Source organism: Natronococcus sp. A-GB1 (assembly GCF_029688845.1).
Lineage (GTDB): Archaea > Halobacteriota > Halobacteria > Halobacteriales > Natrialbaceae > Natronococcus.
This window is the reverse complement of the sequence record NZ_JARUKW010000002.1, coordinates 1-112,558: the sequence shown is the minus strand read 5'-3', so window position 1 is coordinate 112,558 and position 112,558 is coordinate 1. Positions and strand designations below refer to the sequence as shown.

The window sequence follows — 112,558 nt, the reverse complement described above, 5'->3', positions numbered from 1 at the left end:
CTGCGGGTTCAAGGAGTTCGAGGACACGACCGTCGGCCTGCTCGCGACCGCCGGCGGGGGCAGCTACGGCTCGACGCTCGACCACCTCCGGATCACGGTCCGGGGCGTCCACGGCTGGGTCCTCCCCCACCAGGTCGGGATCCGCGGCGCATCCGGCGAGTTCGAGGCCGATCCGGAGGCGATCGACGGCCGCGCGTTCGTCGACGAGAAACTCGAGGACCGGACCAGAAAGCTCGGGCGGATGCTCGTCGAGTACGCCCACATCGAACCCGACGTGAGCACTCCACGAACGGCTGCGGCCGACGAGTAGTGATGCGACTGGATCACAGTGAGCCACCAGCAAACTGTGGTTCACCCACGTGGAGGTCTTCGCTCATACTGCATCAGCGAAGGCTCGTCAGAGCGTGCTCTGACAGAGGATGAGTGAACGAACGAATCGGCAGGGAGAACGTGGAAATTCCTTGCTGCCAGCGTGATACGTTACATCTTTTCGCGTATGGAACACTGCGGAAACTGCCGAGCATCCGTGAGCGAAGCGAACGGTTCACCGCCGGAGCGGGGTGAAACCCCGCGACGGCGGCCTTTTGGCATCATCAGAACCGCTTCACGGTTCTGATCAGCAGTCAGAACGCGTTGCGTTCTGACGACATCAACGGGTTTTGTCGGGGGTTGAGACTGGCGTCTACGACGCCAGCCGATGCCCCCGGTAGAAGAGGTTGCTACACGTAGCGACCCAATCGACACGAGTGCAGTTCCGAGAGTGACTCGTCACTTCTGTACTCACTCGAGCCCGACCAACTCTTCCTTCTGTCCCCGGGTCAGCTGCTTTATTTCGTATTCCCGGGACATCGCCGCGGACTTCGAGTCGTACTCCTCCTCGTAGCACAGCTCCACCGGCGTCCGTCCCCGGGTGTACTTCGCACCCTCGCCTGCGTCGTGTTCTGCGACGCGGCGCTCGAGGTCGGTCGTGTACCCCGTGTACAGCGAGCCGTCGGCGCACTCGAGTACGTAAACCACATGGTCGGCGTCGGCCATCGCTCGAGAATACGGGGTTGGCGGGTAAAAATCGTCTCGTCCGCAGGGTGGGAGCTAGGGATCGGGGTCCGGCCGTGGTCTATCGGTGACGGTACTCGAGCGGGTCAGGTACCGCGGACGCGCTCCTTCGCGGCTTCCGCAATCCCGGCGTTCGCCGAACAGCTGACGCAGGCGTGAATCTCGCCGTGCTCGTCGGCGAACACGCGGGCGAACCGTTCGGAGACGTGCGCGTCGCAGTGGTCACAGGTGGGCATTGTGGTGCCGGCTTCGGCCGGCATCCAACCGTAGTCAGTATACGAATAAAAACGCTTTCCCAAACGTAGTTTGGCTTTCCGACTTCGGAAGAATATTTTCCAGAATCCCGTTATCAACTCAGCTTCGGGCGTCGTCGAGCGTCCGTGCGATTAGGGTTGCCTGTGCGCCCGCGACGAACCCCGCGTCGACGTTGACGACCGAGAGGATCGTACATGACTGGAGCATTCCCGCAAGCGCCGCCTCGCCGTCACCGGCGTGGCCGTACCCGCTCGAGACGGGAACCCCAATTACCGGCGAGTCGACGAGGCCGGCGACGACGGTCGGCAACGCGCCCTCCCGGCCCGCGGCGACGAGCAACACGTCGGCCTCGCGGAGTCGCTCGAGCTGGTCGAGCAGGCGATCGAGCGCGGCGACGCCGACGTCGTCGACCCGGTCGACGGTGACGCCGGCGTCCCGACAGACCGCTGCGGCCTCGTCGGCGACCGGGCCGTCGACGGTGCCCGCGGTGACGATGCCGACCGTCGCGTCGAGAGTCGGCTGCTTGGCGTCGGCAGTCCGAACGAGGACAGTGGTGCTCCAGCGCTCGAGGGTCGCATCGGGGAACGAATCGAGCAGGCTCGACTCCAGAGCCTCGATCTGGGCGTCGTCGGCGCGGGTGATCAGCGCCCGGTCGGTCGTCTCGAGTGCGGTCTCGGCGAGGGCGACGACTTGCGGGGCGGTCTTGCCTGCCGCGAAGATCCCTTCCGGAATGCCGCGACGTTGCTGGCGAGCCGCGTCGAACCGTCCCGCCTCGCCGGTGACGTAGCCGTTGAGTTCGGCCTCGGCCTCCGCTGGCGACAGCGAGCCATCGGCGACGGCCTCGAGGAGTTCGCGCATACCCGAACTGGGGGGTCGATCTACTCGAATCCGTCGACCCGAACTGCGAGTTTGGAAACGCGCGCGAGCGGACCCAGACCGCGCGCGAGACCGATTTTCCGGTGCGATCACCCCGAGTCGGGGCGGCGGAGTTCATCAACCATATATTTTCCGGTGGCATGTGCGCCCCAAACAGGCGAACGAACCGCTGCAGCCCCGGTCTCCCCCCGCATAACCACAATACTTATAATGGGGAAACGGGAACGGACACATCGTATGGCAGACCTTATCGTCAAAGCCGCTGTGAAGGAAGCGCTCGATGACAAGAACGTCGCTTCGGACTTCTACGACGCCCTCGACGAGGAAGTCGACCAGCTTCTCGAGGACGCCGCCCGCCGCGCCGAGGAGAACGACCGGAAGACGGTCCAGCCGCGCGACCTGTAAGGCAACTCGCTCGAGCGATCTTTTATCGAAACGACGATACGTAGTCCCGACTGGGTCCGTCAGCGCTAGAGGCGAAAGCGGGTATAGTAACAACTGAAACTGTTTGCACACCGATCGCACGACGGCTGTGCGATCGGATCCCCACTGACTGTCAGTGGCTACTATAGTTACCGGCGCTGCTCGAGGTACTCCTTCGTCCGCCCGGTGAGGACGTACTCGCGTTCGCCGAGCGCCTCGATCGACGCCGCGCCAGTGACAAACATCGCCGTTCGCAACTCGAGTTCGAGGGTCTCGAGCAGGTCGACGACCGCGTCGGCGCCCTGTCCCGCAGGACCGAGAAACGGCTTCGCGAGCCCGCCGGCGCTGGCACCCATCGCGATCGCCTTCGCGACGTCGAGTCCCGACCGAACGCCGCCGCTTGCGACGACGGTATCGTGTTCGTCGGCGGCCTCGAGGGTGCTCACGGCGGTCGGAACGCCCCACGCGCGGAACAGCCTCCCGATCTGCTCCTGTCGGTCGGCGCCGACCGCAGCGGCCCGGTAGGATTCGATTCCCGACCACGTCGTCCCGCCCTTGCCCGCGACGTCGATGGCGTCGACGCCGGCGTCGGCGAGCCGTCGGGCGGTCTCCCGTGAGATGCCGTTGCCCGTCTCCTTGACGACGACTGGCACCGAGAGCCCGTCGGCGACGCGTTCGATCTCGGCGAGACACCCCCTGGCGTCGACGTCGCCCTCGGGCTGGACCGCCTCCTGGAGGAAGTTGAGGTGGACTGCCATCGCGTCGGCATCAATCATCTCGACGGCCCGCTCGACGTCCGCGAGGTCGTACTCGAGCAGCTGTGCGGCGCCGACGTTGCCGTAGAGGACGGCGTCGGGCGCGGCCTCGCGGACGACGGTGTAGGACTCGAGCAGTTCCTCGTCGTCGAGTTCGAGGCCGGCGCGCTGGCTGCCGACGCCCATCGCGACGTTCGTCCGCTGGGCGGCCTCGGCGAGTGCCCGGTTGATCTTCGTCGTGTTGGGGTGGCCCCCGGTCATGCTCTCGATGACGATCGGTGCGTCGACTTCCGAGCCGAAGAGGGTCGTCGACGTGTCGATCTCGTCGCGGTGGATCTCGGGCAGGGCCTCGTGGATCAGTTCGACGTCCTCGAATCCAGTGCCCTTCGTCTCGACGTCCTCTTCCTCGATAATACGGATGTGATCGTCCTTGCGGTCGGCGGTCTCGGTCATTAGCTAGTAGCGACACGAGGATCGTGAAAAGGGAACCGTTCGCCGCGCGCGAGTGCGGGGCCGATTTTTTGAGCGTTCCCGTTCATCGGGAGAACGAGATGCTTCGCAAACTACTGATCGCGTTCGGAATCCTCGAGATCGCAAAGCCCCAACCGGTGATCGACGCCTGCGAGCGAATCGGGCTCGAGAACGCCGGGGAAGCCCAACTTCGGCCACAGGCGCTGTGGGGAGCCCGCCTCGAGGGCGCGCTGTTCGTCTGGGTACTGGCTCGCCGGGAATCGGGGGCGACGATCGCCAACCGGCTGCTCGCGCTCGCGGGGATCGCGCTCGTGCTCGTTCCCCGGCCCCTCGTCGAACTGAGCCAGCAACTGGTCTACGAGAACGTCGACGAGCTCGAGCCGAAGCCGTGGGTGAACCCGGCCGCGCGGCTGCTGGGCGTGCTCTATCTGACCGTCGCGGCGCTGTCGACGATCGGAAGCGACGAAAGCGAGGCCGAGCCCGCACGGAACTGACCGCCGTCAGTAGCGTCGGACCTCGACGCCGTCGTCCGTCCCGACGTAGGTCGCGTCCGCGACGTCGACGAACAGTCCGTGCTCGACGACGCCGGGCAGACTCGAGAGCCGTTCGGCCAGTTCAGCAGGATCGTCGATCGGGCCGAACGCGCAGTCGAGCACCAGGTTCCCGGCGTCGGTGACGACGGGGCCGTCCTTCTGCTGTGCGTCCCGCAACGTCGCTTCGCCACCCAGTTCGGCGATCCGCTCGGCGACGACAGTGTGGGCCTCGGGAAGGACGGCGACCGGAACCGACGCCTCGAGTCGGTCGGTTAGCTTCGAGGGGTCGGCGACGACGACGAACCGATCGGCGCTTGCGTCGACGAGTTTCTCGCGGGTGTGGGCAGCGCCTCCGCCCTTGATCAGCGTGCCGTGAGCCGCGGACCCGGGATCGTCGACCACCCGGTCGGCGCCGTCGATCGCCAGGTCGACCCCCTCAACGGCATCGAGCTCAGTTAGCCGAATCCCCTCCTCGAGGGCCAGCCGGCGGGACTGGAAGGAGGTCGCGATTCCCCGGACTTCGAGGCCGTCGTCGACGGCCCGGCCGATTGCCTCGATCGCGTAGGCGGTCGTCGAGCCGGTTCCGAGCCCGACGACGTCGCCGTCCGCGACCGCCTCGGCCGCGCGCTCGCCGGCGCGTCGCTTCGCCGCGTCGGAGCCGCCCGTCGTCTTCATAGCTCATAGGGCGGGAGGCGGCGGGAAAAACGTTGTAGTTCGGCTCTCAGAGATCGATCGAGTCGAACCGCAGGATCCCGATCGCGAGCGGGACGAGCGCCCAGACGCCGAGCACGACGAACCCGAACCAGGGACCGGCGGCCAGCGGGAGCTCGTCGCCGCCGTACATTCCGCTCATCGTCAGTCCGGACTCACCGAGAACGGCCCCCAGCGCCGAGCCGTAGGCCGCGTCGGGCGACAGCGAGAGCAGCGTGACGTACCAGTCGGGAAACTCCTCGACGAAGAACTGCCCCTCGACGGCGTACAACAGGAGCTGGACGAGAATCGACCAGGCGAACCAGAAGAAGACGATCAGCCCGAACGCGCCGATCGCTGCCTTCGTCGTCGAGCGGGTCATCGAGGAGAGCCCCACGCCGATACAGACGTAGACCAGCCCGAACAGCAACGTGACGAGCGTGAAGCCGAGGTAGTCGACCAGTGAGACCGATCCCACGAACGCGAACAGTCCGATCAGCCCGAACGCGAACCCGACGACGATCGAGACCCCGACGACGCCGGTTCGGCCGAGGATCTTTCCGATCACGACATCGCGGCGGGTGTGAGGCAGGCCGAGCAGGAACTTCAGGCTCCCGCTCTCGCGCTCGCCGGCGATCGCGGCGTAGCTGACGACGAGCGCGATGATCGGCACGAGGTAGCCCGCGGGCGTCTGGAGGGCGATGATGAGATCGAGCGTCGTCTCGGCGCCACCCTCGAACACCTCGGCGGCCCAGGAAGCCAGGTACGCCCCGCCGACGGTGAAGAGAGCGAACAGCGCCGTCAGAACCAGCAGCGTCCGCGAGCGCACGGCGTCGCGGAAGTCCTTCTTGGCGACGGCGATCGCGCTCACGGCGCAACCTCCCGTTCCTCGGCAGTGTAGGCCACGAACAGGTCCTCGAGCGAGGACTCGTCGGTCTCGAAGTCCTCGACGGTGACGCCGTGGTCCTCGATCGTCCGCAAGACGGTCGTCTTCGCCTCGTCGGCGACGCTCACGACCAGCGTCGTTCCCTCGGCCTCGACCTCGGAGACGCCGTCGATCGACTCGACAGCCGACAGTGCTGCCGCCGAATCCTCGGGGATGCGATCGAGCCGGATGCGGAGTCGGGTTCGGTTGGGTACCGCGTCCTCGAGCCCGGCGATGGAGTCCTCGGCGATCAACTCGCCGTCCCGGAGGATCCCGACGCGGTCGCAGATCGCCTCCACCTGGCCGAGGACGTGCGAGGAGAAGAAGACGGTCGCGCCTCGGCGGTTCTCCTCGCGGATGATCTCGCGCATCTCGCGGGCGCCGTTGGGGTCGAGTCCCGTCGAGGGCTCGTCCAGAATCAGCAGGTCCGGCTCACCGACCAGCGCGGTTGCGAGCGTGAGCCGTTGGGCCATCCCCTTCGAGTAGCCGCCGGCCTTCTTGTCGGCGGCGTCGGCGATGCCGACCCGTTCGAGCAACTCGTCGGCGTCGTCGTCAGCCGCCTTGGATTCGATGGCGAACTCGACGTGCTGGCGGCCCGTCAGTCGATCGTAGAGTTCGATCCCCTCTGGCAGGATCCCGGTTCGCTCGCGGATCTCGAGACTTCCCTCCTGGGCGTCCCGCTCGAGCACCGACACCTCGCCCGCGGTCGGTCTGATAAAGTCGAGCACGAGGTTAATCGTCGTCGACTTCCCCGCACCGTTCGGCCCGAGAAAGCCGTACACCTCGCCCTCTCGAACGGTGAGATCCAGTCCCTCGAGGGCGAGTTCGTCGCCGTACCGTTTGGTCACGTTCGAGATGTCGATTGCAGTCACGGTTTTATTTACTGATCATTTGCTTAGCAACTACATATGTTTTTCGTCGCCTACTAACAGGACTGTCCGGAGCGCGATCCGACTCGAGAATCGCCGATTGCGGCGACCATCACCCGGATTGGAACCTTTTTCGCCAGGGAAGCCTTTGGGTCCCTATGGCACGACCGGACGCCGAGACCGAAGTGAAGGAGGCGACGGCCGTCAGCCTCGAGAACGTCCGGAAGACCTACCAGCTCGGGGAGCCGGTTCACGCCCTCGACGGCGTCGATCTCGAGATTCCGAGGGGGTCGTACACCGCGATTATGGGACCGAGCGGCTCCGGGAAGTCGACGCTGATGAACCTCGTCGGCTGTCTCGATACGCCGACCGAGGGGGCGGTCGTCGTCGACGGCTCGAACGTGGCGACCCTGAGCGATCGGGAACGGACCGCCCTTCGTGGATCGACGGTCGGCTTCGTCTTTCAGACGTTCAACCTCATGCCACGGCTGACCGCCCTCGAGAACGTCGCGCTCCCCCAGCTGTTTCAGGGCGTCGGCCGAGACGAGCGCCGCGAACGAGCCCGGGAGCTGCTCGAGCGGGTCGGCCTCGGCGACCGTATCGACCACGTCCCGAACGAGCTCTCGGGCGGCCAGCGCCAGCGGGTCGCGCTCGCGCGGGCACTGGTGAACGATCCAGCACTCGTACTGGCCGACGAACCGACCGGGAACCTCGACACCGGGACCGAAGCCGAGGTGCTCGACCTCTTCGGCGAGTTCCACGACGCGGGGACGACGCTGGTCGTCGTCACTCACGAGCGCCACGTCGCCGAGCGCGCCGAGCGGATCGTCCACCTGCTCGACGGGAAGATCGAACGGATCGAGGAGCTCGGCTCGGCGGGAAAGCCAGATGAGCCAGTCGACGGCAGTGCGGCGACGGAGGAGCCATGAACCCGCTCGAGAGCCTGCGACTCTCCTGGCGCTCGATCCGGGGCCACAAGCTCCGGTCTGCGCTGACGACACTCGGCATCGTGATCGGGATCGCCGCGGTGATCGCGTTCGTCACGCTGGGTGCGAGCCTGCAGGCGGGGATCGTCGGCGACATCAGCCCGGACGATCAGCGCAATATCTACGGCTGGGCAGCCGACCCAGACACCGAGGGCGGACCGCTAGCGGGCGCCCAGCCCGTCGTCAGCGGGGACGACCTCGAGTCGATCGAGGGACTCGAGGCCGTCGACGCGGCCTACGGCTACGCGCCGATCCAGAGCCAGGCGGTCTCGAGCGGCGGCGAGCAAGTCGCCCAGGGCGACGGGGTGATCGCGACCGGCTCCTCGTACGTCCGCGAGGACACGCTCCGTGAGGGCCGGCAGTTCGAACCGGGCGAACGCGAGGCGGTACTGAACCCCGCCGCGGCGGGCCAGTTCGAGGAGAACGTCAGCGTCGGCGACGAGATCACGATCACGATCCTCGGCGGCCAACAGGCGACCGCAGAGGTTGTCGGCATCACCGACAGCAACGAGGGGCTGAGCCCGTTCGAAGGCTTCGAGGCCTCGCCGCGGATCTACGTGCCGACCGACCCCTACTACGTCGAACAGGCCGGCGCCGCGGGGCTCGGCGACGAGGGACCGCTCGGACCGGACGGGGGCGAGGACGGCGGCGAACCCGACACCGAGGACGCAGTCGAAGCTGACGACGCCGACCAAGCGGCGCAGGCACAGGCCGACGGCGACGACGCGCGCTTCATCGCGGTCGTCGTCGAGGCCCCCTCCGCCGACGAGGACGACATCGACGCCGCCCGCGAGGCCGCAATCGACTACCTCGAGAGCGACGACTCGGATGCAAGCGAGTTCCTCGGCGACGACCTCGCGATGACGTTCCAGACCAGCGCCGAGTTGCTCCAGCAGCTCGAGGACGTCCTCGACCTCCTGCAGAACTTCATCGTCGGCATCGCGGCGATCTCTCTGCTGGTGGGCTCGATCGGGATCGCGAACATCATGCTGGTCAGCGTCACCGAACGGACCCGCGAAATCGGGATCATGAAAGCCGTCGGCGCCCAGAACCGCGACGTGCTGGGGCTGTTCCTCGCCGAGGCGGTGATTCTGGGCGTCGTCGGCGCGATCCTGGGGACCGCACTCGGGCTGGCCGCGGGCTATCTGGGCGCGTGGTACATCGACCTGCCGCTGGTCTACCCCCTCGAGTACGTCGCGCTCGCGATCGCCGTCGGCGTCCTCGTGGGGATCCTCTCCGGGCTGTACCCCGCCTGGCGAGCGGCCCGGACGGATCCGATCGACGCGCTCCGGTACGAGTGACCGGCCGACCAACAAAGCATATAGTTACAGTTTGGCAATCGAACAGTATGCAACGCCGACACGTCCTCGCGGCGGTCTGCGGAGCCGGCACCGCCGGCGTCGCCGGCTGCCTCGGCGAGGAGTGTCCGCCCCGAACGGACGCCGATCCGCCGCCCGAGGGCTGGCCGATGCCCGGGTTCGACGCCGCGAACACCGGCCTCGACCCCGACGGCGATTCGCCGCCGGACGACCCGCTCGAACGCTGGCGGTTCGACGCCTGGGAGCACGACGATCACGGGGGCGTCGCCAGCGGCCCCGTCGTCGACGACGAGCGAGTTTACGTCGTCTACGGCCTGTCTGCTCCCGACGACCGATTTCCCCCGGAACAGGACGACGAGGGCGCGGTGTTCGCACTCGAGGAGGCCACCGGCGAACTCGAGTGGGAACACTCGCTCTCGGATCCGAGCGGGGCGCCCGCGCTCGTCGGCGACGGCCTCGTCGTCGGCGACGGCGACGGGACGTTGACCCGACTCGAGCGCCGCGGCGGCGACGTCGTCTGGGAGACGGACCTCGGCGCGGCGGTTCGCACGCCCGCGGTCGCCGACGGCTGGTGTTACGTCCAGACCGACGACGGGCGCGTCTTCGCCGTCGACGTCGACACCGGAGAGCGGTGCTGGGACGACCGACAGGAGGGGATCCGTGATCGACTCGGCTTGGGAGACGAGCATCGGGCGACCGGGCGACCCGCAGTGGGCGACGAGACGGTCGTCGTACTGACAGGGTCGGGCGACGACCCGCCTCCCTGGACGGTGTTCGTTCGCGGACTCGGCAGGGAGTCCGGATCGGAGCGGTGGGCGATCGAACTCGAGGATCCCGTCCGTTCCAGCACGTTTCCCTCTCCCGCCGTCGCCGAGGAGGCCATCTACGTCGCCGTTCCCGGCGAGCTACAGGCACGGTCGATCGACGACGGAAGCCACGAGTGGACCTTCGCGACCGGCGTCGACGAGACGAGTTCGCCGACCGTCGACGAGGACGCGGTATACCTCGGCGCCAAGAACGCCTACGCGGTCGATCGAAACACCGGCGAGGAGCGGTGGCGCCACGTGAACCTCGCCCCGGACGACGACGAGTCCTCGAGCGGAACCGATCGGACGCCGATCACGGGTGCCCCGGTCGTCGTCGGCGACCGCGTCCTCGTCGGGTTCGGCGCGCTCGATCGCGAGGACGGCGACCACCGGTGGGGGGAGATCGGCGACGACGAGGAGAGCGACTACTTCGAAGGCGGGTGGTTCGGCCGCGAGCTTCCGACCGACGGCCAAGCGGTCGCGAACGGCGCGCTCTACGCGACCACTCGATGGGGACGGCTCGCGAAGTTCGGTGGTGACGATGCGTCGTAGAGCCGTCCTCGCGGTGGGCGCCTGCGCGATAACGGCTACGGGCGCGGGCTGTTTCGGCCGCGACTCGAGCGACCTCGAGACGTTCGACGGCGAGGTGAGCGTCGACCCGTCGCTGGCCCCGAACCGAACGTCGTGGTCCGTCGTCCACGGCGATCCGGCGAACACGCGGGCCGTTCCCCCGGAAGCGACGCCGGAACCGCCACTATCGATCTCGTGGACCGAATCGTACAAAACCCATATCGGTCACGTTCACCCGGTCGTTCGGGACGGGACCGTCGTCGCGTCGGACTTGGACGAGGAGCTGTTCGCGGTCGACGCCGAAACCGGGGAGCGGGAGTGGACTGCTGCACCGGAGGAGTTCGAGTCGCGGACGGCGCCCGCCGTAACCGAGGACGAAGTTCTGATCGGCTCCCGGTCCTCGCTCCGGGTGTTCGATCGCGACGGCGACGAGCGCTGGCGAACCGAGGAGTCGGTTCGGTTCGGACAGTTTCGGTCCGACCCGACCGTCACCGGAGATCTCTCACTGGTGAGTACGCCGCTCGGCCTCGCCGCCCACGACCTCGAGGACGGCGACCGACGCTGGGAGCAACCGATCGGCGTGCGACCGACGGCGACCCCCGCGAGCCGGGATGGGACGATCTACCTCGGCGGCGGCGACGCGACACTCCACGCGCTCGAGGACGAGACCGGCGGCGTCCGCTGGCGGGCCAACGCCGACGACGAGATTACGGCGGGACCGGCTGTCACGGACGACGTCGTGTACGTCGGGACGGGGTCGGGAACGGTGATCGCGGTCGATACCGACGGCACCGTCCGGTGGGGAACCGAGGTCGCCGATCGAGAGGTCGACGTCGTCGCCGTCGGGAACGGGATCGTCTGCGCGTCGGATATCGGCGGTGCGATCTCCGTCGTCGATCCCGACTCGGGTGACCGCGTCTGGCGATCGGAGCGAGGCGCCTCGTCGTACGCGGCCGGACCCGTGATCGGTTCCGGGCTGATCTTCGCTCGAGTGCGTCGCGACCGGGGTTCCGGATCGGGGAGTGGCGAGACGATCGGCGCGTTCGACGCCGAAAGCGGCGAGCTCGAGTGGCAGTACGACGGCGACGCGAGGCCGACGAGCGGCCCCGCCGTGGAGTCGGGGGCGCTGTATCTCACGGGCCACGAGGACGACCGGACGTCGGCGCTCTTCGAATTCACCTAGCGGCGGCTACTCGTCTCGCTCACGATCCCGGGGTTCAGGTTCGTGCCATCGCGACGGATCGAGGTCGTCGTCCTCGCGTCCGTCGGCCGGTTCGTTTCGCGTCGGTCGGTCCGATTCGGATCGGTCGGCCCTCTCCGCGTCCCGCTCGCGCGGTCGGGTCCCGGAACGGGAGGCCGGCTCCCGTCGCCTCCCATCAAACGTCTCCCGCGTTCGCGCGTGTTTTCCGGGGTACTCCCGCGCGAGGTAGGCCCCGAGGTACCCGCCAAGCAGCGACAGGCCGACGGTGTAGACGAACGCGAACAGGACCCCGACGAGGATCAACAGGATAACGAACGCAAACCCCTCCGCGGGTGCCGCGGCGACGCCGAACCCGAATCCGACGAAGCCGATTCCCAGCACCGCGACGGCGGCGATCGGGACGAACGTGATCGCGCCCGCGAGGGCGCCGACGATCGCCCCGTCCCGGTCGTCCGGCCCCTCGAGAAAACCGGCGACAGCGCCGCCGACGACCGTCGAAAAGGGGATAAAGGAGAGGACGATTCCGACGACGGCCCCGATGATCGCGTTGATGATCGTTCGGCCACTGGCCATGGTGGATGGACGACGAGCAGGGAGAAAGGCGTGTTGGCTGGTTCGATCCGATCAGTCGTCCGTCGAAGCCTCGGACTCCACGTCGGCACTCGGTGCTCGCGTGCCGTCCTCGAGCTCCGGCGGTGCGAGCTCCGCGAGGCTCACGTCCCCGTTGACCTCGTCGGCGAGTAGCTCGACGGCTTCGACGAAGATCGCGACGATCAGCGGGCCGACGACGATCCCGATCGCACCGAGGGTGAACAGTCCGCCGGTAAAACCGACGAAGTATAGGCTTCCAGGCAGCCCGGCCGAGCGACGGGCGAGGCGGGGTCTGACGGCGATGTCGGGCAGCCAGGCGACGAGCGTGATGCCGAGGACGCCGACCAGCGCGGCCGCGATGAGGTCGCCCGCGGCCACGTGGTAGAGCGCGATCGGCGTGATCAACAGGCTCGGACCGATGATCGGCACGAACTGCAAGATCGCGGCGAACAGCGCGAGGGTGAACGCCATCTCGTAGCCAAGCAGGTGAAACAGCGGGTAGCCGATCAGGAGCGAGGTCACCGACGTCGCGAGCTGCAGCACGTAGATCGCGTACAGCGTCTCTCGAGCCCGGATAGCGAGCGCTCGAACGATCCCTCTGTACTCGCGGGGGACGGGCGCGATCGCGGCGCGCGCGGCGGCGTCGCCCCTGTACAGCAGCGCGAACAGCAGGATGACGAACAGCGCGAACTTGATCGCGAGGACGGGGAGGGAAGAGGCCAGCGAAACGGCCACGTCGCGGAGGAACGAGACCGCGAGCGCCTGGACCTCCCGCGTCTCGATCGTGTACGTCATCTCGAGAACCGTCACCGGGATCTCGGCCGGCACGCCCTCGACGAGGGCGATCACCTCGTCGACCCGGAAGTACAGCGTGAGGACGATCGGCGCGAACACCGCCGTTGCGCTCACGAACCCGACGAGCGTCGCGCCGACGGTGGCGGTCCACTCGCCGAGGCCGCGCCTGACCAGCCACGCCTGAACCGGCACCAGCACGTACGCGACCGTCAGCGCAAAGAGGATCGTTCCGAGCACCTCGAGCAGGATCGCGCCGGTCAGCAGGCCGAGGACCGCGACGACGCCGCCGAGCACGTGGCGCCGCCGCGGTGAGTTCGTGGTGGCTGTCACAGGGGCCGATCGCCGTCGACCGTCAAAGCCTTTCTGTGATGGGCGCCCCCTCGGTATCCGACGGACGATCCCGGCGCTTAAGACGACACGGTGTGTGGCTCCCAGCATGAATCGGCGTTCGGTCGTGCGGACCGTCGGCGTCGGAGCGCTCGCCGGGATGGCCGGCTGTTCCTCCCCCGTCGGGGACGACGATGAGGACGATGACGACGAAGACGGCGAGAACGAGGACGAGGAGGCGACCGACGCGACCGAGCGCGACGACACCGAGCCGGACGAGCCCGACCTCGAGGGGACGTTCCGGGTAGCGACGACCGAGTCGATGGTCGTCGGCGAGCGGGCCGTCGGCGAGTGGATCAAGGAGGCCTTCGAAGAGGAGTTCCCCGACGCCGAACTTCAGTGGACGATTCCGGAGGCCGGTCTGAACCACTACCGTAGACGAGCCGAGCAGAACGCAGAGATCGACGCCGACGTCTACCTCGGGCTCACGCCGCCGGATCTCGCCGGACTCGACGCCGACCTCGCGTCGCACTCCCTGTTTCGGGAACCCGGTGCCGATCGGCTTCCGACAACCGAGCGAATCCGGGACGGCCTCGAGTTCGGGGATCCTTCGGGACGCGCCGTTCCGGTCGGCGTCCGATATAGCTGTCTGTGGTACGACGAGAGCGAACTCGACGGACCCGACGAACTCACCGACCTGCTCGACGACGAGTACGAGGAACGCCTGCTCGCCCCGCGTCCCGATCGCTCCGACGCCGGCCTCGCCTTCCTGCTCTGGACGGTCGAGGCGGTCGGTGACGACGGCTATCGCCGCTACTGGGGCGACCTCGAGGAGAACGGACTCGAGCTCGTCGACGACTGGGTGGCGTCGACGACCGCGTTCGCCGACGGCGATCGCCCGCTCACGGTCGGCTACTCGACCGACGCCGCCTTCGCCGAGCGCGAGGGGTGGGAGACCGACGACTGGGAGCTCGCCTTCCCGAACGAACAGGGGTACGAGACGCCGATCGGCGCGGCCGTCTTCGAGGACGCCGAGGAGGTAGATCTCGCCTACGACTTCCTGAATTTCCTGCTCTCGAGCGACGTTCAGGCCGCGTTCGCCGAGCGCCACTCCGCGATGCCGGCGCTCAGCCGAGCGTTCCTCGATCTGGACGAACCGTTCGAGGAGACCGCGGCGGTTCCGTCAGACCCCGTCTCGGTCGGGTACGATCGACTCCGCTCCGACCTCGAGCGGTGGGTCGACGAGTGGGCGGAGACGATCGCGGAGTAACGGACCCGAACGGTTCCACTCGAGTGGGAACCGGCCACCCGACTGAAGTACTCGCGTGACCCAGCGGCGAACGAACGCGTTCTCGAGCGGTACTCCCGCTCGGGAAGCGAGGTCCCATGAACGAATACAGCGTCCTTATCGCAGCCGCAAACACGGCAACGTTGCTCACCGGCGGCGCGGTCGCCGTCCTCGCTTACCGTGCGTTCCGACGGACCGGTGCCGGACCCCTCCGGGCGGTCGCCGTCGGATTCGGGCTGCTCGTCGCCGGATCGGTTCTCGGTGGAGCCGTCCACCTCGTCGCCGGTCGGATCGCGCTCGGGGTCGCCGTCCAGAGCTCGTTCACCGCCGGCGGCTGTGCGGTCCTGCTGTACTCGCTATACGCGGAGACGCCGACCAGAACCGTCACGGTGCGGAAATCGCCGTAAGTCGAGTGCCGACCGATATCGTCGACGGCCAACATCGGGTTCGCTCGGTCGGGAGCGATTAGAGCCGCGACCGGAACCGGTCGAGACCCACCTCGAGCATGTCGGAGCTGACGGGCTGGAACTCGCCGTCGTCGGGGAGGTACTCCCGCACCGAGTCCCAGCTGTCCCGCGCGTAGCGCTCGTCGAGCAGCACTCGCACGCCAACGTCCTCGGCCGAGCGGATGACCCGTCCGACGGCCTGGCGGGTCTTCCGGACCGCCGGGATCGTCAGCGCGTACTCGAACCCGTCACCGAAGGCGTCGTCGTAGGCCCGACGGACGGCCGTCGTTCGTGGGCTCGAGGTGTTGACGATCGGGACGCCACAGACCACGGCGGCGGAGAGACGGTCGCCGCTGTAGTCGACCCCCTCGGTGAGCGTCCCCCGCAGACTCGTGACGAGTACCTTTCCCTCGCCCGCGAAGAAGTCGTTCTTGAGCGACTGGGTCGTCTCGTCGTCGCTCGCGGCGTCGAGCAGGACGGGTTTGTCGATCCGGCCCTCGAGGGCGCCCGCGATCCACTCGGCTTCCGCGTAGCTGGGCATCCCGACGAGGACGTTGCCGGGGAGCCGGGCGACCCTCGCGACGGCGTCGGCGTAGTGGGTGCGCGTCGGGTTGGTCTCGCCGGGTCGACCCCGGTTGTCGTAGGTAAACTTCGGCGCGGCCACCGCGAAGCTCTCGCGGTTCTCCTCGGGGAAGTGCAGGCCGTAGCGACGTTCGACGACCGGACGGTCCTCCTCGTCGGCGAGGTAGTCGAGTCCCGTCACCTCGGTGAACGCGTCGACTGGCTCGAGGGTCGCGCTCATCAGGATTCCGCCGCCGAACGCCGCCAGTCGATCGCCGATGGCGTCGCTGGGGACGCAGTTGTGCAGGGCGAGGCGAGCAGTGTAGGCCCGCCGCCAGGAGTCGGTCGGCTCGGTCTCGTCCCAGGTGCGCTCGAGCTCGATCTCCCGGAAGTAGTCGGTGTGATCGCGACGGTACCACTCGCCGAGAACGCGACCCACAGCGGGCGCCGCGCGGGTTCGGTCCTCGTCTTCGGCTTCGTTCAACACGCGCTCGACGACGGCGCCGACGTTCTCGGCCCGGACCCAGACGGCGTCGCTGTAGCCCGCGTCGGCGGCCCACTCGGTGAGTTCGTCGACGGCGGGCTCCTGCGGGTCGCGGAGCGGGATCTCGGCGTCCGAGAGCTCGGTCGGGTTCGACTGCCACCCCCGATGGTTCCGGTCGAGGTAGGCGGTGACGCGACGGTCGAGTTCCTCCCGGAGGTCACGAACGAACTCGAGGGTGCGGGAGAGCTCCTCGAAAGAGACGTCGCTGTCCTCGAGTTCGCCCCGCACGAGGTCGGCGTCAGCGGTCTTCGAACCGCCCTGGGCCTCCCGTCCCTCACGCTCGAACCTGATCGGCTGGAGCACTCGAGAGAGCTCCGTCTCGGCGTCCCGGAGGCGCTGGTCCGCGACGCCGTCGCTGACCAGATCTCGCACGCGCGGCTCGAGCATGTGGGCCTCGTCGCAGACGACGAACGTCGAGTCGTCGAGCAGGGCGCCCGTGAAGGCGGTCGTCGTGGTCGGATCGAACGCGTGGTAGTAGTTGCCGAGGACGAGCTCGACGTGGCCTAACGCCGCGCCCATCACGGAGTGTGGGCAGGTGCCGTTGCGGACCGAGCGCGAGACGAGATCGTCGGGAGTCAACATCCCGGTACTCGTGAAATCGAACGGAACCGCCTCGGCCGCATCGCTGTCGCTCTCTTCGTCGGGCAGGTCCTCGAGGTACTGGGCGTAGAACGGGCAGTACTCCGTCTCGGCGCCGACCGCGCCGCCGTCGCCGTAGGTCGGCATCTCCGGCGGGTAGGCCGCGGTTTCGCCCGCGGTCTCGAGAAATCGCCCCGTCGGTCCCGTCGATCCGCTGTCGGCGAGGCCCGTCTGTTGCTGGCGGGCGCGGGCGGTCAGCGTCCCTGGGGTCGTCTCGCCGCCCTCGCCCGTGAGGTCGCGGGTGCGCTCGCGCAGGCTCTCGCAGCGATCGTAGACGTTGCCGTCGTCGATTCCTCCTGCACCGGCGCGGTTGTACGGACAGACGTCGGCCTTCCCGACGAGCGTCAGTCCCGAGACGGGATTCCAGTCGTCGGGCAGGTTCTCGTTGATCGTCTCGAGGTCGGCCTCGAACTGGCGAAGCTGCTGTTTGACGCTCGTGAGGACGAGGACGCGCTCGTAGTCGGTGTCGGGGTCGCGCACGAGGTCGATCCCAGCGGTGAGCGCGATCATCGTCTTCCCGGTCCCACAGGCACCCTCGACGACAGTGTAGCCGCCGTCTCGAGCCGTCTCAATAGCGGTCTCGATCCCGTCGACCTGCTCGTCGTAGGGCTGGGTGTGGCCGAAGATCGAGCGCCAGTCGGTCATTCCTGCCGTACTCATCGTCGGTCGCTCATAGCGTTGACGAACCGTAGCCGCGGCTTCGGATATAAACCTCGGGAGGGAGGACCGACGCCCGCTCGCGTCAGCGGCTCCGGGAGTCGGTTACCAGCTCGACCGATCGCTCGAGTCCGCGCTTGACCGCGAGGACCGACTCGCGGAGGACCGGTGCGCCGTCGTAGAGCCACAGCAGGGCGGCAAACCCGGTCGCACCGAGCATGGCCAGGGCGTACGTCGACGGGTCGTCGGAGAACAGCTCCTGGTGGTAGTTCCCCAGGAGGACGAAGAACTGGTCGGCGAACCCGGTGTGCTCGTGAGCGTGGTGGTGAACCTCGTCCGGCTGGAACGGCCACAGCACGATCCAGAAGCTGAGGTGATCGTCCCGGACGTAGCCGTCGACGATATCGGCGGGGAGATGCAGGAGGTAGCCGACGGCGAACGCGAGTCCGGCTCGAGAACGCCCGTACGACCGGGCGATCGCGCCGACGGCGATCGACAGCGGAACGGCGAAGAAGATCGAGTGACCGATCGCGTAGCCGACCTCGAAGATGCCGTACTCCCAGGCCAGCGGTTTGTCGATCAGATCCGGAAGGACGGAGGCGAAGACGACCGCGAACGCCTCGAGTCCGCCGGGCGAGTCGCGGTAGTAGGCGTGGCAAAACAGCGAGTACGCGACGTATCCCATGATCGCGTGTTCCCAGGGCCACATACGGATTCAGGTCACCTCTTTGATAGCATTCATTCCGTTTGTGTTGTTACTCATTGGTTGACGCTACCTGTCGTTGACGATTGCAAATACGTAGACCAGAATCGCGACGAGAACGATCGCCGGTCCGGTCGCGATGTCGAGGTAGTACGAGGAGAAAATGCCGGCGAGAACCGCGATCTCGCCGAACAGAATCGAGAGGACGAGGCCGTGGTTGAAGTTGCTCGTCAGTTGCATTGCGGCCGCGACGGGAACGACGAGCATCGCGGCGACGAGGATTGCACCGAGGATCTGCATCGCCGCGACGACGACCAGCGCCGTCACGACGATCAGGAGCGTATCGTAGAACCAGACGTTGATCCGAGCCAGTCGCGCCGCTTCGCGGTCGAACGTGATGAACAACAACTGCTTGTGGGTTAGCCCCACCATTCCGACGACCAGTATCGTGAGCGCGACCATCAGCTGGACGTTCTCGAAGGGAACGAACAGGATGTTGCCGAACAGGTAGCTCTCGATCTCGCGACCGAACGCGACACCCTCGCCGTAGGAGATGACGGCGACCCCGACGGCGAACCCGCCGGTCAGGATGATCGCCAGCGGAACGTCGGCGTAGGCGTCCGTCGTCACGGCGAGATACTGGAGCCCGAGCGCGGCGAGGACGGCGGCGATCAGCGCGAAGACCAGCGGATAGTTCAGCCACTCGACGCTCGCGCCGACCACGAGTCCGATCGCCACGCCGCCGAACGCGGTGTGAGCGAGAGCTTCTCCGATGAGCGCCATCTGCCGGTTAACGACATAGGCGCCGACGAGCGGTGCGGCGATCCCGACGAGAACGCCGACCGTAAAGCCGTGCTGAAGGAACGTACTACAGACCAGCCAGGAGTCGATCGCTCCGCACGTCGTTCCCCAGAACGCGTCGAAAAGCGGCGGGAAAGCCCAGTAGACGAACGCGGCGGTAGCGATCACCGCCGCAGGAACACCGACCGCGGCAACAGCCAGCCCGCGCCGGGACCGGAACGTATCGTCGTTCATCGTCAGTCTCCGGAGGCAACGCTTGTCGACCGCGCTGCTCGCGCCGAGCTGAACGCGCGTTCGAGTGCGTCGGTTTCGAGGAACCGTTCCGTACCGCAGTGCTCGTAGAGTTCGCGGTTGAGACACGCGATCGTATCGGCGTGCTCGGTGACGACGCCGATATCGTGTTCGATCAGGACGATCGTGATCCCTGCCTCGTTGAGTTCGTGTAACAGATCGTAGAACGCGTCCCGCGAGTCGGCGTCGACGCCGACCGTCGGCTCGTCGAGCGCCAGCAGATCGGCTTCGGACGCGAGCGCGCGAGCGATGTACGTCCGCTGTTTCTGTCCGCCCGAGAGCGAGCTGATCTGCCGGTCGGCCAGGTCGACGATACCGACCTGCTCGAGGGCGTCGTCGACGATCCGATGATCGTCCGACGTGAGAGGCGAGAGGCCAGCGTGGGCGTACCGTCCCATCCGTACGACCTCACGGACGGAGATCGGCATCGTCGTGTCGGCCTCCGAGGACTGCTGTGAGACGTAGCCGAGTCGGGTCCCTTCGTCGAACGACGTCGCGTCGGTGCCGAACAGCTCGACCGTTCCCGTATCCGGCGTCTGCAGTCCCAGCAGGATCTTCAACAGGGTCGTCTTCCCGGAGCCGTTCGGTCCGATCAGCCCCAGGAAGTCGCCGGCTTCGACCGTGAGGGAGACGTCTTTTATCACGGGCTGGTCGTCGTAGGCGAAGGTAACGTTCTCGGCGGCTATTGCAGCGTTCATTTGAGGTTGATAACCAGTTTTTGCTCTCGAGCTATCCAAATCTTTCGAGGCTGCTAACTCTTATGCTGTCTGGAGGGCTCGCTCGAGCGACGGGAAGTTGATCTCCTGGTAGTGGGCGACGTACCCCCAGTCGGACTCCATCTCGACGTCCCCGACCTCCGTGGTTTCGTCGAGTTGCGTCTCCACCGGCGAGATCGGGAGCACCTCCGCGCCCGTCTCGTCGGCGATCGATTCGGCGAGGTGGGCCGGCTCGCCGACGTCGTAGAGGACGTGCTCGATCCCGTACTCCTCGATGTGGTTTTCGACCTCCTCGATGTCCTGTGCGGACGCCTCTCCGTCCGGCGACGTGCCGATCGGCGAGTAGACGTCGATGTCGTATCGGCGGTTCCACCACTGGAAGGAGTCGTGGGTGCCGATGACGATTTCGTCGAGAGTCGCGCGATCGACAAGCTCCTCGAACTTCTCGTGGATCTCCTCGAGGTCCTCGCTGAACGCGGTCGCGTTCTCGTTGTACTCGTCGGCGTGGTCGGGATCGAGCTCCGCGAAGCCGGCTGCGATGTTGTCGACGCCGTTCTGACACTCGACGGGATCCATCCACCAGTGTTCGTCGTCGTCTTCGGCAGGACTGTCGAAGAACTCGATCCCCGCGGAGGCGTCGATGACGGCGACGCTGTCGTCGCCCTCGAGCTCCGCGACGGCGTCGTCCATCCAGCCGGCGAACTCCCGCATATAGACGAACGCGTCGGCCTCCTCGATCTCCTCGACGATCCCCGGCCCGGGTTCGTAGTCGTGGCCGTGCTCGCCGGTCGGAACCAGATCGACGGCGTTCACGTGATCGCCGCCGACCTCCCGTGTGAAATCCCAGAGCGCTGGCATTCCGGCGGCAACAGTGTACGTGTCGTCTCCCCCGCCTCCGTCGTCTTCACTTGCTATATCGTCGCCGTCGACACCGTTGTCCTCCTGGGGATCCTCGTCGAGACAGCCCGCGATACCCGCGGCGAGCGTTCCGACCCCCGCAGCGAGGACCGTCCGACGCGTAGAGCGAGGCTGAGTCGTCGTCGAGAGATCTGTCATTAGCTCGCATTCCGCCACACCAATTAAAATAGTTTGTGCTTCTACACAGATTATTAGACGCGACTAATCCGTCCCGGTCCGGACCAGAGTACAGCGTACTTACTCGAGGAACCACCCCCGAAAGGGCACGCTGATTGTCTGGTTAGCCGTGGTGTCGGAGCTTCGGCTCCTGGCCCGGTCTGGACGTGCCAATCTGTCTTGGGAGGGAGGTAACGACTGGACTGCGACACCCGGATCTGCAGCTCGCGAGTCACTCCGTCCCCCCGTTCGCCGTCCCCTGGTCCTCGCTTACGCTGTTCGTTCGGACTGCGCTTCCCCCGTGCGATCAAGCGCATGAACTGGCTGTCAGCGGCGGCTATCGTTCGTGGGGTAAGTCTCCCGTCTGTCAAACGCAACGCCTTCCAGTCTCGCTGCACAACCGACCGCATGAGCGATTCGATCGACGTCGAGAAGTGGCGCGCGGAACTCGAGACAAAGCGCGCCGAGAAGGACGACTTCTTCGCCGAACATCCCCAGTCGCCGATACCACCCGAGGACCGCGAGGCGTTCGAGGGCCTGGACTACTTCGAGCCGGATCCGACCTATCGGGTGACCGCGACCGTAACCGCTCACGACGATCCGGAGGTCGTCCTGATGGACACCACGGCGGGTCGAGAGATGCGCTACCTCCGTGCGGCGACGCTCGAGTTCGAGCTGGATCGCGAGGACGAAGACCTCGAGGACGGCGCGTTCGAGCTGGCAGCCTACCAACTCGAGAGCCCGAACGAGGAGCCCTACTTCGTCCCATTCCGGGACAAGACGACGGGCCAGCAGACCTACGAGGGCGGGCGATATATGGAGCTGGCCGCCGAGCGGGATCTCGAAACCGGCGACGAGCTGGTCGTCGACTTCAACCTCGCGTACACGCCGTTCTGTGCCTACAGCGAGACGTTCGACTGTCCCCTGCCTCCCGAAGAGAACTGGCTCGAGGTGACGATTCCGGCGGGCGAGCGGTTCGAGTAGCGCTACTCACTGGGGGCGGTGAGACCGCCGTACAGCACGGACGCCGACAGCGACGTTCGCGTTGTTCGGGCAGGGGGCCGTGGCTCTCGTCGCGTTTTGCTGCGGATCGGTCGGTGTCGTTCTCGTCCGTACCGTCACGATCGATCGGCGCTTCGGCGGTCGTCTCGTCGTCGTTGGCCGCCGTCCCGGAAAGGAATCTATCGCCCCGGGTAGACAACCGAGGGAGCGCCCGAACGCTCGAGTGGAAATCAAGGGGTTCGGCCGGAGCGTCGACCCGAAATCAGGGGGCGACCCCGACCGTGAGCAGGGTGCCGTACTCCCGGTAGTGCTCGACCATCGCCTCGCGGGTGTCCCAGTCCTCGAGCGGGAACTCCGCCTCGCTGGGGATCGCGATCTCTCGGTCGGGGACGTTGTCCTGTTCGGCGACCGAGAGGTCCGCCGAACGGAACGCCTCGCGGTACTGGTCGCGGTCCCAGCGGGTCATCTCGACGGCGATGTTGTCCTGCCACTCGTGGGAGTGGACGTTCTCCTCGTAGTAGTTGACCGCACAGTAGAACGTGCCGCCCGGTCGGAGGATGCGTGCGATCTCCTCGAGGGTCTCGTGGGGGTCGGCGGCGTAGTAGAAGGCCTCCATCGACCAGACGTGGTCGATCGAGTCATCGGCAAAGGGTAGGGCGCCGAAGTCGCCGACGACGTAGCCGACCTGCGGATCGTCGGTGTAGCTCGCAGCGTTGTGTGCCATTTCGGGTGAGCCGTCGAGTCCGTAGATCCGACCGGCGTCTTTGGTGTCTCGAAGCGCACGACCGGCGTAGCCGCTACCACAGCCCAGGTCGAGAACCGTATCGCCCGGTTCGACGGGCATCCGCGCGAGCGCGTGTTTGGCGGTGTGCCAGTGCCGTTCCTCCATTCCCCTGTCGCGACCGCTCGTAGCCCACTCGTCGAACTCCTCGCGTACGCTCATACCGACTCGTTTCCTCCAGAGGGTCAAAACCGGTTCGGCTCTCAGTGCCGGAAGTCACCGACAGGCTCTTTAGGTTGGCCTAAAAAGATCGACGTGGAGGTTTAGGCTGGCCGAAATCCGTGGGCATCGGATTCGGGCCAAACGGGAAGCGGTAGCTACCCCGACCTCTCGGTCCTTCTGACGGGAACAATCGGAAGGTATTAGTGTTTTAGGTCAACCTAAAACTAGATATGCACCAGCGAGACGACGATCGAACGCAGCGAACGGCGACCGGACGGCGACGATTTCTCGCGGCGACGGGGGTGTCGGTCGCAGGGCTCGCGGGACTCGCAGGCTGTCTCGGCGACGACGGCGAAAGCGCCGGGGCGGTCGCCGACGTCGGTCCCCGCGAGGCGTCGGTCGACTCCGAGGCCGTCTCCTGGGACGACCTCGGCGACCTCGAGGGCGAGCTGACGATCTACTCCGGGCGCACCCGAGACCAGATCGATCCCGTCTTCGTCGCGCTCGAGGAGGAGTACGACGGGCTGACGCTCAACGTCGACTACGACGACAACGACGTGCAGGTCAACCAGATCCTCCAGGAAGGCGACGCGGTCGCGGCAGATCTGATGTACTCACAGGATCCGGGCGCGCTGGCCGAGCTCGAGCACGAGGGTGCCGTCCAGCAACTGCCCGAGGACGTCGTCGACGCCGTTCCGGAGAGCTACCGCGAACCGGACGGCTACTGGACCGGTGTCTCCGGTCGGGTTCGCTCGATTCTGTACAACACCGAACGCTGGGACGGCGACGGCGACGACTTTCCGACCGATATCATGGAGTTTGCGACCGACGACCGATTCGAGGGGATCATTTCGACGCGTCCCAACTCCGGAACCTTCCGGGGGTTCATCCAGGCGATGGTCGAACTCGAGGGCGAGGAGGAAACTCGCGAGTGGGTCCGAGCGATGGTCGAGGACCAGGACATCCAGCTGTTCTCGGGTGGCTCCGACCAGGCGGAAGCCATCGAGAGGGGTGGCGACGACGACCCGGTCGTCGCACTCGGAAACAGCTACTACGCCGCCCGTATCCTCAACGAGGACCCCGACGCGCCGATCGACGTAACGTTCACCGAGAACGATCCCGGCTGTCTGTTCAGCGTCGCGGGCGTCGGCGTCACGAACGACGTGGAGAATCCGGAGCTCGTCGCGGAGTTCGTCCGGCATCTGCTGGCCGCGGAGGGCCAGGAGTTCATGATGGACGCAAACGGCGAGTACCCCGTCGTCGAGGGCGTCGACTACGTCGGCGACCTCCCCGACCTCGAGGAGCTCGAGCCGCCGGAGTTCGACTTGAGCGACTTCGACATGGATCTCGAGGAGGCCCAGGACCTCCTCAGCGAGGAAGGGATGACAGTCTGACGCGGCTACGAGCGCAAACTCAGTCAGAGACGTCGTGGTTGCCGCTTTTCGGCTTCCCACACCTCGGAACGCTTCGGGGGATTTAGGAGCGCCTAGCTCCAAGGGCCGACCACGTCCACGGCTCCGCCGATCCGGGCAGACAATCTACAATGAAACTACCTACGGACTATCTCGGTTCCTCGCGGAGACTCGAGTCGGTACAGGATCGACTCGGGAACACCGACCGTTCGATGACGATCCTGGCACTTCTGAGCGGTCTCGTCGCGTTTCTCGTCGTCTCCCCGATGTTCTGGCTGTTCTGGCAGGCGACGACGGTCGAGGCTACGCGCGCGTACGATCTCGTCGTCTCCTCGCGGACGGCCTGGATCACGTTCAACAGTATCACGCTGATGGTGCTCGTCACCGTGTTTTCGATCCTGCTCGGCGTTCCACTCGCCATGTTGACGACGAGAACGGACCTCCCGTACCCTCGACTCTGGACGATCGTCGCCGCGCTGCCGCTCGTGATCCCGAGCTACATCGGCGCGATCGCGTTCGCGGGGATGTTCGGTCCGGGCGGCGAAGTCGATACGCTGTTCGGCGCGACGATCCCGCGCGTCGACGGACTGTCGGGAGCGGTGTTGATCATCACGCTGTACACCTACCCCTACGTGTTCCTGACGACCCGTGCCGCGTTGCTGTCGATGGACAACTCGCTCGTCGACGCGGCTCGGACGCTCAACGCCGGCCCCCTCGAGGCGTTCCGTCGCGTCACGTTCCCGCAGATTCGGCCGGGAATCGCGGCCGGCGCGTTGCTCGCGGCCCTCTATGCGATCTCGGACTTCGGAACACCGGCGTTCATGCAGGCTGACGTCTTCACGAGCACGATCTACTGGGAGTTCAGCAACTTCGCCGTCGAGTACGCGGCGTTGCTCGCGCTACAGCTGATCGCGATCGTTGCGATCGTGCTCGTCATCGAAGCAGGCATTGGCCGCGACGAGGACGTCGCTGGCGGGACGGCGAAAGGGAGCGTCGTTCGCCTCGGCCGCTGGAAGTGGCCGGCGATGGGGTTCGTCTCGTTCATCGGCTTTCTTACGCTCGTCGTCCCGGTCGCGATCTTCACGAACTGGCTGTTCCGCAGCGAGGGCGATCCCATTCCGTCACTCGAGTTCCAGCCCGAGTTCGCGTTCAACTCGGTGTACCTCGCCCTGCTGGCCGCGCTGGTCGCGTGCCTCTTCGCGCTACCGGTCGCGTACTACTCCGGTCGGTCGAACTCGCTCGTCTCGCGGATCCTCGAGCGAGCGACCTACGTCGGCTTTGCCGTCCCCGGCGTCGTCATCGGACTTGCACTCGTCTTCCTCGGGACCAGGACCCTTCCCTCGTTCTACCGGGAGGGCGTCGCCCTGCTCGTGTTCGCGTACGTCGTCCGGTTCCTTCCGCAGGCGGTCGGCACCGTCCGATCGTCGGTCCTGCAGATCGACGACAAGACGATCGAGGCCGCCCGTACGCTCAACGCCGGGCGTCTCGAGACGTTCCGCCGGATCACGCTGCCGTTGATCATGCCCGGGCTGATCGCCGGCGGCGTCCTGGTCTTCCTGACGACGATGAAGGAGCTACCGGTGACCCTGATGCTCCAGCCCGTCGGAATGGACACGCTCGTCTCGATCATCTGGGGCGCACAGGACGCGCTGGCCTATCGGTACGCGGCCGTCCCCGCCCTCCTGTTGGTGGTGATCTCCGGGCTCTCGATGCTCGTGCTCCTCCGACAGGAGGAGGTGTAATCGACGGCCGAACGCTCCCGACCGTCAGCACGGCGATCCCGGTCTCCCCCTCGTTTCGACTCGAAGAGGGGACCGACGGTGTGGTTCGGGAACGGCCGTCGCGTGCTGTGGGACGACATATCCTCAGTATTAAGTCGGTTCCGGCAATTGGTCACGCAGTATGGAGTACGAACTGGCGATCGAGGGGACTCCCGAGACGGTCCCCGGGGGAACCGGCATCCTTCTGTTGCATCCGAGTACCGGTGAGACCGACCGCATCGACACCGATTTTCTCAAGACCGACACCGACAACTTTCTGGTCGTCTCCACTCGAACGACCGCGCGCGAAGCCAAACAGAAACTCGAGTACTACGACGTCGACGAGAACCGCGCCGAGATCCTCGACACGCTCTCCATCGAGCGCGGCTACTCGCGGCGGACCAGCGACACCGTCCACTACGTCGCCGCGCCCGACGACGTCGACGGCATCGTCGATCACATCGACGGCTTCCTCGAGAACCACGACGGCAAACTCCGGCTCAGCTTCGACTCGGTGACCGAACTCGCCTACTACGCCGGCGAAGAACAGGCCCTCGAGGCCGCAAGCCGTATTCTCGAGCTGCTCGACGAACACGACGCCGTCGGGCTGTTCCACCTCTCGGAGGATCCCCACGACGAGGAACTCGTCGAGGAGTTCCGCGCGCTGTTCGACGGCACGATCGATCTCGACGAGGACGGCAGCATCGACGCGACGTTCTAATCCTCGAGCGCGTCGAACGTCTTTTTGGCCCACGTTACCGCGTAGTTCGATCCGTGATCCCGGTAGGCGTCGGTGTCGAGCGCGGCGAACGGCGCCGGGAGCTCGAGACCGTGTTTGATCGTGGCGCAGGCCAGTTCGGTCGCGTCCGCGAAGTCGGTCTCACCGCGAGCGACCGCACCCGGAAGCCCCGAGACACGGTCCTCGAGGCGGGTTCCCGCGTCGTGCCAGGCGTCGGCCAGCTCCGGATGCGTTCCGCCTTCGTCCTCGTGCCACGCCGCGAACACGTCGCGCGTCTGAAGCCCCGTCCAGCCGTCGTACAGCGCCGCGGCAATCTGGTAGGTGCCGGCCGGATCGAGCGCCGTCGCCTGCTCGAGGTTTTGGTACTCCTCTTCGAAGAACCCGAGGAAGTGTTCGGGAACCTCGAGTCCGACCTCGACGAGTGCCTCCGCGAGCAGAAAGTCGAGAAACGGTTCGGGCGACCCTTCGACGCGGGGTTTGACGATAACTGTCGGTGGGTCAGTCTGGTGGGTCCAGGTGATGCTCCCGTCGCCGGGCATTCCGACCGTGAAGTCGCTGCTCGCGTATCGGACGAGGAGCTCCGGAGCGTCCTCGGGGAGCCACGCGGCCGGGTACGTCGCCGGCTCGAGTGAGTCCACGAGCAGGCCCAGGTCCTCCGCCTGGGCGGGCGCGAGCGTCTCGAAGTCCCGATCGCAGTCGACGACGACTGCGTCGGGAGCGTGCTCCTCCCGGATCGCCGCAACCGGGGACGAGAGCTCTCGAGCGGTGAACATCAGACGAGAACGGTCTGGAAGATGATCAGCGCCGACAGTAGCGCCGACACGGTGATCGTCGCGAGAACGGCCTTGGTTGCAGTGCTCATGTTCGGACGCTATCGGTCGCATCGCTTAAATCCATCTGTCTCGGCCGAAACCGCGAGACGCCAGGGTTTCTCGACCGATCGTCGTTCGCTGGCCACACCCCGAGTTCGACTGCAACTCGACTCGAAGAAGGGGCGACCCGAGGGCTGGTGGTGGCCGTCTACAGTCGAACCGAAGGGGTCGGCGTTACTCGTCGGCGTCGTCGTGCCAGGACTCCGGAACGTCGATGACGTACCGGCCGTCCTCCTGGAGCGAGATGATGTACTCGTCGCGGTTGTACAGCTCCATGAGGTTGAGTTCGTACTGGCCCGGTCGGAGGATCTTGATGCTCTCGAACTGCTCGTTGAGTTCCGCGCGAAGTTCCTCGATCGACGGCTGCTCACCCGATGGCTCGCTGACGACCCGCCCGTGATCGGGCGTTTCCTCGCTCCCGCCGTCGTCAATGGGATCGACCTCGGTGATCGGATCACCTTCGCCAGCTGCGTCCGAACCGGTCGGGAGATCGTCGGCCGGGACGACCTCGCTGCGGGCGCTCGCCTGCGCGGAGTCCTCCGAGTCCGCCACCGCCGCCGTCTCGTGGTCGGGCTCGGAGCGCTCGCTCGAGGCGTCCGCGATCGGATCGGTCCGGTGGTCACTCGAGTTCAGTTCGGAGCCGGTGCGGTCGTCAGTGACGTTGCCGGCCGTGGACTCCGCAGACGGCGACGAGCGGTCCTCGGGGCGACGAGCCGAGTCGGGCCACTCGGTAAACGAGTCGTCCTCGTCGTCGCTCGCTCGGTCCCGGTCTCCGGGGGACGTCGACCGCTCGTTGCGAGTCGGGTCCGACCCTCGAGAGTCACCGGTCGACTGGGGATCGGCCGTGCCGGCGCTCGCCGTCGATCGGTCGGCTGCCGGTGGCTCCGGGGCGTCGGGAGCCGACTCGTCGGTCGGCTCCGAAGAAACCCACCCGCGGACGGTTTCGGCCGCTCGAGAGGCGACGCCGTCGGCTTCCGCTTCGGTGGAATCGGCCGCCGGCGTTTCAGGGTCGGCATCTCCGTCGGCGCCGTCCTCGGCGCTCCGGTCCGAGTTCGGCGTGAACTGGAACTTGTTCCCGCCACAGTCGGGACAGCCCGAGAGCATCTCCTTCGAGCCGTCCGGAAACGTGTGGCCACAGTTCGTACACTGGTGTGGCATTAGTTACGGGATACGAGCGCGCTGATCAGCGTTTCGTCCTTGTGAAGGGTTTCGATCTGGTTGGCGGGCCCGATCACCGTCAGCTTCGCCGCCGACTCGTTCGACCCCATGAGCCGGCCCAGCAGCGACGAGTCCTTCGTCTCCGATTTGGGGTAGGTCTCGATTTCGATACCGTTGAATCCGGCGTCGGGGCTGATCTCGGCCATCGTCATCTCGATGAGCTTGCTCTCCTCGTCGGGGGTGAGCCCCTCCTCGAGGATAACGATGTTACCGTCGTGAACGCCGTCGAGGATCATCCGGATCTTCTCCGTGGAGGCGAGTGTGTCCATCCGCTCGCCGCTGATGAGATCGATCTGTACGCCGTCATTACCGTTGGGATCGTCCGGGTTAGTTGCCTTGGGCACGACTGATCACCCGAAGTACTCCGCGATATTGTCGTAGACCTCGTCCATGTTCTGGCCCTCCTTCGCGGAGAGCGGGACCGTCTTGTGCTGGGGGAACGCGTCCTCGATCCGTTTGACGCTCGCCTCGTCGAGGTCGATCTTGTTCGCGAAGATGAGAACCGGCAGATCGCGGGATTCGATGATGCCGATCAGCATCGTATTGACCTGCGTGATCGGATCCTCCGCGCTGTCGAGAACGTAAATGACGCCGTCGACATCCTCCCGAAGCCAGTGCATCGCCTCGGCGACGCCCTCCGTGGCCTCGCGGGACCGACGGATCGCGTCGTCTTCTTCCATCTCGTCGGTGAACTCCTCGTAGTCCACCTTGGTGGTTACGCCGGGCGTGTCGACGATGTCGATCGAGACCGACCGTCCGTCGCGTTCGATCTCGACGTCTTCCTTTCGACGTGCGCGGCGTGTTTCGTGTGGAACGTGACTTTCGGTTCCGACCGCATCGCCGGTCCAGTCCCGTGCGATGCGATTCGCAAGCGTCGTCTTTCCAGCGTTGGGCGGTCCATAGATTCCGATTCGTTTGGGTTGCTCGTCGGTAAACAACCGATCCGTAACCCGGGAGATACTATCTTTGAGTCCTGTTAACAGTCCCATCCTTGGCCCTCCGGCACCGCGAAGTGCGTCTGCGCGTACTACAAACTGGATTCACTTAAGCCTACGTCAGACGTGTAGATAATACGACTATTGTGAAAGAACGGTATGGAGGAAGGTAACACACACCATCCAAAGCGCCGGAATACAGGAGGAACGGACGAACAGTAGTCCCCAGAGAAGAATGTCATGAGAGCAGATCGTTTCATCGGGGAGCGTAACACAACCGGACGAGATGTCGGGAACCCCCCACCCCTTCGTTTCAACTGGAGCGCTCCGAAGGGAGGGGTGGGGGAGGGTGTTCTAGATAAGGAAGGTTTTATATACATACAAAAGAAACAGCACCCGTATTAGGTACAAAAGAAGCTATTTACTAGGACTACCAATCTAGTTACTAGCTCAATTCTGAACTCTCCATCTGAGCAACAAGATCATAACTCTCGTTACAGACCTCCCGTATATCGCTTGACCTCTCCTGAAATCACCGGATTACTCCCTCGAGCTCTGTCCCCTGTAGCCGTCTTTCCGTTTCTCCCACCCCACTCCCTCGTCGGTCTCCAGTTGAAACGAAGGGGTGGGGAGGGGGACGCCGCAACCAACCCCCCTCTCTTCGACTCGAGAGCGACCGGCTTCCTTCGACGTCGGAGCCGATCTCTCCTCACCGGATTCCCACCACCCTGGCTTCGAATCGAACACTCCGAACGAACCGACCCAGCGGCGAGTAATCGCGAAGCTGACAGGAATCGCCGATCGCTCAGCCGACTGACCGGGTGAGAGCTGCCGATCACGAGTATCGTCACCATCCGAAGAGTCCCATGAGTATCGGTATCATTCTATCGAACGGAGGATCGAACTGATACCGGTACGGTTCCGTTCACCGCTGGAACCGGAATCGATCCGAAACACCGCCGGAGTCGGCAGCTGGTACCAACTCGATTCGCAGCCGGATCCGTCCAAAAAGAATCATATCCTACGTGAGTGAAAGGGAAGAATTTAATATCGCGGTGTTCCTCTGTTTCGTTTGCATCAACTGGATCCGAAACCGATCGCTATTCCGCTTGATCGGCCGCACTGGCCGTTCAAACGCTGCATCACTGCTTTCGGGTCCGTCTCTCCACACGAAACGAGGGGGTATCCCAACGACGGATGTCAGACGACAACTCAGAGCCGCCACGAACCGACGACGTCGAGGGCGAGACCGACGGGTTCTCGACGTCGCTCGAGGAGACGGCGATCGGCGACGAGGAACCGAGCCAGGGACTGTTCGACGACCTGCTCAGCGGCGAGCCGATCTTCGAGAACAAGGAGGTGCTGCGTCCGTCCTACACGCCCCACGAACTCCCCCACCGAACCGACCAGATCAACAAGATGGCGACGATTCTGGTCGCCGCACTCCGGGGCGAGACGCCTTCGAACATCCTGATCTACGGAAAGACGGGAACTGGAAAGACCGCGAGTGCGAAGTTCGTCAGCAAGGAACTCGAGAGTACCTCCCAGAAGTACAGCGTCCCCTGTGACGTCGAGTACATCAACTGCGAGGTGACCGACACCCAGTACCGGGTACTCGCACAGCTCGCGAACAAGTTCATCGAGAAGAACGAGGCACGGATCGACCGAAAGATCGAGTCGCTCGAAGCGCGCCTCGAGGCACTCGAGGAGTACGAAGCGAACGACGGTCGCGACGATTCCGCCGTCGGATCCGTCGAGGACGCAGCGGGCTCCGATCCGAACGACCACGTTTCGTTTGCAACCGAAACCGAGTCGCCGTCGTCCGGTTCTCCAGTCGAAACGGAGGGGTCGGCAGATCCAACGGAGGCCGGCGTAGCCGACGGGGAACACCCGCTCGCGTCCACGCCGTTCTCCGATCGCGAGGAGGTCGAGGACCGGATCGACTCCCTCGAGGAAGACAAGGAGTCGTTCCAGGAGGTGCCGATGACCGGTTGGCCGACCGATCGGGTGTACAGCGTCTTCTTCGACGCCGTCGACTACGACGAGCGGGTCGTCGTCATCATGCTCGACGAGATCGACAAGCTCGTCGAGAAGAGTGGGGACGACACGCTGTACAACCTCTCGCGGATGAACTCCGAACTCGAGAACTCTCGCGTGTCGATCATCGGAATCTCGAACGATCTGAAGTTCACCGACTTTCTGGACCCCCGAGTCAAGTCAAGTCTCGGCGAGGAGGAGATCGTCTTTCCACCGTACGACGCGAATCAGCTCCGGGATATCCTCCAGCACCGAGCCAACGTCGCCTTCAAGGGCGATGCACTGTCGGACGACGTGATCCCGCTGTGTGCAGCCTTCGCGGCCCAAGAACACGGAGACGCGCGTCGCGCGCTGGATCTGCTCCGAACGGCGGGCGAGCTCGCCGAGCGCTCCCAGGCCGAGACGATCGTCGAGAAACACGTCCGACAGGCCCAGGACAAGATCGAACTCGACCGAGTCGTTGAGGTCGTCCGCACCCTTCCCACGCAGAGCAAGCTCGTCCTCTTCTCGACGATCCTGCTCGAAAAAAACGGCGTCCACAGCATCAACACCGGCGAGGTGTTCAACATCTACAAGCGCCTCTGCGAGGAGATCGACGCCGACGTCCTCACCCAGCGCCGAGTGACCGACCTCATCAGCGAACTCGACATGCTCGGCATCGTCAACGCCGTCGTCGTCTCGAAGGGGCGCTACGGTCGGACCAAGGAGATCAGCCTCTCGGTCCCGATCGACGAGACCGAGGCCGTCCTGCTCTCGGACTCCCGACTGAGCAACATCGACGACATCCAGCCGTTCGTCCAGGCCCGGTTCGAAAACTGAGGGCCGAATTCGTCTCCGACCCCGAACCTCCTTCCGCTGATCCCATTATTTCCCTCTCGCTGATCCCACTATTTCCCGCTCGCTGATCCCACTATTTCCCTCTCGCTGATCCCACTATTTCCCGCTCGCTGATCCCACTATTTCCCGCTCGCTAACCCCTCCGTTTCGACTCGAGCGACGCGGCCGGCTACCGTCGACGCCGTCGGCCCGCAGCCATCGCGGCACCCGTTCCGGCCGCGGCGACGCCCGCCGCACCGACGCTCGCTCCGACCGCTCCGGCACTCGAGACTGGCTTCTCCGTCCCGACCGTGCCTGCGAGGGTCTCGAGACTCGGCTGCGGCGCGAGCATCCCACCGAGGATCGAGTCGAACGTGAGCCGGACGTAACCGAGCCACGGAACCCGGAACGACGCCTTTCCGGTGATCCACCCGGGCTGGACGACGTCGGTGTTCGCGCCGCCGCGCTGATACTGGTCGTAGTAGGGGTTCGCGTCACCTTTCGTGATGAACCCGTCGTGGGCGGCCGGACAGGTCTGGAGCTGGTCACAGCTCGCGCCGTCGACGTACTCGGGTTCGGCCCTGGTGTCGACCCAGTTCTCACCCTCTTCGACCCAGAAGTGTGCACGATGTATCACCGGTGTCTGGTGAGCCTGCCCGTTGGGTTCGAAGACGACGACGTCACCGGCCTTGCCGAACTTCTCGTGGTCCTCGCCGTCCTCGTGTGTCACGACGCCGGTGTCTCCGGTCGAGTCGTCGCCGACGAAGCGGTCGTCCGCGACGACGAAGATGAGATCACCCACCTCCATGTTGGGTTCCATACTGCCGCTTTCGACGGCGACCAGCGGCGGCCAGACGCCACTGATTCCGAACAACAAGAGCCCGATCACTGCGACGATGGCGACGCTACTCAGGATATCCCGAACGAGAACGACCGACTCGTCGTCCGTTCCGAAGAACCATCGGACGATCCCGTCGTCCTCGATCGAAACGTCGTCGCCCTTCGAATCCGAGCTGCTGTGCCGGACGATCGATCCCTCGTCCTTGTGATCGGTGCCGGCTCCGTTTCGGGGTCGGCCGTCGTTCGCCGATTCCGGACCACGTGCGGGCTCGCCGGTCCCGTCCGACGGGGCCCCGCTTGGGTCGTGGCGGCGTGGCTCACCGCTGTCGTCGCTCCTCTCGTCGTCGGAATCGGGACCGCTCATCGTCCCGTGTTATACTGGGCCCGGCCATCAAGGTTCTGTTCGTCACACCGACGATCGGGGTTCCGTTCGTCACGCCGATCCCGCTCGCGAACGTCGACTCCGCTACGTTTTTGATTCCGCTCGCGAATGCGAGGCGTGTGCCACTCGAGGGACCCGCTCGGATCGTCAGCGAACTCACGAGTCGCGGCTACAACGCCGAGCGCGAGGCGGTGACGCGGATCGCCGCGACCGAGAACCCGGCGACGACCCTCGAGGCGGTCCTCGAGGACCTTCCCGACGACGCGCTGGTCGTCCGATCGGAACACGTCGACTCGCTCCTTGAGCGAGCGCCCGTTTCCGACGGCGCTCGAACCACCGATCCGATCGGTTCCTCGATCGATAACGGCTCCGACTCGCGGAAGTCACCGACCGACGATGGCTCCGGCTCGAGCGAATCATCGGCCGGTGACGGCCCCGATTCGGGCGAGCCGTCGATCCGCAACACCTCCGCTTCAACTGGAGACGAACAACCCACTTCTCGACGGACGGCTACCGGAGGTCCAGTCGAAACGAAGGGGGATCTCGAGGGCAGCGGTCGGTCGGCCGATCCGCTCGAGCGTTCGCTCGAAATCGCCGGAGATATGACCGGCGAGAGCACGGGAACCGGCGAGTACGGGGACTTCGTCTCGGTGTTCCGGGATCGTCTCGAGCGGCTGGGATCGAAGCTCCGCGGGCGGGTCAACCACCGACCGGCGACGGCGATCCAGTCGATGCCGGGCGGCAGCGAGGCCGGAATGGTCGGCCTGGTCAACGACGTGCGCTCCACCGCGAGCGGCCACTGGCTGATCGAACTCGAGGACGCCACCGGAACGTTCCCGTGGCTCGTGATGAAAGACCGCGAGTACGCCGATCTGGTGAACGAACTACTGTACGACGAGGTGCTGGCGATGGAGGGCACCCTCGCCGACGACTCGGGAATCGCGTTCGTCGACTCGATGTACTTCCCGGACGTTCCGCGCACACACGAGCCCTCCACGGCGGATCGCCACGTCCAGGCGGCGCTGATCAGCGACGTCCACGTCGGCAGCCAGGAGTTCATGAGCGAGGCCTGGAACCGATTCGCCGATTGGCTCCACACGCCCGAGGCCCAGCACGTCGAATACGTGCTCATCGCAGGTGATATGGTCGAGGGCGTCGGCGTCTACCCGAACCAGGACGAGGAACTCGACGTCGTCGACATCTACGAGCAGTACGAGGCGTTCAACGAGCGGCTAAAACAGGTTCCCGGCGACATCGAGATCGTCATGATCCCGGGCAACCACGACGCGGTGCGGCTCGCGGAACCCCAGCCCGGCTTCGACGAGGAGCTCCGGGAGATCATGTCGGCCCACGACGCTCGGATCGTCAGCAACCCCTCGACGGTGACCCTCGAGGGCGTCTCGGTGCTGATGTACCACGGGGTCAGTCTCGACGAGGTGATCGCCGAACTCCCCGAAGAGAAGGCCAGCTACGACGAACCTCACCGGGCCATGTATCAGCTCCTGAAGAAACGCCACGTCGCGCCGCAGTTCGGGGGTCACACTCGACTTGCACCCGAAGAGAAGGACTACCTGATCATGGAGGAAGTCCCCGACATCTTCCATACGGGCCACGTCCACAAGCTGGGCTTTGGCAAGTACCACAACGTGCTCGCGATCAACTCCGGCTGCTGGCAGTCCCAGACGGACTTCCAGAAGAGCGTCAACATCCAGCCCGACGCCGGGTTCGCGCCGATCGTCGATCTCGATACGCTCAACGTGACTGTACAGAAGTTCAGTTGAGCCTTGCGAACTGGGTTGAGTGTCTCTTTCGAGGTCGATGGGTCCCTATCATACCTCGTCGTCCTCTTTGAGCGCGGGTTAACACTGCTGTGTCGCTGCACCGGCAGTCCGTCTATTAGCCGCCAGTACCTCTATTGATCCCGGCCACGGATCCACGACCGGCTACCGCATCCCTTCCATCGAACATCATGACAGATCGACAGTCCACGCCCACGGAGCGATCGTCCCAGTTTCGGCCCGCGATCGACGCTCACACTCACCTCTTTCCCGAACGGCTCACCGAGGCGATCCGCCGATCGCTCGGCGACGAAACCGGTTGGGAGTTCTCGACGCCGACGTCCCGTGACGGGATCGAAACCACTCTCCGCTCTGCGGGCGTCGAGATCTACATCGCGCTTCCGTACGCACATCGGGCGGGCGTCGCGAGCGAGCTGAACGCGTGGCTCTCGTCACAAGCTGCCGATTCCGACTGCCTGGTTCCGTTTGCGACGGTTCACCCCGACGACGAGAAACCGGCTGCGATCGTTCGGGACGCGTTCGAGGCGGGCGCTCGCGGTCTGAAGATCCACTGCCCGGTCCAGGAGTGTCGTCCCGCCGACTCGAGAATCGAACCGGCCCTCGAGGTCGCAGTCGAGTACGACCGTCCGATCACGTACCACGGCGGGACGGCTCCGATGTTCGAGAACAGTCCGTACGTCGGCGCGGATGTGTTCGCCGACCTGATCGATTCCTATCCGGAACTTCGAGTCTGCTGTGCTCACATGGGTACCTACGAAGTCGACGCGTTCCTCGAGTTCGCACGGGAGCACGAAAACGTCTATCTCGATACGACGTTCGCGATGTCAGCATCGGCTATCGAGACGATGGGGTTCGATCCGGCATCGATCGCGGATCGGACGCTCGTCGAGTGTTCGGGGTCGATTATGTACGGCTCCGACTTTCCGAACATTCCCTATCCCTATCGTGATGAACGGGCACAACTGCTCGGTCGGGACCTTCCGCGGGAGACGGCTCGCGACATCTTCTATCGCACCGCACTCGAGTATCTCGGACTCGAGGACGGTTTCGAGCCGAACTTGACGGATCGCGTCTCGGGCTAGCGTGTTTGCCCGGGTCGAACGTTCCGCCAGCGATGGGAACGACTCTTCAACATCCTACACCGGCCGTTCAGCGGGAGGAACTTTCCAGATCAGTCCCTCGATCGCTCCAGTCTGAGCGGTTTCGACCCTCTCGTTTTCACCGACCACCTCGACGGCAACCTCGTAGCGATCGTCGCGCTCGTCGACGGAATCGAAGATCCACTTACACCTGATCCGTTCACCCGTATAGACCGGCCTAACGAACTCGAACGTCATCGACGTCGCCAGTACCTCGAGGTCGCCGCCGATCTTCGTCGGAAGGGGCGCGGTCAGCAGCCCATGGACGAGCAACCGGTCGTCGTCGGGTTCAGTGTGCCGTTCCTGTTCGTCCCGAGACACCTCGCCGAACCGTTCGACCGCTTCGGTCGTGAACGTCCGTTCGAACGCGTGCGTCTCGCCTTCGGTTGGCCGATGCACACTATCCACCTTCGAAGATCCGTTTGATCTCCTCGTTATCCACGATCGGCTCGTCGCGGTCGATCTCGGTGACGATCTGGCCGCGTTCGATTACGTATCCGCGGTCAGCGATCTCTCCGGCGTGACGGACGTTCGACTCCGCAACGACGATCGAGATGCCGAGTGCTTTGATGCGTTCGACACCCTCCCGGAACTGCTCGCGAACCGAGGGGGCGAGCCCCTCGAACGGTTCGTCGAGCAGTACGATGTCGGGTTCAGAGGTCAGCGCCCGGGCGACGGTGACCATCTTCTGCTGGCCGCCGCTCAACTGGCCGGCGGGTCGGTCGAGAAACCTCTCCATCTCCGGGTAGATCTCGAGGGCTCGATCGAGACGGTCCCGAAATCCGCTTTCGTCGACGTCACCTTTCCCCCACGTCGACATCCGCAAGTTGTCCTCGACGGTGAGGGTCGTGAACAGCCGTCGATCTTCGGGTGCGAACCCGACGCCGTGCCGAATCCGTTCCCGCGACGGCCGATCGGTGAGATCGGTTCCGTTGACACGGATGGAACCGCCTTGAATCGAGGTCTGTCCCATCACCGAGCGGAACGTCGTCGTTTTGCCCGCTCCGTTGCGTCCGATCAACGCGACGGTCTCTCCCGGCTTGACCGTCAGCGAAATGTCTTCGAGGACTGTCGCTCTGTCGATGGTGACATTGAGGTCGTCGACCTCGAGAAGCGGCTGCTGGCTCATCGTCACACACCTCCCTCGAGGATGAACTGGTTGACCTCCTCGGAGTTCATCACGGTCGACGGGTCGTCGTCGGCGAGTACGCGGCCCTCGTGAAGGGCGACGATCCGGTCGGAGTAGTTGCGGATGAGTTCCATATCGTGTTCGATGAATATGAGGCCGATGTTCCGATCGATCGCCGCGTCGGTGATCGTCTCCATTACCGCGTTCTTTTCGCGGGAACCGACGCCGCTCGTCGGTTCGTCGAGGACCATCAGCTTCGGACGGAGCGCGAACGACATCGCCACGTCGAGGATCTTTCGAACCCCGTGTGGCAGGTGTTCGGTGTGTTCGTCTGCGTGGGTCTCGAGGTTGAACATCTCGAGGAGACGTTCGGTCTCATCGATGGAGTCAGTATCACGGCTGGTGAGTGTGAACAGCCGGTTGTTTTTCTCGTTCCGGGAGATGACGCTCGACTGTACGTTCTCGAACACCGTGAGCTCGTCGTAGATCTGCGGGATCTGAAACGAGCGAACGAGGCCTCGTCGTACGCGTTTGTACTTTCGCAGATCGGAAATGTCGTCGCCATCGAAGACGATTCTCCCGCCGGTCAGCGAGAGCGCACCCGAGATGAGATTCGTGTACGTGGTTTTTCCGGCGCCGTTCGGACCGATGATACCGACGATCTCGTCGTCGTAGAACTCGAGGCTCACGCCGTCGACGGCGACGAGGTTCCCAAACTCCTTGCGAACGTCTTCGGTTCTGAGGATCGGTTCAGTCGGTGTGTCCTGTTTCGTAGATTCGGTTTTCTTCGTACTCATGAGTCATCCCTCCGATCGTTGACACGGTCGACGAGCGCTTTCGCACCCCCCCAGATACCCTTCTCGCGGAGCGTCAACACTACCACGAACAGCACGAGGCCCATAGTGAAGTGCCAGTACGTGGTGAAGTTAAGCGCCACCTCCTGTAAGAGGATGAAGCCGCCGGCGCCGATGACCGGGCCGAGGAACGTTCCGATACCGCCGAGTAGTGTCATGAAGACGATCTCGCCGGACATCGTCCAGTCGAGGTACTCCGGCGTGATGTGACCGACCACGACGGCGTAGAGGGCGCCACCGAGGCCAACGATCATCGCCGAGAGAATCATCGAGTACAGCCGGTACCGGAGGATGGGAACGCCGCTCATCTCGGCTCGCATCTCGTTCTCGCGGATCATCTTCAGGGTCAGTCCGAACGGCGACCGGAGGACGATCCAGAGTACGATGATCGTCGCGAACAGACACACCAGAATTACGTGGTAATAGAACCCCATTAGGTAGATGTGTGCCGGTGCGTCACCGATCGGAATACCCAGGAAATCGGGACGATTGAGCGCGATCCCGTCAGTTCCACGGGTAAGGCCGCCCACGTCCCGAGCCGCGAGGACGTAGAGGAGCTGTGCCAGTGCCAACGTCAACAGCGCGAAGTAGATCTCGTGGGTCTTGACCGAGAGCGCGCCGATGATCGCCCCGACGACGCCGGCCATCAACGTCGCCAGCACGAGTAACACGATGAGGTCGGTGATTCCGGCGCTTTGCATCGCGATCACTACGGTGTACATCCCGGTCCCGAAGAACGCGGCGTGGCCGAACGACAGCAGCCCCGTGTAGCCAAGGACGACGTTGAATCCGAGTGCGGCGATGGCGAAACACATGATCCACGCCAATAGACGGGTGTGATACGCGTTCATCGTCAGTCCGGGATACAGCGCGAGAGCGACGAATAGCACACCCCCCGTGAGTAGACGTTTGTCGAGGATGGCTCCCTTCACTTCCTTGATTTGCACGTCTTCGAACGTCGGTAAGCGTGTACTCATTCGACCACCCCCTCGTCGCCGAACAGTCCCTCGGGCTTGAAGATGATGACCAGCGCCATCAGCCCGAAGACGATCGCCAACTCGAGCGCAGGGAAGTACGCGATCCCGAAGCTGCGGACCATACCGATAACGAGTGCAGCAACGATGACACCCTTGAGGCTTCCGAGGCCACCGATGACGATCACGGCGAACGAGAGCAGGACATACTCGAGGGTCACTGCCGGCGTCGCCGTCGCGAAGGGGACGAACAGCGCACCGCCGAGGGCGGCGATGGCGACCGAGATACTAAAGATCAGGACGCGAACGCGGTTGACGTTAATTCCGAGCATCTGGACCATCTCGTAGTCCTCGGACATCGCCTGGGAGATCTTTCCGAGCTTCGTCTTGACGAACATGAGGTAGAGCCCGACTGCACACGCGATGGCGATCACGATAACGAACGATCGGTAGGCCGACACCGAGACGCCGAGCAGATCGAGCGTCCCCAGCTGTCGGGATGGATCGGTGGCTCCGTCGACCGTGATCGGCGACGCGCCCCAGATGAACTTGATTATGTCGTCGATCATCAGGATCACGCCGAACGTCGCCAGCAGCTGGTAGACGTGCTCGATCTCGTACAGCGGGGCGAATACCGTCTTGTCGAGTGCCGCCGACAGGACGAAAACGACCAGCGGGATCACGAGAACGAGCACTGTCAGGAGTGCGACCGTCGACGTCGTGACGTCGCCCATATTGTTCAGCGTCCAGACCGCGACGTAGGCACCGAGACCGTAGAACGCGGCGTGTGCCATGTTTAGCAGATTGAGAATACCGAATACGAGGGTCAATCCCACCGACGCGAAGAACAGCAGGGCTGCGAAGTAGAGCCCGTTGAACGCGTTTACCGTGAGGGATTCGATCGGCATTCGTTCTCACCCCGTCACCGGCTCGAGTTCGTCGACCCAGTCCATCGTTAGAACGTCCTGGGGCGGGTTGACCTCCGTCGCCTCGATGAACTCGAACTCCCCGAGGAGCGGGTGATCGACGGGGAGGTCGTGGTCGTCGGTCGGTCGACCGAAGACGGCCGGTGCGACCGCCTGTGGACCGTACATGGTGTGCTGTCCGTGCGGTGCCTCGAACGCGATGTTGTTCATCGCTGCCATGAGTTGCTCACCGGTCGGCCAGTCACCGATAATCGATACTGCACTCTCGACGCCCTCCTGGAGCGCCTGGAACCCCATCCACTCGTGGTAGGCTCCCCAACCCGGCAACTGATCGTACCGCTCGTAGTACTCGTCGACGAACTCCCTATGGGATTCGTCCTCATCGTAGCGGTAGTTTGGCTGGTAGCCACCCCGTCCGCCGAGCCAGACGTTTTCTGGCATAGCATCACCCAGCGAATTGAGCAGGGGCGCACCGGTGTCACCAATCAGTAGCGATTCGTCGACTGCCTCGAACAGCCCGCCGTCGACGCCCTGTGAGACGAACGTCGCGATATCTCCCCCCCACAAACTCGAGAACAGGAGATCCGGTTCCTGATCGGCGATCGCAGAGACGTGAGCGCTGTAATCGGTTTCCCCGAGTTCCGGATAGCGCGACTCGATAATCTCGACATCCACACCGACTGCCTCGAGACCGGCCTCGAACATTTCTTGGTGGTCGTGTCCCCAGGCGTAGTCGGGGTCGACCGTGACTACCGTCTCGATATCGTCCATCTGTTCGACCATCCGGACGGCCCCGACCGCGCCGGCGGCGTTCGTTCCAGCCGTTCGAACGACGTACTCCATATCCGGATTCTCCTCGAAAAGCTGGTACGTTCCGGGCATCGTCACGAGAAACGGGAACTGCTGATCGTCCGCTGCCGGCGCTACCGCGAGCGAATGGGCACTCGAGATAATCCCCATGAGCATATCGACCTCGCCCTCCTGTGCCATCGCCTGGACGTCGCTGATCAGCGAATCCGGTCCCGCGTCCTCATCGAGTCGATCGACGACTTCGATCTCGCGTTCGCCGATCAGTCCGCCGTCTTCGTTGATCTGATCGACGAGCATATCGCTCGCGTTCATCGCTTCCTCTCCGTAGAACGCTGGCGGGCCGGATTCGAAGAGAACCTGGACGATCCGGAACGGTTCGTCCGGGATGCCATCGATCTCCTCTCCGCCGAAGTCCTCCTGTAGGAGGGCACAGCCTGCCAGTGATCCGAGTGTCGTTACCGCGGCGGACCCCTTCAGGAAGTGCCGCCGTGAAATTCGTGTGTTTCGTTCGTTCATTGTTTGTTGATGTCTCGCGTACCGTTTGGGACGCCATCCCACATCAATTAATGTTTTGGATACCTATTCTACTCCAGACATGTCGAAACGGGGTTCAAGCCTTCGGACCCCGTCCGAAACTGTCACCAGTTCGTCACCCGTGGGTTACGAGCCGTCGCCTTCGACCTCCTCGCACTTTGGCCTAAATATTGACATTTGTTGGTTGAGGGTTGATCGAGATACCTGCTCAGAGGATCGTCCCGTGTTTCTTATCCGGTAGGTCCTTCTCGACGGTTTCGTAGAACGCGAACCGAGCCTCGAGTTCGTCCCTGAGCGAACTCGGCGGGACGATCTCGTCGATAACGACCTCGCTCGCCATCCGGTGGACGCTGATGTCCTCGCGGTACTCCTCGCGAAGCTCCTGTTCCCTTCGAGCGCGTTCTTCCGGATCGTCGATCGCTGCCAGCTTGTTCGCGTAGACCGCGTTGATCGCCGCCTCGGGACCCATGATCGCGATCTCGCCGCTCGGGAGTCCGATGATGCTCTCGGGATCGTAGGCCGGTCCCGACATGGCGTAGATGCCGGCGCCGTAGGCCTTCCGGACGACCACGGCCTGTTTGGGCACTGTCGCCGAGGAGGTCGCGTAGATCATCTTCTTGCCCTGTTCGAGGATACCGTCTTTCTCGACCTGCGAGCCGGCCATGAAGCCGGGCGTGTCACAGAGGTACAGCAGCGGAATGTCGTAGGCGTCACAGGTCCAAATAAACCCCGCGGCCTTCTCGGCGGCGTCGGGGAAGATCGCGCCGGCCCGCTGGGCGGGCTGGTTGGCGACGATCCCGATCGGTCGGCCGTCGATCCGGGCGAACGCCGTGATGATCTCGGAGCCGTACTCCGGCCGAAGCTCGAGTACCGATCCGGCGTCGACGATCCGATCGACGACGTCGTACATGTCGTAGCCGCGGTTTGGCTCCTGTGGGACAATCGAGTCGATCCCCTCGGGCGATAGCTCGGGTGCGGTTCCCTCGGTTCGAGGCGGCTTCTCGTCGCTGTTGTCGGGCAGGTAGCTCAGCAGTTTCGCGACGAGTTCACGGGCGTGTTCCTCGTCTTCGGCGATCAGATCTGCGCTGCCTGAATGTCGGGCGTGGACGTCCGGTCCGCCCAGCTCCTCGAGGTCGACTACCTCGCCGGTAACCATCTCGACCATCCGCGGGGAAGCGATCGCCATCGCGGACATCTCCCGGACCATGATCGTGAAGTCCGCGAAGACAGGCGTGTACGCCGCACCCGCGATACAGGGCCCGTACAGCACGCAGATCTGTGGCACACGCCCGGAGAGCATCGAGTGGTTGTAGTAGTACTTCCCGATCCCCTCGCGGTTGGCGAAGAAACCGGTCTGCTGGTCGATCCGACCGCCCGAGGAGTCCATCAGGTACAACACCGGCCGTCCGGTTTTCAGCGCGCGCTGTTGCATCCGGAGGAACTTCTCGACCCCTTTCTCGGCCATCGATCCAGCCTTGACGGTGAAGTCGTTGGCCATGAAGTGGACGTCGCGGCCCTCGAACTCGGCGGCGCCAGTGATGAGGCCGTCTGCGGGCAGTCGATCCCCGGCGTCGGATTCGGCAACCTGCCCGCTCGGATGCCACTCGTCGAAGCTGGCGAACTTGCCGTCCTCGAACGCGAGTCCATCCTCGCCGAACCAGAGATCGAGCCGGTCGCGGACGAACAGTTTACCCTGTTCGGAGAGGCGCTTGCGGTACTTCTCGGGGCCACCCTCGAGAATGTCTTCGATCTCGTCCAACAACGTCTCCTCTCGCTCGGTCGGTCCGAGGTCGTCCGATACGGGATCGGCATCACCGTCGCCAGTGACGGTGCCAGCCTCGGCCGCGCTCTCGCCGTCCGGACCCCCGCTTCGGTCCGGCAACGCGCTCGCGAGAAACTCGTCGCCCGTTTCGGTGTACAGCTCCACCTTTTCCCCGAGGTGGGACGCGAGGGCCTTTGCGATCGCCCGTGCGTTCTGTTCCGTCGCCACGTTGGTAACCGTCGCTCTCATGATTCCTCCAGCACGACGAGCGGATCACCCATATCGACTGACTCGCCGTCGGTCACGGCGACGTCCGAGACGGTGCCGGCGGCCGGTGCCACCACGTCGTTTTCCATCTTCATCGCCTCGAGGACACAGACCACCTCGCCCCGGGCGACGTTGTCTCCGGGCTCGACGTTCACCGAGAGTACGGTACCCTGCATCTCGGCCGTGATCGCGTCGCTCGCGGTGACCTGGTCGGCTCCGGCTCCGGTGCCGCCGGTACTCGAGGTCGTCGACGTCGTCTCGTCGCCGGTTTCGCTGGCGCTACTCGCACCCCGAGAGAGTTCGCCCGTGACGGCGACGTCGAACCGTCGTCCGTCGACCTCGACGACGAGATCGTTCGTCGCGCCGCCGGCCGTCCCACCATCGTCGTCGACCGCCGTACTCCACCGTTCGACGGCGGCCGCGAGGTCGTCCTCACTGACGGTTTCATCGAGGTAGTTCGTCGTATGTTCGCCAGCACGGAACGTGTCGTCTGTGAGCATCAGCCGGTGGAACGGGACCGTCGTTTCGACACCGACGTCGAAGTGGACGAGTGCCCGTCTCGAGCGCTCGAGACAGCGCTCTCGTGTTGGCGCGCGAACGATCAGCTTCGCGATCATCGAATCGTAGTCACCGGCGATCTCGTCGCCCCGGGAGATCGCGTCGTCGATCCGGACGCCGAGACCGCTCGGTGGATCGTACGTGGTGAGCGTCCCCGGCGTCGGCGCGAACCCGTCGGCCGGGTTCTCGGCATTGATCCGGAACTCCATCGCATGGCCGTCGAGCTCGACATCGTCCTGACTGTAGGGGAGTTCTTCACCGGCCGCTATACGGAGCTGTTCGCGGACGATATCGATGCCTGTTACCTCTTCGCTGACGGTGTGTTCGACCTGGATCCGGGTGTTGACCTCCATGAAGTAGAACTCGCCGTTCTCCACGAGGAATTCGACAGTGCCAGCGTTCGTGTAGCCGGCCTCCTGAACGCCCCGACGGGCCGCGTCGCCGATCGCCTCCCGAAGGTCGGCGTCCAGCGCCGGACTCGGGGCCTCTTCGATGACTTTCTGGTGGCGGCGCTGGAGCGAACAGTCCCGCTCGCCGAGATGCAACGCCGTCCCGTGTTCGTCCGCGAGGATCTGGACCTCGACGTGTTTCGGGTTCTCGAGGAACTTCTCGACGTAGACCGAGTCGTTGTCGAAGTAGGCCTCGCCTTCACGCTTGGCGCTCTCTAAAGCGTCGTCGACCTCGTCATCGTCGCGAACGATCTTCATTCCGCGGCCGCCACCACCGCCTTCGGCCTTGATCGCGACTGGGTAGCCGAACTTTGCGCCGAGCTCTCGCACCTCGCCGGCCGACTCGACGGGTTCGGTCGTTCCTGGAACGACGGGTACGTCGGCCGCCTGCAGGATTCGACGCGCGTTCGTCTTCTCGCCAAGTGCCGTCATGGCGTCGCTCGGGGGCCCGACCCAGGTGATTCCCTCGGCGTCTTCAACGGCACTCGCAAACCCGGCGTTTTCCGCGAGGAAGCCGTAACCGGGGTGGATCGCGTCGGCACCCGCCCGATCGGCGACCTCGATGATCGCGTCCCCGTCGAGGTAGGACCGACTTGCGGGTGCGGGACCGATATTGTACGCTTCGTCGGCGTAGGTTACGTGGCCGGCCGATCGGTCGGCGTCGCTGTAGACGGCGACCGTTTCGATACCCAGTTCTTCGCAGGCCTGCATGACGCGAACGGCGATTTCGCCGCGGTTTGCGACGAGTAGTTTCTCGAACATTGTCAGTAGGATCTGGGGAAGCCGAGCTGCTGGCCGATGTGGTTGTACGCCATCTGCTGGCTAACCGGGGCGAGTCGAGTGAGGTTAATCTCGCGCCACCAGCGTTCGACGTCGTACTCCTTTGCATACCCCCAGCCGCCGAAGGCCTGCATCGAGTGTTTGACCGCCTCGATGCCGGCCTCGACGGCCGTCGCCTTCGCGACGTTGGTTTCGTAACCACACTCCTCACCCTGATCGTAGAGCCACGCGGCCTTCTCGCGCATGAGTGTGGCCGTCTCCATCTTCGCGTAGGCTTCCGTGATGGGGAACGAGACCGCCTGATGGGTGCCGATCGGTGTCCCGAAAACCTCGCGGTCGTTCGCGTACTCGATTGCCGTATCCGATGCGAGCTTGCCGATTCCGGTGCCGGCGGCGGCGAACCCGATCCGCTCCGGATTGAGCATGTCGACCAAGACCCGCCAGCCGTCGTCCTCCGCTCCCAGCAGGTCCTCGGCGGGAACGCGGACGTCCTCGAGGAAGACCTCACAGGATTTCGAATAGTTTATTGCGTGCTTGGGGATCGGTGCGACGTCGATGTTTGGATCGTCCATATCGACGACGAAGAGGCTGATACCGTCGGTGCCGCGGTCGACTTCCTCGCGGGGGGTCGTCCGCGTCACGAGGATCATGTTGTCGGCGCGATCGGCGAAGGTGATCCAGGCCTTCTGACCGTTCAGAACGTACTCGTCGCCATCGCGCTCGGCGCGGGTAGCGACGTTCAGCGTGTTCGTTCCCGCCTCGGGTTCGGTGATCCCGATCGAGAAGTTTCGGGCTCCGGTAGCGATATCGGTCAGGTAGCGGTCCTTCTGTTCAGCCGTCCCGTGGTCGCGGAGCCCTACTCCGGCCATTCCGGCAGTCAGGACCAGATACCAGGTACCGGCCATCCCACAACCCTCAGCACAGAGGGTCTCCATCGTCAGTCCCATCTCTTGCATCCCCATGCCGGCACCGCCGTACTCCTCGGGGACCAGCAGGCCGTGGAAGCCGGCCTCGCCGAGTTCGTCCCAGAACTCGGTCGAGAACTCGCTGTTCTCCTCTTTCTCGCGCCAGTGTTCGGGTCCGTACTGGTCGGCAATCTCCGCCGCCGTCCGGCGGATCATCGATCGTTCTTGCGTGTCTTCGAAGTTCATTGATCGCGGTTTCGTAGTGTCGTGTTGGCAGCGTTCGATCCGGGATGTCCCGGATCGAGACTCGTTTTCGGGCAGCTCGACGCCGTCGTCCGAGATCGAACCACAGGGGTTCGTCGGGTTGGAATCGCGGTGTAACGCCGATCAGGTTGCCTCTGCCTCTTCTTCGACATCGTCTTGTAGCTCCGTCCGACGGATCTTCCCGGTGACCGTCTTCGGAAGCTCCTCGCGGAACTCGATCTCGCGCGGGTACTCGTGGGCCGACAGCTCTTCCCGAACGTGGGTCTTGATCTCCTCTTTGAGCTCCTCGGAAGTCGTCGTCCCCTCGCTCGGTACGATGTATGCTTTGACGATGTTACCCCGCTCGCGGTGGGGCTTCGGAACGACGGCGGACTCGGCGACGGCCTCGTGTTCGCCCAGCGAACTCTCGACCTCGAACGGACCGATTCGGTAGCCCGACGAGAGGATAACGTCGTCGGCTCGACCCTCGAACCAGAAGTAGCCGTCCTCGTCCTTGTGGGCGAGGTCGCCCGAGAGATACCACTCGCCGTCGGGGCCATCGACGAAACAGGCGGCGGTCTTCTCCGGCTTCTGCCAGTACTCCGCGAAGAAGCAGGGGTAGTCTCCACGCTGGGCGATCTCCCCCGTTTCACCGGGCTCGAGCACTTCGCCCGTCTCCGGATCGACGACGTCGGCCTCGATTCCGGGCAGCGGCTTGCCCATCGAGCCCGGCCGGAGCTCCATCGTCGGGTAGTTGTTGATGATCATGTTGCCCGTCTCGGTTTGGCCGTACGTGTCGTGGATGGTGACGCCGAGCGTCTCCTCGCCCCACTCGACGACGCCCCCCGAAAGCGGTTCACCGATCGACAGGGCATGGCGAAGATCCAGCGAGACGTCCTCGAGGACCTCCTCGTGTTCGCGCAGCATCCGGTAGGCCGTCGGCACCGAGAACAACACCGTGACTGGGAACCGATCGAGAAGGTCGGCCCATTCCTCGGGATCGAACTCGCCTTCGTAGGTGAACAGCGCCGTTCCCCAGAACCAGGCACCGAGAGTATTGATCGGTCCAGTCAGCCACCCCAGATCACCGGTCGACCAGTAGCAATCGCCCTCCTGAAGGTCGACGGCGTACTTCTGGGTGGCGGCGACGCCGGCGACCCAGCGGTGTTTGTGACGGACGCCCTTCGCCAGCCCGGTCGTCCCGCTGGTGTAGTAGAGCAACGCGTCGTCCTCGCCGCCGGTCGCGGCCGGCTCGTACTCGCGGCTCGCGGTTTCGAGCTCGCTGTGGTAACTGACGTCGCCGGGTCGAATGCCCGTTCCATCGTCGCTGACGACGATGACGTGCTCGACCGAAGGGGCGTCCTCAAGGGCGTCCGCGACGGTGTCGCGGTTTTCGGGAGTCGTGACGATCGCTTTCGCGTCGCAGTCGGAGAGTCGATAGGAGATGCCGTCGGGGCCGAACCGCTCGTTGACGCCGCCGAAGACGGCGCCGCGCTTGAGCGTTCCCACCAGCGCCACGTAGTGTTCGGGGATCCGTGGCATGTACGAGAAGACGCGGTCGCCCTGTTCGATGCCGAGCGACTCGAGGACGTTCGCAAACCGATCGGTCCGATCGGCGAGTTCCCAGAACGTCATCGTCGTCAACTCGCCGTCCTCGCTCACCTGATAGAGCGCGACCTTCTCCTTGTTCTCGGCGTGGCGGTCACAGACTTCGTGTGCAATGTTCAGTTCGGTGGGTGCGTTCCAGTCAGCGGCCTCGTAGATTTCGTCCCACGAGAACTCGTCGTACACTTCCTCGTACCCCGGCATGTTGTGGCTGCCCGTCATACAACTTCGCTGGTCTCGTTTTCCGTAATAACTGCATCGGTTAAATTCGAACAATAAAATAAAAATATAATTTAATTTTGAGAGTGGTATATATAGACACCACAGCGCAGTCTTGCGTAAACACTTTCGAAAACACCTATGAGTCCACCAATATGATCGTCTATGATAGTAACTCATAGAAAGGATGCTCAACTTCGTTAGTTCAGGGATACTACTTCGGACCTCCTGCCGCCGAGCCCTCCTTCTTTCAGGGAACGCTCACAGCCCGTCAGGATTGGTGTTAAATCCGAATTCGGCCCACGAACTGCGGACGGCCGCCCGGAGATTTGGAGGATACGAGTCGGTAAACGAAACCTGCGGAGCGATGTACTCTTCGTCCCACCGGGGATCCCACGTCGCGTCGATATAGAGGCGCGCCCCGGTCCCCTCACGGCTGTACGTCGGCATTCGGGCGACGGGAGCGTCGGACTCGCTGAACAGCCAGTCTCGGGACGGGTGGGCTTTGACCCAGATATCCGCAAGCACCTGTCCGAGGTCGCGAGGGCTGGCTTCGTCGTCGACGATAATGACGGTGTCATAACAGTTCGAGAACGAAAACAGGAAATTCGAGAGCTGCCACTCGAAGCCGGCGTACAGCATCTTCGCCGAAACCACACAGATTCCGAGTCGCCCGCTCGCCGGGAGCAAGAGCCACTCGACCGGCGCGACGCCCCAGTAGCTGTTGACCCGATCGTAAAGCTGTGCCGCCAGAGCTAGCGCGACGAGCTGGAGATCGTCCGAAAGCGGGACGTCGAGCGGCGTAAACGGAACGACGGCGCCATCACGAGTGAATACATTGGTTACGTCGAGTGTCAACGTCGTGCTGTCGGCGATCCGTTCCCAGAACTCACGTTTTTCCGACCGGGTTTCGGGCTGCTGATCCGCGATCTCAGCCTCAATGACGACCTCCGAAGAGCTGGGAACGAGTCCGCCAGAGGTGGGAATCACCGGGACTGTCGAGCCGACGCGCCGATCCTCGACTGGCACCGAGAGACCGTCAGTGACCGTCAGGTGGTACGCCGCTGCGAGCGCTTCCGCCGGGACTCCAAGTGCGACGCTGACGATACCGCCGCGAGCGAATCGATCGGTGATCGCGTCGGGGACGCGAGCGCGAATCGTTTCATCGTCGAGAACTGTTCCGTGGATCGGCGTCCAGTACGAACCATCGTCTGTCCCAACCGAGAGAAGTCCGAGTGTCAGTCTGGGCCAGGTCCCGTCCGGCGGCGTCGGAAATCCGAGCTCCCGAACGCTCAGATCCGTGGCGGTCGCCGCGCGTTCGACGTAGGTAATGCCGTGTTCGTCGACTCGGTCTGTCAGTTCGGTGACCGCCTCGAGGACAGCGACGTACTCCGGCTCCTGATCGATACCCAGACCGATTCCGAGACGGCTCCAGGGGTATCGGCTTCGCCGACTCAGCCCATCGACACCGCCGTAGACTCCGCTTACGAGGTCGAGACGGGAGTCGGCGGTCGTACATCGCAGCGCCGGCCCGTTCGCCCGAAGCGCCTCACCGGCGAGAACCTGGGGTGACGGCGACTTGGGCCGCTCGAGCCAACAGCAGTCGTCGGTCTTCCGGAGAAAATGGATGTGGTTCCGAAATGCCGTCATCGATCCCCTCCGATCGTGTTCGGTGGTTCGAACGCTGCTTCGGGAACGCCTGCCTCGACGAGCAACTCGCGAGCCTGCTTGCGCGCGTCGGGATCGCCGACCACCTGTGCCGGCCGGTCGCTGCCGGCGCAGGCGTCGATGTACGCCTTCGACGTCTTCGTTTTCGAGGTGCCGACCGTCGCGCTTCCCTTCTCATCGGGCGTCTGGTAGATGTTGAGCGGAACTTTCGGCATACGCTCGACGCCGAACTGGTGAAAGTCCGAGGAGGGGTCGGCATGAAGGGAGATCGCCTCGATCACCGCACGGGGCGACAGTGGATTAACGTCGCTGTCGACGAAGACGAAGAAGTCGATGTGGAGCATCCCCCAGGTCGTGAAGATGAAGTTAGCGAGTTCGTGGAGGACGCCGGGATAGGCGGGATCAACCGCGATGACCCAGACCGTTCGAGAGGTGAACGGCCACGGGGCGGCCAGTTCGACGTCGAAGCCGGCGATCCGTAGCCCGAGTGTTGCATCCGGGCCGCTCGCCGCGACCGCGAACGTACTCGAGGAGTTTTCGCCGTATCCGATACCGGCCCCTTCGACACAGAAGGGAACGTAGGGGTCGCTGCGGTGGGTGATCGCGTCAACCTCGAGTATCGGCATCGATCGGCGGGGACCGTTCATATACCCGAAGTAATCGCCGAACGGTCCCTCGTGGAGGCGCTCGTTCGGCAGTACCCGACCTTCGATGACGACCTCGGCGGAGGCCGGGACGGCGAGGTCGTTCGTCTCACACCTAACGAGGTCGACCGGTGACTCTTGTAGCCCGCCAGCAAAGGATACCTCGCTCCGTCCGACGGGTATCCACATCTCTGCAGTAGACTCGACGGCTGGGCCGGCACCGATCGTCAGTGCGACGGGCATCGGTTCGTCGTCGAGCTCGTAGTTGAAATAGTAGTGGTTGGGGACCTGTTCACCCGCCAAAAGGAGCAGACTTGCCCGTGAGGCGCCATGGATCATCGCGCGATGGCGCGACCAGCTTCCCCACTCGCTGTCCGGATCCGGTGCGACGAGTGTTGTGAGCGTCGCGTACCGACCGCCGTCTCCCTGGTGGATATACGGCCAGGGAAACTCGAGCAAACTCGCATCATCGTCTGTCCGGATGACCTCCTTGCAGGGGGCCTCCGTGTCGGGGATGATCCGCGGCTCGATCGGTTCGCGGAGTCGATCGATCACCCCCTCGTAGTAGGCTGGTCCGGAACCACCCGGCAGATCGAACGCACGACTGAACCACTTCCAGGGACGCTGTTGGGGACCTCGATAGGGGTCTCCGACGAGCCGAGCGTCGGTATCCGACTGACGGTTCTGAACCGACTCGAAAACCGGGATCCGGTCGTCGGTTTCGATTGCCATCATCGTGATCGCGCTCGCCTCGAGATCCCAGGAGACATCGTCGGTGATCCGCGTAATTGCGCCGCTGCGCTCGAGGACGTCGATAAACGTCCGAAACGAGCTTGCCGACATCTATTCGTCCTCGAGGACGTTCCGAAGCGGGTCAGACTCGTGCCTGTTTTTGAGATCCACGTAAGTTTCGAGCAACGACGGATACTCGTCGGCGAGCTGCTTGAACAGGAGTTCGCGAGTCGCGTCTGCCGTCGATTCGTACTGTCCGGTCTCGACGAGATACTGGAGCAACACGTCTAAATCACCCGACCGCGTGTTAATAACGTTCGATCGGTCGGCCTGCTTCTCGAGCAGCTGCTCGAGGCGTTCCTCGGTGGTCGTCGTCTCATCAACGAACTCGATGTACCACTGTTCTTTTGTCGTCTCGTGGGGTCCTCTCACGACCGAGAGTGGTTTCGGTTGTTCGAGCTGTGCAGGGTCCCTCGCGATACGCGCCCGAGAGTGGAAGATTTCCTTCGTCTCAGCGTCACGCACCTGTAGTACTGTTTCTGTCTCTTCAGCGTTCGGAAGGCTTTCTTCGGACGTTATATATCCGTTTGACATATGTCGGTCAGCGATCGTCGGCGGACGGAACGATGTTCGAGACGACCAGTCTACGACTCGAGGCGAAACCGGACCGTCGAGGCGCCGTTAAACTGTGGGCCCGGGCCGTAGCGATCGAACCCTAACTCCTGAGCGGCGTCCTCGATGAGGTCGGCGTCGGTCGCGATCAGCACCTCGACGGCCATTCCCTCGCGCTCGGCGAACCGGACCGGCTCGGCGAGCAAACGCTTGCACGCCTCGGGCGTCCCGTCGAGCTGAGTGACGTGGACGGTATCCTCGCGGGCATCGAAGCTGACGAACCCCAGTAGATCCTCCGGATCCGAACCGGCGTACTGGGACTCCGAGACGTCGGCGTTCGGGTCGTGGGTGCCGTCCTCGGCGACTCGGACCGTTCGATCGTGAACCAGGTTCCGCATCACGTCGGTCGGGGAGTCGGCGATAGCCGCGATCGCGTCGGCGTCGGCCTCGAGTGCGTCCCGTACGTTCATTAGGGTGTGGTAATGGCACCCACAAATATAAATCCAGTTGGAATCGAGGAGTTCGAACGTGCGTCGTCTTCGACATCGACGCGGGAAGCGGACCGAGTCTGCGGGAAGCGGATCGGTGTGGGTAAAAATGCGGGCGATGAGACACAGTTATCTGCCCGCCCTTGCAACGACTTCGCATGAGTCAATCCACCAGGTTGCCGGCGGACTGTGAGGTGTCAGCATGCGGGTCGTAGCGAAGTTCGGCGGGACGAGTCTCGGTAGCGGGGACCGGATCAACCGCGCCGCGAACTCGATCGCCGCGGCCGTCGAGGACGGCCACGAAATCGCGGTCGTCGCCAGCGCTATGGGGTCGACCACGGACGAACTGCTCGACGAGATCACGTTCGAAACCGACGAGGCCGATCGAGCCCAGATCGTCAGCATGGGCGAGCGGACCTCGGTCCGGATGCTCAAGGCGGCCCTGACCGCGCGGGGTGTCGACGCGGTTTTCCTTGAGCCCGGCAGCGAGAACTGGCCCATCGTCACCGACGAGTACGGCGAGGTCGACGTCGAGGAGACCCAGCGCCGCGCCCGCGAGGTCGCCGCCGACCTCGACGGAACGGTGCCGGTGATCACCGGCTTCCTGGCCGAGGGACCGGACGGCTCGGTGACGACGCTCGGTCGTGGAGGCAGCGACACGACCGCCGTGATGATGGGCAAGTATATGGACGCCGACGAGGTCGTCATCGTCACCGACGTCGAGGGCGTCATGACCGGTGACCCAAACGTCGTCGAAGGGGCCCGCAACGTCGGCGAGATTTCGGTCGACGAGCTACGAAACCTCTCGTTTCGCGGCGCCGAAGTCGTCGCGCCCTCCGCGCTGTCTTACAAGGAGGGCACGCTTTCCGTTCGGGTCGTCCACTACCAGCACGGCGATCTCCTCTCGGGCGGCACGAGCATCGAAGGGGAGTTCGAGAACCTCGTCGACCTGCGCGAGCGCCCGCTCGCCTGCCTGACGATCGCCGGACGGGCGATCCGAAACCAGCCCGGCGTCTTCAACCACCTCTCGAAACCGCTCAGCGAGAGCGACATCAACGTCGATGCCGTCGCTAGCGGACTCGACAGCGTCACCTTCTACGTCGACGAGGAGGACGCCGAGCGCGCCGAAAACATCCTCCACCGCGAGGTCATCGCCCGCGACGAACTCTCGAGTGTCACCGTCGACGAGTCCCTCGCCGTCGTCCGCGTCACTGGCGGCGAACTCCCCAATCAGCCGGGGATCATCAGCGACATCGTCAACCCCCTCTCCGATGCCCGGATCAACGTCCACGACATCATCACGAGCGCGACCAGCGTCGCCATCTTCGTCGATTGGGACGATCGTGAGGAAACCCTCGAGCTAACGCAGGGGCTCTTCTAAAGGCCACCCGAGAGCGAGAGAACTCCGTTGGACGGCGTTCGCTCCGCTCTCGGCGATTCCGTCGCTACAAACCCGTTCTCGAAAAGTTACTGTATGGCAGATTCAGGCTCAACGCACTTTTAGTAACCTCTCGAAGAGAGGAGTATGCTAGAACTGGCAATCGTGTTCTTCGTCATCGCGCTGATCGCCGCGGCGCTCGGTGCGGGCGGCGTCGCAGGTATGTCCATGGCCATCGCGAAGTGGCTCGTCCTCGCGTTCCTGGTCCTGGCCGTGCTGTCGCTGCTGCTGTGACGGCAGGGCGGTACTGACGGGTGCATCGTCGCGGCAACCGATCCGATTCTTGCGCTCGCAACATCCGACAGCCGAGCGACCGCTGGAGCCCCTTCGGGTCGTGATCAACCCGCTCGTGCTCGAGGGGTTCACTCGCCTCGAGTCGAAAGAGAGACGACGACGCCCTACTCGTCCTCGAGCAGGCTCTCGGTCTCGTACTCCTCGCGGAGCGTCTTCTTGTCGAACTTGCCGGTGGCGGTCTTGGGCACCTCGTCGATGCGGACGACCGCGTCGGGGGTCCACCAGTCGGGGTAGTCATCGGCGACGAACGCCTGAATCTCGTCGTGGAGTTCGTCCTCCCCCAGTTCGGCGTCGGCGGTGGGCACGACGAACGCGACGGGCCGTTCCTGCCACTTCTCGTGGGGAGCGCCGATGACGGTCGCCTCGCTGACGTCGTCGTGGGCCATGATGGCGTTCTCGAGTTCGACCGAGGAGATCCATTCGCCGCCGGACTTGATCACGTCCTTCGCGCGGTCGACGATCTTGACGTAGCCGTCCTCGTCGACGGTGACGATGTCGCCCGTCTTGAGCCACGATCCCTCGAAGTCGGCTTCGTTGGCGTCGGGGCGCTCGAAGTAGGAGTCGGTGACCCACGGCCCGCGGACGTAGAGTTCGCCGAACTCCTCGCCGTTCCACTCGACTTCCTCGCCGTCGTCGTCGACGACCTTGAACTCGAGGCCTGGGACGACCAGTCCCTGTTTGGCCTGCTTCTCGTAGCGCTCCTCGGCGGGCAGGTCCTCGAGATCGGCCTTGAGGTGGGCGACGGTGCCGAGCGGGGACATCTCGGTCATCCCCCAGGCGTGGACGACCTCGACGCCGCGGTCGTCGAACTCGCGGATCAGGCTCTCGGGGGCCGCGCTGCCGCCGATGACGATCTGGTCGAGCGAGTAGAGGTCGGCGTCGTGTTCCTCGACGTACTCCAGAACGCCGAACCACACCGTCGGCACGCCTGCGGTGATCGTGACGCCTTCCTCCTCGATGAGCTCGACGAGGTCTGCGGGATCGGGCGAAGGCCCAGGATAGACGTGTTTCGCGCCCGCAGCGGTCGTCGAGAACGGCAGCCCCCACGCGTTGACGTGGAACATCGGGACGACCGGCATGATGACGTCGTCCTCGGCGATGCCCAGTCCCTGCGGGGTCAGCGTCATCATCGTGTGGCTCCAGAGCATCTGCTGAGTGTACTCGACGCCCTTGGGCTTGCCCGTCGTTCCCGACGTGTAACACATCCCTGCCGGACTCTCCTCGTCGAGTTCGGGCCACTCGTACGCCGCCGTCTGGTCCCCGATGAACGATTCGTAGTCGGTGACCGGCTCGAGACCGGTCTCCGGAACCGAATCGTCCATCACGACGAACTGCTCGACGCTGTCGAACGCTTCTGGATCGTAGGCCGCCTCGAGTGGTTCGAGCAACGACTGATCGACGAACAGCAGCCGGTCTTCGGCGTTCTCGACGATGTACTGGATGTGCTCGGCCGGAAGCAGCGGGTTGATCGTGTGGAGCTGACTTCCGATGTTTGGCACCGCGAAGTAGGCCTCCGCGTGGCGGTGGTGGTTCCAGCAGAACGTACCGACGCGGTCGCCGTCCTCGACTCCGGCGTCCTCGAGGGCGTTCGCCAACTGCCGAGTGCGGTCGCCGTACTCCGCGTAGGTGTTGCGGACGATCCCGTCGTGGGTCCGCGAGACGACCTCCTGGTCGGGATGCAGTCGTTCGGCGCGCCAGAGGAACGGTCGCAGCGTCTGGTCGTAGCCAGCCATACTCGACAATTATTATCGGGGTTTAATAATGGCACGTCTATCGAACAGTACGCTTACATTGTTTCGCGGAGCGTTGCTTCGGAGAACACCTCGGTCCGCGAACCCGTCTGCTGATGGCGGTATTCGGCCGTCGAACGCCGAATCGATCCGCCGAGGGTCGATCCGAACCGTTCGTGAGCACGTTCCGTCACTCGAATTGAACTGCGCGGCTCTCGAAGGGGTCGTATGGTCGGATACAAGTCGAAAGTCGCCGAGCAGATCCACCTCCCCTCGAGGACGAAGCGCGAGCGCGCCCTCGAGGAGGCCGGGTACAACGTCTTCAACCTCGACTCGGCGGACGTCTTCGTCGATCTGCTCACCGACAGCGGGACGGGCGCGATGAGCGACGAGCAGTGGGCGGCGCTGTTCCGGGGCGACGAGGCCTACGCGGGCTCGCGAAGCTTCGGCGAACTCGAGGACGCCGTCGCCGACGTGATGGGCTTTTCGCACGTCGTTCCGGCCCACCAGGGCCGGGGCGCCGAGAACGTCCTCTACGGCACCCTCGTCGAAGAGGGCGACGTCGTTCCGAACAACACCCACTTCGACACCACGCGGGCCCACATCGCAAACCAGGGCGCCGACCCCGTCGACTGCCCGGTCGACGACGCCCGCGACCCAGACGCGGACGGCCCGTTCAAGGGGAATACCTCGCTCGAGCGCGCCCGCACGGTCGTCGAGGAGTACGGGCCCGAACGGGTGCCAGTCGTCGTCCAGACGATCACGAACAACTCCGCGGCGGGCCAGCCCGTCAGCGTCGAGAACACCCGAGCGGTTCGCGAGTTCGCTGACGAGATTGGCGCGACGTTCGTGATCGACGCCTGTCGGTTCGCCGAGAACGCCTACTTCGTCACCGAACGCGAGGCGGAGTTCGCCGACGCGTCGGTCGCCGACGTCGCCCGCGAACAGCTCGGCCTGGCCGACGCCGTCGTGATGAGCGGGAAGAAAGACGGGCTCGCCAACGCCGGCGGGTTCGTCGCCACCGGCAGCGACGCGCTGTACGAGTCCTGCAAGCAGCGTGCGATCCTCTACGAGGGGTTTCCCACCTACGGCGGGATGGCAGGTCGGGATATCGCCGCGATGGCCGTCGGTCTCCGAGAAGCAGTCGACGAGGCCTACGTTACCGACCGCGTCGGACAGGTACAGGAACTCGCCGACGCCCTCGAGTCCGTCGGCGTGCCGATCTACACGCCCGCGGGCGGACACGCGGTCTACCTCGACGCCGGCGCCTTCCTCCCTCACCTCGAGCCCGAGGCGTTCCCGGGCCAGGCGCTGGTCTGTGAGCTCTACCGGGAGGGCGGCGTCCGCGGGGTCGAACTGGGCAGTTTCGCGTTTCCCGAAACCGACCGACCGGAGCTCGTTCGGCTGGCGCTACCCCGCAGGACCTACCACCGCGAGCACTTGGAGCACGTCGCCGAGACCGCTGCCGCAGTCCTCGAGCGACGGGAGGACGTCTCCGGACTCGAGATCGTCGACGAGCCCGAGATGGCCGAGATCCGCCACTTCACGGCGACGCTCGAGCCGACGGACTCCTCCTGAGCCGAGCAAACTGTGGCAGCACCGCGAGAAAAAGCCGCGGACAGAATCTGCGATTACCGCGAGACGGCGTCTCGAGCGCGATCGCGGAACGTCGGCTCCGGCTCTGGCTCGGATTCCCCGCCGAGCTTTCGTTTCGCGACCGAACGGACGCCCTGCCTGGTGGCCTCGGACTGGGCAGCGCTGGCCAGCCAGTCCGGCACCTGCGACTCGATCTCCTCGCGCTTTTCGGCCTTGAGCTGGCTGTACTTCCGGAGCGTGATACCGACGCCGAGGAAGAGGGCGGCGTCGATCAGCTCCCGCCGGAATCGGTTTCGGTCCTTGTAGACGACGATCGCCTTCACGAGCGAGAGCAGACCGATCGCGATGTACAGCTTCGAACTCTTCGACGGGTCTCCGCTGAGCATCCGTTGGAGCGCCATGCGACGAATCGTACCACGCTCTCGGTGTTAAACTTCCGCCGGCACGAGACGGGGACGCCCCTCACTCGCCTCGGTCCGCTACGGCGACACCGCGGTGTCGGTCTTCGCCGATCGGTTCGATCGCGAACTCGAGCGCCTCGTAGAACGGCCGTACGCCGTCGTCGAACCGCGCGGTGAGCCGGCGTTCGCGCTCGAGCGCTTGTTCGACCAGCCGCCGGCCGATCCCCCGGCCGCGGTGGCGACGGCGAACGCCGACGCTCGCGACGTGGGCGCCTCGCTCTCGGGGCTCGAGCACGAGCGCGCCCAGAAGCCGTTCGTCGGTTCCGTCGGATCCGCCCTTCCGGTCGCCGGCGACGAGGACGTCGCCGTCCCCGATCCGACCTTCGACGTCGCCTGGCTCGAGCATCGCGGCGTCCAGCATCCGCCGGACCTCGAGGGCGTCGTCGGGGCCCGCGACTCGGACGTGCATCGGTCGATCGTACGTCGCTGTTCGCCAACAGTTCGTCGGTTACCTCTTCGACGAACCCGGACGTTTATCGATCGCGGGCTGGTCTGTCGGATCACGCAAGGAGGAACGATGGGGATCCAGAAGGACTTCAGCACCAAGCTCTCGGCGGGTGACCTCACGATCGATCGCCGCGATATCGAGATGCTCGAGGCGATCGACCGGCAAGGATCGTTACACGGCGCGGCCGAGTCGCTCGGCCGTTCCTACGCGCGACTGCAGAATCGGGTCGTCGAACTCGAGGACGAACTCGGCGAGCTCACGGAGCGAACGCGGGGCGGTCGGGACGGCGGCGGCACCCGGCTGACGGAGACCGCCTACGAGCTCCGCCGGCAGTTCGACCGCCACGAGAGCGAACTCGACGGCGTGGCCACCGCGACGGAGTCCGTCCTTCGGGGCACTGTCGCCGAGCGAACCGGCGAGCTCGCGACCGTCGAGACCGCCGTCGGCCCGGTTACAGCGCTCGTCCCGCCGGGCGCACGCGAGGTGCAGGTCGCGGTTCGGTCGGACGCCGTCGTCCTGACGGATCCGACGGAGACGCCCGAACCCGACGGAACGAGCCTGCGGAACCGGTTTTCCGGGACAGTCGCGGCGATCGACGACGGCGAGGCGATCGCCAGCGTCACGCTTTTGCTGGCCGAGGGAATCGACCTCGAGGCACTCGTCACGCGCTCGAGCCGCGAGCGACTGGAACTCGAGCCGGGTCGCGAGGTCGTCGCCTCGTTCAAGGCGACCGCGGCACGGGCGACGGGGCTCGAGTCGATCGAGACCGAGGAGTAGGGACGTCCGATCTCAGGAGTAGTGACGTCTGAGACCGAGGAGTAGCGACGCGGAATCAGCCCCCCTTGATCAGTCGGAGGACGGTCACGCGCTCGCTCTCGACGGGTTGGTCCTCGGGGACGGGACGGCCGTCGACCAGCACGCTCACCTCGTGGGGGCTGAGACCGATCTCCCGAAGCAGGTCCGCGTAGGTCGGCTCGGGGGCGTCGGTCGCCACCTCTCCAAGTTCGAGTTCGTGGCTCCCCTCGCCTTTGACGTCGACGGTGACGCGCATGGCGGTGCTTGCTCGAGGGCGGACTTGAGCGCGTCGACTGCGGGTGTGTCCGAGTCTCAGTCGCTCGCCGGCTCGTCGGGCCCGATCCGATCGCGGTGCTCGGGCTCTCGAGCCCCCGGCGTTCGTCGGTGCGCGTACAGCCCCCAGGCCAACGCACCCAGCCCGAGCAGGAGGATCAGGAAGTTCAACAGCCCGCCAACGAACGGAAGCTGGGCGAGGATCGCGCCGCCGATCATGCCGATGACCAGCGCGAGCCACCGGTTCTCGAGGTCGGCGTACCCCAACAGCCAGGCGGCGACGGCGAACCGTCCGTAGACGATCCCGATCCAGATCACGAGGGCAAACGCGAACCCGCCGACGATCGAGAACGGGATGCCGATTATCGTGATCGCCGCGGCGACGAGCAGGATTGGCACGCCGATCAGCACGCCGAAGCCGACCGCGCCGGTCCGGAGGGGGTCGGTCGCGACCCGTTCGGCGACGCCGTCGGAAAAGCGCGGGAACAACGCGAGCAGGGCGGCACCCAGTAGCAGGTTCAGCGCGAGGGTATACAGCGAAACCAACCACGACGCCAGCGGTTGCAGCGTCGGTGCGATGTCGAACCCGAGCGTGGAATCCTCGGTAATCGAGCCCGCGACCGCGTCGGTGTTACCCTGCAGGTCGCCGTTGTAGCGCAGGTCGCCCGCGATCGATGCTCCCTCGCCCAGGGTGATCGTCTCGGCGCCGATCGCCGCGTCGCCCTCGAGGGTGCCGTCGACGACGACGTTCCCCGCCCCGGCCGTAAAGTCGCCGCCGACGGTTCCGTCCTCGCCGACCGCGACGTTGCCCGCTCCGACGTCGACGTCGCCGGCGACGATGCCGTCGATCGTTACGCTTCCCGACGCGGTCTCGAGGTCGCCCCCGACCTCGCCCCCGCTCTCGATCCGGACGTCGCCGGCCGCGGCCGAGACGTCGCCCGTCACCGTCCCTTCGACGACGACGGTGCCGGCGACGGCCTCGAGGTCGTCGATCGTCTCTCCCTCTTCGACGACGACCGTCCCGCCGACGGTCGACTCGGACTGGGCGGCGACCCCCGTTGGCACTGCACCGAGGAGGACGACGACGAGTAGAACGACGGCGAGTCGCTTCCGGACGGACGTTTCGGACGCCATAGCTCCCCTCTCGTCGTGTGAACTGAAAAACATGACACCCGCGTCCACGAACTCGAGACGTTCAACGTGGTGGTCCTCGAGCCAGCCGGCGGAACCACACTGACGCCTCGAGGACGACCTTCGGGCGATTTATCTGGCGGCTCCCCCTCGTGGTGGGTATGAGCGAGGCCGACGCCGAGGCGGCGGAGCCGACTCCCGGCAAGACCGAGGTCTGGATCGAGAAGTATCGCCCGGAGCGGCTCGACGAGATCAAGGGCCACGAGAACATCGTGCCGCGCCTCCAGCGCTACGTCGAGCAGGACGACCTGCCCCACCTCATGTTCGCGGGGCCAGCCGGAACCGGGAAAACGACCGCGGCCCAGGCGATCGCCCGCGAGGTCTACGACGACGACTGGCGCGAGAACTTCCTCGAGCTGAACGCCTCCGACCAGCGCGGGATCGACGTCGTCCGCGATCGGATCAAGGACTTCGCGCGCTCTTCTTTCGGTGGATACGACCACCGCATCATCTTCCTCGACGAGGCCGACGCACTGACCAGCGACGCCCAGTCTGCGCTGCGCCGGACGATGGAGCAGTTCTCGAACAACACCCGCTTCATCCTCTCGTGTAACTACTCGAGCCAGATCATCGACCCCATCCAGTCTCGGTGTGCGGTCTTCCGGTTTACCGAACTCACCGAGGACGCCGTCGAAGCGCAGATCCGCGACATCGCCGAAAACGAGGGTATCGAGGTCACCGACGACGGCGTCGACGCGCTCGTCTACGCCGCCGACGGCGACATGCGCAAGGCGATCAACGGCCTCCAGGCCGCGGCCGTGATGGGCGAGGTCGTCGACGAGGAGACCGTCTTCGCGATCACCTCCACCGCTCGACCCGAGGAGGTCGAGGCGATGGTCGACCAGGCCATCGACGGCGACTTCACGGCCGCCCGCGCGGCCCTCGAGGATCTGCTGACCGAACGCGGGCTGGCTGGCGGGGACGTTATCGACCAGCTTCACCGTTCCGCGTGGCAGTTCGACATCCCCGAGAAGGCGACCGTGCGGCTGCTCGAGCGCCTCGGCGAGGTCGACTACCGCATCACGGAGGGCGCGAACGAACGGCTCCAACTCGAGGCGATGCTGGCGTCGCTGGCCCTCGAGAACGAGGACTGAACGCGACGTTCGGTATCGGTAGCCGGGGCTGCGAGTTCGTTATCCAGTGTGGCCGTGAACCTCGCGTTCCGTACAGGTGAACGACGTATCACTTCGGTCCGACCATTCTTTCTGCGGTGGCGCGCGCTGTCGACCGGCCGAACACCAGTGAGGACGGTAGACGGTACTGCGCGAGGGATGAGCGAGCGGAGCGCGGCGCTGTGCGCCGCGGCAATGCGAACGGCGGAAGCCGTGAGCGAAGCGAGCGAATTGGCTGGGGAGGGTGTGGCGATCCCCTGTGTTCGTGCGAGCAGGACCTGCTGCTCGTCAGTCTCACCTCGAAAGCCCCTGCCGTTCTCGACCGTTCTGACTCGCTGCGCGCGCTCCTTGAAGTCGCGTGCTTGCGTCGGCGGAACGGTCGAGAACGCCAGCCCCTTTCAGTCCCACCCAGCGGTGGATAGTTGAGGCTGCAGCCTCAATGCCGGCTGTTCCATTCGCACGTGTAGTGACCGAGCTGCCCAACGGAGTCCCAGAAACGGTTCTCAAAGGAGACCCACGCTACTGGTATCGATCCGTTCGACGTAGCTTTCGCAGTTCGGAACGTACCGCTCGCCAGCCGTGTCTCCCTCGACTGGCGGAATCGCCGTTCTCCTCGCCGTCGGCGCTGGCTGTCTCGCGCTCGCCCTCGCCTCGCTTCGGGCCGGAAGCTGGACGCGACGGCTGTACGGCCTCGAGCCGGACAATGACGCGAGCGCTCGAGCGAACGCTGCCGTCCTCGGGATCGTCGGCGTCGGACTGTTCGCGCTGGCCGGGGCGATCGTCCTCGAGCTCCCGTCGACGATCGTCGGGACGGGGACGATCCTCGCGAGCGCGCTGTTGTGTTTCGTTCTCGGCTGGCTCGTCGCGGTTCGCGATCAACGGGAGCTGTTGACGACGCCCGATGTCGACCGGAAGACTGGCCGTCGGCTGGGGTTCGTCGTTATCGGCTGTGGCGTCTTATTGCTCGGGTTCGTTCCCCTCGTCTGGCTCGAGGTCGACGACGCCGTCGTCGCTGTCGGCGCGCTGGCGAGTACGTTCGTCGTCCTCCTGGCGGTGGCGTTTGGCTACCGCTGATGCCCGCTTTCGAGGGTGGTCGATCGACGTTCCGAGCCCGAGACCGCCGCCGTGAGGCAATCTATCCCGAATAACGGTTGCGGAACTATTTTACCCGCTGCGGGGCCAACACACGTGTAATGAGTGAACTGGAGGAGGAGTACCGCCTCGAGTACTTCGAGGAGGAAGGCTTCGAGCGCAAGGAGTGTCCCTCCTGTGGCGCACACTTCTGGACGCGCGACTACGAGCGAGAGACCTGCGGCGAGCCGCCCTGCGAGGAGTACGACTTCATCGGCAACCCCGGGTTCGACGAGGAGCACAGTCTGGAAGAGATGCGGGAGACGTTCCTCTCCTTTTTCGAGGGCCACGACCACGAGCGGATCGAGCCCTACCCCGTCGCGGCGAACCGCTGGCGCGACGACGTCCTGTTGACCCAGGCGTCGATCTACGACTTCCAGCCGCTGGTGACGAGCGGGGAGACGCCGCCGCCGGCGAATCCCCTGACGATCAGCCAGCCCTGTATCCGGATGCAGGACATCGACAACGTCGGGAAGACGGGTCGACACACGATGGCGTTCGAGATGATGGCCCACCACGCGTTCAACGCCCGCGAGGACCTCGAGAACCCAGATCAGTACGCCTACCAGGGCGAGGTCTACTGGAAGGACCGAACAGTAGAACTCTGCGACGAGTTCTTCGACTCGATGGGCGTCGACCTCGAGGAGGTCATCTACATCGAGGATCCGTGGGTCGGTGGCGGCAACGCCGGCCCCGCGATCGAGGTCATCTTCAAGGGCGTCGAGCTCGCGACGCTCGTCTTCATGTGTATGGAGCAGGATCCCGACGGCGAGTTCGAGATGAAAGACGGGAACCGCTACTCCTACATGGACACCTACATCGTCGACACGGGCTACGGTCTCGAGCGCTGGACCTGGGTGTCCCAGGGGACGCCGACCGTCTACGAGGCGATCTACCCCGACATGATCGAGTTCCTGAAGAACAACGCCGAGCTCGATCACTCCGACGACGAGAGCGAGCTGGTCCACCGTGCCGCCAAGCTGGCGGGCCACATGGACATCGACGAGGCCGAGGATATGGAGACCGCCCGCGGGGAGATCGCGGACGAACTCGGCGTCGACGCCGGCGAGCTCGAGCAACTGATGGAGCCCCTCGAGGACATCTACGCGATCGCCGACCACTGCCGGACCCTCGCGTACATGCTCGGCGACGGGATCGTCCCCTCGAACGTCGGGACGGGGTATCTCGCCCGGATGGTGCTTCGCCGAACGAAACGGCTCTGTGACAACGTCGGCGTCGACGCGCCGCTGGACGAGCTCGTCGACATGCAGGCCGAACGCCTCGAGTACGAGAACCGCGACACGATCCGCGACATCGTCCGGACCGAGGTCGAGAAGTACCGCGAGACCCTCGAGCGCGGCGGTCGACGGGTCGAAGCCCTCGCGACGGAGTACGCAAAGAAGAGCGAGCCGATCCCGACCGAGGAGCTGATCGAACTCTACGACTCCCACGGGATCCAGCCCGACATGGTCGAGGGTATCGCCGCCGAGGCCGGCGCAGACGTCGACGTTCCCGACGACTTCTACAGTCTCGTCGCACAGCGCCACGACACCGTCGAGGCACTCGAGGAGGCGACCGGCGAGACCGACGCCCGATTCGAGGACCTCCCCGAGACGGAGAAGCTGTACTACGACGACCAGCAACGCACCGAGTTCGAGGCGGTTGTCCTGGACGTCTTCGAGCGCGAGGACGGGTACGACGTCGTGCTCGACCAGACGATGTTCTACCCCGAGGGCGGAGGCCAGCCCGCCGACACCGGGACGCTCTCGACCGACGACGCCACCGTCGAGGTCGAGGACGTCCAGATCGAGGACGGCGTCGTTCTCCACCGGACCGACGCCCACCCGGACAAGGGCGAGTTCGTGAAGGGGTATCTCGACGTCGATCGGCGCCGGCAGCTGATGCGCCACCACACGGCGACCCACATCGTCATCCACGCCGCCCGCCAGGTGCTCGGCGAGCACGTCCGTCAGGCCGGCGCCCAGAAGGGCGTCGACTCCTCGCGGATCGACCTGCGCCACTACGATCGGATCTCCCGCGAGGACGTCAAGCGAATCGAACGGGAGGCAAACGAGATCGTGATGGACAACGCTCCGGTGACCCAGGAGTGGCCCGACCGCCACGACGCCGAGAGCGAGCACGGGTTCGACCTCTATCAGGGCGGGATCCCGCCGGGCGAGCAGATCCGGCTGATCCACGTCGACGAGGACGTCCAGGCCTGCGGAGGGACCCACGTCGCCCGAACCGGCGAGATCGGCACGATCAAGATCCGCTCGAGCGAGCGGGTCCAGGACGGGGTCGAGCGACTCACCTTCGCCGCGGGCGAGGCCGCCATCGCGGCGACCCAGGAGACCGAGGACGCCCTCTACGGGGCCGCCGAGGTCCTCGACGTCTCGCCCGAGGAGGTTCCCGACACCGCCGAGCGGTTCTTCGAGGAGTGGAAGGCCCGCGGCAAGGAGATCGAGGACCTGAAAGAACAGCTCGCCACGGCCCGCGCGGGCGGCGGTGGCGGCGGCGACGAGATCGAGGTCGGCGACACTGCGGCGGTCGTCGACCGGATCGACGCCGACATGGACGAGCTTCGAGCGACGGCGACCGCCATCCGCGACGAGGGCAATATCGCGATTCTGGGTAGCGGCGAGAGCGGCGCCCAGTTCGTCGTCGCTGTTCCCGACGGCGTCGGCGTCAACGCCGGCGAGGTCGTCGGCGAGCTCGCCGCGAAGGTCGGCGGCGGCGGGGGCGGCCCGCCGGACTTCGCCCAGGGCGGCGGCCCGAACGTCGACGAACTGGACGAGGCGCTCGAGGACGCCCCTGACGTCGTTCGACAGATTCTCGACGCCTGATCGGCGTCGAACCGAGCGACCAGTCAGCTCAGATCGTGTCGACGCCCGAGTCGGGGAAGATGCTCTCGGGCAGGTACGCCGAGACGACCCAGTTCGGGGCGTCGACGATCTCGTTGATTTTCAGATCGACCGCGGCCGAACAGAGGATGTAGGCCTCCCCGCGGGTGAGGTCGCGCTCCTCGTGGAGGTGATCGATCATGTGTCGCACTGCGAGCCGCGCCGCCTCCATCAGGTCGTCGGCGATTCCGGTCGTCCCGTACATCCGCTCGTCGCGCCCGGTCGGCGTAAACGGGCCGTCGGTCTCGAACTGGGGCTGTTTGATCTCGGCGTCTTTCTGCAGGTCGAACCGGGCGGTGACGAACATCGGCGCCTCGATCCCCGTCACCGAGACCTCGCCGTCGCCCTGTGCGGCGTGGCAGTCGCCGATCGAAAAGAGGGCGTCGTCGACCTCGACGGGAAGGCGAACGGTCGAGCCCGCGGTCATGTGTTTGACGTCCATGTTGCCGCCGACGCGCCGGGGCGGGAGCGTGTCGTGTTCGCCCGACTCGGCCGGCGCGACGCCGATCGTCCCGGGGAACGGGTCGAGCGGAACCTCGATCCCGTTGACGAAGTGACCGACGTCGCCCTCGAGGTCCCAGATGTGAACCCCTGCCTCGGGAAAGTCCTCGGGAAGGAGGCCGAGCCCCATCTCGCCGGGGAGGAAGCCGGTGTACCCCCAGCCCTTGTGCTGGAAGCTGCGCAGTTCGACGACGAGGGCGTCGCCCGGTTCGGCGCCCTCGACGGCGACCGGTCCGGTCAGGGGGTGTACCGGATCGAAGCTGACGTTCGAGAACTCCTCGGGACCGGACTCGACGGTTACCTGGCCGTCGACGGCGTCGCGGCACTCGAACCGGACGACGTCGCCGGGTTCGACCGTGAGCACGGGCTCGAGGCTGTTGTCCCACGCGTTGTGGATGTTGTGGTCGGCGTCGCTGAGGTGGTAGTCGACGCGGTGTCCGTCATGTTGCGTTGCCATCTCATCTCACGATACTGTCTTTCGGGAAATAAGTACGGCTTCTCCTGTCGCCGATATGTAGTGACCCCCGGACCCTGAAGGATGGCGTCGAGAACGCTCGAGTCGCCCGAGTCACTCCGCGAGTCCGCAGTAATCGATCGCAGACGTCGCGATGGTCTGTGCCGTCTCGAGCAGCGACGTGACGGTCGTGTACTCGTCCACGCCGTGGAGGTTCGGGCCGTACGGCCCCGCGGTGACGACCGGCACGTCGTAGTAACGCTGGTAGAAGCGTTCGTCGAGGGCGGCGTTGCCGCCGACGAACGTCCCCTCCTCGCCGATAATGGACTCGGCGTTTCGTTTCGCGATTTCGACGATCTCGGCGTCGCGAGACACCTCGTGGGGTGCGGCGTTCCAGCCCGTCCACTCGACGGTCGGCGGGTTCTCGGCGAGCCACTCGTCCTCGCTCGCGGCGTCGGCAATCGCCCCCTCGATCGACTCGCGAACCTCGGCTCGCGTCTCGCCAGGCGGCCACCCCACCCGACCCTGCAACAACATCTCGGCGGGCACCGAGGCGGGCCAGTCGCCGCCCTCGACGACGCCCAGATTGATGTTCGTGACGTGGCCCTCGAGGTCGGGATCGGCGCCGTAGGCCGGCGGAAAGTCGATCCTGGCCTGCCGTTCGTCGTTCAGTTCCTCGAGAGCTTTCCGAACGAGACAGGCCTTGTCGAAGGCGCTGACGCCCTGGTGGCCCCAGGCGGCGTGGGCCTTCTTTCCCGGAACGGTGACGTCGAAGAACATTACGCCGGCGCTGGCGATGCCGACGTTCGGCAGGCCGAACGGTTCGGGAACGATCGCCGCGTCGGGGACGTACCCGCGCTCGAGGACAGAGAGCAGGCCGCCGACGCCGCCCGCCTCTTCTTCGATCGTGCTCTGGACGTAGAGGTCGCCTGCGAGGTCGATCCACTCGTCCTGCAGGGCCTCGACCGCGACGAGCATCGCGGCGAGTCCGCCCTTCATATCCGAGACGCCGCGGCCGTAGAGTTCGTCACCCTCTCGGCGGAGTGTCCAGGGATCGGACTCCCAGGCGGATTCGGGAGCCGCGGGAACGACGTCGATGTGTCCCGACAGGGCGAGCGTCGGTCCGTCACCGGAACTCGGGAGGGTGGCCACCGCGTTCTTCCGGCCGTCGTACCCGTGCTCGTCGTACGACGACGTCCGGAAGAACCCGGGATGGCCCTCGAGATCCTCGACGCTCGGTTCCCACGTGTCGACCTCGAGACCTAGGTCGTCGAACGCCTCGAGCATCACGCCCTGTCCGCGGGGTTCGTGACCGGTCACCGACTTCGCGGCGACGAGATCCTCGAGCAGACCCAGCAGTTCGTCCTCTCGATCAGTGATCGCCTCTTCGACTCGGTTCCTCGCCGTTCGTTCGCTCATGAGGGGTGATGGGTGGTACGAACGATATATGTACGGACAGTAGGGGCCATATATATCAGAGGGCAAATACAAATATACTAAACAGACACTACAGATCTTGTGCAATTATTTACACGAGGTCTTATTCTAACCATTCTGCTAATGATTTTTCCTGTTCCCGAGCATCGCATCCAAAACTATTATATACTCTTGATTCATGTTCTCGGCTATCATGGACCGTCGAACGTTTGTCCAGACAACGGGTGCAGTTGGGGCTGTGGGACTGACCGGTCTTGCCGGATGCCTCGGCGAGGATGATAACGGGGACGCTGACGACTTCCCCTCGGAGTCGCTGACGTGGATGATCCCCTGGGGAGAGGGTGGCGGAACGGACACGTACGCCCGTCAGATGGCGCCGCTGATGGAGGACCCGCTCGATCAGTCGATCGAGATCGATAACCGGGAGGGCGCCGGCAGCATGCTCGGAAGCGAGTGGCTCGTCCAGCAGGACCCCGACGGCTACACGTTCGGGACCGTCAACCCGCCGGGATGGAGTTTCACCTGGCGGGCCCAGGAGGTGGACGCCTGGGAACCGGAGGATCTCGAGCCGATCGCCTACTCCGGCGTCTTCGGCTACACGCTCATCGTAAACGACGATGCCGCCGAGGATGCCGGCGGAATCGACGACTTCGAGTCGCTTCGGGACGCGTACGCCGACGACGAGATCAGCGGCTTCGGCTATCAGGGCGCCGGCAGCGACAGTCACCTGACGACGCTGTTGCTACGCGAAGAGTACGATCTCGACTACGACAGCGCCGTCCCCTACGACGGGGGCGGTCCCACCATGGAGGCGGTGATCGGCGGCGAGGTGGCGGCCGGGTTCGCGACGAACACCTCCGCCGTCGCCGCCGAGGAGTCCGGCGAGGCGACCGCTATCGTCAACCTGATGGATATCGACCTCGACCACGTCTTCCCCGATATCGATCCGATCACGGACTACGGTGACAGCCTCGCCTGGATCACGGAGTTCTACCAGGTACAGGTCGCGCCGCCGGACACCCCCGAGGAGGAACGGGAGATTCTCATGGACGCGATCCAGGAGGCGACCGAACACGAAGAGACCCAGGAGTGGGAAGAGGAGACCGGAAACATCGTCGAGTTCGGCGACATGGACGACGCCGCAGACCAGTACGTCGGCAGCGTCGAGGAAATCGAATCACAGGTCGACGAGTCGATCGGCGGCTTCGACGAGTTCCAGCAGATGGTCGAAGAGGAAGAGGACGAAGAGGAGTAGCCTTCGGAGCCGGAACATCGAAGCCGATCCCGACTCGAGACGCCGACTACGTTGCTTTCGAGGCCACGAAAAAGAGAGATGTCACAGAACAAGTTTACTGCTACCGACGCCACTCGAAGCTCTCGCGAACGACGCCGTACCGAGACCAGCACCGATCGAGATTCGGTCGAACTCAACGCCGTTAGACGGAACCAGCCATGGAACAGGACGACACCGTAGGCTCGATCGCGGACCGCGTTCGAGCCCCCCTCGAGACGGTGCTGGGCGAGCGACCGACGATGGAACACGTCCTGTTGCTGTTGTTTCTCGTCGTCGGGGTCTACATGTACCAGGGCGCTTCCGAGTTCGCGCCGGACGCTCAGACGTTCCCACGGCTCATGGCCGGCGGGACGGCCGTTCTCGCTTTCCTCCTGCTTGCTCGTAACTACCTGACCGTCGTCGCCCCGCTGGTCGGCGCCGGCCTGGGTGCGTACCTCACGTACGACGGCGTTACCACGTTCCTCGCCGACGGCGGCGGGCTGGTGTCGCTCGTGGCGGGTGTCGGACTTCTGGTCGTGGTCGTCGGTTTCCGTGAGCGGTTCGGCGAGGGCGTCGAGTCGTTCGTCGCCGAGCCGATGCAGGTGATGGGAGATACGGATACGACCGATGCCATACCGGAGAGCGAGACCGAACACGAGGAACCGCCGGCCGACGAGGCCGACTCGGAAACGGCCGACGCTGACCGAGCGTCGAGCGGCGAGGAGAGCGATTCGGCAGCGATGTACGTCTACGAGATCGACGATCCGAAGGGACCGGTGGTTACCGGGGCGCTCTGTGTCGGGTACATGCTGTTGACGTTCACGATCGGAATGCTGTACGCGACACCGATCTTCGTTATCGCCTGGACGCTCTGGGTTCGGATGGACGTCCCCAAAGCGGTCGCGCTCACCGTTCTCAGCTTCGTCACTGCCTACCTCTTCTACGACCTGATTCAGGACGATATCGCCGAAGGGTGGCTCACCGGCTGGGAGCTCCCAGCGCCGGACGATCTGCTCGGTCTCTGGATCCACGCTGGTGACCTGTTCCAGTGGGGCGTGGTGATCGGATGACGGTCGAATCGTTCGTCGGTGCGATCGAGGCACTTCTGACGGTCGAGACGATGATCTGGCTGCTGGCCGGTGTCATTATCGGCATTATCGTTGGCGGACTGCCCGGGCTCGGGCCACCGCTGGGAATGGCGATTATTCTGCCGCTGACGTTACCGCTCGACGCGGCAAACGCGATTATTCTGTTGGTCGGGGTCTACAGTGGTTCGATGTACGGCGGCTCGATCGCTGCGATCCTGATCAACACGCCGGGGGTGTCCTCCTCGGCAGCGACGATGTTCGACGGCTATCCGATGTCCCAACAGGGACGAGCGGCGACGGCACTCGCCATCTCGGCGACCGCCTCGGCGTTCGCCGGCCTCTTTACGATCGCCGCGTTGATTCTGTTCTCGCCCGCGCTGATCGAGATGGTCCTGGCGGTCGGAACGCCCGAGCGGTTCCTCGTGGCGATCCTTGGACTGGCGATGATTACGGTCGTCACCCGTGGATCGTTCGCAAAGGGGCTCCTCGCGGGCGTCGCGGGGTTGCTGGTCACGACCGTGGGCATCGCACCGATGTCGCTCGACCAGCGCTACAGCGAGACGATGTACCTCTACGACGGCATCGACTTCGTCGCCGTCCTGATCGGGCTGTTCGCGATCGCGGAGATGATGAAACTCGCCGGCCAGGAGGGCGGCATCGCCAAGGGCGAGGTCACGATCGACAGAGCCGGCATCACCGAAGGGGTCCGGTCGACGCTCAACCATCCGATCACGGTGTTCAAGTCCGCGAACATCGGGATGATCGTCGGCGCGATCCCCGGTGCAGGCGCGACGGTATCTAACTTCGTCGCCTACTCCGAGGCGGTCCGCTCCTCGAGCGACCCTGACTCGTTCGGCTCGGGCAACGAGATCGGCGTCATCGCCTCGGAGGCGTCGAACAACGGGACCGTCGCGGGGTCGCTCGTCCCCGCCATCTCCTTTGGTATTCCGGGGAGTTCGTCGACGGCCGTCCTCATCGGCGGCCTACTCATGCACGACCTCCGGCCGGGGCCGAGCATGTTCGATCCCAGCGGCGAACTGACGCTGACGTACACGATGTTGCTGGCGCTGCTCGTCGGCAACGTCGTCATCCTGCTGTTCGGACTGTCGATGGTGACCCAGCTCGGCTACCTCACCAAGATCGACACGGACTACATCATCCCGATGGTCGTCGTCCTCTCGTTCCTGGGCACCTACGCCCTGCGGATCAACCCGATCGACATCCTCACCGTGATCGTCTTCGGGATCATCGGCTTCTACATGGTCCGGTACAACTACTCCGTGATCGCGTTCGTTCTCGGAGTCGTGCTGGGCGATATCGCCGAGGAGAACCTCTACACCGCGTTGCAGCTCTCGGACGGCTCGTTCATGATCTTCGTGAACCCGCTCGAGTACGGACGGTGGCTGTCGTTTATCCTGAGCGTCCTGATCGTCCTGCTCATCTTCGGGCCGTACGTCAAGCAGTGGTGGGAGCGGCGACAAGCGGCCTGACCCGCTCCAGCTACCATACTCGATTTCTACCGCTCGACGGCCTGTCGCTGCTCTTTTGGTCCGTCCGTCGCTCTCTCGAGTATGACCTTCGCGACGACGTGGGAGGCTGATCTGAAGTCGTTCGTCGACGAGCTGTGCCGGTTCGATACGACCGCGGGAAACGAGGCGCCCGCCCAGCAGTGGGTCCGCGACACCCTCGAGTCGGCCGGTTTCGAAACCTACCGATGGGAGGCCGACGCGGAGACGCTCGCCGACCACCCCTCGTTTCCCGACGATCCCGCCGAGATCGAGACGACTGACAGGCCGAGCGTCGGCGGCGTGCTCGAGTTCGGCGATCCCCATGCGGGACGGACGCTCGTCTTGAACGGCCATATCGACGTGGTGCCGGCGGGCAGCGGCTGGGAGGGGGATCCGTTCGAACCCCGGTGGGCAGACGGAAAGCTCACCGTTCGGGGCGCCGCGGACATGAAGTGCGGGCTGGCGGCCTGCGTGTTCGCGGCGCGCCACCTCGAGGCCTCGAGCCCCGAGATCGACGGCCGGCTCGTCGTCGAGAGCGTCGCCGGCGAGGAGGAGGGCGGGATCGGGGCGGCCGCCGCGGCCCTGGATAACCCCTACCCGTTCGAGCGGGACGTGGCAATCGTCGCCGAGCCGACCGACTGCAGCCCGGTAATCGCGACCGAGGGAAGCCTCATGAAGCGGCTCCGGCTCGAGGGCCGTTCCGCTCACGCGGCGATGCGCTGGCGCGGCGAGTCGGTGCTGCCCGCGTTCGAGCGAATCCGTCGGGCACTCGAGGAACTCGAGGCCGAACGCGGCGAACGCGTCACCCACCCGCTGTACGAGGGGTTCCCGATCCCGTGGCCGGTCTGTGTCGGCCGTCTCGAGGCGGGACGCTGGGCGTCATCGGTCGCCGACGAGCTCGTCGCCGAGATCCGAATCGGCGTCGCGCCGGGCGAGACCGTCGACGAGGTCGAGCGGGAGTTCGACCGGCGGCTGGCCGAGGTCGTCGCCGAAACCGACGTCGACTGCGAGTTCGAGCGATTCTCGATCCAGTTCGAACCCGCCGAGATCGAGGCCGACGAGCCGGTGGTCCGGGCGGTGCGGGCGGCGATGACGGCCCAGGGGCTCGAGGGGACCGACCCCCGGGCCGGAACCTACGGCGCCGACAGCCGCCACTACGTCGAGGCCGGAATTCCGACGGTGTTGTTCGGCCCGGGGAACATCGAGCAGGCGCACTTCCCCGAGGAGACGATCGCGTGGGACGACGTGCTCGTCGCGAGCGAGACCCTCGCCGCGGCCGCCGAGTCGTACCTCGCGGCCTGACCCTCGCGAACCGAAACCGACCTGAGCTGTGAACGCCACTCCTCGAGTATGTCAACCGTTTCGAACGACGGCGTCTCGCTGTACTACCGCCGCGAGGGCGACGGTCCGCCCGTCCTCTTCGTCTCCGAGGCCGGCCTTGGCGGCTGGTCGTGGGGGTGGCAACACGCCGCGCTGACCGGTCCCTACGAGACCGTCGTCTGGGATTTCCGCGGAACCGGTCGATCCGACGCACCGTCCGGGCCGTACTCGATGGCGACGCTCGTCGACGATCTCGAGACGATTCTCGCCGCCGTTGACGCCCGGAACGCCCACCTCGTCGGTGCGGGGCTCGGCGGCGCGGTCGCGCTCGCCGCGGCTCGCGAGTCGACGCGGATCGCGACGCTGTCGCTGCTCGGCACGGCGGCCCACGGATCGGCGTTCGACCTCGAGCCCCTGCTCGCCTCGCCCGACGACCGCGCGGCGCTCCGGACCTCGCTCGAGTCGGCCCTTTCCGCGGAGTTCCGCGAGTCACAGCCCGAGGTCGTCGACGGCATCGTCGACTGGCGAGCCGACGGCGACGCCACCAGTGGGGGGTGGGAGGCACAGCTCGCCGCCCTCGAGGGGTTCGACGCCCGCGACTGGCTCGTCGAGGTGACCCAACCTGCACGCGTTATCCACGGCACCGCCGACGACCTCGTCTCACCCGAGGCGAGCCGCGAGCTGGCGTCCGGACTGCCCCGCGGCGAGTTCGTCCCGCTCGAGGGCGCGGGCCACCTCGTCGGGATCGAGCGCTCGCGGACGGTCAACGATCAGCTGCTTGGCTTTCTCGAGAACCGCTCGGCCGACGATCGGTGACGGCCGAGGGACGGCTTGCGCCTGTCCACCCGTGCTACTACGGTGTCAGCCGTCGAAGACGCCGTCGTGACTCTCTCGCTGGCCCGCCGCGCCGAGCGTTTCCCGGATCGGACGGCGATCGTCGACGTCTCCGAGGACCGTCTCCACGCGCCGGCCGAGACCGTCCACGAGGACCGCGTCACCTACGCGGAGCTGTCCCGCATCGCGGGCCGGCTCGCCGGCGCGCTCGAGCAACGGGGCGTCGTCTCCGACGACACCGTCTGTCTCGTCACTCGAAACCGGGTAGCGTCGCTGGCGCTCGTCTTCGCCTGTCGCCGACTCGGGGCGACGCTCGCCCCGATCTCGCACCGGCTGACGCCCGCGACGGTGACTCGCCCGTTCGAGGTGCTCGAGCCCGCCATCGTCGTCGCCGAGGCGGCCCAGCGGGACCTCGTGCGCTCGATCCCCCACGATCGAACCGTCACGCTCGAGGAGCTCGCGAAGACCGACGCGTCCGCCGTCGACGCCGGAACGGAGCGGACCGACGACGCCGGACCGTTGCTCGCGATCCACGACGACTCGGGCGAGTCGGTGGCGATCCTCTCGTCGGAGACCGTCGAGTGGAACTGTATCGACGCCGTCCTCGAGTGGGACCTCTCCCGCGAGGACTCGGGGTTCGTCCTCGATCCGCTCTCGACGGCCGACGGACTGTTCCGAACCGCGCTCCCCGTGCTGTACGCCGGCGGCCGGCTCCTGATCGACCGTGCGTTCGATCCCGGTGACACGCTGCGGGCGATCGACGGGAGCGGGGTGACGGTCGTCTCCGGCCGACAGGCCCCGATCCGCGAACTCACAACCCACGAGAACGCCGACGCGCTCGCAGGTCTCGAGCGCGCGATCTGCGACCACACCGTCGAAGAAGAGTCCGTGGAGCCGCTGCTCGAGTACGGCGTCACGGTTTCACGGGCCTACGGCGCGCCGGTGTGCCCCACAGCGGCGACTCGGACGGTGGCGGGACCGACGGACGACGACGCGATCGGGAGGCCAGTGCTCGACTGTGACGCGCGACTGGTCGACGACGAGGGGGGCGTACTCGAGGGCGAGGCGACGGGACAGTTGCGACTCTCCGGCCCGGTGGTCGCCGATGGGTACGCAACACCTGCCGACGACGGTGACGGCAGCGAGACGGACTCGAGGTCGGCACCGGGGTTCGTCGACGGCTGGTTCGACACCGGCGAGCGGTTCCGCCGGCGCGACGATGGGAGCTACCACCGGCCGTGAGGACGTTATCGGCTCACGACTACTCGATTCCGTGGCTCCAAACTTCCGGCAACGCCCGGCCGTAGCAGAAGGCATTTTTCCTCCGAGCGGCCAGGGAGTGGTGATGGGTCAGCTACGCATCGCCGTCCTGAACGCGGCTCACGAGGACGCGAACACCACGAGAAACTTTCGACGCGAACTCGACGCCTCGCTGGCGGAGTTCGATATCACACAGGGGGAACTACCCGAGACGTTCGCCTTCGACGGCGCCGTCGTCACGGGATCGCGAACGTCCGTCTACTGGGACGAGGAGTGGATCCACGCGACCAAGGAGTGGGTCGACGAGGCGATCGCTCGCGACGTGCCGTTCCTGGGGATCTGTTGGGGCCACCAGCTGCTCGCGGACGTCCTCGGGGGAACGGTCGAGGATATGGGTACCTACGAAGTGGGCTACAGTCGGGTCGAACACTTCGGGGGATCTCGACTGTTCGACGGGATCTCGAGCGAGTTCACCGTCTTTACGAGTCACGCCGACGAGGTCTCGACGCTGCCCGACGGCGCCGAACCGCTCGCCGAGAACGACTACTCCAACCACGGCTTCCGCAAAGATCGGGTCTTCGGCGTCCAGTTCCACCCGGAGTACGACCAGAAGACGGCCCGCGAACTCGTTCATCGCAAGGAGCTATCGGACGAGCGCCGCGACTCGGTGCTCGCTGAGATCACCGACGAGAACTATCGGAAGGCGGGCGAGGCGAAGCTCGTCTTCGAGAACTTCCTCGAGTACGTCGCGGAACTGCAGTCGGCCGAGGCCACCTCGAGCGGAGCGACGTCGACGCGAGCCGGATCCTCGGACTGAGTATACGTTTTCGGATTCGCTCGATCTACACTCCCGGCTTCGATTTTCGAGTAGCCCGGCGGAACTCGGCGGAACAGTTTTCTCAGTAGCATCCGCTACTAGCCGCTATGAGCACCTCGGTCAAAGTCACGGACACGACGAAATCTCGACTCGAGGAGTTACAGGCTGAGATCCGGCTCGAGACGGGTCAGAACGTCACCCAACAGGAGCTGCTCGAACGAATCGTCACCGACACGTACGAGTCGAAGGAGGAACTGATCGAGTCGTTTCGCGACGATTTCGAGCCGCTGTCCGACGACGAGATCGAGCAGTGGCTCGCCGGAAGCTCGGACTGGGGCGTCGAGACGAGCGAAGACGACATCGATGACGTGCTGTACGGAGAATGAGTGTTCTCATCGATACGGGCGTTTTCGTCGCTGTGCAGAACGATCGAGACCACCATCACGACGCCGCGACGGGGGCACTGGCGGCCGTTTTGGCTGGTGAGTTTGGAGCGCCGTACACTACCGATTACGTCTACGATGAGGCCGTCACGCTCGCTCGGAAACGAACCGGAACGCACCGCGAAGCCCGTCTCGTTGGGGACCGGATTGCAGGTCGTGGTTCGTTTCCCGGTGGAATCGAACTCCTGATCGTAACCCGGGATCGGTTCGAACGGACGGTTCGGACCTTCGAACGGTACGACGACCACGACCTCAGCTTCACCGATGCGAGTCTCGTTTCGCTGATCGAGAACGACGGAATCGACGCCGTGCTCAGCTTCGACGATGATTTCGATGGAATCGTCGATCGGATCGATCCGCGGTCGATATAGTCGGCACTCGCGTCAGGACAAACACGGAACGAGCTAACAGTAGTTGGCACTACGTCCGCACTCAGTTGCGGTGCTGAATCCGAATTGGTCGATTCAGTACGTAGCGATGCACACGTACCTTTTTCTCGTCGGGTTCGCTCGCGTTGCTCGCTCACCACTCTCTGCTCACGGGCGCTTCGCGCCCGTTCGCATGGTCAGTGGGACCGCCGGTCCCACTCGACTCCAAAAATCTACGCTAAAAAGCTGCCTCCGCGAGCTTCGCCCGCTTCGGCGGGGAACCGCTCGCTTCGTCTTCGCGCGGCGCCGCGCGAACGGTCCGCGGAACGGAACGTTCCGCGCTACTCGCGGATGCTGGCCGTGATATCGCCTTCGCCTGTACGTAACGCGAGTTTCACGCGGTAGGATCGAACAAAGAAACGATACTACGATCTGCTGCTATTCGAACCGCCCCTGGCTCAGTCGGCCGCCGCGGTCTCGAGCCCCGCTTTCTCCCGCGCGCCAATCGCCTCGACGAGCAGTTCGGCGACGTCGACGATCTCGATCTCGTCCTCGAAACCGCCGGTCTTGCGGCCGTCCTCGTACATCGTCATACACATCGGACAGGCGACGACGAATTTCTCGATCCCCGCCCCAGCAGCGGTATCCTCAAGGGCCTCCCGAAGCCGCTCCTCGCTGGGCTTTGGCTCCTCGTCGAACTCCATCCAGAGGCCACCGCCGCCGCCACCACAGCAAAAGGAATCGCCGCGGTTGCGGGGCATCTCCTCGAGTTCACAGCCCGTCGCTTCGATGATCTCGCGGGGGGCCTCGTACTCGTCGTTGTACCGCCCCAGGTGACAGGGGTCGTGGTAGGTGACCGTGTAGTCGAGTTCCGTCCCCGACAGCTCGAGTCGGCCCTCGGAGACGAGTTCCTCGACAGCCTGGGTCCAGTGGAGTACGTCGACTTCACCGTCGGCGTTCCATTGCTCCTCGTAGTCGAAGGGCATCATCGGATCGTCGGCGAACTCCTCGAAGTCGACCTCCGGGTATTCGTTTTTGAACGTGTTGTAGGAGTGGGGGTCCGTACAGACGATCGTGTCGAACTCGCAGTCCTCCCAGGTCTCGACGTGGTGGCCGGCGAGTTCGACGTAGAGGAACTCCTCGCCGACCCGGCGGATGTCGTTGCCGTCGTACTTTTCGTCGTCGAAGAGGATGCCGAAGCTGACGTCGGCCTCCTGGAGGATGGCCGCCAGCGAGCGGGCGACCTGCTTGTTGCGGTCGTCGTAGCTGGGGTAGTCGCCGACGTACCAGAGGTAGTCGACCTCCTCTTCGCGGGCGTCGGTAACGTCGAACTTGAGGTCGTCGGCCCAGTCGGCCCGGTTGCGCGGGCTGTCGCCGAAGGTGTTGCCGTTCTGCATGACGTTCTGGAAGACGTCCTGCATTCCTGGGTCGACGTCGCCCTGGTCGGTCATCTGGCGGTTGAGCCGGGTAAACGACTGGAGGTGTTCGATCTCGACGGGGCAGGCGTCCATGCAGGCCATACAGGCCATGCAGGACTCCATCGTCTCGGTGTCGATCACCGAAGTGCCGCCGTCGGCGATGATCGGTTGTTCCTCGCCGCCCTCGGCGCGGTGTTCGCGGTACTTCTTGAGGTCGAGGATGACGTTGCGCGGATCGAGCGGACGGTCCGAGGCCTTGGCGGGACAGACGGCAGAACAGCGTCCGCACTTGGTACAGGCGTCCTGGTCGAGCATCTCCTTCCAGGTGAAGTCCTCGATGGACTCGGCGTTCGTGGCGTCCAGATCGGCAGGGACGTTCGGCAGTCGCTTGCCGGCCTTCTCGTCGCGGGTGACGACGTTCGCGAACGAGGAAAGCATGTGGAACGGCTTGGCGTAGGGGATCCACGCGATGAAGAAGAAGGCGATCAGCGAGTGGGACCACCAGGCCAGCCAGTGGAAGGTCTCCGCATTGAAACCGAGGACGCCGAGTGCGGTGTAGTTCGGATCCGTGGCGGTCCCCTCGACGACGGGGAGGCCGATCGTCTGGAACAGCAGGGCGAGCCCCCAGCCGACGAAGCTGACAATCTCGTGGTCGGGCATCCCCGTCGCGTAGATGCGCAGTCCCTCGAGCAGGAAGCCGCCGACGCCCAGCGCGAACAGCGTCCAGATGAAGATGTCGTCCTCGCTCGAGGTGTGGCGATCCCAGAGGCGTTCGTTGCGAACCCAGTAGCGCCGATACATCGCCATCCCGATCCCGACGACGAACAGCAGCCCCATCGCGTCGACCATGAACTGGTAGGCGAGATAGAAGTCGCCGACCCAGAACGAGCCCTGGAACGGTTCCCAGAAGTAGCCGTCGACGAACAGGATCGTCGTCGCGATCAGCAGGGTCAGAAAGCCCCACATGATGAAGGCGTGCATCAGCCCGCCGTAGAGATCCCTGTCGAACTGCTTCTCGTTCGAGAGCACGATCTTCGTACTCGAGACGATCCGGCCCGCGAGGTCGTCGAGCCGGGCGAACGGATCGTCGTCGCCGGCCGTGTACCGCGTAAATCGTCTGTACACCCCGTAGAGGAAGACGAGAATCGTCACTGTTGCCAGGAGATAGAACAGCGCGTACTCCGTGCTGCTGAGTCCCCAGTACGTCTCCCTCGTCACCTCCGTCTGCGCGAGGACGTTCATGTTCAATTAGGCGGGGAGCCGTGACTTAATTCTTGTCACGAGATTGTCCCACGTACCCCTCCGTTGTCTTGCGTAAATTAACCAGATATTGTGAGTTCACGAACTGCCGGCCGCTACCCGTTCTGCCAACAGGCTTATATAGCCGCCCCCCGCGAGTGTCCACCCATGAACGAAAAAACGGAAGAACTCCGTGACATCTTCACCGAGGTTACCGACGGCGAGGAGACCGTCACGGAGGCCCAGGAGGACGACCGTGGCTCCCTCGAGAAGGACGAACGCACGGACCGGGAGCGCCTCGAGAGCGTCGTCACGCAGATGAACGAGCGCTACGGACTCGAGGGGCCGTTCTCGACCGACGACTACCTCCAGATCGCGGAGGGGTTCTACGACGATCGCTCCGACGCGGAGCTGGCCGAGGAGCTCGACGTCGCCGAGGACGACGTCTTCGAGGCCCGAATGTCGCTGCACCTGATCGACGAGAGCGACGCGGACGAGGTCGACCTCGCCGCGATCCGCGAGCGCGAGGAGGACGACGCCGCGCTCGCCGAGGAGTACGACGTCAGCGAGGAACGGATCGGTCGCTACCGTCGCGTCGCCGCGGCCCAGGACGAGTCCCGCGCGGCCAACGACCGCTACCGCGACGAGTTCGACAGCGTCCTCGCCGACGCCGACCTCTCCGAGCGTATGGCGACCGACGTCCGCGAGGACGGCCTCGAGGACGCGACCGAGGGGATGGAGACGGACGTCGACTTCTAGCGCGACGAGCTCCGCAGGGAGTAGACGAGGGTTTTTGTCCGAAGGCGCGGCCAGACCGCCCGTGTCACACGTCGCCTTCAGCGATCTCCGGACCGCCGCCTACTGCCCGCGGAAGTGTTACTACCAGCGCCGTCAGGACGCCGACGAGCGCGAACCTCCGCCCGAGGTTACGGAAATCCGGGGGCTCGAGCTCCGATACGAGTCCCTGCTCGAGGCGTCGATCGACGACCTCGCATCCGAACCGATCGATCTTCCGCCGGCAGCCTACCGCGACCGACTCGCCGAGACCCGACGACGACTCGAGGAAGCAAGCCACTGGCAGCGCCTCCGCGAGCCCGACGCCCGAACCGTCCTCGCGACCGGGCGCCACTGTCGCGGGATCGTCCACAAAGTTCTCCAGGACCCCCTCGAGCCCGTTCTCGTCTCGGCCGGAAAGCCCCCCGAGAACGGCGTCTGGGAGTCCCAGTCGGTCCACGCCGTCGCGGCCGCGAAGGCGCTGGCCTGGGAGCACGAGCGGCCGGTCGAACGAGCCTGGCTCGAGTACCCCGCCTACGGTGCGATCCGCCGGATCGATCTCACGACCCGACGGAAGGCGGGATATCGTCGGACGTTACGGGCGGTCCAGGAACTCGACGGGCCGCCGGCGCGGATCGACAACCGGGCGAAGTGCGGCGCCTGCGAGTTCGCCGAGCAGTGTGGCGTTCGAACGCGGACGCTGCGGTCGTTGCTCGGACTCGGGTAGCGGATCTCGAGTAGGCGGCGGTCGGTCACCGAGCGTCGAGCCAGTGTTCGATCTCGTCGGCCCGCGCACCGCGGCGGTGGATCGTCCCGCTCGAGACGTCGACGACGGTGCTTTCGGTCCCTGCCGTCTCGCCGCCGTCGATCGTCACCGCGACGGCCTCGCGGATCGACGGCTCGAGGTCGTCGATCCGGCGGACGCTTCCGCTCCCGCTGACGTTCGCGCTCGTCGACGTGATCGGCGTCCCGGCCCGCTCGCAGAGCCGGAGCGCGAGGTCGTGGTCCGGAACCCTGACCCCGACCCGATCCTCGCCCGCAGTTAGCTCGTCGGGGACGACCTCGCGTCGCCGACAGAGGACGGTCACGGGACCCGGGAGGAACCTCGCCATGAACTCGCGCTCGCGGTCGGTCGCGCGGACGTAGTCGAGCGCCGACGGGACCGACGGAACCGCCATCGAGACTGGTTTGGATCGGTCCCGCCCTTTCGCTTCGAACACCCGCTCGACGGCGTCGGGATCGACGGCGTTCGCACCGAGCCCGTAGACGGTCTCCGTCGGGTAGACGATCAGCTCGCCCTCTCGGATAGCGGTAGCGGCCGACTCGAGTTCGCTCATAGCTCTCGATCGGTTCGGCGACGCCAAAAACGCACCGCGTCAGTCGAGGCCGAACTCGGTCTCGACCTCGTCGTAGTCGGGAAACTCGGGCCACTCGTCGGCGACCCAGACCGTCTCGATCGATCGGTCGGCGTCGAGGGCGACGAACGCGAGTCGGGGCTCGCTGACGCCGGCCATCCCGTCGAGATCGTGGGCGATCCCGTAGTCGTCGGCGACCTCGTTGGTCGGATCGGCGAAAACCTCGACTGGCAGGTCGTTCTCGTCGAGGAACCTCGAGACCCCGTAGGGCGTCGAGGCCGTAACTCCGACGATCCGCTCCCCGCGCTCGAGCCAGCCTCGCTCGGCCAGCTCGCTCCAGACGTACTTGGCGACGAACGAGCCGATCATCGGCGTGAAGACGAGGACCGTTCGGCCGTCGACCAGCTCCGCCAGCGACCGATCCTCCCAGAACTCGTCGGTAACGAGGGGTCTGGTGAAGTCGGGCGCCGTCTCGCCGGGCTCGAGGTGATCGGCCGGCCCGAGTTCGACGACGTCGAACTCGGGCATCAGTCGTCACCTCCGGTTTCGGCGGTCGCCCTGTCGGCGGCAGCCGAGCCGGTCGGCGGGCCGTCGCCATAGGTCGACTCGAGGTAGTCGACGATGTTAGGGCTCTCGGCCATCGTCACGCCGGTCTCGTCGTCGACGATGACCGGCACGGTGCGGACGCCGGCGACGCGCTTGACGACGTCCCGGCGGGAGTGCAACGGCTCGACGAACCGCGAGCGGTACTCGAGTCCCAGCTCTCCGAGCGTGCGAGCGACGCGCTCGCAGTACGGACACGCCTGGAGCCGATAGAAGGTGATCGCCGGCTCGTCGTCGCGGCTGGTGGCTTCGGACATGGCCGTTCGTTGGGGAACGGGCGGGGTAAACGTGTCGTCGGGAAAGGGCAAAGAATGGTAAACGGTTAACCGATCGGGTGTCAAGTCAGGACATCATGGCGTTGTCTCCGCTGCTCGAGGTCGTGCTCGCCGCCTACGAGGTCCCGTTTCTGGATCTCGAGTTCGACGAGTCGACCGTGACGATCTTCGGCGTTCTCGCTGTCACGGTGCTCATTCTGCTGTCGGGATTCTTCTCCTCGTCGGAGATCGCGATGTTCAACCTCGCGAAACACCGCCTCGACGGGATGGTCGAGGACGGCGTCGAGGGCGCCGAGCTGGTGAAGGCGCTCAAGGACGACCCCCACCGGCTGCTCGTGACGATCCTCGTCGGCAACAACATCGTCAACATCGCGATGTCCTCGATCGCCACAGCCGTCCTTTCGATTCACTTCGGCGGGCTGGTCGGCGTGTTGCTCGCGACGTTCGGTATCACGGCGATCGTGTTGCTGTTCGGCGAGAGCGTTCCCAAGTCCTACGCGGTCGAGAACACCGAGTCGTGGGCGGTCCGCATCTCGAAGCCGCTCAAGACCACCGAGTACGTGCTGTATCCCCTGATCGTTCTCTTCGACTACCTGACACGACAGGTGAACAAGCTCACCGGCTCGACGGGGGCGATCGAGACGCCCTACGTCACCCGCGACGAGATCCAGGAGATGATCGAGTCGGGCGAACGGGAGGGCGTCCTGGAGGAGGAAGAACACGAGATGCTCACCCGGATCTTCCGGTTCAACCAGACGATCGTCAAGGAGGTGATGACGCCGCGACTCGACATGACGGCGGTTCCAAAGGATGCGACGATCGACGAGGCGATCGAGACCTGTATCCAGAGCGGTCACGCTCGCGTTCCGGTGTACGAGGGAAGCCTCGACAACGTCCAGGGTGTCGTCCACATCCGCGACCTCGTTCGGGATCTCAACTACGGCGAGACCGAGGCCGACGACCTCGAGCTCGTCGACCTGATCCAGCCGACGCTGCACGTCCCCGAGTCGAAGAACGTCGACGAACTGCTGACCGAGATGCGCGAAAACCGGATGCACATGGCGATCGTAATCGACGAGTTCGGCACCACTGAGGGGCTCGTGACAATGGAGGACATGGTCGAGGAGATCATCGGCGAGATCCTGGAGGGTGGCGAGGATCTGCCGATCGAGGAGATCGACGCCGACACCGTCCTCGTCCGCGGCGAGGTCAACATCGAGGACGTCAACGAGGCCCTCGAGATCGAGCTTCCGGAGGGCGAGGAGTTCGAGACGATCGCCGGCTTCATCTTCAACCGCGCGGGCCGACTCGTCGAGGAAGGCGAGGAGATCGAGTTTGACGGCGTCCGCATCACGGTCGAGGCCGTCGAGAACACCCGCATCATGAAGGCGCGACTGCACAAGCTCGAGCGCCACGAGGGAAGCGAGGACGAGGCCGACGAACTCGAGGAGACCGACGCGAACTAGCGGGCGTCGACAGCGGCGACGACCTCCCGAGCGACTCGAGGCGGAACGACGATCCGCCGCGGACCCTGGACGTACCGGCCGTCGGGCTGTGCGTAGTCGAAGTTGACGATCGCGACGTCGCCGATCTGACGGACGGAAGCGTCCGTTATTAGGTCGAGATCGATCGACTGGTCGGGATCGTAGAGGTAGACCGTGCGTTCGTCGGGGTTGTAGGCGCCGACCGAGCGCAGGAACGACGCGAGCAGGATCGCGACGAGCGCCAGTGGCAGGGACAGCGCGGCCAGTCCGGTGAACGGGCCGGCACCGACGCCGCCCAGCAACCCCTGCTGTGAGACGATGCGACCGGCGATCATCAGCGAGCCGATGAGGACGACCATCGCTACCGTTCCCAGCGTGGCGTCTCTCGCCCGGCTGAGCGAGGTGCCGGAGGGAACCGATACTGACAGCCGACCGAAGATCCGCTCGAGCTGTCGTTCGGCGTTGTCCGAGACGGCGAACGCGAGCGCGGTAATGAGGAGTGCGACCAGCGCGGCGGCGACGATCGACTGACCGCCGACCTGGGTGGCCATATCGAACAGCCGCCAGAAGACGATGATGACGGTTACGGCGAAGAAGGTCCCGACGCCGAGCGACCAGAGGAGCCGAACGGTGCGAGAGGTGTCGGGATCCCGTCGCCACTGGATCGGTTCGGTCGCGCCCATACTCGACCTTCGCCACCGGCCGTGTAAAGGCTGTTCGATGTGTGCCGATCACTCAGAGCAAGAGCACGTCGACGGCGCGGTAGCCGCCGTACGTGATGATGATCGACCCGGCAAGCGAGAGCACCCAGGCGAGAACGGTAAATCCCATCTTGCGGGCGCTGACGCCGCCGCTGCTTGCGGCGGCGTACCCGCTGCCGATGATCGCGCTGACGACAATCTGGTTGAACGATACCGGAATACCGAACAGGATCGCGACCTGCGCGATTGCGAACGATGGGATGAGCGCGGCGATCGACCGTCGCGGACCAAGCGAAGAGTAGTCCTGGGATATCGCCTTTATCATCCGTGTCGCGCCGGTCCACGCGCCGACGAGCAGGCCGACGCCGCCGCCGAGCAACAGGGCGGTAATCGACAGTCCGATGTCGTCTATGAGCGGAACGAGGGGACCGACCGCCAGGCCGACCTGGCTCCCGCCGGCGGAGAAGGCGACGAGCGCACCCATCGCGAGCAGGAAGTGACGCTCGGCGACTTTCGTTCCGTGGCGCATGTCCCATCGAAGTCCGCCCGCACAGGCCGCCGCGATCGCGCCAGTCGTCGCCGCGCTGCCGAGCACCGTCGATCCGGGGAGGGAGCCGGCGGCGGTAACGGCGATCGAGGCACCGCCGTCTGGCGGCCCGAGCATTGCGAACTCGATGTTTGCGAGTAACATGCCGACGATCGCGGCCAGGATGAGGACGACCTGGCGCTCGGGAATCGGCTCCTCGCGCAGGGCGCGCGCAGTCAGGTACGCGATCCCACCGCCGACGAACGGTGTAAGCAACCAGAGGGCGGCGATCTCCTGGTACTTCGCCCAGGCGGGATCGCCGCCCATCGCGAAGCCGGCACCGATTACTGCGCCGGTAACGGTGAACGCGGTGGCGATCGGGTAGCCGGTGAAGATCCCGATAACGACCAGTCCTGCGGCGATCGTCAGTCCGATCGTCGCCGCCTCCGCCGAGAGGGTAACGCCGATGATGAGATCCTCGCCGACGGCCTCGGAGACGTTCGCTCCCTGCAAAACGGCACCCAGAAAACAACAGAGGCCGACGACGAAGCCGGCCCGCATCACCGAAATCGCGTTCGCCCCGACGGCCGGCGCGAACGGCGTCGATCCGCTTGAGCCGGCGCCGATCGCCCAGGCCATAAAGAGACTCGCGGTCGCGGCGATCAAGAACAGTCCAATCGTCGCGATGTCGACCATTTATCGAACAGTAGTCGAGGCCCCTACAAGTGTGTGCCGACCTGCAGCTGTAGCTGTGGGTTTCGAGAGACGAGCGCCACGTCTCGGCCCCGCTCGGTCAGTTCCGTGTCGACTTCGAGTTGTCGGCGGGCTCCGGTGGCGGCTCGGCACCCTCGATCGCCTCCGCGGCCTCCGTGTCCTTCTCGACCTCGACGTGCCAGCGGTCGATCGTGTCCTCGAACTCGCTGAGCTGTCCGGAGACGTCCTCCTTCAGAACGTCGTCGTTGACGTTGACCTCGAAGATGAACTGTTCGCCCTCGCCGCGGGTCGACTGCTGGATGTTCGCGCTGACGAGCTCGTTGTCGAAGTAGTACGGCGCGAGCTGGGTCATCACGTTCTGGTAGACCGTGTCCTCGACCCGCCGGAGCGCCTTTCGGCTCGCCGAGTCGGCCGCGCGCGCCACGTAGTCGATCGACTCCTTCCAGTCGTTGACCGCCGCGTCGGCGTCGTCCTTTTCTAGGTGCTCGTACGATTCCGAGAGTTTCTCGCCGGCGGTCTGGATGTCCTCGTCGGGTTCTTTTCCCGCTCGTTCGCCCTTTCCCTCCTCGACGCTCGCCTGGTCGGATGTCTTTTCACTGACGTCTCTTTCGAGCGTTTCGTGGGCCTTCGGGCGCCACTCGTCCCACTCTTCGAAGGCGCGAGCGAAGCTGGCGCCGTAGTCGTGGTCGGGGTCGTGGACACCCGCCTTTCGGAGCGCCTGCGTGATCCGCTCGCCGTGCTCGACGACGTCGCCCCAGTCGCCGCGAACCTTGAATCCCGAGATGCTCTCTTCCATTCGGCTGGGCGACTGCTATGCGTCGAACCGACATAAGTCTCGTCGCTGCGTGAGACCGCCACTCCCGTGTGGCGTGAACACACGCCGGTTCGGCCGTCGAGGCGGACCGACACCGTGAAAGTGCCGGCGCGTGCCTGTTCGAGTAATGACGATCGAAGACCGGGACGACGCACACCTGATAACGCACGCGCTCGCGAAGCACACGCTCTCGCAGCTTCGGGACGTCGAAACCGAGCAGGTCAGCTTCCGGAAGGGACTGGTCAAACTCGGCCGGATCTGTGGCTACGAGATCATCGACGGCCGGATGGAGACCGAGTACGTCGAGATCGACACGCCCCTCGAGCCGACGATGGGCGAGCGGGTCCGCGGGCTCGACGACGTCGTTATCATCAACGTCCTGCGCGCGGCGACGCCGTTCGTCGAGGGACTGCTGAAGGCGTTCCCCCGCGCGCGCCAGGGTGTCATCAGCGCGAGCCGCGACGAGGAGGCCGGCCGCGAGGAGGACGGCTCGTTCCCGATCACGGTCGACTACGTCAAACTGCCCGAGATCCACGAGGAGGATACGGTGATCATCGCCGACCCGATGCTCGCGACCGGGAGTACGATGTGTACGGTTCTGGACCACGTCATCGAGAACTCGCCCGAGCCGGAGCATCTGATCGTCCTCTCGGCCGTGTCTGCCCCTGAAGGGCTGCTTCGGGTCGACGAGACCCACCCCGAGGCCGATCTGCTGACGGTCTCGATCGACGACCGACTCGATGACGACGGCTTCATCGTCCCCGGGCTGGGCGACGCCGGCGATCGGGCGTTCCGAACGACGTAGCGGCTCGAACGGCAACGCTCGAGCGAGCTAGCTGCAGGTGTCGATCCCAAGCAGCTCGTTGGCGGGACAGCGTTGGATGACCGCGGTCGCGAAAACGTCGCTACCGGCGACGAACGCAAGCGTCCCGAACGTTTGGCCGCGGTTGCGGTAGCCGACGACGAGCAGGGCGACTCCGACGACGACACGCAGCAGTCGGTCGAGTCTGCCGACGTTCGGATTCATGCGCCACCGGAAGGAGGCCACGCACGTCACTCTGTCCCCTGACCCCTCCGTTTCCGGTCGAACCCCCGCCACGTCGGGTGGTTTACTCCCACGATCTCGAGTGGAAACGGTCCCGGACCGTTCCCATCGCACCGCTCATTCGTCGCTCGACTAGCTGAAACGACCGTTACTCACGCCGCCGTCGCTCGAGCGCCCGCAGCCGATCGACCCGCGCCTCGGTCGGCGGATGTGTCGAGGGCCGCCAGCCCAGCAGCCGACGGACGGCGGCTGCCGTCGGCGCGACGAGTCGCTCGCGGAGCCACTTGCCGACTCCGGTCACCGCCCGGTCGAAGAGGGTCGGTTCGCCGATTCGCTCGAGGGAGACGGGCGAGAGGAACCGCTCGACCCAGCTCTCCTCTCCGTTCTCAGTCGCGTTCTCGAGGCCGAGCGGCTGCGGAACGATCCCGAGGGTCGCGCTGGCGTGTACCCGCGCGTCTCGTCGAGGACGCGCCCCGTCGTCGAGCGTCTCCAGTGTACTCGCCAGCGCCGCCGGCTTCCCGGTGAGTCGGCTCGCGCCGCGATCGGCGGCGTACTCGCGGGCTCGCGAGAACAGTCCGAGGACGATCGCGTTCGCCCCGAGGACCGCACGAGCGACCGCGCTCAGGAGGAGGTAGCACACGCCGAGCACGAGAATCGGAATCGCGAAGACGATCACGCCGATCCCGGTCACGAAGGCGATCATCACCGTGTTCTCGAGGACGCGCCGTAGCAACTCCTCGCGCTCGAGCAGTCGATCGCCGATCGCGACGGCCGCAGCGACGGCGGTGACGACCGGCAGGTCGCGGTTCGCGACGTGGGCGACTTCGTGGGCCAGCGCCGCCTCGAGTTCGTCGTCGTCGAGTTCCTCGAGCAGTCCCCTGGTGAGGACGATCGTCGGCGAGCGCTGGCGCCCGACGGTCAGACAGCCCGGCTCGGAGCGGTCGGCGACGGCCACCGACGGATCCGGGACGTCCGCCTGTGCCGCCAGCCGCCGGACCCGACTCGCGACGTTTCGTGGCCCATCGCCGTCGACCGGCTCGAGTTCGAGTCCGGAGACGGCCGTTCGCGAGCCGTACCGCGCCTGCGTGGCGACGAGCCCGATCGCGCCGAGAAGCACGACCCCGACCGAAAGCGGGAGGCCGAGTTCGATCGACACCGACCGCCCGCTCGCGGAGAGCGCGTGGCTCGCGATCCAGGCGAGTAGCGCAAGGAGGGCGCCGTTGACGGCGATCACCAGCACGAGCGCGCCAGCGATTCTGAGCTGGAGTCGCCGGTCGGGCGAAAGCGGCACGTACCAACGTTTATGTCCGGTCGATAATATTGTTTGTGGGTTGGCAGGTCCGTCGGAGTACGGACTCGAGCGCTACGCGTCGGTTTCGCTCGTTTCGTCCGTCGCGCCCTCGTTGTCGTCCGCCGCGCTCGAGAGCCCTGCATCGCGCTCGCGCTCGAGGGCCGGCGACGCCTCGTGATAGCTCGAGTAGCCGTCGAACCAGCGGGCGATCCGTTCGATGCGATCGACGATGTGCCCCGGTTCGCCGCTGCGGGAGAGTTCGTGACCCTCGCGGGGGTAGCGGACGAGTCGCGTGTCGACACCGTGTTTTTTGAGTCCGAGATAGAACAGCTCGGCGGTGTTCGCGGGGGTTCGGTAGTCCCGATCGGAGTGCACCACGAGCGTCGGGGTCTCGACGTTCGGAACGTGGGCGACGGGCGACTGTTCCCAGAGGAACTCGGGTTCCGCCCAGGGAGTGGTGCCGAAATCACCCTCGATGAGCTTAAATGCGTCCGTCGAGCCGTAGAAGCTGGAGAGATCGTAGACGCCACGCTGGGAGACGGCAGCCCGAAAGCGGTCGGTCTGGGTCACCGTCCAGGCGGTCATGAACCCGCCGAAGCTGCCGCCGGTGACGAACAGTTCGTCTTCGTCGACGTACTCGCGCTCGCAGACGGCGTCGACGCCGGCGAGGACGTCGGTCAGCGTCACGTCGCCCCAGTCGCGCTCGATGGCGCTGGCGTGGGTCTCGCCGTAGCCCGTCGAGCCTCGAGGATTCGACCAGAAGACGACGTACCCCCGTGCGGCCAGGGTCTGGAACTCGTGCCACATCGTTCCCGACGTCGTCCACTGGGAATGGGGGCCGCCGTGGATCTCGACGACCAGCGGGTACGTCTCCTCGGCGGCCCGCGACTCCCCCTCGCTCGGCGCTTCCGAGGTGGACCGCACCTCGCCGCCGAACTCCGGGGGCGTGAGCAGCCAGCCCTGGACCTCGTGTCCGTCGCTCTCGAACCACACCTCCTCGGGCTGACGGACGGGCCGATCCGAGAGGTACTCGTGGTTGACCCTGGTCAACCTGACCGTCTCGGCGCCGCCGCGGGTCGTGAGGAACAGATCGCCGGGGTGGTCCCACTCGCTCTGAGCGACGGCGACGGCGTCGCTCCCCACCGAGAACGACTCGACGGTGACGCCCTCGCCGTACACTCGAGTCGGTTCCTCGCTCGCGTCGCCGGGGACCGACCAGAGCACCCGCGACCCCTCGTCGGGCGTCGTGAAGTACAGCGACTCGCCCTCGGGACCCCACTCGAACGTCGAGTTGTGACCGATCGTCCGATCGAGCGGTTCCGTCGGCGTCGTCTCGTCTCCAGTCGAGCGGTCGTGGACGCGGAGTTCGGTCTGGCCGAGCGTCAGCCGTTCTTCGTCAGTGTACTCGAAGGCGACCCGAGCGTCGGCCGTCGCCTCGAGTCCGCTGATCCAGCCCGTCGTCTGCGTGAATTCGGTGCGCTCGTCGGTTCCGATGTCGTGCTCGACGAGGTCGTACGTCACCGAATCGTCGGGCTGCTCGCCTACTTTCGTCGCGTAGTAGACGGTTTCCGAGTCGCCCCACGTCGGGCCGACGTGGTCGGCGTCGCCGTCGGTGAGCCGAGTGACCGCCGCTCCCGCGTCGGTGTCGTCCTCGCCGTCCGCCGAGGCATCGACCCCGTCCTCGAGGGCCGCCTCGACGTCGAGGACGTAGACGTGGCTCCGTCGCCCGTCGAGGTACTCCGTTCCGGCGCGGTAGATCATCCGATCGATCACGCGCGGATCGGGCTCGTCGGGCTCGTACTCCGGCTCGACTGCGACGTCGCGTCCCGTCTCGCGGTCGACCGCGGTCACCCGCTGAGTGAACAGCAGCCGGGAGCCGTCGGGGCTCCACTCGAGACCGTCGACCCCGCCGACGACGCCCGTAACTCGCCGGGCCTCGCCGCCGTCGGTCGGGAGAACCCACACCTGCTGTCGGTCGCCGTCGCCGCGCGTGCTGGCGAACGCGAGCCGGGAGCCGTCGGGGCTCCAGCGGGGCTGGCCGTCGACGCCGTCGGACGCGGTGAACTGTCGCGGCTCGTCGCCACCGACGGGAACGACGTGGATCGTCGCCGCGGTCGTCTCGTCGTCCTCCGGCGTCCGACGAACGAACGCAACGCGGTCGCCCTCCGGCGAGAGTTGGGGGTTCGCGGGCTGTACGAGGTCGTGGTAGTCGGCCGCCTCGATTCGGTTCATGCCAACAGGCACCGTGGAGCCCGTGAAAATATTTCGATTCGTAATCGTCTCGGCCGCTCGAGCGACGGAACGGTACGAGGAGGGCTCAGGCTGCGGCTCGAGACGAAACCACACGGCTTCGACCCGAGATGTGGGATCTTTCGTCCGATCTGGCTCGCCCTCGCCGAACGGAAAAAATCCGAAGCAGCTATTAACGAATTCCGCATTATATATCCTGCATGGTTCGACACATCAAGCGGCGCAAGTTCATTGCGCTCGGTGGGGCTGCTGGAATCGTGGGTTTCGCCGGCTGTATCGGCGAAGACGCTGAAGACGAGGCGAACGGAGACGACAACGGCGACGACGAAAACGGCGAGGACGACCTCGAGGAAGCTCAGCCCGAGGAGGGCGGCGAGACGCTCTCGCTGCACGCTGGCGGAACCGAGGGAACGTACTACCCGCTCGCGGGTGACATGAAGTCCATCGTCGAGGACCAGACGCCACACGGCATTCAGGTGCAGTCGACGGGTGCCAGCGTCGAGAACGCGGCCAGCCTCGGCCGCGAGGAGGCCGAACTCGCGCTGGTCCAGAACGACATCACGTACTTCGCGTACAACGGCGTCGAGCTCGACGAGTTCGAGGGCGAACCGCTCGAGAACATCCGCGGTATCGCCTCGCTGTACCCGGAGACGATCCACATCGTCACCCAGGAGGACTCCGGTATCGAGACCGTCGAGGACCTCGAGGGTGCATCGATCAACACCGGCGACGCCGGCAGCGGGACGCAGGTCAACGCCCTGCAGATCCTCGAGTCGGCGGGCGTCGAGGAGTTCGACGAGCAGAACACCGACTTCGGGACCGCGGCCGACCAGATCGGCGACGGCGACGTCGACGCCGCGATCACCGTGGGCGGCTACCCGCTGGGTGCGATCGAGGACCTCTCGGCGACCCAGGACATCTCGTTCGTCGAGATCACCGACGAGGCCCGCGACAACCTGCTCGACGACGCGGAGTGGCTCGCCGAGGACGAGATTCCCGGCGGCACCTACGACGGCGTCGACGACGACGTCGAGACGGTCTCGGTGCAGGCGATGCTCGCGACCCACGAGGGGGTCGACGCGGAGATCGTCGAGGAGGTTACGGCGGCGATGTTCGACAACGTCGACGACTTCACGACCCAGGCGGACTTCATCGACCTCGAGACCGCCCAGGAGGCGATGCCGATCGATCTCCACGAGGGCGCGGCGGCGTACTTCGACGAGCAGGACGTCGACGAGGAGGATGCCGAGGACGACGCTGAGGACGAAAACGGTGAGGACGACGAAGAGGACGAGTAACGCCGCTTGACCGCGATATCGGGAGATCTCCGGAGCATCACCGTGGACCACCTGACCCGACGCGCGTTCCTCGTCTCCGCGGTTGCCGTCTCCGGAGCAACCGCCGTGGTTTCTTCGGCGACGGCCGACAGCACGCTCGTTGTCGCGGACGCGGAGTCCGACGAGCGGCTGTTCGAGATCCCGGTCGATCAGGGCCAGGAGGTGACGATCGCCTACACGCACAGCGTCGAGCGGACGCCGATCGAGGACGTCTACGTCGTCGACGGCTCGAGCCTGCGTGCCGATCGATCGGTCTTTCATTCGTTCGGCGCCGGGCTGCCGACGACGGACGTCGAGCGAACCGAGGAGGGGTACGTAGTCCGGGGATCGGAAACCCACGACGAACTGCTCGTCGCCCCCGGCGAGATCGCCGGCCACGAACTGATCGTGAGTGACGAACGGTACGCGCTGGCCGAGGCTGCCGACGGCCGCGTCGTCCTGTTTCTGGCCGACCGGGGGATCGGTGAGGTCGTCACCGACGGTAACTCGGGGCGACGAACCGAAACGAACACATTACCGACGGCGGCAAAAATGACTGAGACGAACTCATGAGCGTAGACAGGGGGGACGAAGAGGCACTCAGCGACGAGGAACAACAGGAACTCATGGAGGAGGTCCAGCGACGCCGGTCCCACCGCGGACTGGCGGTCGTGATCGTCTCCCTGATCGCCATCACGTTCTCGGCGTTCCAGATGTGGATCGCCGCGCGCGGCTACGTCTTCGGCGGGACGTTGCCGGTCGTCGGCGAGTATCGACTGATCGGCTTCCAGCAGCTCCAGGTCAACGCGATCCACGTCGCGTTCGGGCTGGTGCTCGCGTTCTTGCTGTTCCCGACGAGTCGTGGCGACGGGTTCGTCGTCCGACGACTCGGCCGGATCGAGCCAGCGGTCAGGAGTCGGCTCGGCGACGAACACCCGATTACTCGAGGGACCGCGAAGGCTGCGGGCGCGACCAGATGGGTGTTCCTCGACCCCGATATGAACCGGGTCGCGCCGGCCGACGTGATCCTGGCCGGTATCGCGATGATGCCGGCGTACTACATCGGGACCAACTACGACGAAATTCAGCAGATCGCCGTCCACCGCTTCGAAGACACCCAGTCGCTGGGCGAGGTCTTCCCGTTTCTGGCTCCCGTGGAGGTGGGCCTGACCGCGATCGGGATCCCGATGGCCGACGCCTCGGCCGCGTTCGTTCTCGCCGTCGTCGGCATGTTGCTCGTGCTCGAGGCGACCCGGCGAGCGCTCGGGCTCTTGCTGACGTCGCTGGTCGCCCTCTTTATCGTCTACGCCCGGTGGGGCTACCACATCCCCAGTGACTCCGTGATCGGCGCGCTGTCGATCCAACCCGACAACTGGGGGAACATCATGTACAACCTCTGGTATACGGTCGAGGCCGGAGTCCACAGTCAGCCGGTGTCCGTCAGCGTCCGCTTTATCTACATCTTCATCCTGTTCGGCGCCTTCCTCGAGATGAGCGGGGCCGGCCGCTGGTTCATCGACATGGCCTACTCCGCGACGGGGACCCGCGAGGGTGGTCCCGCAAAGGCCAGCGTCGTCTCGAGTGGGTTCATGGGGATGCTCAGCGGCTCGTCGATCGCCAACACGGTGACGACTGGTGCGTTCACGATCCCGCTGATGAAGCGCTCGGGCTACTCGCCGGAGTTCTCGGGAGCGGTCGAGTCTTCCTCGTCGTCGGGCGGACAGATGCTTCCGCCCGTGATGGGCGCCGCGGCGTTCCTCATCGTCGAGTTTACCGGCACGCCGTACGCCGACGTGATAATCGCCGCAACGTTACCCGCACTCGCCTTCTTCTTCGGAATGTGGGTGATGGTCCACTTCGAGGCGGTTCGCGGCGGCATCGGCGGGCTTCCCCGCTCGGAGCTGCCGGACGTCCGCTCGGCGCTGCGCAGCGGCTGGTTCTATCTCATTCCGCTGATCCTGCTGCTGTACTTCCTGGTGATCGCCCGGTACTCGATCAACCGCGCCGGCTGGCTGACCATCGTCGCTGTCGTTGCGCTGTTGGCGATCGTCGCCGCCTACGACGAACGCACGCGGATTCCGCTGATGGGAACGCTCGCGGCGGCGTACGTCGCCCAAGCGGCCGCGTACGCGACGGCCGGTGTCGGCCTCTTCGACGCGGCACAGGCGGCAGCCGGTCTCGAGACCACCGGCGAACCGCTGGCGATCGGCGACGCGGCGGTGGCCGCGATCGGTGACTTCGGGGTGATCGCGATCCTCGTCAGTGCGGTCTTCATTCTCCTGCGACCGCGGGCCGACGCGCCGCTGCTCGACTTCGACCCCGAGGTCGACGAGGCGGCCAATCGAAGCGCGAAGGCGTTCAACCGCCCGTCGCTGTCGGGCAACCGCGCCTACCGCTTCGGGACGTTCGTCCTGAAGTCGATGGACTCCGGTGCACGAACAGCGACGACGGTCGTCGTCGCCGTCGCCGCCGCCGGCGTCGTCCCCGGCGTCATCAGCGTCTCCGGGCTCGGGCCGAACCTGGCCGCGCTCATCAGCCAGGTCAGCGGCGACTCGATGCTGATCCTGCTCGGACTGACCGGCGTCGCCGCGATCATCTTCGGGATGGGGATGCCGACGACCGCGATGTACATCATCCTCGTCGCGATGCTCGAGGCGCCGCTGGTCGAGGCCGGCGTCATCGTCCTGGCTGCACACCTGTTCGTCCTCTACTGGGGACTGATGGCCGACGTCACCCCGCCGGTGGCGGTCGCCGCGTTCGCCGGGGCCGGCGTCGCGAAAGCCGAGGAGATGAAGACGGCGACGATCGCGTTCCTGCTCTCGCTGAACAAGGTCCTCGTCCCGTTCGCGTTCGTCTTCTCGCCGGGCATCCTGTTCCTGCGCGACGGCGAGATCATGGGCTGGAACGACGTCGCCGATGTCGGCTTCGTCGTTCCCGAGGTCGTGATCCCCGTGCTCGGAATGTTCATCGGGGTCTACGCACTCGGCGTGACGATCATCGGCTACCAGTACGCCTCGGTCTCCGAGGTGAACCGCGCGCTGTACTCGATCTCGTCGATCCTGCTGATGGTCCCCGAGATCCCGCTGTTGCTCGCCGAAGCGGCGCTCGCGCTCGCGGGCGTCCCCTCGGCGCTGACGATCTTCGAGATCACCGCCTCGCTGCGGGGCGTTGGCCTGGCGATGCTCGTGGTACTGACCTACCGTAACCGCTCGCGGGCCGACCTCGAGGAAGCCGACGCTGACGCGGCCACCTCCACACCGGCGCCCGGCGACGCCTGAGACGGTCCTCCGTCCCAGGCTCTTGCCACAGCCGCGACCCGTTCCGCGATTGTGTCGTCACCGCCGTACGGCGGTCCGTCTGACTCCGATCCCGTCATTATTTCAACCAGTTCGACGTAGTGGGTGGTATGTCCGACTCGAGCGAGCCGACCGACGACGCCGCAGGTTCTCCGAGCACCCGGTTTCGGGTCGTTCTCGGGCTCTATCTCGGCGTCCTCGTCGCCGGAATCGCCGCCTCGATGGCGGCGACTCAGCAGGTCTCGGACGCCGTCCTCGCCGCCGCCTTCGTCGGCGGTCTCGCGACCGGTGGAATCCTCGGCGTCCTCGTCGCACGGCTCGATGGCGATCTCGCGATCCGTCTGGGACGGAGCCGACGCCGTCGCGCGTTGCTGTACCTGCCAGGGATTCCGGGCTTGCTCGGCGCGGCGGCCGCTACCATGGCCTGGTCCCCGATCGCCTCGACGCTCGTCGCGACCGGGTCGTCGCTTGCCGTTCTCGTCCTCGGCTTTGTCCTCGGCGGTCTCGCCCAAACGGAATACGTGGAGGCGGTCACCGTGGACGAGCCGACGGCAACCTGGGGGTGGACGCCGCCCGGTGGTGGAAAGATCGACGTTTTACTCGGAGGGCTCTGGGGATTTCTGGCGCTCAGCAACGCTGTTGGGGGGAATTGGGCCGCCGCGGTCGTCTGGCTACTGATCGCGGTCGGCTGGATCGTCGGCGGTGCTATCGAGGGCCGCTGGCAAACGTCGTGGGGTGCCGACCCCGAAATCCGGGTTCACGAGGCTGGACTCGTCAAGCGCCGTCCGTTCACGAAGGCGTTCGTTCCCTGGGACGAGGTCTCCCACGTCCGGCTCCATGAGGACGAACTCGTTCTCGATCGCGGGCTGTTCGACGTCCGCTTCGAGCGCTCCGAACTCGCCGAACTCGAGGCCGTCCGGGAGACGATCGAACGAACCCTCGAGACTGCGGGCTCGGACGCCCGATCCGTACCGTAGCCCGTCGTTCGGCTACGTCGGATCGGCCCGCCCGCTCGTCGCGCTCCGGAGCCGATCCCGGAGCGCCTCGGCCTCCGCGACCGGAACCCGAACCTCGAAGGTGACCTCGGCCTCGTAGTCAGCGTCGAACTCGAGGGCCTCGCTCTCCAAGATGCTACGGACGGTCCCGGAGTCGTCGTACTCGACGGTGACGGTTACCTGCTCGTGTGGCCGTTGTTCGACGATTCCCGCTGTCTCGACGGCCTCCTTGACCGCCCGGGAGTACGCCCGGACGAGCCCGCCGACGCCGAGGTTCGTCCCGCCGTAGTAGCGGGTGACGACGACCGCGCAGTTCTCGAGTTCTTGCTGGGCGAGGACGTTCAGTGCCGGCTTGCCGGCCGAGCCGGAGGGTTCGCCGTCGTCGCTCGAGTACTCCCGGAGGAACTCCCCGCCGGAGTCGGCCCGCACTCGGTAGGCGGGAACGTTGTGGGTCGCGTCGTCGTACTCCGAGGCGACGTCCTCGACGAACGCCTCGGCGGCGTCGACGGAGTCGATGGGCCGAACGTGGCCGAGGAACTCGGACCCCTGGACGACGAACGTCGCCGTCGCAGCGTCGGCGACGGTTTGGTACGTCTCGGTCACGCGGGACCACTCCGTCTCCGTCCCGGATCGATCATGCGGGGCGTACACACGCGAGTGAAAAGAGCCCGTCGGTCGTCGTGCCGGTCGGTGCCGGATCCGCTACGTTATTGGTCCTCGGTACGGTCTGTCGTCGCATGGACGATACCATCATCGACGAGACGTTCGCCGACGAGCTCCGCAGCGCCTGTCGAACCACCGTCGGGGACGAACTCCGCAGCATCACCTACCTCACCGAGGAGGACGTCGAGCAGGTGTACCTGCGGTCTGATCTCGACCGAACCGCCGACCTCATCGGGTTCGCCGAACACGAACGCCGCGGCTTTCACTCCCAGTCGGCCTACCGAAACACACAGCTCGGCGAGTACGAGGCGACGATCCGAATGTTCGAAAACGGGTACCTGAGTCGCGTGATCCGTGGCTCACACGGCGTCTGGGTGACGACCGACAACATGTCGATGGAGCGCTTCGAGGAGCTGACGAGCGCGCTCAGCGCCGTCCTCGAGGACCACGAGCCGGCCGACGGCTGATCACTGGAGCTCGATCTTGCGAACGAACTCGAGGTCGCGGATCTCGGTGATCACTTCGCCCGGCAGGTCCTGATCGGTGACGAGGTAGAGCCGGGGCTCGTCGGTGAACTCGGGGTCCTCGCTGATCGTCTGCCGGATCGAGATCTCGTGCTCGGCCAGCGTCCCCGTGATCGTCGCGACGATCCCCTCCTGGTCGGCGTCGTCGACCGCGATCGACAGCACCGTCAGATCGAGAACCGGCGCGAGATCCATCAGACTCGGCACCTGCGAGATGTTCTGGAAGATCCGGCGCAGCTCGGGATCCTCGAGGATGACGTCGGTCGTCGAGTCGACGACCCGTCGGTCGACGCCGATCTCGCGGGCGATGCCCGTGTTCGGTATCTCGATGCCGCCGGAGACGACCCGCCCGTCGTCGTTGACGGAGAACCCGCGCTCGAGCAGCAGACGGATCACCGCCTGCTGGCTGGGCGATCCCTCGAACTTCTCCATAATCTCGTCGAACATGTACCGGGCGTACGCGGGCCGGACTATAAGGATCGGTGATCGGTGCGCGCCGGCAGCTCGGTGGGTGTCCGAGGCTGCGCTACAGGGCGCCCTTCGTACTCGGGGTCCCCTCCCGACGGTCGTCGATCCGGGTCGCGTCGTCGAGCGTGCGCGCGAGGGCCTTGAACAGCGCCTCGACCTCGTGGTGGGCGTTTTCCCCGTCGACCTCGAGGTGGAGCGTCAGGCCGGCGTTCATCGCGAGCGACTCCCCGAAGTGGCGGGCCATGTCGCTCGTGAAGTCGCCGATCGCGTCCTGGGAGAACGCGCCGTCGAAGTAAAACCGGGGTCGGCCGCTGACGTCGACGACGGCGCCCGCGACGGCTTCGTCCAGGGGGACGCGGCGATCGGCGTACCGGACGATCCCCGTTCGGTCGCCGAGCGCCTCGTCGAGTGCCGTCCCGAGAACGATCGCGACGTCCTCGACCGTGTGGTGGTCGTCGATCTCGAGGTCGCCGTCGCAGTCGACCTCGAGGTCGAACAGCCCGTGTTTGGCGAGCGCGCTCAGCATGTGATCGAAGAAGCCGACACCCGTCTCGACGTCGGCGTCGCCGCTGCCGTCGATCGCGAGGGTGCAGTCGATGGTCGTCTCGCTCGTCTCGCGGGTTACCGTCGCCGTTCGCTCGCTCATGGTGGATCGATGCCGCCGCCGGTACAAGGTGGTTCCGCTCGGCTCGGGGTCACGGCGGCGGCCGTTTCCAGCGAATGAGTGTAATTCACATGGACGAGGCTCTCAGAAGTGGTTATAAAATTTCTAACTAGTTGTGGAACGGTTTCGAAACGTCTCTTCCAGCACGGACCGGCGATAAAATAGAACTAACCTAATCTAATATTCGATCACTTATATGATAGTTATGGTGAATGTAAGGGATACAAAGAGGTAGTCCCTGGCCATGTCGAACCACTCCCCGCTTCCGAACGAATCGATTACGCCCGCCGACCCGGACGCGTCCACGCCCGAGCGATACCGTCGTCGATTCGTTCGCTCGGTCAAAGCCCCGGCCCAGCTCGTCGCGTTCTGGGCCGCGATCGCCCTCCCGTTCGTCCACCTCCCGCTGCTCGCGCGTGGCCTCGGTGATCCGAACGTCCTGCTTGCGTTCTCCGTGTTGCTCGGGGTCAACGTCCTTGCACTCTACGTCGGGCACGAACACAACCAGGACTGAATCCGCCCTCCGCTCGAACGCGTCCGCGTGAGAGGGATTTCATCGCCCTGCTTCCGTTCCGAACCGATTATCTTCCCTCCTCTCACACCGTCGGGTACACGTGACGATCCGCGTCGACTGGCGCTCGAGCTGTAGCCTCACGGGAACGGTGCTCAAGTGGCTCGCCGTTCCGTTAGCGGCTCCGCTTGCGCTCGCGGCCCTCGACGGCGACGACCCGATTCCGTTTCTGGTCGCGGTCGTCCTCACGGCGGCGATCGGACTCGCACTCGAGTCCCTCTCCGAGGAGCGCTCGCTCGGCCAGCGGGAGGCGTTTCTGATGGTCGCGATCACCTGGCTCGGCGTCGCGGCGGTCGGCGCCGTCCCCTTCCTGTTGGCCGGGCTCGCGGCCGGTCCGCAATCGGCGTTCTACGGCGGGGTTGGCGGCCCGGTCAACGCCCTGTTCGAGAGCACAAGCGGGCTCACGACGACGGGTGCGACCGTGATGAGCGGCTGGGACTTCGAGAACCAGTCGCGTGCGATCATGCTCTGGCGCCAGCTGATCCAGTGGCTCGGGGGACTCGGTATCCTGATCGTCGCGATTGGACTGCTCTCGAACCTGATGGTCGGTGGCGCCCAGCTGATGGAGACCGAGTCCCAAACCCGAAACGTCCGCAAACTGCGTCCCCACATCAGCGACACCGCCCGGCTCATCTGGGGGCTGTACGTCGGCCTCACGCTGCTCGCGGCCGCGACGTTCTACGGGCTCCACCTCGCGGGGCTCGGACCCAATATGGATCCCTTCAACGCCGTCTCCCACGCGATGACCAGCGTCGCCACCGCGGGATTCTCACCGGAGCCCGGCAGCGCCGGCGCCTTCTCGCCGGCCGTCCAGTGGGCGATTATCCCCTTCATGATCCTGGGCTCGACGAACTTCGTCCTGCTGTACTACGTCACGCAGGGCGACTACCGCCGCCCGCTCAAGTCCCAGGAGTTTCGCTTTTACGTCGGCGTGCTGGCGTTTTTCGCCGCGCTGGTCGTGGCGATCCTCCTGCTGGATCCCGACGTCAACACGGGTCTCGAGCCGACGATCCGCCACGGGGTGTTCAACGTCGCCTCGCTGGTAACGACGACCGGCTACGCGTCGACGGACTTCGATCTCTGGGGTCCCGGCGCGAAGCACCTGCTGTTTCTCTGTATGTTCATCGGCGGGATGGCCGGCTCGACGACCTGCTCGATCAAGTCGCTGCGCTGGCTGGTGACGCTGAAGGCGTTTCGACGGAGCCTCTTTACGTCGGTCCATCCGGAGGCGATCCGCCCGCTTCGGCTCGGCAACGAGGTCGTCGACGAGGAGACGGTGCGGGACATCTACGCCTACATCCTGCTCACGCTCGTGCTCTTCTTCCTGCTGACGATCTTCGTGGTCGTCGACGCGGCCCGCACCAGCGACCCCGTCGGCGAGTTCGAGGCGATGGGAGCCTCCGCGTCGATCTTTCTGAACATCGGCCCCGCCTTCGAGCGGGCCGGACCGATGGACAACTACGCTGGCTTCGCCGTCTCTTCCAGGGCGGTGATGATCGTCATGATGTGGATCGGCCGCATCGAGATCATCCCCGTGCTCGTCCTGCTGACGCCGGCGTTCTGGCGCTCCTGACCGACCTTTTGCGCTGCGTGCGGCCACTCTGGGGCCACACTCGGTGGAAGTTCGTGCTGGCGTGTGTCCCGCTCACACCTCGTCCGTTCGCCGCCGAATGGGTGTTCGACTGTTCGAAACATTTATTGTCAATCAAACAACACAAAAATTCATGCCAGTCTCTCTCATAGTGACGGCCGCAGTTCTGTGGCTGTTCGTCAGCGTCTGGGCAGCTCTCGACGCGAGAGATCACAGCTCACACGATCCGCTCCTCTGGGGGCTCACGGTGTTCTTCGGCGGTATCGCCGGAATATTGCTTTACGTGAACGTCGGACGAGATCGAACGGCGGCAGCACCGAGCGAAACCGGTGTTCAGACACCGGAACTCCTCGAGTGTCCGAACTGTCGATCAAAGGAGGTCGCCACCCTGGAGCAGTGTCGATTCTGCGGGGAGCGCCTGGGTGAGACGTAGTTTCCGTGTTCAGAAACCACGATCCGTCTGTGGCTTGGCCGCCACTGACGTACAGCGGTCCGTCTCAGTCGTCGACCGCGGCTTGCGCCTCCTCGAGCGTGAAGTTGCCCTCGTACAGCGCACTGCCGACGACGACCGCGGCCGCACCGGTCTCCTCGAGCGCCCGTATGTCCTCGAGGGTCGCGACCCCGCCGCTTGCGATCACCGGAATATCAGTCGCCTCGACGAGCTCTCGGACGGGGTCGGTGGCGACGCCCTCGAGCTGACCCTCGACGTCGACGTTCGTAAAGAGAATCGCGGCCGCACCGAGTTCTGCGTACCGTTCGGCGGCCTCGACGGGTGTCACGCCGGCGCCCTGGGTCCAGCCCTCGACGACGACCTCGCCGTCTTTCGCGTCGAGGCTGACGACCACGCTGTCGGGATGCTCCTCGCTGATCTCGGCGACGATATCCGGGTTCTCGACGGCCGCCGTTCCGAGGATGACCCGATCGACGCCGCGCTCGAGCAGGTCGACGGCGTCGTCGGCAGTCCGAATGCCCCCGCCTAGCTGCGTGGGGACGTCGACGGCGTCGATCACCGCGTCGATCGCGTCGGCGTTGGCCCGCTCGCCTTCGAAGGCGCCGCCGAGGTCGACGAGGTGGAGCGTCTCGGCGCCGGCGTCGATCCAGCGCTCGGCGGCCTCGACGGGGTCACCGTACGTCTTCTCGGTGCCGCGCTCGCCCTGGACCAGCTGGACGACCTCGCCGTCCTGGACGTCGACCGCGGGGATCACCTCGAACCCGTTTGATTGCATACTCGAGATCGGCGGCCGAGGCGAGTAAAGGCGACGGTTTCGGCGACCGCCATCGAACGCCGACCGTCCGGCGTCCGTCGGAACTGTTACCTATGGAGTGGGAGTGAGAACGCAGTATGCCGGAGCCCCTGGTGCTCGCCCAGGACGTGACGACCCAGCCGGAGCTGACGACGGACATCCTCGTCGTGCTCGGCGTCGTCGCCCTCGCGCTCGTTCTTTTTCTCACCGAGCGGCTGCCGATCGAGGTCACCGCAATCTTGCTCATCGTCGTGCTGGTCGTCTTAGAGCCCTGGACCGGGGTCGATCCGAGCACCGGCGTCTCGGGCTTTTCGAACGACGCGACGATCACGGTGCTCGCGATGTTGATCCTGAGCGGCGGGGTCGCCCGCACGGGACTCGTCCAGGAGCTCGGCTGGCGGATGGCCGCCTACGCGGGCGACAGCATCCACAAACAGCTGTTCGCGACGAGCCCTGCCTCGGGCTTTCTGAGTCCGCAGATCGGAGGCGATGAGCGGGCTCAGATACGGATGGTACCCCAATTATGTCTATACCCTCCAGAGAGGGTTCGGTGGTTATTTTATGACGACACTCGGATTATTCGCTAATGGTCGAAACTCTTCTGCTGATCGGGGTGATTGCTTCGATTTTTGTCGGCTTTAACATTGGCGGCTCCTCGACCGGGATCACGTGGGGACCGTCGGTCGGCGCCGGGATCGTAAAGAAGACGACCGCTGCGGGGATCATGACCGTCTTCGTCTTCCTCGGCGGGATCACCGTCGGTCAGAACGTAATGGAGACGCTCAGCGAGGGGATCATCACCACCGAACTCACGCTGGCGTCGGGGGTCGCCGTCCTCTTTTTCATCGGGTTGGGAATCCTCGTCGCCAACCTCTTCGGCGTCCCCGTGCCGACGTCGATGACGACGGTCGGCGCGATCGCCGGCCTCGGGCTCGCGACCGGGACGCTCAACTACGTGACGATCGCCGAGATCATCTCGTGGTGGGTCGTGACGCCGATCATTGGCTTCTGGATCGGCGGCATCATCGGTCGGTACGTCTACCCGGAAATAAACCGGCGGGTGGAGATCGAAAAGACAGATGGACCGTTGCTAACCCTCGATCGTGGCGGGACGGTTCCGAAACCGGCACTCGGCCCGAACACGACCTGGTCGGAGGTCGGTACCACCGCTGTTGTCCTCGCCATCGGCTGTTATATGGCGTTCAGCGCCGGCGCGAGCAACGTTCCGAACGCCGCCGCGCCGCTGGTCGGCGAGGCGGGACTGGAGGTAAACACCGCAGTCATTATCGCGACCCTCGCTATCGGCCTCGGCGGGTTCACCATCGCCCGCCGGACGATGGACTCGGTCGGCGGCGAGCTGAGCGACATTCCGCTGCTCGCGGCGCTGTTCGTCATGGTAACGGCGTCGACGATCACGACCGCGCTCTCGTACATCGGCATTCCGATCAGCCTCGTGATGGCGACGGTGATGACGATCGTCGGAATCGGCTGGGGCCGAGCGACCCGACCGATCACCTTCCGCGAGGCGGTCACCCGCGACAACGAGGCCCGAGAGCGCGATATCGAACTGGGCGTGATCGTCGCCGAGGAAAAGGAAGGGAAACCGGCGCCCGCCATCGGCGAAGCGGAGACCGAAGAAGTGCTCCACGGGAGCGATCTATTCAACCCACGCGCCGTCATCAAGTACGTCTCGATGTGGATCATCGGACCGTCGATGTCGACGCTCCTGGCGTACGGCTTCTTCACGCTCGTTCCGGGGGTCGTCTGACCGTGGTATTACGATGCTGGGTCGCGTACGTCGGCGCATGCTCTCGCGAATCCTGGTCCCGATGGACGACTCCGATCAGGCTGGACACGCCCTCGCCTACGCCCTCGATAACTTTCCGGACACGGACATTACCGTTTTGCACGTCGTCGGCGTTCCGTCGATGATGATGGGCGACGCTGTCAGCCTCACGCTTGAGGACGATCTCGACGAAGCGGCTGCCAGACGCGCTGAACCGGTGTTCGAACGCGCCCGCGAGATCGCGAGCGAACGGGGCCGAGAGATCGACACCGTCGTCGGCGTCGGCCATCCCGCACGGAACGTCCTCGATCGCGCGGAGGAGTACGACACGATCGTCGTGGGGAGCCACGGGGCGGACCGAGGTCGGGCGTCCCGCCGCTTCCTCGTGGGAAACGTCGCCGAGACGATCTCGAAGCGCTCGCCCGTGCCGGTGACGATCGTTCGCTGATACGGGTTACTGTACGTCAGTACCGGCGTAACCGGACCCGTGCGGCGGTTGCGCCGGGAAATCGTTACAGCCATCCGTATGAGGCGGACGTCCCCGGCTACTCGCTCGCGTCGTCCTCGACGGACTCCTCGACGATCTCCTCGACCTCCTCGGCTCGCGGCCGCCGATCGATTCGTTCGTCGACGGCCTCGACCTGAGCCTGTACCTCCTCGACCTGCTTGCCGACGGTTTCGCCGACCGTCCGCTCGACGGTCTCGCCGACAGTCTCCTCGACCTGTCGTTCGACGGCCTCTTCGACGGTTTCGCCGACCGAGCCCTCGACGGTTTCTTCGACCTGTTTGCCGACGGTTTCGCCGACCGACTCCTCGACTGCCTCTTCGACCGTCTCTTCGACGGCCTGGGTCATCCACTCGGGATCGAACCGGGCCATCTTCCAGACGACGTGGAGGACGTATGCGGAGAAGACACCGACTCCGAACGCGATCCCGATGCCGAACTCGAGCGTCGCGATCAGGACGATCGAGAGAATAATCAACGCGCCGTACGCGAGGTCGACGGCGGCGTCGACGCGAACCGGGCTCAGCGCCACGAACGCGTCGACCTCCGTTTGACTGCGTCTCGCGGTATCGTTCCAGACGAGTGCATCACTCCGTTCAACGACGAGGACGGCCAAGTCTGTTGGGAAGTCTCGCCGTCAGAATCCGAAGATCGGAACGAACCGGAAGGTGAGGAAGGCCCCGATCGTCGCGAGCACCGGGACGAAGTTCTGGATGAGGATGACCCGTGCCGTCGTCGACGGGTCGAACAGATCCGACGCCTTCGGGATGTCCTCACGGCGTTCCTCGCCGATCGCCGGCGCCGCTTCGCCCTCTTCCTCGGCGGTCAACGCGCCGACCGAGACGGTGGCGTCGCCCTCGCCTCGAACGGCGTCAGAGACGGTCGTCGTTCGCGTCGCCCGACCCCAGCCCAGACCGACGATACTCATCGTCGCGACGATCACCAGCTGAACGGGGATGCCGATCGCCGACAGCAAGCTGACGATCGTCGCCGACACCGTCATCACGACGACCGCGGCCGTAAGCGGCAGGTTCGTGATGTCGTTGCCCATCGTCTCGAGGGTTCGCCGGGCGATGGTGAACGCGCCGATGGTGACGGCGATGCCCGCGATGATCACGCCCCACTCCATGTTCGAGAAGGTGGCGAGGACCCCGTCGTCGAACTCGAGGGCTCCGGCGCCGACCAGCGGGGCGACGGCGTTCGCGACGTTCGAGGCGCCGGAGCTGAACGCCATGTAACAGCCGATCCCGACGACGATCAGCGAGCCCGTAATCTCGCGTCTGTCGGTCCCCTCGGCGACGCCGACCTTCGGGATCGTCGAGGATCGATCGACGGTCCAGAGCGAGGTGTCCCGGCGGGAGATCGCGACCCACTCGTTTATCCGCGTGTAGAAGTACCGACCGATGACGCCGCTGATCCAGAACGCGATGATCGGTGCGACGATCCACCAGGAGACGATTTCGCCCATCGTCGCCCAGTTGAGCGTCCCGGTCGCGAGCCCGAGGCCGGCGATCGCGCCGACGGCCGTCATCGATGTCGACGCCGGCACGCCGAAGAGGTTCCCGAGGAACAGCGCCAGCCCGATGAAAAAGAGGACGGCGATCCCCGTCTCGAGGGTCAGAAGGCCTTCCTCCTCGATGATCCCCTCGCCGAGCGTCTCGACGACGGCCGGCCCGATGAACCACCCACCGATGAAGAAGAAGATCGACATCAGCGCCGCGGCGCCGAGCTTCGAGAGGACCTGGGCACCCACGGCCGGGCCGAACGAGACGCCGGTCGTGGCTCCACCGATGTTGTACCCCACGAAGACCGCGACCAGTACGCCGATCAGTAAGAGCGGCTCAATCACGGACGGTACGAAGTGATGATTCGGGATAAGTGATGCTACTCGCTACGACGCCTCTCTCGAACTTCGTCAGGAGACGGGGGTGTCACGACGACCGACCGGCGCCCGTCGACTCTGCGCTTCGGTCGGCTCGGCACCCCTTGCTTGCAGACGGAACAGCAAGCTATACCAAGGCGGGACTCGAATCGTCGTGTGATGCCCACGGTAGAATACCTCAACTACGAAGTGCTGGACGACCAGGGCTGGGAAATGGACGACGACGACCTCTTCGACGAAGCCGCCGACGCCGGTCTCGACGAGGAGGACTACGGAACCCTCGACGTCGCCGAGGGCGAGTACATCCTCGAGGCCGCCGAGGCGCAGGGCTACGACTGGCCCTTCTCCTGCCGTGCGGGTGCCTGTGCGAACTGCGCAGCGATCGTCTACGAGGGCGAGATCGACATGGACATGCAGCAGATCCTCTCGGACGAGGAGGTCGAGGACAAGAACGTCCGTCTGACCTGTATCGGCTCCGCCGAAACCGACGAGGTTCAGATCGTCTACAACGCGAAACACCTCGACTACCTGCAGAACCGCGTCATTTAATCGGCCACGAGGCCGCGCGATTTCGCTTTTATTTACAGGTCCGACAGACGAAGCTCTGTGACGGCTCCTCCCGCGTACTGATCGGTCCTTCGTTTGCTTCTCCCGCTGGCCGCTCCGGGACCCAGCAGCCGCTCCGAAGCTCGCAGCGCGAGTTCGTCCAGTTGCGTCGAGCGGGAATCAACGGTAACACTTCCTAACATCGATCCTACAGCTCGAGGATCGGTGTGGCCACTTCTCCTTGCTCGAGCCCTGGCGCCGACGGAGTAGTAACCACTTTCAGTTTCCTCTTACTCAGCAAGAAACTGTGTGAGATTTCATACTGGCCGCACGCAGAGTATGGTATATGACTCGAGACGAGGGGAACGGCAGCGGTCTCCGGAGCCGTCGATCGGTTCTCGCCGCAACGGGCAGTCTCGTCGGTACGACCGCGGCGGGCTGTCTCGGAAGCGACGGGACGTCGGTGAACGTCCTGGCGGCCGGCAGCCTCGCTCACACCTTCGAAGATCACGTCGGGCCGGCGTTCGAGGACGAAATCGGGCTTCCGGCGACCGTCGTCGCTCGCGAGCCGCCGACCGTCACGCTAGGCGGACAGGAGATCACGCTGCGGAGCAGCGCCCGTTCGCCGCCCGCGGGAGCGTCGGTCACGTGTCACGTCCGTCCGGAGGATCTGTTGCTCACCCCCTCTGCAGACGCCGGAACCGGTGAAACGACGCCTTCGATCTCTGGTGAGGTCGCGACCGTCACGGACGTCGGTCGCCGGTACGACGTGACCGTTCGCACCGAAACCGGTGGCGAACTCGTCGCCGAGGTCACCGACGACCCGCCGACGGCGGGCGAGCGCGTCGCGATCGAACTCACACGGGACCGGATCGCGGTGTTCAACGCCGACAAAAACGAACGGGACCGCCTCGTCGCTGCAAACGAAACGGGGGGTGAGTCCCACAGCAACGCTCTCCGGTGGCGACCCGTGTCGATCCGTCCGGTAGGAGCGACCGGTTCCGGCCACTTCTTATCTGACCGAGTCCGAGAGGAAACAACCGAAACCGGGCCGAAAAGATAACGCCGACGCGCTCGAGAGTACCCGGTTGTGACACCCATCGACGTCGCGACGGTTCCGGATCTGTTCAGGCTCCTCGCCGTTCCGGTCTTCGGCTGGGCGGCCGTTCGCGACGTCAGAACCAGGCGGGTCTCGAGTTCGCTCTGGATCCCGCTCGCGCTGCTCGGTGGCGTCCTCCTGCTGTGGGACGCCCTCGTAGCCCGGGCGGCCGGTCCCGCCGTCTGGCAGTCCGAGTTTCTCGTTCCCGCAGCGATCAGCCTCGGCTTCGTCGTCCCCTTCGCGTACCTGTGCTGGTGGTTCGGTGCCTTCGGCGGCGCGGACGGGAAGGCGCTGCTGGTACTCGCCTTGCTGTTCCCGACGACGCCGCAGTACGTACTCGGCTCCTGGACGATCCCCGTCGCGGCGTCGCCGATCGGTGCGTTCTCGTTCGTCATCCTGACTAACGCCGTCGTCGTCGCACTCGCGATTCCGCTCGCCCTGGCGGTCCGAAACGTCGCCGCCGGTCGCCTCACTCGCCTCGCCTTCGTCGGCCGACCCGTCCCCTGGGAGCGGGTACCGACGACCCACGGCAAACTGCTCTCGGCGCCCGGCGACGACGGGGGTGGCGGACTCGACCTCGACGCCCTTCGGATGTACCTTCGGTGGCGCGGCCTGACGCTTGCACGACTTCGGGAGCAGCCCGATCGGTTCCGGGATCCCGCGACGCTCCCCGACGAGCCGAACCCGCCGACCGACGGCGCCGTCGCCGACGGACCGGTCGGCGACGCGGGTTCCGCTCTCGAGGAGCCGGTTCGGGACGGGGGCGACCGATCACGCGAGTACGACGACCCCTGGGGCGCCGAGGCGTTTCTCGAGGATATCGAGGGCACGGCGTACGGAACGTCGCCAGCGGAGCTTCGAGGGGGACTCGAGACGCTGGCGACCCGCGACCGGATCTGGATCTCGCCGGGAATGCCCTTCCTCGTTCCGCTGTTTCTCGGACTCGTCGTCGCGCTCACCTACGGCGACGTACTGCTGGGACCCCTACTGTAGGGTCCGCTCGTACGCCGGGACGAGGACCGTCCAGAAGAGGACGAACGCGGCGCCGACGCCGATAATCAGCAGCCAGGGCCACTCGGCGACGATCGGCAGCCCACCCAGCAGCAGCGAGACGGTGCCGACGAGCAACAGCGCGGCGACGCAGACGCTCGCGAGTTCGATCGTCGCCGCGACGGGATTGGCTCGCAGCCGAGCGCCGACGTCGGGAACTCCCATATGCGACCCTCGAGCGAGGGGATCAAAACTGTCACGGCCGGCTCAGCTTCGGGACTCGATCTCGTCGGCGATGTCGTCGAGTTCGTCGTCGGCGATATCGGGCGCCTCGCCCGCGATACCGTGGATCGGGCCGCCGCCGTCGCCCTCGAACCGGGGAACGATGTGGCAGTGGACGTGGGGAACTTCCTGACCGGCTTCCTCGCCGTTGTTAAAGGCGACCGTGGAGGCGTCGGCGTCGACGGCTTCTTCGACGGCAGGAACCAGTCTGTGGATCGTCGCGTAGAGCTCCGTCGCGACGTCGTCGGGGACGTCGTTCAGTCGCTCGTACTCCTCTTTCGGGATCACCAGCGTGTGACCCGGCGCCAGCGGGTTGGCGTCGAGGAAGGCGACGGTCGTCTCGTCCTCGTAGACGATGCGTGCCGGGATCTCTCCCTCGACGATCTGCGTGAAGATCGTACCCATACGCCAGTGTGTGTCGGCTCGCCGTAAGAAGGTTACCCGGCGATCCGCGCTCAGAACTGGATGTGAGACGTCGAACTCGGTCCGCCCTCGTCCTCGTCGTTGCCCGCCCCACCCTCCCGAAGGAAGCTGGCGTCGTCGTCGGTCAGGTACACCTCCCCGTCCTCGACCTCGATCCCGACGTCGACAAGCGTCGTGTTCGCGGCCTCGCCGTTGTCGCAGTAGCCCGAGCAGCTCTCGAACACCGAGCCGTGTTTCGGACAGACGATCCCACCGTCGCGAATCACGGCGCCGACGTCCTCGCGGTGGAGCCGCTGTTCCTCGTGGGTACACCGGTTGACCCACGCCTCGACGGGACCGCGATCGTCGTCGTCGCAGGGGACGAGGATCACCTCCTCCTCCTCGTCGCCGCGAGCGTCCCGGACTGTAAACAGCCAGGACCCCTCCTCGAGAACCGTTTCGACGCTCGTCAGCCGGTGTCGAACCGCCATACCTCGAGTTGGGCGGCGAACGGCTTAGGCGTCGGGGCTGGCGAAGGGCTTAGGCGTCGGTGCCATCGACGAGTTCGTCGAGCGTCGCGCCGATCTCGGCGAGGTACTCCTCGGGTTCGTACCCCATGCGGACGATCCAGACGTCCTGGTAGGAGGGATGCAGAATCGGCACGAGCCAGGTATCGAGCGTCTCACAGCGCACGGGCTCGAGGACCGAGTCGATGAACCCCTCGAGCCCACGGTCCTCGGCCGCCAGTACGGATTTCGTCGCGTGCTTGCCCGTCGCGAGGACGACATTGGGCTCGAGGGTCTCGACCTCGGTCACCAGGTGGGCCCGGCAGTTCGCCCGCTCCTCGTCGGTCGGTTCGCGGTTGCTGGTCGGATCCTCCTCGCTCGCCGGAAAACACTTCACGGCGTTCGTGTAGTACGACCGTTCGTCGTAGCCGACCCGCTCGAGCATTCGCCGGATCCGTCGACCAGAGTGGCGGGAGGTATAGGCCTTGCCCGTCCAGTTACCCCCCTTCCAGCGGTCGGCGTCGGGGTTCCCGGAGCCGGGCGCCTCGCCGACGACGAGCACGTCGGCGTCGAGCGGCCCGGTTCCCCACGAGATGCAGTTTCGGTTCTCGGCGAGGGCGGGACAGCGCCGACAGTCGGGCTCGATGACGTTCCTCGAGTCGGGAAACGGCGGCTCCGGAGCGACGCCGGAGTCGGTCTCGTCGTTCGAAGCTGGCACGGGCTCGTTCGGGGCTCGAGGCGTATAGGCCGGTCGGATCGTCGGCAGAGCGAGGGACAGGTTTACCTTCACCGGGGGACTCTCGGAGGACAATGGGTTCCGAACTTATCGCCGAATCGCTTGCACTGTTA

The 112,558-nt window shown here is 65.3% G+C and carries 110 protein-coding genes and 2 pseudogenes (1 of these 112 cut by a window edge); 51 read left to right on the top strand and 61 right to left on the bottom strand.

The features are described 5' to 3' along the window. Positions 1-310, top strand: the 3' portion of a protein-coding gene (locus QA600_RS03215) for an NAD(P)H-dependent oxidoreductase (RefSeq protein ID WP_278290518.1). It extends 275 nt beyond the left edge of the window; 310 of the gene's 585 nt are visible here — the last part of the coding sequence; its start codon lies off the left edge, out of view; its stop codon occupies positions 308-310. 470 nt (positions 311-780) lie between these two features. Here the strand turns inward: QA600_RS03215 and QA600_RS03210 are convergent, their stop codons facing one another. The 3 genes from QA600_RS03210 to larB form a co-directional block, all read right to left on the bottom strand. Further along, positions 781-1,035: a GIY-YIG nuclease family protein gene (locus QA600_RS03210; RefSeq protein WP_278290517.1), complete on the bottom strand. Its 255-nt coding sequence runs from the start codon at positions 1,033-1,035 to the stop codon at positions 781-783. A 104-nt stretch (positions 1,036-1,139) separates the two neighbouring features. Further along, positions 1,140-1,313 (bottom strand): hypothetical protein, encoded by a 174-nt coding sequence (locus QA600_RS03205; RefSeq protein WP_278290766.1) that lies wholly within the window; start codon positions 1,311-1,313, stop codon positions 1,140-1,142. A 94-nt stretch (positions 1,314-1,407) separates the two neighbouring features. Beyond that, positions 1,408-2,166: a nickel pincer cofactor biosynthesis protein LarB gene (larB, locus tag QA600_RS03200; protein WP_278290516.1), complete on the bottom strand. Its 759-nt coding sequence runs from the start codon at positions 2,164-2,166 to the stop codon at positions 1,408-1,410. 255 nt (positions 2,167-2,421) lie between these two features. Here larB and QA600_RS03195 point away from each other — a divergent pair, with 255 nt between their 5' ends. Then, positions 2,422-2,589: a DUF1931 family protein gene (locus QA600_RS03195; RefSeq protein WP_005554854.1), complete on the top strand. Its 168-nt coding sequence runs from the start codon at positions 2,422-2,424 to the stop codon at positions 2,587-2,589. A gap of 167 nt (positions 2,590-2,756) precedes the next feature. On the opposite strand, the gene fni is transcribed toward QA600_RS03195, so the two are convergent. Continuing rightward, the gene (fni, locus tag QA600_RS03190; RefSeq protein WP_278290515.1) at positions 2,757-3,815 is read right to left on the bottom strand and encodes a type 2 isopentenyl-diphosphate Delta-isomerase; all 1,059 of its coding nucleotides are present in this window, start codon (positions 3,813-3,815) and stop codon (positions 2,757-2,759) included. Positions 3,816-3,913: 98 nt separating this feature from the next. Between fni and QA600_RS03185 the strand changes: the two genes are divergently transcribed. Next, entirely contained in the window at positions 3,914-4,327 is a 414-nt protein-coding gene (locus QA600_RS03185) for a hypothetical protein (RefSeq protein ID WP_278290514.1), read from the top strand. A 6-nt stretch (positions 4,328-4,333) separates the two neighbouring features. On the opposite strand, the gene rpiA is transcribed toward QA600_RS03185, so the two are convergent. Genes rpiA through QA600_RS03170 form a run of 3 tightly spaced genes read right to left on the bottom strand, consistent with a single transcriptional unit; the run spans position 4,334 to position 6,853 of the window. Then, on the bottom strand, positions 4,334-5,041 hold the full coding sequence (gene rpiA, locus QA600_RS03180) for a ribose-5-phosphate isomerase RpiA (RefSeq protein ID WP_278290513.1): 708 nt from the start codon (positions 5,039-5,041) through the stop codon (positions 4,334-4,336). 46 nt (positions 5,042-5,087) lie between these two features. Then, positions 5,088-5,927 carry an ABC transporter permease gene (locus QA600_RS03175; RefSeq protein ID WP_278290512.1) on the bottom strand — a complete coding sequence of 280 codons (840 nt, stop codon included), beginning with the start codon at positions 5,925-5,927 and terminating at the stop codon, positions 5,088-5,090. Beyond that, positions 5,924-6,853 (bottom strand): ABC transporter ATP-binding protein, encoded by a 930-nt coding sequence (locus QA600_RS03170; RefSeq protein WP_278290511.1) that lies wholly within the window; start codon positions 6,851-6,853, stop codon positions 5,924-5,926. The genes QA600_RS03175 and QA600_RS03170 overlap by 4 nt, the downstream gene beginning before the upstream one ends. 155 nt (positions 6,854-7,008) lie before the next feature. Here QA600_RS03170 and QA600_RS03165 point away from each other — a divergent pair, with 155 nt between their 5' ends. The 4 genes from QA600_RS03165 to QA600_RS03150 are packed head-to-tail and all read left to right on the top strand — an operon-like array spanning position 7,009 to position 11,714. Further along, the gene (locus tag QA600_RS03165) at positions 7,009-7,779 is read left to right on the top strand and encodes an ABC transporter ATP-binding protein (protein WP_278290510.1); all 771 of its coding nucleotides are present in this window, start codon (positions 7,009-7,011) and stop codon (positions 7,777-7,779) included. Next, positions 7,776-9,137, top strand: coding sequence for an ABC transporter permease (locus QA600_RS03160; protein ID WP_278290509.1), 1,362 nt, complete (start codon positions 7,776-7,778; stop codon positions 9,135-9,137). The genes QA600_RS03165 and QA600_RS03160 overlap by 4 nt, the downstream gene beginning before the upstream one ends. 47 nt (positions 9,138-9,184) lie before the next feature. Then, on the top strand, positions 9,185-10,513 hold the full coding sequence (locus QA600_RS03155) for a PQQ-binding-like beta-propeller repeat protein (protein ID WP_278290508.1): 1,329 nt from the start codon (positions 9,185-9,187) through the stop codon (positions 10,511-10,513). After that, positions 10,503-11,714: a PQQ-binding-like beta-propeller repeat protein gene (locus QA600_RS03150; protein ID WP_278290507.1), complete on the top strand. Its 1,212-nt coding sequence runs from the start codon at positions 10,503-10,505 to the stop codon at positions 11,712-11,714. The genes QA600_RS03155 and QA600_RS03150 overlap by 11 nt, the downstream gene beginning before the upstream one ends. A gap of 6 nt (positions 11,715-11,720) precedes the next feature. On the opposite strand, the gene QA600_RS03145 is transcribed toward QA600_RS03150, so the two are convergent. Next, complete coding sequence (locus QA600_RS03145; protein ID WP_278290506.1) at positions 11,721-12,305, bottom strand: DUF5518 domain-containing protein; 585 nt, start codon at positions 12,303-12,305, stop codon at positions 11,721-11,723. Between the two features lie 51 nt (positions 12,306-12,356). Then, entirely contained in the window at positions 12,357-13,448 is a 1,092-nt protein-coding gene (locus tag QA600_RS03140) for an AI-2E family transporter (protein ID WP_278290505.1), read from the bottom strand. Between the two features lie 106 nt (positions 13,449-13,554). On the opposite strand from QA600_RS03140, the gene QA600_RS03135 reads away from it, so the two are divergent. Both QA600_RS03135 and QA600_RS03130 read left to right on the top strand, forming a co-directional pair. Then, on the top strand, positions 13,555-14,715 hold the full coding sequence (locus QA600_RS03135; protein ID WP_278290504.1) for an extracellular solute-binding protein: 1,161 nt from the start codon (positions 13,555-13,557) through the stop codon (positions 14,713-14,715). Between the two features lie 116 nt (positions 14,716-14,831). Further along, positions 14,832-15,140, top strand: coding sequence for a hypothetical protein (locus QA600_RS03130; RefSeq protein ID WP_278290503.1), 309 nt, complete (start codon positions 14,832-14,834; stop codon positions 15,138-15,140). A 58-nt stretch (positions 15,141-15,198) separates the two neighbouring features. On the opposite strand, the gene QA600_RS03125 is transcribed toward QA600_RS03130, so the two are convergent. From QA600_RS03125 to QA600_RS03105, 5 genes are all read right to left on the bottom strand, one after another. After that, entirely contained in the window at positions 15,199-17,568 is a 2,370-nt protein-coding gene (locus QA600_RS03125) for an ATP-dependent DNA helicase (RefSeq protein WP_278290761.1), read from the bottom strand. 97 nt (positions 17,569-17,665) lie between these two features. Continuing rightward, positions 17,666-18,289: a metal-dependent hydrolase gene (locus QA600_RS03120; RefSeq protein ID WP_278290502.1), complete on the bottom strand. Its 624-nt coding sequence runs from the start codon at positions 18,287-18,289 to the stop codon at positions 17,666-17,668. Positions 18,290-18,352: 63 nt separating this feature from the next. Further along, entirely contained in the window at positions 18,353-19,318 is a 966-nt protein-coding gene (locus QA600_RS03115) for a metal ABC transporter permease (RefSeq protein ID WP_278290501.1), read from the bottom strand. A 2-nt stretch (positions 19,319-19,320) separates the two neighbouring features. Beyond that, complete coding sequence (locus QA600_RS03110; RefSeq protein ID WP_278290500.1) at positions 19,321-20,073, bottom strand: metal ABC transporter ATP-binding protein; 753 nt, start codon at positions 20,071-20,073, stop codon at positions 19,321-19,323. A 60-nt stretch (positions 20,074-20,133) separates the two neighbouring features. Further along, entirely contained in the window at positions 20,134-21,147 is a 1,014-nt protein-coding gene (locus QA600_RS03105; RefSeq protein ID WP_278290499.1) for a metal ABC transporter substrate-binding protein, read from the bottom strand. A 426-nt stretch (positions 21,148-21,573) separates the two neighbouring features. Here QA600_RS03105 and QA600_RS03100 point away from each other — a divergent pair, with 426 nt between their 5' ends. Further along, entirely contained in the window at positions 21,574-22,149 is a 576-nt protein-coding gene (locus QA600_RS03100) for a DUF1684 domain-containing protein (protein WP_278290498.1), read from the top strand. A 280-nt stretch (positions 22,150-22,429) separates the two neighbouring features. On the opposite strand, the gene QA600_RS03095 is transcribed toward QA600_RS03100, so the two are convergent. Next, positions 22,430-23,110, bottom strand: coding sequence for a class I SAM-dependent methyltransferase (locus QA600_RS03095; RefSeq protein ID WP_278290497.1), 681 nt, complete (start codon positions 23,108-23,110; stop codon positions 22,430-22,432). A 230-nt stretch (positions 23,111-23,340) separates the two neighbouring features. Between QA600_RS03095 and QA600_RS03090 the strand changes: the two genes are divergently transcribed. The 3 genes from QA600_RS03090 (at position 23,341) to QA600_RS03080 (ending at position 27,003) form a co-directional block, all read left to right on the top strand. After that, positions 23,341-24,504 carry an extracellular solute-binding protein gene (locus tag QA600_RS03090; RefSeq protein WP_278290496.1) on the top strand — a complete coding sequence of 388 codons (1,164 nt, stop codon included), beginning with the start codon at positions 23,341-23,343 and terminating at the stop codon, positions 24,502-24,504. 149 nt (positions 24,505-24,653) lie between these two features. Beyond that, positions 24,654-26,264, top strand: a complete 1,611-nt coding sequence (locus tag QA600_RS03085) for an iron ABC transporter permease (RefSeq protein ID WP_278290495.1) — start codon at positions 24,654-24,656, stop codon at positions 26,262-26,264. Positions 26,265-26,424: 160 nt separating this feature from the next. Continuing rightward, positions 26,425-27,003, top strand: a complete 579-nt coding sequence (locus QA600_RS03080; protein ID WP_278290494.1) for a hypothetical protein — start codon at positions 26,425-26,427, stop codon at positions 27,001-27,003. Here QA600_RS03080 and QA600_RS03075 read toward each other — a convergent pair. The 4 genes from QA600_RS03075 to QA600_RS03060 all read right to left on the bottom strand — a co-directional run bounded on the left by QA600_RS03075 (position 27,000) and on the right by QA600_RS03060 (position 30,100). Continuing rightward, positions 27,000-27,794, bottom strand: a complete 795-nt coding sequence (locus tag QA600_RS03075; RefSeq protein WP_278290493.1) for a hypothetical protein — start codon at positions 27,792-27,794, stop codon at positions 27,000-27,002. The genes QA600_RS03080 and QA600_RS03075 overlap by 4 nt on opposite strands. 273 nt (positions 27,795-28,067) lie before the next feature. Continuing rightward, positions 28,068-29,051, bottom strand: a complete 984-nt coding sequence (locus QA600_RS03070; RefSeq protein WP_278290492.1) for a Zn-ribbon containing protein — start codon at positions 29,049-29,051, stop codon at positions 28,068-28,070. Next, positions 29,051-29,455, bottom strand: coding sequence for a DUF2073 domain-containing protein (locus tag QA600_RS03065; RefSeq protein ID WP_005554818.1), 405 nt, complete (start codon positions 29,453-29,455; stop codon positions 29,051-29,053). The genes QA600_RS03070 and QA600_RS03065 overlap by 1 nt, the downstream gene beginning before the upstream one ends. A gap of 6 nt (positions 29,456-29,461) precedes the next feature. After that, positions 29,462-30,100: an Era-like GTP-binding protein gene (locus QA600_RS03060; protein WP_005554817.1), complete on the bottom strand. Its 639-nt coding sequence runs from the start codon at positions 30,098-30,100 to the stop codon at positions 29,462-29,464. A gap of 1,143 nt (positions 30,101-31,243) precedes the next feature. On the opposite strand from QA600_RS03060, the gene QA600_RS03055 reads away from it, so the two are divergent. Then, positions 31,244-32,902 (top strand): ORC1-type DNA replication protein, encoded by a 1,659-nt coding sequence (locus QA600_RS03055; protein ID WP_278290490.1) that lies wholly within the window; start codon positions 31,244-31,246, stop codon positions 32,900-32,902. Positions 32,903-33,089: 187 nt separating this feature from the next. On the opposite strand, the gene QA600_RS03050 is transcribed toward QA600_RS03055, so the two are convergent. Beyond that, the gene (locus QA600_RS03050) at positions 33,090-34,103 is read right to left on the bottom strand and encodes a S26 family signal peptidase (protein WP_278290489.1); all 1,014 of its coding nucleotides are present in this window, start codon (positions 34,101-34,103) and stop codon (positions 33,090-33,092) included. A 137-nt stretch (positions 34,104-34,240) separates the two neighbouring features. On the opposite strand from QA600_RS03050, the gene QA600_RS03045 reads away from it, so the two are divergent. Both QA600_RS03045 and QA600_RS03040 read left to right on the top strand, forming a co-directional pair. Next, positions 34,241-35,902 (top strand): DNA-directed DNA polymerase II small subunit, encoded by a 1,662-nt coding sequence (locus QA600_RS03045; RefSeq protein WP_278290488.1) that lies wholly within the window; start codon positions 34,241-34,243, stop codon positions 35,900-35,902. A 188-nt stretch (positions 35,903-36,090) separates the two neighbouring features. Further along, the gene (locus QA600_RS03040; protein WP_278290487.1) at positions 36,091-37,002 is read left to right on the top strand and encodes an amidohydrolase family protein; all 912 of its coding nucleotides are present in this window, start codon (positions 36,091-36,093) and stop codon (positions 37,000-37,002) included. A gap of 54 nt (positions 37,003-37,056) precedes the next feature. On the opposite strand, the gene QA600_RS03035 is transcribed toward QA600_RS03040, so the two are convergent. From QA600_RS03035 to QA600_RS02970, 14 genes are all read right to left on the bottom strand, one after another. After that, positions 37,057-37,458, bottom strand: coding sequence for a dehydratase (locus QA600_RS03035; protein ID WP_278290486.1), 402 nt, complete (start codon positions 37,456-37,458; stop codon positions 37,057-37,059). Between the two features lies 1 nt (position 37,459). After that, positions 37,460-38,188, bottom strand: coding sequence for an ABC transporter ATP-binding protein (locus QA600_RS03030; RefSeq protein WP_278290485.1), 729 nt, complete (start codon positions 38,186-38,188; stop codon positions 37,460-37,462). A 2-nt stretch (positions 38,189-38,190) separates the two neighbouring features. Next, complete coding sequence (locus QA600_RS03025) at positions 38,191-38,985, bottom strand: ABC transporter ATP-binding protein (RefSeq protein WP_278290484.1); 795 nt, start codon at positions 38,983-38,985, stop codon at positions 38,191-38,193. Beyond that, positions 38,982-40,019 carry a branched-chain amino acid ABC transporter permease gene (locus QA600_RS03020; protein WP_278290483.1) on the bottom strand — a complete coding sequence of 346 codons (1,038 nt, stop codon included), beginning with the start codon at positions 40,017-40,019 and terminating at the stop codon, positions 38,982-38,984. Before QA600_RS03020 ends, QA600_RS03025 begins: the two co-directional genes overlap by 4 nt. Further along, complete coding sequence (locus QA600_RS03015) at positions 40,016-40,924, bottom strand: branched-chain amino acid ABC transporter permease (RefSeq protein WP_278290482.1); 909 nt, start codon at positions 40,922-40,924, stop codon at positions 40,016-40,018. The genes QA600_RS03020 and QA600_RS03015 overlap by 4 nt, the downstream gene beginning before the upstream one ends. 6 nt (positions 40,925-40,930) lie before the next feature. After that, entirely contained in the window at positions 40,931-42,268 is a 1,338-nt protein-coding gene (locus tag QA600_RS03010; protein ID WP_278290481.1) for an ABC transporter substrate-binding protein, read from the bottom strand. Positions 42,269-42,494: 226 nt separating this feature from the next. Beyond that, complete coding sequence (locus tag QA600_RS03005; protein WP_278290480.1) at positions 42,495-44,297, bottom strand: acyl-CoA carboxylase subunit beta; 1,803 nt, start codon at positions 44,295-44,297, stop codon at positions 42,495-42,497. Continuing rightward, entirely contained in the window at positions 44,294-46,084 is a 1,791-nt protein-coding gene (locus QA600_RS03000; protein ID WP_278290479.1) for an acetyl-CoA carboxylase biotin carboxylase subunit, read from the bottom strand. Before QA600_RS03000 ends, QA600_RS03005 begins: the two co-directional genes overlap by 4 nt. Positions 46,085-46,086: 2 nt before the next feature. Then, positions 46,087-47,253, bottom strand: a complete 1,167-nt coding sequence (locus QA600_RS02995) for an acyl-CoA dehydrogenase family protein (protein WP_278290477.1) — start codon at positions 47,251-47,253, stop codon at positions 46,087-46,089. Positions 47,254-47,394: 141 nt separating this feature from the next. Then, positions 47,395-49,077 (bottom strand): AMP-binding protein, encoded by a 1,683-nt coding sequence (locus QA600_RS02990; RefSeq protein ID WP_278290476.1) that lies wholly within the window; start codon positions 49,075-49,077, stop codon positions 47,395-47,397. A gap of 258 nt (positions 49,078-49,335) precedes the next feature. Continuing rightward, positions 49,336-50,724 (bottom strand): UbiD family decarboxylase domain-containing protein, encoded by a 1,389-nt coding sequence (locus tag QA600_RS02985; RefSeq protein WP_278290475.1) that lies wholly within the window; start codon positions 50,722-50,724, stop codon positions 49,336-49,338. Then, positions 50,721-52,229, bottom strand: coding sequence for a UbiD family decarboxylase (locus QA600_RS02980; RefSeq protein ID WP_278290473.1), 1,509 nt, complete (start codon positions 52,227-52,229; stop codon positions 50,721-50,723). Before QA600_RS02980 ends, QA600_RS02985 begins: the two co-directional genes overlap by 4 nt. Next, complete coding sequence (locus QA600_RS02975; protein ID WP_278290472.1) at positions 52,230-52,550, bottom strand: hypothetical protein; 321 nt, start codon at positions 52,548-52,550, stop codon at positions 52,230-52,232. Between the two features lie 212 nt (positions 52,551-52,762). Beyond that, positions 52,763-53,200 (bottom strand): hypothetical protein, encoded by a 438-nt coding sequence (locus tag QA600_RS02970; RefSeq protein ID WP_278290470.1) that lies wholly within the window; start codon positions 53,198-53,200, stop codon positions 52,763-52,765. A 220-nt stretch (positions 53,201-53,420) separates the two neighbouring features. Here QA600_RS02970 and QA600_RS02965 point away from each other — a divergent pair, with 220 nt between their 5' ends. Then, positions 53,421-54,599, top strand: a complete 1,179-nt coding sequence (locus tag QA600_RS02965; protein WP_278290469.1) for an aspartate kinase — start codon at positions 53,421-53,423, stop codon at positions 54,597-54,599. A 144-nt stretch (positions 54,600-54,743) separates the two neighbouring features. Beyond that, positions 54,744-54,890: a DUF1328 family protein gene (locus QA600_RS02960; RefSeq protein ID WP_005554807.1), complete on the top strand. Its 147-nt coding sequence runs from the start codon at positions 54,744-54,746 to the stop codon at positions 54,888-54,890. A 164-nt stretch (positions 54,891-55,054) separates the two neighbouring features. On the opposite strand, the gene QA600_RS02955 is transcribed toward QA600_RS02960, so the two are convergent. Then, positions 55,055-56,683: a long-chain fatty acid--CoA ligase gene (locus QA600_RS02955; protein ID WP_278290468.1), complete on the bottom strand. Its 1,629-nt coding sequence runs from the start codon at positions 56,681-56,683 to the stop codon at positions 55,055-55,057. 225 nt (positions 56,684-56,908) lie between these two features. Between QA600_RS02955 and QA600_RS02950 the strand changes: the two genes are divergently transcribed. Continuing rightward, positions 56,909-58,258, top strand: a complete 1,350-nt coding sequence (locus QA600_RS02950; protein ID WP_278290467.1) for a tryptophanase — start codon at positions 56,909-56,911, stop codon at positions 58,256-58,258. Between the two features lie 53 nt (positions 58,259-58,311). Here the strand turns inward: QA600_RS02950 and QA600_RS02945 are convergent, their stop codons facing one another. Both QA600_RS02945 and QA600_RS02940 read right to left on the bottom strand, forming a co-directional pair. Then, positions 58,312-58,677, bottom strand: a complete 366-nt coding sequence (locus tag QA600_RS02945; protein WP_278290466.1) for a hypothetical protein — start codon at positions 58,675-58,677, stop codon at positions 58,312-58,314. Between the two features lie 61 nt (positions 58,678-58,738). Continuing rightward, entirely contained in the window at positions 58,739-59,146 is a 408-nt protein-coding gene (locus QA600_RS02940) for a GNAT family N-acetyltransferase (protein ID WP_278290465.1), read from the bottom strand. 108 nt (positions 59,147-59,254) lie between these two features. Here QA600_RS02940 and QA600_RS02935 point away from each other — a divergent pair, with 108 nt between their 5' ends. Next, entirely contained in the window at positions 59,255-59,962 is a 708-nt protein-coding gene (locus QA600_RS02935; RefSeq protein WP_278290464.1) for a TOBE domain-containing protein, read from the top strand. 55 nt (positions 59,963-60,017) lie between these two features. Here QA600_RS02935 and QA600_RS02930 read toward each other — a convergent pair whose 3' ends face one another. After that, a complete protein-coding gene (locus QA600_RS02930) occupies positions 60,018-60,236 on the bottom strand; it encodes a ubiquitin-like small modifier protein 2 (protein WP_278290463.1) in 219 nt (72 codons plus the stop codon). 56 nt (positions 60,237-60,292) lie between these two features. After that, complete coding sequence (locus QA600_RS02925; protein ID WP_278290462.1) at positions 60,293-61,387, bottom strand: polymer-forming cytoskeletal protein; 1,095 nt, start codon at positions 61,385-61,387, stop codon at positions 60,293-60,295. Positions 61,388-61,545: 158 nt separating this feature from the next. On the opposite strand from QA600_RS02925, the gene QA600_RS02920 reads away from it, so the two are divergent. The 3 genes from QA600_RS02920 to alaS all read left to right on the top strand — a co-directional run bounded on the left by QA600_RS02920 (position 61,546) and on the right by alaS (position 66,530). Next, complete coding sequence (locus QA600_RS02920) at positions 61,546-62,538, top strand: replication factor C small subunit (protein ID WP_278290461.1); 993 nt, start codon at positions 61,546-61,548, stop codon at positions 62,536-62,538. Between the two features lie 597 nt (positions 62,539-63,135). Beyond that, on the top strand, positions 63,136-63,630 hold the full coding sequence (locus QA600_RS02915) for a hypothetical protein (RefSeq protein ID WP_278290460.1): 495 nt from the start codon (positions 63,136-63,138) through the stop codon (positions 63,628-63,630). A 119-nt stretch (positions 63,631-63,749) separates the two neighbouring features. Beyond that, positions 63,750-66,530, top strand: a complete 2,781-nt coding sequence (gene alaS, locus QA600_RS02910) for an alanine--tRNA ligase (protein WP_278290459.1) — start codon at positions 63,750-63,752, stop codon at positions 66,528-66,530. A 28-nt stretch (positions 66,531-66,558) separates the two neighbouring features. Here the strand turns inward: alaS and QA600_RS02905 are convergent, their stop codons facing one another. Together QA600_RS02905 and QA600_RS02900 are read right to left on the bottom strand one after the other, a co-directional pair. Continuing rightward, positions 66,559-67,545 carry an acetamidase/formamidase family protein gene (locus QA600_RS02905; protein WP_278290458.1) on the bottom strand — a complete coding sequence of 329 codons (987 nt, stop codon included), beginning with the start codon at positions 67,543-67,545 and terminating at the stop codon, positions 66,559-66,561. A gap of 111 nt (positions 67,546-67,656) precedes the next feature. Further along, positions 67,657-68,961, bottom strand: a complete 1,305-nt coding sequence (locus QA600_RS02900; RefSeq protein WP_278290457.1) for an ArgE/DapE family deacylase — start codon at positions 68,959-68,961, stop codon at positions 67,657-67,659. Between the two features lie 211 nt (positions 68,962-69,172). Between QA600_RS02900 and QA600_RS02895 the strand changes: the two genes are divergently transcribed. The 9 genes from QA600_RS02895 to QA600_RS02855 all read left to right on the top strand — a co-directional run bounded on the left by QA600_RS02895 (position 69,173) and on the right by QA600_RS02855 (position 77,893). Then, positions 69,173-70,234 (top strand): substrate-binding domain-containing protein, encoded by a 1,062-nt coding sequence (locus QA600_RS02895; protein WP_278290456.1) that lies wholly within the window; start codon positions 69,173-69,175, stop codon positions 70,232-70,234. Between the two features lie 197 nt (positions 70,235-70,431). Further along, positions 70,432-71,322 (top strand): hypothetical protein, encoded by an 891-nt coding sequence (locus QA600_RS02890; RefSeq protein WP_278290455.1) that lies wholly within the window; start codon positions 70,432-70,434, stop codon positions 71,320-71,322. Beyond that, the gene (locus QA600_RS02885) at positions 71,319-72,830 is read left to right on the top strand and encodes a tripartite tricarboxylate transporter permease (protein WP_278290454.1); all 1,512 of its coding nucleotides are present in this window, start codon (positions 71,319-71,321) and stop codon (positions 72,828-72,830) included. The genes QA600_RS02890 and QA600_RS02885 overlap by 4 nt, the downstream gene beginning before the upstream one ends. A gap of 81 nt (positions 72,831-72,911) precedes the next feature. Beyond that, positions 72,912-74,150, top strand: coding sequence for an ArgE/DapE family deacylase (locus tag QA600_RS02880; protein WP_278290453.1), 1,239 nt, complete (start codon positions 72,912-72,914; stop codon positions 74,148-74,150). A 48-nt stretch (positions 74,151-74,198) separates the two neighbouring features. Next, on the top strand, positions 74,199-74,984 hold the full coding sequence (locus tag QA600_RS02875) for an alpha/beta hydrolase (protein WP_278290452.1): 786 nt from the start codon (positions 74,199-74,201) through the stop codon (positions 74,982-74,984). 42 nt (positions 74,985-75,026) lie between these two features. After that, entirely contained in the window at positions 75,027-76,244 is a 1,218-nt protein-coding gene (locus QA600_RS02870; RefSeq protein WP_278290451.1) for an AMP-binding protein, read from the top strand. 103 nt (positions 76,245-76,347) lie between these two features. After that, positions 76,348-77,079, top strand: a complete 732-nt coding sequence (locus tag QA600_RS02865; protein ID WP_278290450.1) for a type 1 glutamine amidotransferase — start codon at positions 76,348-76,350, stop codon at positions 77,077-77,079. Between the two features lie 107 nt (positions 77,080-77,186). Then, entirely contained in the window at positions 77,187-77,465 is a 279-nt protein-coding gene (locus QA600_RS02860; protein WP_278290449.1) for a hypothetical protein, read from the top strand. After that, positions 77,462-77,893, top strand: coding sequence for a PIN domain-containing protein (locus tag QA600_RS02855; RefSeq protein WP_278290448.1), 432 nt, complete (start codon positions 77,462-77,464; stop codon positions 77,891-77,893). The genes QA600_RS02860 and QA600_RS02855 overlap by 4 nt, the downstream gene beginning before the upstream one ends. A 455-nt stretch (positions 77,894-78,348) precedes the next feature. Here the strand turns inward: QA600_RS02855 and QA600_RS02850 are convergent, their stop codons facing one another. Beyond that, complete coding sequence (locus tag QA600_RS02850; RefSeq protein ID WP_278290447.1) at positions 78,349-80,550, bottom strand: (Fe-S)-binding protein; 2,202 nt, start codon at positions 80,548-80,550, stop codon at positions 78,349-78,351. A gap of 165 nt (positions 80,551-80,715) precedes the next feature. Here QA600_RS02850 and QA600_RS02845 point away from each other — a divergent pair, with 165 nt between their 5' ends. Then, positions 80,716-81,306: a hypothetical protein gene (locus QA600_RS02845; protein WP_005554781.1), complete on the top strand. Its 591-nt coding sequence runs from the start codon at positions 80,716-80,718 to the stop codon at positions 81,304-81,306. Between the two features lie 61 nt (positions 81,307-81,367). Further along, positions 81,368-82,048: a hypothetical protein gene (locus tag QA600_RS02840; protein ID WP_278290446.1), complete on the top strand. Its 681-nt coding sequence runs from the start codon at positions 81,368-81,370 to the stop codon at positions 82,046-82,048. Positions 82,049-82,073: 25 nt separating this feature from the next. Here the strand turns inward: QA600_RS02840 and QA600_RS02835 are convergent, their stop codons facing one another. Genes QA600_RS02835 through QA600_RS02825 form a run of 3 tightly spaced genes read right to left on the bottom strand, consistent with a single transcriptional unit; the run spans position 82,074 to position 83,536 of the window. Further along, the gene (locus tag QA600_RS02835) at positions 82,074-82,658 is read right to left on the bottom strand and encodes an L-threonylcarbamoyladenylate synthase (RefSeq protein ID WP_278290445.1); all 585 of its coding nucleotides are present in this window, start codon (positions 82,656-82,658) and stop codon (positions 82,074-82,076) included. A 39-nt stretch (positions 82,659-82,697) separates the two neighbouring features. Then, positions 82,698-83,204, bottom strand: a complete 507-nt coding sequence (locus QA600_RS02830) for a redoxin domain-containing protein (protein WP_278290444.1) — start codon at positions 83,202-83,204, stop codon at positions 82,698-82,700. Then, positions 83,204-83,536, bottom strand: a complete 333-nt coding sequence (locus QA600_RS02825) for a glutaredoxin (RefSeq protein WP_278290443.1) — start codon at positions 83,534-83,536, stop codon at positions 83,204-83,206. The genes QA600_RS02830 and QA600_RS02825 overlap by 1 nt, the downstream gene beginning before the upstream one ends. A 95-nt stretch (positions 83,537-83,631) precedes the next feature. On the opposite strand from QA600_RS02825, the gene QA600_RS02820 reads away from it, so the two are divergent. Beyond that, a complete protein-coding gene (locus QA600_RS02820) occupies positions 83,632-85,020 on the top strand; it encodes a hemolysin family protein (RefSeq protein WP_278290442.1) in 1,389 nt (462 codons plus the stop codon). On the opposite strand, the gene QA600_RS02815 is transcribed toward QA600_RS02820, so the two are convergent. The 3 genes from QA600_RS02815 to QA600_RS02805 all read right to left on the bottom strand — a co-directional run bounded on the left by QA600_RS02815 (position 85,017) and on the right by QA600_RS02805 (position 87,775). Next, a complete protein-coding gene (locus QA600_RS02815; protein ID WP_278290441.1) occupies positions 85,017-85,721 on the bottom strand; it encodes a hypothetical protein in 705 nt (234 codons plus the stop codon). The genes QA600_RS02820 and QA600_RS02815 overlap by 4 nt on opposite strands. Positions 85,722-85,773: 52 nt before the next feature. Beyond that, positions 85,774-86,961, bottom strand: a complete 1,188-nt coding sequence (locus QA600_RS02810) for an inorganic phosphate transporter (RefSeq protein ID WP_278290440.1) — start codon at positions 86,959-86,961, stop codon at positions 85,774-85,776. 97 nt (positions 86,962-87,058) lie between these two features. Then, positions 87,059-87,775: a DUF5828 family protein gene (locus QA600_RS02805; RefSeq protein ID WP_278290439.1), complete on the bottom strand. Its 717-nt coding sequence runs from the start codon at positions 87,773-87,775 to the stop codon at positions 87,059-87,061. A 145-nt stretch (positions 87,776-87,920) separates the two neighbouring features. Here QA600_RS02805 and upp point away from each other — a divergent pair, with 145 nt between their 5' ends. Further along, on the top strand, positions 87,921-88,598 hold the full coding sequence (gene upp / locus QA600_RS02800) for a uracil phosphoribosyltransferase (protein WP_278290438.1): 678 nt from the start codon (positions 87,921-87,923) through the stop codon (positions 88,596-88,598). A 27-nt stretch (positions 88,599-88,625) separates the two neighbouring features. On the opposite strand, the gene QA600_RS02795 is transcribed toward upp, so the two are convergent. From QA600_RS02795 to QA600_RS02785, 3 genes are all read right to left on the bottom strand, one after another. Beyond that, positions 88,626-88,820 (bottom strand): DUF2892 domain-containing protein, encoded by a 195-nt coding sequence (locus tag QA600_RS02795; RefSeq protein ID WP_278290437.1) that lies wholly within the window; start codon positions 88,818-88,820, stop codon positions 88,626-88,628. A 166-nt stretch (positions 88,821-88,986) separates the two neighbouring features. After that, positions 88,987-90,129 carry a M56 family metallopeptidase gene (locus QA600_RS02790; protein WP_278290436.1) on the bottom strand — a complete coding sequence of 381 codons (1,143 nt, stop codon included), beginning with the start codon at positions 90,127-90,129 and terminating at the stop codon, positions 88,987-88,989. A gap of 72 nt (positions 90,130-90,201) precedes the next feature. Next, complete coding sequence (locus QA600_RS02785; RefSeq protein ID WP_278290435.1) at positions 90,202-92,361, bottom strand: S9 family peptidase; 2,160 nt, start codon at positions 92,359-92,361, stop codon at positions 90,202-90,204. Positions 92,362-92,579: 218 nt separating this feature from the next. On the opposite strand from QA600_RS02785, the gene QA600_RS02780 reads away from it, so the two are divergent. The 4 genes from QA600_RS02780 to QA600_RS02765 all read left to right on the top strand — a co-directional run bounded on the left by QA600_RS02780 (position 92,580) and on the right by QA600_RS02765 (position 97,968). Then, positions 92,580-93,677: a TAXI family TRAP transporter solute-binding subunit gene (locus tag QA600_RS02780; protein ID WP_278290434.1), complete on the top strand. Its 1,098-nt coding sequence runs from the start codon at positions 92,580-92,582 to the stop codon at positions 93,675-93,677. A gap of 42 nt (positions 93,678-93,719) precedes the next feature. After that, entirely contained in the window at positions 93,720-94,268 is a 549-nt protein-coding gene (locus QA600_RS02775; protein WP_278290433.1) for a DUF1850 domain-containing protein, read from the top strand. After that, the gene (locus tag QA600_RS02770) at positions 94,265-96,973 is read left to right on the top strand and encodes a TRAP transporter fused permease subunit (protein ID WP_278290432.1); all 2,709 of its coding nucleotides are present in this window, start codon (positions 94,265-94,267) and stop codon (positions 96,971-96,973) included. Before QA600_RS02775 ends, QA600_RS02770 begins: the two co-directional genes overlap by 4 nt. A 128-nt stretch (positions 96,974-97,101) precedes the next feature. Continuing rightward, entirely contained in the window at positions 97,102-97,968 is an 867-nt protein-coding gene (locus QA600_RS02765) for a hypothetical protein (RefSeq protein ID WP_278290431.1), read from the top strand. Positions 97,969-97,980: 12 nt separating this feature from the next. Here QA600_RS02765 and QA600_RS02760 read toward each other — a convergent pair whose 3' ends face one another. Then, a complete protein-coding gene (locus QA600_RS02760) occupies positions 97,981-98,589 on the bottom strand; it encodes a YigZ family protein (RefSeq protein ID WP_278290430.1) in 609 nt (202 codons plus the stop codon). Positions 98,590-98,723: 134 nt separating this feature from the next. On the opposite strand from QA600_RS02760, the gene QA600_RS02755 reads away from it, so the two are divergent. Then, positions 98,724-99,116 carry a hypothetical protein gene (locus QA600_RS02755; RefSeq protein ID WP_005554756.1) on the top strand — a complete coding sequence of 131 codons (393 nt, stop codon included), beginning with the start codon at positions 98,724-98,726 and terminating at the stop codon, positions 99,114-99,116. Here QA600_RS02755 and QA600_RS02750 read toward each other — a convergent pair whose 3' ends face one another. Both QA600_RS02750 and hisB read right to left on the bottom strand, forming a co-directional pair. Further along, positions 99,117-99,620, bottom strand: a complete 504-nt coding sequence (locus QA600_RS02750) for a hypothetical protein (RefSeq protein ID WP_005554754.1) — start codon at positions 99,618-99,620, stop codon at positions 99,117-99,119. Between the two features lie 79 nt (positions 99,621-99,699). Further along, positions 99,700-100,287 (bottom strand): imidazoleglycerol-phosphate dehydratase HisB, encoded by a 588-nt coding sequence (gene hisB / locus QA600_RS02745; protein ID WP_278290429.1) that lies wholly within the window; start codon positions 100,285-100,287, stop codon positions 99,700-99,702. 262 nt (positions 100,288-100,549) lie between these two features. Here hisB and QA600_RS02740 point away from each other — a divergent pair, with 262 nt between their 5' ends. The 3 genes from QA600_RS02740 to QA600_RS02730 all read left to right on the top strand — a co-directional run bounded on the left by QA600_RS02740 (position 100,550) and on the right by QA600_RS02730 (position 102,900). Then, a complete protein-coding gene (locus QA600_RS02740) occupies positions 100,550-100,819 on the top strand; it encodes a hypothetical protein (protein WP_278290428.1) in 270 nt (89 codons plus the stop codon). 100 nt (positions 100,820-100,919) lie between these two features. Continuing rightward, a complete protein-coding gene (locus tag QA600_RS02735) occupies positions 100,920-102,449 on the top strand; it encodes a TrkH family potassium uptake protein (protein WP_278290427.1) in 1,530 nt (509 codons plus the stop codon). 151 nt (positions 102,450-102,600) lie between these two features. Beyond that, positions 102,601-102,900: a PLDc N-terminal domain-containing protein gene (locus QA600_RS02730; RefSeq protein ID WP_278290426.1), complete on the top strand. Its 300-nt coding sequence runs from the start codon at positions 102,601-102,603 to the stop codon at positions 102,898-102,900. A 64-nt stretch (positions 102,901-102,964) separates the two neighbouring features. Here QA600_RS02730 and hisA read toward each other — a convergent pair whose 3' ends face one another. After that, the gene (hisA, locus tag QA600_RS02725; RefSeq protein WP_278290425.1) at positions 102,965-103,693 is read right to left on the bottom strand and encodes a 1-(5-phosphoribosyl)-5-[(5-phosphoribosylamino)methylideneamino]imidazole-4-carboxamide isomerase; all 729 of its coding nucleotides are present in this window, start codon (positions 103,691-103,693) and stop codon (positions 102,965-102,967) included. Positions 103,694-103,809: 116 nt separating this feature from the next. On the opposite strand from hisA, the pseudogene QA600_RS02720 reads away from it, so the two are divergent. From QA600_RS02720 to QA600_RS02710, 3 genes and pseudogenes are all read left to right on the top strand, one after another. Beyond that, positions 103,810-104,184 (top strand): annotated as a pseudogene (locus QA600_RS02720) (SLC13 family permease); the annotation flags it as partial. A gap of 113 nt (positions 104,185-104,297) precedes the next feature. Next, the gene (locus QA600_RS02715; protein WP_278290424.1) at positions 104,298-105,479 is read left to right on the top strand and encodes an inorganic phosphate transporter; all 1,182 of its coding nucleotides are present in this window, start codon (positions 104,298-104,300) and stop codon (positions 105,477-105,479) included. Positions 105,480-105,516: 37 nt separating this feature from the next. Beyond that, positions 105,517-105,945: a universal stress protein gene (locus QA600_RS02710; protein ID WP_278290423.1), complete on the top strand. Its 429-nt coding sequence runs from the start codon at positions 105,517-105,519 to the stop codon at positions 105,943-105,945. Between the two features lie 97 nt (positions 105,946-106,042). Here QA600_RS02710 and QA600_RS02705 read toward each other — a convergent pair whose 3' ends face one another. Together QA600_RS02705 and QA600_RS02700 are read right to left on the bottom strand one after the other, a co-directional pair. Then, positions 106,043-106,528 carry a hypothetical protein gene (locus tag QA600_RS02705; protein WP_278290760.1) on the bottom strand — a complete coding sequence of 162 codons (486 nt, stop codon included), beginning with the start codon at positions 106,526-106,528 and terminating at the stop codon, positions 106,043-106,045. Between the two features lie 111 nt (positions 106,529-106,639). Beyond that, positions 106,640-107,851 (bottom strand): inorganic phosphate transporter, encoded by a 1,212-nt coding sequence (locus tag QA600_RS02700; RefSeq protein WP_278290422.1) that lies wholly within the window; start codon positions 107,849-107,851, stop codon positions 106,640-106,642. A gap of 192 nt (positions 107,852-108,043) precedes the next feature. Here QA600_RS02700 and fer point away from each other — a divergent pair, with 192 nt between their 5' ends. The 4 genes and pseudogenes from fer to QA600_RS02680 all read left to right on the top strand — a co-directional run bounded on the left by fer (position 108,044) and on the right by QA600_RS02680 (position 110,522). Then, positions 108,044-108,433, top strand: coding sequence for a ferredoxin Fer (gene fer / locus QA600_RS02695; RefSeq protein ID WP_005554738.1), 390 nt, complete (start codon positions 108,044-108,046; stop codon positions 108,431-108,433). Positions 108,434-108,776: 343 nt separating this feature from the next. Continuing rightward, positions 108,777-108,971: pseudogene (locus tag QA600_RS02690) on the top strand (sulfate ABC transporter substrate-binding protein); the annotation flags it as partial. After that, entirely contained in the window at positions 108,966-109,493 is a 528-nt protein-coding gene (locus QA600_RS02685; protein ID WP_278290759.1) for a TOBE domain-containing protein, read from the top strand. The pseudogene QA600_RS02690 and the gene QA600_RS02685, both read left to right, overlap by 6 nt. Before the next feature lie 27 nt (positions 109,494-109,520). Continuing rightward, complete coding sequence (locus QA600_RS02680; protein ID WP_278290421.1) at positions 109,521-110,522, top strand: A24 family peptidase; 1,002 nt, start codon at positions 109,521-109,523, stop codon at positions 110,520-110,522. Here the strand turns inward: QA600_RS02680 and QA600_RS02675 are convergent. Genes QA600_RS02675 through QA600_RS02660 form a run of 4 tightly spaced genes read right to left on the bottom strand, consistent with a single transcriptional unit; the run spans position 110,514 to position 112,427 of the window. Beyond that, the gene (locus QA600_RS02675; protein ID WP_278290420.1) at positions 110,514-110,744 is read right to left on the bottom strand and encodes a hypothetical protein; all 231 of its coding nucleotides are present in this window, start codon (positions 110,742-110,744) and stop codon (positions 110,514-110,516) included. The genes QA600_RS02680 and QA600_RS02675 overlap by 9 nt on opposite strands. Before the next feature lie 42 nt (positions 110,745-110,786). After that, a complete protein-coding gene (locus QA600_RS02670) occupies positions 110,787-111,206 on the bottom strand; it encodes an HIT family protein (RefSeq protein WP_278290419.1) in 420 nt (139 codons plus the stop codon). Between the two features lie 50 nt (positions 111,207-111,256). Beyond that, positions 111,257-111,694, bottom strand: coding sequence for a Rieske 2Fe-2S domain-containing protein (locus QA600_RS02665; RefSeq protein ID WP_278290418.1), 438 nt, complete (start codon positions 111,692-111,694; stop codon positions 111,257-111,259). Between the two features lie 49 nt (positions 111,695-111,743). After that, positions 111,744-112,427, bottom strand: a complete 684-nt coding sequence (locus QA600_RS02660) for a uracil-DNA glycosylase (protein ID WP_278290417.1) — start codon at positions 112,425-112,427, stop codon at positions 111,744-111,746. Positions 112,428-112,558: the final 131 nt, after the last annotated feature.

Bases quoted from the DNA above. Each gene is read 5' to 3' on its own strand.
- QA600_RS03150 (WP_278290507.1), top strand. From the start codon at position 10,503: ATGCGTCGTAGAGCCGTCCTCGCGGTGGGCGCCTGCGCGATAACGGCT.
- QA600_RS02675 (WP_278290420.1), bottom strand. From the start codon at position 110,744: ATGGGAGTTCCCGACGTCGGCGCTCGGCTGCGAGCCAATCCCGTCGCG.
- QA600_RS03160 (WP_278290509.1), top strand. From the start codon at position 7,776: ATGAACCCGCTCGAGAGCCTGCGACTCTCCTGGCGCTCGATCCGGGGC.
- QA600_RS03110 (WP_278290500.1), bottom strand. From the start codon at position 20,073: ATGAACGCTGCAATAGCCGCCGAGAACGTTACCTTCGCCTACGACGAC.
- QA600_RS03120 (WP_278290502.1), bottom strand. From the start codon at position 18,289: ATGTGGCCCTGGGAACACGCGATCATGGGATACGTCGCGTACTCGCTG.
- QA600_RS02880 (WP_278290453.1), top strand. From the start codon at position 72,912: ATGACCTTCGCGACGACGTGGGAGGCTGATCTGAAGTCGTTCGTCGAC.
- QA600_RS02985 (WP_278290475.1), bottom strand. From the start codon at position 50,724: ATGACGGCATTTCGGAACCACATCCATTTTCTCCGGAAGACCGACGAC.
- fer (WP_005554738.1), top strand. From the start codon at position 108,044: ATGCCCACGGTAGAATACCTCAACTACGAAGTGCTGGACGACCAGGGC.
- QA600_RS02950 (WP_278290467.1), top strand. From the start codon at position 56,909: ATGGTCGGATACAAGTCGAAAGTCGCCGAGCAGATCCACCTCCCCTCG.
- QA600_RS02730 (WP_278290426.1), top strand. From the start codon at position 102,601: ATGCCAGTCTCTCTCATAGTGACGGCCGCAGTTCTGTGGCTGTTCGTC.
- QA600_RS03060 (WP_005554817.1), bottom strand. From the start codon at position 30,100: ATGGGACTGTTAACAGGACTCAAAGATAGTATCTCCCGGGTTACGGAT.
- QA600_RS02825 (WP_278290443.1), bottom strand. From the start codon at position 83,536: ATGTCCGAAGCCACCAGCCGCGACGACGAGCCGGCGATCACCTTCTAT.
- QA600_RS03080 (WP_278290494.1), top strand. From the start codon at position 26,425: ATGGAGTACGAACTGGCGATCGAGGGGACTCCCGAGACGGTCCCCGGG.
- QA600_RS02955 (WP_278290468.1), bottom strand. From the start codon at position 56,683: ATGGCTGGCTACGACCAGACGCTGCGACCGTTCCTCTGGCGCGCCGAA.
- QA600_RS03030 (WP_278290485.1), bottom strand. From the start codon at position 38,188: ATGAGCCAGCAGCCGCTTCTCGAGGTCGACGACCTCAATGTCACCATC.
- QA600_RS02740 (WP_278290428.1), top strand. From the start codon at position 100,550: ATGTCGAACCACTCCCCGCTTCCGAACGAATCGATTACGCCCGCCGAC.
- QA600_RS02960 (WP_005554807.1), top strand. From the start codon at position 54,744: ATGCTAGAACTGGCAATCGTGTTCTTCGTCATCGCGCTGATCGCCGCG.
- QA600_RS02750 (WP_005554754.1), bottom strand. From the start codon at position 99,620: ATGTTCGACGAGATTATGGAGAAGTTCGAGGGATCGCCCAGCCAGCAG.
- QA600_RS02850 (WP_278290447.1), bottom strand. From the start codon at position 80,550: ATGAACGTCCTCGCGCAGACGGAGGTGACGAGGGAGACGTACTGGGGA.
- QA600_RS02855 (WP_278290448.1), top strand. From the start codon at position 77,462: ATGAGTGTTCTCATCGATACGGGCGTTTTCGTCGCTGTGCAGAACGAT.
- QA600_RS02930 (WP_278290463.1), bottom strand. From the start codon at position 60,236: ATGCGCGTCACCGTCGACGTCAAAGGCGAGGGGAGCCACGAACTCGAA.
- QA600_RS02890 (WP_278290455.1), top strand. From the start codon at position 70,432: ATGGAACAGGACGACACCGTAGGCTCGATCGCGGACCGCGTTCGAGCC.
- rpiA (WP_278290513.1), bottom strand. From the start codon at position 5,041: ATGAAGACGACGGGCGGCTCCGACGCGGCGAAGCGACGCGCCGGCGAG.
- QA600_RS03165 (WP_278290510.1), top strand. From the start codon at position 7,009: ATGGCACGACCGGACGCCGAGACCGAAGTGAAGGAGGCGACGGCCGTC.
- QA600_RS02755 (WP_005554756.1), top strand. From the start codon at position 98,724: ATGGACGATACCATCATCGACGAGACGTTCGCCGACGAGCTCCGCAGC.
- QA600_RS02665 (WP_278290418.1), bottom strand. From the start codon at position 111,694: ATGGCGGTTCGACACCGGCTGACGAGCGTCGAAACGGTTCTCGAGGAG.
- QA600_RS02995 (WP_278290477.1), bottom strand. From the start codon at position 47,253: ATGAACTTCGAAGACACGCAAGAACGATCGATGATCCGCCGGACGGCG.
- QA600_RS02875 (WP_278290452.1), top strand. From the start codon at position 74,199: ATGTCAACCGTTTCGAACGACGGCGTCTCGCTGTACTACCGCCGCGAG.
- QA600_RS03105 (WP_278290499.1), bottom strand. From the start codon at position 21,147: ATGACAGATCTCTCGACGACGACTCAGCCTCGCTCTACGCGTCGGACG.
- QA600_RS03185 (WP_278290514.1), top strand. From the start codon at position 3,914: ATGCTTCGCAAACTACTGATCGCGTTCGGAATCCTCGAGATCGCAAAG.
- QA600_RS02980 (WP_278290473.1), bottom strand. From the start codon at position 52,229: ATGTCGGCAAGCTCGTTTCGGACGTTTATCGACGTCCTCGAGCGCAGC.
- QA600_RS03015 (WP_278290482.1), bottom strand. From the start codon at position 40,924: ATGCCGATCGAATCCCTCACGGTAAACGCGTTCAACGGGCTCTACTTC.
- QA600_RS03085 (WP_278290495.1), top strand. From the start codon at position 24,654: ATGAAACTACCTACGGACTATCTCGGTTCCTCGCGGAGACTCGAGTCG.
- QA600_RS03125 (WP_278290761.1), bottom strand. From the start codon at position 17,568: ATGACCGACTGGCGCTCGATCTTCGGCCACACCCAGCCCTACGACGAG.
- QA600_RS02900 (WP_278290457.1), bottom strand. From the start codon at position 68,961: ATGAGCGAACGAACGGCGAGGAACCGAGTCGAAGAGGCGATCACTGAT.
- QA600_RS02835 (WP_278290445.1), bottom strand. From the start codon at position 82,658: ATGAGCGAACTCGAGTCGGCCGCTACCGCTATCCGAGAGGGCGAGCTG.
- QA600_RS02785 (WP_278290435.1), bottom strand. From the start codon at position 92,361: ATGAACCGAATCGAGGCGGCCGACTACCACGACCTCGTACAGCCCGCG.
- QA600_RS02885 (WP_278290454.1), top strand. From the start codon at position 71,319: ATGACGGTCGAATCGTTCGTCGGTGCGATCGAGGCACTTCTGACGGTC.
- QA600_RS02810 (WP_278290440.1), bottom strand. From the start codon at position 86,961: ATGGTCGACATCGCGACGATTGGACTGTTCTTGATCGCCGCGACCGCG.
- QA600_RS03075 (WP_278290493.1), bottom strand. From the start codon at position 27,794: ATGTTCACCGCTCGAGAGCTCTCGTCCCCGGTTGCGGCGATCCGGGAG.
- QA600_RS02920 (WP_278290461.1), top strand. From the start codon at position 61,546: ATGAGCGAGGCCGACGCCGAGGCGGCGGAGCCGACTCCCGGCAAGACC.
- alaS (WP_278290459.1), top strand. From the start codon at position 63,750: ATGAGTGAACTGGAGGAGGAGTACCGCCTCGAGTACTTCGAGGAGGAA.
- QA600_RS03130 (WP_278290503.1), top strand. From the start codon at position 14,832: ATGAACGAATACAGCGTCCTTATCGCAGCCGCAAACACGGCAACGTTG.
- QA600_RS03055 (WP_278290490.1), top strand. From the start codon at position 31,244: ATGTCAGACGACAACTCAGAGCCGCCACGAACCGACGACGTCGAGGGC.
- QA600_RS02765 (WP_278290431.1), top strand. From the start codon at position 97,102: ATGTCCGACTCGAGCGAGCCGACCGACGACGCCGCAGGTTCTCCGAGC.
- QA600_RS02970 (WP_278290470.1), bottom strand. From the start codon at position 53,200: ATGAACGTACGGGACGCACTCGAGGCCGACGCCGACGCGATCGCGGCT.
- QA600_RS03010 (WP_278290481.1), bottom strand. From the start codon at position 42,268: ATGAACGAACGAAACACACGAATTTCACGGCGGCACTTCCTGAAGGGG.
- QA600_RS03070 (WP_278290492.1), bottom strand. From the start codon at position 29,051: ATGCCACACCAGTGTACGAACTGTGGCCACACGTTTCCGGACGGCTCG.
- QA600_RS02940 (WP_278290465.1), bottom strand. From the start codon at position 59,146: ATGCACGTCCGAGTCGCGGGCCCCGACGACGCCCTCGAGGTCCGGCGG.
- upp (WP_278290438.1), top strand. From the start codon at position 87,921: ATGACGATCGAAGACCGGGACGACGCACACCTGATAACGCACGCGCTC.
- QA600_RS03020 (WP_278290483.1), bottom strand. From the start codon at position 40,019: ATGAGTACACGCTTACCGACGTTCGAAGACGTGCAAATCAAGGAAGTG.
- hisA (WP_278290425.1), bottom strand. From the start codon at position 103,693: ATGCAATCAAACGGGTTCGAGGTGATCCCCGCGGTCGACGTCCAGGAC.
- QA600_RS03155 (WP_278290508.1), top strand. From the start codon at position 9,185: ATGCAACGCCGACACGTCCTCGCGGCGGTCTGCGGAGCCGGCACCGCC.
- QA600_RS02670 (WP_278290419.1), bottom strand. From the start codon at position 111,206: ATGGGTACGATCTTCACGCAGATCGTCGAGGGAGAGATCCCGGCACGC.
- QA600_RS02795 (WP_278290437.1), bottom strand. From the start codon at position 88,820: ATGAATCCGAACGTCGGCAGACTCGACCGACTGCTGCGTGTCGTCGTC.
- QA600_RS02865 (WP_278290450.1), top strand. From the start codon at position 76,348: ATGGGTCAGCTACGCATCGCCGTCCTGAACGCGGCTCACGAGGACGCG.
- QA600_RS03050 (WP_278290489.1), bottom strand. From the start codon at position 34,103: ATGAGCGGTCCCGATTCCGACGACGAGAGGAGCGACGACAGCGGTGAG.
- QA600_RS02990 (WP_278290476.1), bottom strand. From the start codon at position 49,077: ATGACGGGCAGCCACAACATGCCGGGGTACGAGGAAGTGTACGACGAG.
- QA600_RS03145 (WP_278290506.1), bottom strand. From the start codon at position 12,305: ATGGCCAGTGGCCGAACGATCATCAACGCGATCATCGGGGCCGTCGTC.
- QA600_RS03210 (WP_278290517.1), bottom strand. From the start codon at position 1,035: ATGGCCGACGCCGACCATGTGGTTTACGTACTCGAGTGCGCCGACGGC.
- QA600_RS03115 (WP_278290501.1), bottom strand. From the start codon at position 19,318: ATGAACGACGATACGTTCCGGTCCCGGCGCGGGCTGGCTGTTGCCGCG.
- QA600_RS02860 (WP_278290449.1), top strand. From the start codon at position 77,187: ATGAGCACCTCGGTCAAAGTCACGGACACGACGAAATCTCGACTCGAG.
- QA600_RS02805 (WP_278290439.1), bottom strand. From the start codon at position 87,775: ATGGAAGAGAGCATCTCGGGATTCAAGGTTCGCGGCGACTGGGGCGAC.
- QA600_RS03195 (WP_005554854.1), top strand. From the start codon at position 2,422: ATGGCAGACCTTATCGTCAAAGCCGCTGTGAAGGAAGCGCTCGATGAC.
- QA600_RS03095 (WP_278290497.1), bottom strand. From the start codon at position 23,110: ATGAGCGTACGCGAGGAGTTCGACGAGTGGGCTACGAGCGGTCGCGAC.
- QA600_RS03040 (WP_278290487.1), top strand. From the start codon at position 36,091: ATGACAGATCGACAGTCCACGCCCACGGAGCGATCGTCCCAGTTTCGG.
- QA600_RS02780 (WP_278290434.1), top strand. From the start codon at position 92,580: ATGGTTCGACACATCAAGCGGCGCAAGTTCATTGCGCTCGGTGGGGCT.
- QA600_RS02945 (WP_278290466.1), bottom strand. From the start codon at position 58,677: ATGGCGCTCCAACGGATGCTCAGCGGAGACCCGTCGAAGAGTTCGAAG.
- QA600_RS03000 (WP_278290479.1), bottom strand. From the start codon at position 46,084: ATGTTCGAGAAACTACTCGTCGCAAACCGCGGCGAAATCGCCGTTCGC.
- QA600_RS02925 (WP_278290462.1), bottom strand. From the start codon at position 61,387: ATGGCGTCCGAAACGTCCGTCCGGAAGCGACTCGCCGTCGTTCTACTC.
- QA600_RS02935 (WP_278290464.1), top strand. From the start codon at position 59,255: ATGGGGATCCAGAAGGACTTCAGCACCAAGCTCTCGGCGGGTGACCTC.
- QA600_RS02965 (WP_278290469.1), top strand. From the start codon at position 53,421: ATGCGGGTCGTAGCGAAGTTCGGCGGGACGAGTCTCGGTAGCGGGGAC.
- QA600_RS02830 (WP_278290444.1), bottom strand. From the start codon at position 83,204: ATGCCCGAGTTCGACGTCGTCGAACTCGGGCCGGCCGATCACCTCGAG.
- QA600_RS03205 (WP_278290766.1), bottom strand. From the start codon at position 1,313: ATGCCGGCCGAAGCCGGCACCACAATGCCCACCTGTGACCACTGCGAC.
- QA600_RS02815 (WP_278290441.1), bottom strand. From the start codon at position 85,721: ATGGGCGCGACCGAACCGATCCAGTGGCGACGGGATCCCGACACCTCT.
- QA600_RS02710 (WP_278290423.1), top strand. From the start codon at position 105,517: ATGCTCTCGCGAATCCTGGTCCCGATGGACGACTCCGATCAGGCTGGA.
- QA600_RS02715 (WP_278290424.1), top strand. From the start codon at position 104,298: ATGGTCGAAACTCTTCTGCTGATCGGGGTGATTGCTTCGATTTTTGTC.
- QA600_RS03135 (WP_278290504.1), top strand. From the start codon at position 13,555: ATGAATCGGCGTTCGGTCGTGCGGACCGTCGGCGTCGGAGCGCTCGCC.
- hisB (WP_278290429.1), bottom strand. From the start codon at position 100,287: ATGAGCGAGCGAACGGCGACGGTAACCCGCGAGACGAGCGAGACGACC.
- larB (WP_278290516.1), bottom strand. From the start codon at position 2,166: ATGCGCGAACTCCTCGAGGCCGTCGCCGATGGCTCGCTGTCGCCAGCG.
- QA600_RS02770 (WP_278290432.1), top strand. From the start codon at position 94,265: ATGAGCGTAGACAGGGGGGACGAAGAGGCACTCAGCGACGAGGAACAA.
- QA600_RS03005 (WP_278290480.1), bottom strand. From the start codon at position 44,297: ATGAGAGCGACGGTTACCAACGTGGCGACGGAACAGAACGCACGGGCG.
- fni (WP_278290515.1), bottom strand. From the start codon at position 3,815: ATGACCGAGACCGCCGACCGCAAGGACGATCACATCCGTATTATCGAG.
- QA600_RS02905 (WP_278290458.1), bottom strand. From the start codon at position 67,545: ATGGCAACGCAACATGACGGACACCGCGTCGACTACCACCTCAGCGAC.
- QA600_RS02820 (WP_278290442.1), top strand. From the start codon at position 83,632: ATGGCGTTGTCTCCGCTGCTCGAGGTCGTGCTCGCCGCCTACGAGGTC.
- QA600_RS02845 (WP_005554781.1), top strand. From the start codon at position 80,716: ATGAACGAAAAAACGGAAGAACTCCGTGACATCTTCACCGAGGTTACC.
- QA600_RS03100 (WP_278290498.1), top strand. From the start codon at position 21,574: ATGAGCGATTCGATCGACGTCGAGAAGTGGCGCGCGGAACTCGAGACA.
- QA600_RS03090 (WP_278290496.1), top strand. From the start codon at position 23,341: ATGCACCAGCGAGACGACGATCGAACGCAGCGAACGGCGACCGGACGG.
- QA600_RS02895 (WP_278290456.1), top strand. From the start codon at position 69,173: ATGGACCGTCGAACGTTTGTCCAGACAACGGGTGCAGTTGGGGCTGTG.
- QA600_RS03025 (WP_278290484.1), bottom strand. From the start codon at position 38,985: ATGAGTACGAAGAAAACCGAATCTACGAAACAGGACACACCGACTGAA.